The organism is Streptomyces sp. NPDC094147 (genome assembly GCF_044764265.1).
Classification (GTDB): domain Bacteria; phylum Actinomycetota; class Actinomycetes; order Streptomycetales; family Streptomycetaceae; genus Streptomyces.
The window spans coordinates 792995-889534 of the sequence record NZ_JBIWHT010000001.1; the positions used below are offsets into that span (position 1 = coordinate 792995).

General features: G+C 71.8%; 79 protein-coding genes, 2 tRNA genes and 1 pseudogene. 44 read left to right on the forward strand and 38 right to left on the reverse strand.

Annotated features, from left to right (window positions below; genetic code table 11):
* Both ACIQ8J_RS03650 and ACIQ8J_RS03655 read left to right on the forward strand, forming a co-directional pair.
* Window positions 1-2806 (forward strand): ATP-binding protein (locus tag ACIQ8J_RS03650; RefSeq protein ID WP_403607733.1); only part of this gene is annotated, 2806 nt, incomplete at its 5' end.
* Window positions 2807-2819: 13 nt separating this feature from the next.
* The gene (locus ACIQ8J_RS03655; RefSeq protein WP_403264351.1) at window positions 2820-3407 is read left to right on the forward strand and encodes a two-component system response regulator; all 588 of its coding nucleotides are present in this window, start codon (window positions 2820-2822) and stop codon (window positions 3405-3407) included.
* Between the two features lie 22 nt (window positions 3408-3429).
* On the opposite strand, the gene ACIQ8J_RS03660 is transcribed toward ACIQ8J_RS03655, so the two are convergent.
* Entirely contained in the window at window positions 3430-5313 is a 1884-nt protein-coding gene (locus tag ACIQ8J_RS03660) for an AMP-dependent synthetase/ligase (RefSeq protein WP_403264352.1), read from the reverse strand.
* Between the two features lie 235 nt (window positions 5314-5548).
* Window positions 5549-7414 carry a translation elongation factor 4 gene (gene lepA, locus ACIQ8J_RS03665; RefSeq protein WP_403264354.1) on the reverse strand — a complete coding sequence of 622 codons (1866 nt, stop codon included), beginning with the start codon at window positions 7412-7414 and terminating at the stop codon, window positions 5549-5551.
* Window positions 7415-7640: 226 nt separating this feature from the next.
* On the opposite strand from lepA, the gene rpsT reads away from it, so the two are divergent.
* Window positions 7641-7907, forward strand: coding sequence for a 30S ribosomal protein S20 (gene rpsT / locus ACIQ8J_RS03670; RefSeq protein ID WP_403264356.1), 267 nt, complete (start codon window positions 7641-7643; stop codon window positions 7905-7907).
* Between the two features lie 191 nt (window positions 7908-8098).
* On the opposite strand, the gene ACIQ8J_RS03675 is transcribed toward rpsT, so the two are convergent.
* The 4 genes from ACIQ8J_RS03675 to ACIQ8J_RS03690 form a co-directional block, all read right to left on the reverse strand.
* Window positions 8099-8935 (reverse strand): 4'-phosphopantetheinyl transferase family protein, encoded by an 837-nt coding sequence (locus ACIQ8J_RS03675; protein WP_403264357.1) that lies wholly within the window; start codon window positions 8933-8935, stop codon window positions 8099-8101.
* Window positions 8932-10665 carry an acyl-CoA dehydrogenase gene (locus tag ACIQ8J_RS03680; protein ID WP_403264359.1) on the reverse strand — a complete coding sequence of 578 codons (1734 nt, stop codon included), beginning with the start codon at window positions 10663-10665 and terminating at the stop codon, window positions 8932-8934. Before ACIQ8J_RS03680 ends, ACIQ8J_RS03675 begins: the two co-directional genes overlap by 4 nt.
* A gap of 4 nt (window positions 10666-10669) precedes the next feature.
* Window positions 10670-12385, reverse strand: a complete 1716-nt coding sequence (locus tag ACIQ8J_RS03685) for a fatty acyl-AMP ligase (RefSeq protein ID WP_403264361.1) — start codon at window positions 12383-12385, stop codon at window positions 10670-10672.
* A 102-nt stretch (window positions 12386-12487) separates the two neighbouring features.
* Entirely contained in the window at window positions 12488-12814 is a 327-nt protein-coding gene (locus ACIQ8J_RS03690) for a DUF6059 family protein (RefSeq protein WP_403264363.1), read from the reverse strand.
* A gap of 270 nt (window positions 12815-13084) precedes the next feature.
* On the opposite strand from ACIQ8J_RS03690, the gene ACIQ8J_RS03695 reads away from it, so the two are divergent.
* On the forward strand, window positions 13085-13699 hold the full coding sequence (locus ACIQ8J_RS03695) for a DNA-binding response regulator (protein WP_403264365.1): 615 nt from the start codon (window positions 13085-13087) through the stop codon (window positions 13697-13699).
* A 105-nt stretch (window positions 13700-13804) separates the two neighbouring features.
* Here ACIQ8J_RS03695 and ACIQ8J_RS03700 read toward each other — a convergent pair whose 3' ends face one another.
* From ACIQ8J_RS03700 to ACIQ8J_RS03715, 4 genes are all read right to left on the reverse strand, one after another.
* Window positions 13805-16174 (reverse strand): sensor histidine kinase, encoded by a 2370-nt coding sequence (locus ACIQ8J_RS03700; protein ID WP_403264367.1) that lies wholly within the window; start codon window positions 16172-16174, stop codon window positions 13805-13807.
* 96 nt (window positions 16175-16270) lie between these two features.
* Window positions 16271-16915, reverse strand: coding sequence for a hypothetical protein (locus ACIQ8J_RS03705; RefSeq protein ID WP_403264368.1), 645 nt, complete (start codon window positions 16913-16915; stop codon window positions 16271-16273).
* Between the two features lie 74 nt (window positions 16916-16989).
* The gene (locus ACIQ8J_RS03710; protein ID WP_403264370.1) at window positions 16990-19284 is read right to left on the reverse strand and encodes a TOMM precursor leader peptide-binding protein; all 2295 of its coding nucleotides are present in this window, start codon (window positions 19282-19284) and stop codon (window positions 16990-16992) included.
* Window positions 19284-19445, reverse strand: a complete 162-nt coding sequence (locus ACIQ8J_RS03715; RefSeq protein ID WP_403264372.1) for a hypothetical protein — start codon at window positions 19443-19445, stop codon at window positions 19284-19286. The genes ACIQ8J_RS03710 and ACIQ8J_RS03715 overlap by 1 nt, the downstream gene beginning before the upstream one ends.
* 286 nt (window positions 19446-19731) lie before the next feature.
* On the opposite strand from ACIQ8J_RS03715, the gene ACIQ8J_RS03720 reads away from it, so the two are divergent.
* From ACIQ8J_RS03720 to ACIQ8J_RS03750, 7 genes are all read left to right on the forward strand, one after another.
* The gene (locus tag ACIQ8J_RS03720) at window positions 19732-20550 is read left to right on the forward strand and encodes a BTAD domain-containing putative transcriptional regulator (RefSeq protein ID WP_403264374.1); all 819 of its coding nucleotides are present in this window, start codon (window positions 19732-19734) and stop codon (window positions 20548-20550) included.
* A 156-nt stretch (window positions 20551-20706) separates the two neighbouring features.
* The gene (locus ACIQ8J_RS03725) at window positions 20707-21477 is read left to right on the forward strand and encodes a cyclase family protein (RefSeq protein ID WP_403264376.1); all 771 of its coding nucleotides are present in this window, start codon (window positions 20707-20709) and stop codon (window positions 21475-21477) included.
* Window positions 21474-22301, forward strand: a complete 828-nt coding sequence (locus tag ACIQ8J_RS03730; protein WP_403264377.1) for a thioesterase II family protein — start codon at window positions 21474-21476, stop codon at window positions 22299-22301. The genes ACIQ8J_RS03725 and ACIQ8J_RS03730 overlap by 4 nt, the downstream gene beginning before the upstream one ends.
* Window positions 22302-22361: 60 nt before the next feature.
* Window positions 22362-23633, forward strand: coding sequence for a beta-ketoacyl-[acyl-carrier-protein] synthase family protein (locus ACIQ8J_RS03735; protein WP_403264379.1), 1272 nt, complete (start codon window positions 22362-22364; stop codon window positions 23631-23633).
* Window positions 23630-24877, forward strand: a complete 1248-nt coding sequence (locus tag ACIQ8J_RS03740; RefSeq protein ID WP_403264381.1) for a ketosynthase chain-length factor — start codon at window positions 23630-23632, stop codon at window positions 24875-24877. The genes ACIQ8J_RS03735 and ACIQ8J_RS03740 overlap by 4 nt, the downstream gene beginning before the upstream one ends.
* A 31-nt stretch (window positions 24878-24908) precedes the next feature.
* Window positions 24909-25163, forward strand: coding sequence for an acyl carrier protein (locus ACIQ8J_RS03745; RefSeq protein WP_403264383.1), 255 nt, complete (start codon window positions 24909-24911; stop codon window positions 25161-25163).
* A gap of 365 nt (window positions 25164-25528) precedes the next feature.
* Window positions 25529-26827 carry a DUF5933 domain-containing protein gene (locus ACIQ8J_RS03750; RefSeq protein ID WP_403265227.1) on the forward strand — a complete coding sequence of 433 codons (1299 nt, stop codon included), beginning with the start codon at window positions 25529-25531 and terminating at the stop codon, window positions 26825-26827.
* Window positions 26828-26900: 73 nt separating this feature from the next.
* Here the strand turns inward: ACIQ8J_RS03750 and ACIQ8J_RS03755 are convergent, their stop codons facing one another.
* Complete coding sequence (locus ACIQ8J_RS03755; protein WP_403264384.1) at window positions 26901-27344, reverse strand: nuclear transport factor 2 family protein; 444 nt, start codon at window positions 27342-27344, stop codon at window positions 26901-26903.
* A 164-nt stretch (window positions 27345-27508) separates the two neighbouring features.
* Between ACIQ8J_RS03755 and ACIQ8J_RS03760 the strand changes: the two genes are divergently transcribed.
* The 6 genes from ACIQ8J_RS03760 to ACIQ8J_RS03785 are packed head-to-tail and all read left to right on the forward strand — an operon-like array spanning window position 27509 to window position 33989.
* A complete protein-coding gene (locus ACIQ8J_RS03760; RefSeq protein ID WP_403264385.1) occupies window positions 27509-28306 on the forward strand; it encodes an SDR family NAD(P)-dependent oxidoreductase in 798 nt (265 codons plus the stop codon).
* Between the two features lie 43 nt (window positions 28307-28349).
* Entirely contained in the window at window positions 28350-29300 is a 951-nt protein-coding gene (locus ACIQ8J_RS03765; protein ID WP_403264387.1) for an aromatase/cyclase, read from the forward strand.
* Complete coding sequence (locus ACIQ8J_RS03770) at window positions 29293-30816, forward strand: class I adenylate-forming enzyme family protein (protein WP_403264389.1); 1524 nt, start codon at window positions 29293-29295, stop codon at window positions 30814-30816. The genes ACIQ8J_RS03765 and ACIQ8J_RS03770 overlap by 8 nt, the downstream gene beginning before the upstream one ends.
* Window positions 30817-30859: 43 nt before the next feature.
* Complete coding sequence (locus ACIQ8J_RS03775) at window positions 30860-31891, forward strand: aldo/keto reductase (protein WP_403264390.1); 1032 nt, start codon at window positions 30860-30862, stop codon at window positions 31889-31891.
* Between the two features lie 11 nt (window positions 31892-31902).
* Complete coding sequence (locus tag ACIQ8J_RS03780) at window positions 31903-32733, forward strand: SRPBCC family protein (protein ID WP_403264392.1); 831 nt, start codon at window positions 31903-31905, stop codon at window positions 32731-32733.
* Window positions 32730-33989 carry an FAD-dependent monooxygenase gene (locus tag ACIQ8J_RS03785; RefSeq protein WP_403264394.1) on the forward strand — a complete coding sequence of 420 codons (1260 nt, stop codon included), beginning with the start codon at window positions 32730-32732 and terminating at the stop codon, window positions 33987-33989. The genes ACIQ8J_RS03780 and ACIQ8J_RS03785 overlap by 4 nt, the downstream gene beginning before the upstream one ends.
* 73 nt (window positions 33990-34062) lie before the next feature.
* Here the strand turns inward: ACIQ8J_RS03785 and ACIQ8J_RS03790 are convergent, their stop codons facing one another.
* From ACIQ8J_RS03790 to ACIQ8J_RS03800, 3 genes are read right to left on the reverse strand one after another with little or no spacing between them, the layout of a single operon-like run.
* The gene (locus tag ACIQ8J_RS03790) at window positions 34063-34734 is read right to left on the reverse strand and encodes an antibiotic biosynthesis monooxygenase (protein WP_403264396.1); all 672 of its coding nucleotides are present in this window, start codon (window positions 34732-34734) and stop codon (window positions 34063-34065) included.
* A gap of 35 nt (window positions 34735-34769) precedes the next feature.
* Window positions 34770-35531: an NAD-dependent epimerase/dehydratase family protein gene (locus ACIQ8J_RS03795; RefSeq protein WP_403264398.1), complete on the reverse strand. Its 762-nt coding sequence runs from the start codon at window positions 35529-35531 to the stop codon at window positions 34770-34772.
* A gap of 34 nt (window positions 35532-35565) precedes the next feature.
* The gene (locus tag ACIQ8J_RS03800) at window positions 35566-36633 is read right to left on the reverse strand and encodes a ketoacyl-ACP synthase III family protein (protein ID WP_403264400.1); all 1068 of its coding nucleotides are present in this window, start codon (window positions 36631-36633) and stop codon (window positions 35566-35568) included.
* A gap of 180 nt (window positions 36634-36813) precedes the next feature.
* Here ACIQ8J_RS03800 and ACIQ8J_RS03805 point away from each other — a divergent pair, with 180 nt between their 5' ends.
* The 10 genes from ACIQ8J_RS03805 to ACIQ8J_RS03850 all read left to right on the forward strand — a co-directional run bounded on the left by ACIQ8J_RS03805 (window position 36814) and on the right by ACIQ8J_RS03850 (window position 50480).
* Window positions 36814-38073, forward strand: coding sequence for a glycosyltransferase (locus tag ACIQ8J_RS03805; protein WP_403264402.1), 1260 nt, complete (start codon window positions 36814-36816; stop codon window positions 38071-38073).
* Window positions 38058-39224 (forward strand): nucleotide disphospho-sugar-binding domain-containing protein, encoded by a 1167-nt coding sequence (locus tag ACIQ8J_RS03810; protein WP_403264403.1) that lies wholly within the window; start codon window positions 38058-38060, stop codon window positions 39222-39224. The genes ACIQ8J_RS03805 and ACIQ8J_RS03810 overlap by 16 nt, the downstream gene beginning before the upstream one ends.
* Window positions 39225-39267: 43 nt before the next feature.
* Entirely contained in the window at window positions 39268-40200 is a 933-nt protein-coding gene (locus tag ACIQ8J_RS03815) for an ABC transporter ATP-binding protein (protein ID WP_403264405.1), read from the forward strand.
* A complete protein-coding gene (locus tag ACIQ8J_RS03820) occupies window positions 40200-40913 on the forward strand; it encodes an ABC transporter permease (RefSeq protein ID WP_403264407.1) in 714 nt (237 codons plus the stop codon). The genes ACIQ8J_RS03815 and ACIQ8J_RS03820 overlap by 1 nt, the downstream gene beginning before the upstream one ends.
* Window positions 40914-41063: 150 nt before the next feature.
* Complete coding sequence (locus ACIQ8J_RS03825; protein WP_403264409.1) at window positions 41064-42266, forward strand: nucleotide disphospho-sugar-binding domain-containing protein; 1203 nt, start codon at window positions 41064-41066, stop codon at window positions 42264-42266.
* Window positions 42263-45415, forward strand: a complete 3153-nt coding sequence (locus ACIQ8J_RS03830; RefSeq protein ID WP_403264411.1) for an AMP-binding protein — start codon at window positions 42263-42265, stop codon at window positions 45413-45415. The genes ACIQ8J_RS03825 and ACIQ8J_RS03830 overlap by 4 nt, the downstream gene beginning before the upstream one ends.
* On the forward strand, window positions 45403-46569 hold the full coding sequence (locus ACIQ8J_RS03835) for a nucleotide disphospho-sugar-binding domain-containing protein (protein ID WP_403264413.1): 1167 nt from the start codon (window positions 45403-45405) through the stop codon (window positions 46567-46569). The genes ACIQ8J_RS03830 and ACIQ8J_RS03835 overlap by 13 nt, the downstream gene beginning before the upstream one ends.
* On the forward strand, window positions 46557-47729 hold the full coding sequence (locus ACIQ8J_RS03840; protein ID WP_403264415.1) for a nucleotide disphospho-sugar-binding domain-containing protein: 1173 nt from the start codon (window positions 46557-46559) through the stop codon (window positions 47727-47729). The genes ACIQ8J_RS03835 and ACIQ8J_RS03840 overlap by 13 nt, the downstream gene beginning before the upstream one ends.
* The gene (locus ACIQ8J_RS03845) at window positions 47726-49426 is read left to right on the forward strand and encodes an MFS transporter (RefSeq protein ID WP_403264416.1); all 1701 of its coding nucleotides are present in this window, start codon (window positions 47726-47728) and stop codon (window positions 49424-49426) included. Before ACIQ8J_RS03840 ends, ACIQ8J_RS03845 begins: the two co-directional genes overlap by 4 nt.
* Window positions 49314-50480: a nucleotide disphospho-sugar-binding domain-containing protein gene (locus ACIQ8J_RS03850; protein ID WP_403264418.1), complete on the forward strand. Its 1167-nt coding sequence runs from the start codon at window positions 49314-49316 to the stop codon at window positions 50478-50480. Before ACIQ8J_RS03845 ends, ACIQ8J_RS03850 begins: the two co-directional genes overlap by 113 nt.
* 303 nt (window positions 50481-50783) lie before the next feature.
* Here ACIQ8J_RS03850 and ACIQ8J_RS03855 read toward each other — a convergent pair whose 3' ends face one another.
* The gene (locus tag ACIQ8J_RS03855) at window positions 50784-51053 is read right to left on the reverse strand and encodes a phosphopantetheine-binding protein (RefSeq protein ID WP_403264420.1); all 270 of its coding nucleotides are present in this window, start codon (window positions 51051-51053) and stop codon (window positions 50784-50786) included.
* Between the two features lie 39 nt (window positions 51054-51092).
* Window positions 51093-52616, reverse strand: a complete 1524-nt coding sequence (locus tag ACIQ8J_RS03860; protein WP_403264421.1) for a class I adenylate-forming enzyme family protein — start codon at window positions 52614-52616, stop codon at window positions 51093-51095.
* 423 nt (window positions 52617-53039) lie between these two features.
* Here ACIQ8J_RS03860 and ACIQ8J_RS03865 point away from each other — a divergent pair, with 423 nt between their 5' ends.
* The 5 genes from ACIQ8J_RS03865 to ACIQ8J_RS03885 all read left to right on the forward strand — a co-directional run bounded on the left by ACIQ8J_RS03865 (window position 53040) and on the right by ACIQ8J_RS03885 (window position 58586).
* On the forward strand, window positions 53040-54182 hold the full coding sequence (locus ACIQ8J_RS03865) for a MupA/Atu3671 family FMN-dependent luciferase-like monooxygenase (protein ID WP_403264423.1): 1143 nt from the start codon (window positions 53040-53042) through the stop codon (window positions 54180-54182).
* A 73-nt stretch (window positions 54183-54255) separates the two neighbouring features.
* Window positions 54256-54831, forward strand: a complete 576-nt coding sequence (ssuE, locus tag ACIQ8J_RS03870; RefSeq protein WP_403264425.1) for an NADPH-dependent FMN reductase — start codon at window positions 54256-54258, stop codon at window positions 54829-54831.
* 73 nt (window positions 54832-54904) lie between these two features.
* Window positions 54905-55972, forward strand: a complete 1068-nt coding sequence (locus ACIQ8J_RS03875; RefSeq protein WP_403264426.1) for a glucose-1-phosphate thymidylyltransferase — start codon at window positions 54905-54907, stop codon at window positions 55970-55972.
* Window positions 55969-56985 (forward strand): dTDP-glucose 4,6-dehydratase, encoded by a 1017-nt coding sequence (gene rfbB / locus ACIQ8J_RS03880; RefSeq protein WP_403264428.1) that lies wholly within the window; start codon window positions 55969-55971, stop codon window positions 56983-56985. The genes ACIQ8J_RS03875 and rfbB overlap by 4 nt, the downstream gene beginning before the upstream one ends.
* Complete coding sequence (locus ACIQ8J_RS03885) at window positions 56982-58586, forward strand: FAD-dependent oxidoreductase (RefSeq protein WP_403264430.1); 1605 nt, start codon at window positions 56982-56984, stop codon at window positions 58584-58586. The genes rfbB and ACIQ8J_RS03885 overlap by 4 nt, the downstream gene beginning before the upstream one ends.
* Window positions 58587-58720: 134 nt before the next feature.
* On the opposite strand, the gene ACIQ8J_RS03890 is transcribed toward ACIQ8J_RS03885, so the two are convergent.
* Complete coding sequence (locus ACIQ8J_RS03890; RefSeq protein WP_403264431.1) at window positions 58721-59344, reverse strand: dTDP-4-dehydrorhamnose 3,5-epimerase family protein; 624 nt, start codon at window positions 59342-59344, stop codon at window positions 58721-58723.
* Between the two features lie 122 nt (window positions 59345-59466).
* Between ACIQ8J_RS03890 and ACIQ8J_RS03895 the strand changes: the two genes are divergently transcribed.
* From ACIQ8J_RS03895 to ACIQ8J_RS03920, 6 genes are read left to right on the forward strand one after another with little or no spacing between them, the layout of a single operon-like run.
* Window positions 59467-60498 (forward strand): NAD-dependent epimerase/dehydratase family protein, encoded by a 1032-nt coding sequence (locus ACIQ8J_RS03895; RefSeq protein ID WP_403264432.1) that lies wholly within the window; start codon window positions 59467-59469, stop codon window positions 60496-60498.
* A 39-nt stretch (window positions 60499-60537) separates the two neighbouring features.
* Window positions 60538-61839, forward strand: coding sequence for a lipopolysaccharide biosynthesis protein RfbH (gene rfbH / locus ACIQ8J_RS03900; RefSeq protein WP_403264434.1), 1302 nt, complete (start codon window positions 60538-60540; stop codon window positions 61837-61839).
* Window positions 61840-61891: 52 nt separating this feature from the next.
* Window positions 61892-63349 (forward strand): NDP-hexose 2,3-dehydratase family protein, encoded by a 1458-nt coding sequence (locus ACIQ8J_RS03905; RefSeq protein WP_403264436.1) that lies wholly within the window; start codon window positions 61892-61894, stop codon window positions 63347-63349.
* Entirely contained in the window at window positions 63342-64427 is a 1086-nt protein-coding gene (locus tag ACIQ8J_RS03910) for a Gfo/Idh/MocA family protein (RefSeq protein ID WP_403264437.1), read from the forward strand. Before ACIQ8J_RS03905 ends, ACIQ8J_RS03910 begins: the two co-directional genes overlap by 8 nt.
* On the forward strand, window positions 64420-65994 hold the full coding sequence (locus ACIQ8J_RS03915; protein ID WP_403265229.1) for an acyl-CoA carboxylase subunit beta: 1575 nt from the start codon (window positions 64420-64422) through the stop codon (window positions 65992-65994). The genes ACIQ8J_RS03910 and ACIQ8J_RS03915 overlap by 8 nt, the downstream gene beginning before the upstream one ends.
* Before the next feature lie 11 nt (window positions 65995-66005).
* Window positions 66006-66191, forward strand: a complete 186-nt coding sequence (locus ACIQ8J_RS03920; RefSeq protein WP_403264439.1) for an acyl-CoA carboxylase epsilon subunit — start codon at window positions 66006-66008, stop codon at window positions 66189-66191.
* A gap of 139 nt (window positions 66192-66330) precedes the next feature.
* Here the strand turns inward: ACIQ8J_RS03920 and holA are convergent, their stop codons facing one another.
* On the reverse strand, window positions 66331-67317 hold the full coding sequence (gene holA, locus ACIQ8J_RS03925; protein ID WP_403264441.1) for a DNA polymerase III subunit delta: 987 nt from the start codon (window positions 67315-67317) through the stop codon (window positions 66331-66333).
* Window positions 67318-67396: 79 nt separating this feature from the next.
* Here holA and ACIQ8J_RS03930 point away from each other — a divergent pair, with 79 nt between their 5' ends.
* Window positions 67397-67645: a hypothetical protein gene (locus ACIQ8J_RS03930; protein WP_403264443.1), complete on the forward strand. Its 249-nt coding sequence runs from the start codon at window positions 67397-67399 to the stop codon at window positions 67643-67645.
* Between the two features lie 25 nt (window positions 67646-67670).
* Here ACIQ8J_RS03930 and ACIQ8J_RS03935 read toward each other — a convergent pair whose 3' ends face one another.
* The 6 genes from ACIQ8J_RS03935 to leuS all read right to left on the reverse strand — a co-directional run bounded on the left by ACIQ8J_RS03935 (window position 67671) and on the right by leuS (window position 77860).
* Complete coding sequence (locus ACIQ8J_RS03935; protein WP_403264444.1) at window positions 67671-68555, reverse strand: YceI family protein; 885 nt, start codon at window positions 68553-68555, stop codon at window positions 67671-67673.
* A 483-nt stretch (window positions 68556-69038) separates the two neighbouring features.
* Window positions 69039-71612, reverse strand: coding sequence for a ComEC/Rec2 family competence protein (locus ACIQ8J_RS03940; RefSeq protein WP_403265231.1), 2574 nt, complete (start codon window positions 71610-71612; stop codon window positions 69039-69041).
* 218 nt (window positions 71613-71830) lie between these two features.
* Window positions 71831-72931: a helix-hairpin-helix domain-containing protein gene (locus ACIQ8J_RS03945; RefSeq protein WP_403264446.1), complete on the reverse strand. Its 1101-nt coding sequence runs from the start codon at window positions 72929-72931 to the stop codon at window positions 71831-71833.
* Between the two features lie 210 nt (window positions 72932-73141).
* Window positions 73142-73987, reverse strand: a complete 846-nt coding sequence (locus ACIQ8J_RS03950; protein ID WP_403264447.1) for a DegV family protein — start codon at window positions 73985-73987, stop codon at window positions 73142-73144.
* Between the two features lie 135 nt (window positions 73988-74122).
* Window positions 74123-74866, reverse strand: coding sequence for a hypothetical protein (locus tag ACIQ8J_RS03955; protein ID WP_403264449.1), 744 nt, complete (start codon window positions 74864-74866; stop codon window positions 74123-74125).
* Between the two features lie 120 nt (window positions 74867-74986).
* On the reverse strand, window positions 74987-77860 hold the full coding sequence (gene leuS, locus ACIQ8J_RS03960; RefSeq protein WP_403264451.1) for a leucine--tRNA ligase: 2874 nt from the start codon (window positions 77858-77860) through the stop codon (window positions 74987-74989).
* Between the two features lie 372 nt (window positions 77861-78232).
* Here leuS and ACIQ8J_RS03965 point away from each other — a divergent pair, with 372 nt between their 5' ends.
* Entirely contained in the window at window positions 78233-79402 is a 1170-nt protein-coding gene (locus ACIQ8J_RS03965; RefSeq protein WP_403264453.1) for a hypothetical protein, read from the forward strand.
* A 28-nt stretch (window positions 79403-79430) separates the two neighbouring features.
* Window positions 79431-80990 (forward strand): NADH-ubiquinone oxidoreductase-F iron-sulfur binding region domain-containing protein, encoded by a 1560-nt coding sequence (locus ACIQ8J_RS03970; RefSeq protein ID WP_403264454.1) that lies wholly within the window; start codon window positions 79431-79433, stop codon window positions 80988-80990.
* A gap of 96 nt (window positions 80991-81086) precedes the next feature.
* Here ACIQ8J_RS03970 and ACIQ8J_RS03975 read toward each other — a convergent pair.
* Window positions 81087-81159: transfer RNA gene (locus tag ACIQ8J_RS03975), tRNA-Ala, on the reverse strand.
* Between the two features lie 116 nt (window positions 81160-81275).
* Between ACIQ8J_RS03975 and ACIQ8J_RS03980 the strand changes: the two are divergent.
* Window positions 81276-82472, forward strand: a pseudogene (locus tag ACIQ8J_RS03980) (glycosyltransferase 87 family protein); the annotation flags it as partial.
* Here ACIQ8J_RS03980 and ACIQ8J_RS03985 read toward each other — a convergent pair.
* From ACIQ8J_RS03985 to ACIQ8J_RS04020, 8 genes are all read right to left on the reverse strand, one after another.
* The gene (locus ACIQ8J_RS03985; protein WP_053726163.1) at window positions 82444-82677 is read right to left on the reverse strand and encodes a hypothetical protein; all 234 of its coding nucleotides are present in this window, start codon (window positions 82675-82677) and stop codon (window positions 82444-82446) included. The pseudogene ACIQ8J_RS03980 and the gene ACIQ8J_RS03985 sit on opposite strands and share 29 nt — an antisense overlap.
* A gap of 445 nt (window positions 82678-83122) precedes the next feature.
* Window positions 83123-83195: transfer RNA gene (locus ACIQ8J_RS03990), tRNA-Ala, on the reverse strand.
* Between the two features lie 112 nt (window positions 83196-83307).
* A complete protein-coding gene (locus tag ACIQ8J_RS03995; RefSeq protein WP_403265234.1) occupies window positions 83308-83964 on the reverse strand; it encodes a histidine phosphatase family protein in 657 nt (218 codons plus the stop codon).
* A complete protein-coding gene (gene rsfS / locus ACIQ8J_RS04000; protein ID WP_100578254.1) occupies window positions 83961-84398 on the reverse strand; it encodes a ribosome silencing factor in 438 nt (145 codons plus the stop codon). The genes ACIQ8J_RS03995 and rsfS overlap by 4 nt, the downstream gene beginning before the upstream one ends.
* A gap of 114 nt (window positions 84399-84512) precedes the next feature.
* Entirely contained in the window at window positions 84513-86183 is a 1671-nt protein-coding gene (locus tag ACIQ8J_RS04005) for an LCP family protein (protein WP_403264459.1), read from the reverse strand.
* A 46-nt stretch (window positions 86184-86229) separates the two neighbouring features.
* Entirely contained in the window at window positions 86230-86847 is a 618-nt protein-coding gene (gene nadD, locus ACIQ8J_RS04010) for a nicotinate-nucleotide adenylyltransferase (protein ID WP_403264461.1), read from the reverse strand.
* Between the two features lie 37 nt (window positions 86848-86884).
* Entirely contained in the window at window positions 86885-87049 is a 165-nt protein-coding gene (locus ACIQ8J_RS04015) for a hypothetical protein (protein ID WP_399047736.1), read from the reverse strand.
* 81 nt (window positions 87050-87130) lie between these two features.
* Window positions 87131-87295 carry a hypothetical protein gene (locus tag ACIQ8J_RS04020; protein WP_403264464.1) on the reverse strand — a complete coding sequence of 55 codons (165 nt, stop codon included), beginning with the start codon at window positions 87293-87295 and terminating at the stop codon, window positions 87131-87133.
* Between the two features lie 112 nt (window positions 87296-87407).
* On the opposite strand from ACIQ8J_RS04020, the gene ACIQ8J_RS04025 reads away from it, so the two are divergent.
* Window positions 87408-88574, forward strand: a complete 1167-nt coding sequence (locus ACIQ8J_RS04025) for a M48 family metallopeptidase (protein ID WP_403264467.1) — start codon at window positions 87408-87410, stop codon at window positions 88572-88574.
* A 128-nt stretch (window positions 88575-88702) separates the two neighbouring features.
* Here ACIQ8J_RS04025 and ACIQ8J_RS04030 read toward each other — a convergent pair whose 3' ends face one another.
* The 5 genes from ACIQ8J_RS04030 to proB form a co-directional block, all read right to left on the reverse strand.
* On the reverse strand, window positions 88703-89782 hold the full coding sequence (locus ACIQ8J_RS04030) for a hypothetical protein (RefSeq protein WP_403264470.1): 1080 nt from the start codon (window positions 89780-89782) through the stop codon (window positions 88703-88705).
* A gap of 163 nt (window positions 89783-89945) precedes the next feature.
* Window positions 89946-90641 carry a hypothetical protein gene (locus ACIQ8J_RS04035; protein WP_403264472.1) on the reverse strand — a complete coding sequence of 232 codons (696 nt, stop codon included), beginning with the start codon at window positions 90639-90641 and terminating at the stop codon, window positions 89946-89948.
* 119 nt (window positions 90642-90760) lie between these two features.
* Entirely contained in the window at window positions 90761-92065 is a 1305-nt protein-coding gene (locus tag ACIQ8J_RS04040; protein WP_403264475.1) for a glutamate-5-semialdehyde dehydrogenase, read from the reverse strand.
* Window positions 92066-92157: 92 nt separating this feature from the next.
* Window positions 92158-92616 carry a hypothetical protein gene (locus ACIQ8J_RS04045; RefSeq protein ID WP_403264477.1) on the reverse strand — a complete coding sequence of 153 codons (459 nt, stop codon included), beginning with the start codon at window positions 92614-92616 and terminating at the stop codon, window positions 92158-92160.
* A 152-nt stretch (window positions 92617-92768) separates the two neighbouring features.
* Window positions 92769-93896: a glutamate 5-kinase gene (gene proB / locus ACIQ8J_RS04050; protein WP_403264480.1), complete on the reverse strand. Its 1128-nt coding sequence runs from the start codon at window positions 93894-93896 to the stop codon at window positions 92769-92771.
* Between the two features lie 359 nt (window positions 93897-94255).
* Here proB and ACIQ8J_RS04055 point away from each other — a divergent pair, with 359 nt between their 5' ends.
* Entirely contained in the window at window positions 94256-96403 is a 2148-nt protein-coding gene (locus tag ACIQ8J_RS04055) for a PIG-L family deacetylase (protein WP_403264483.1), read from the forward strand.
* The last annotated feature ends 137 nt before the right edge of the window (window positions 96404-96540 follow it).

The window sequence follows — 96540 nt, forward strand, 5'->3', positions numbered from 1 at the left end:
CGGCACCGAGGGAAACCTCGGCGGTCAGGCCCAGGTGCGGGGTGTCGCGGGTGTCTGGAACGACCTGACGGAGAACGTCAACTTCATGGCGTCCAACCTGACCTCGCAGGTACGCAACATCGCCCAGGTCACCACCGCCGTCGCCAACGGCGACCTGTCGAAGAAGATCACGGTCGACGCGCGCGGCGAGATCCTGGAGCTGAAGGACACCGTCAACACCATGGTGGAGCAGCTCCGCGCCTTCGCCGACGAGGTAACCAGGGTGGCCCGCGAAGTCGGCACCGACGGCCGGCTCGGCGGCCGCGCCCAGGTGCTCGGTGTCTCGGGGGTCTGGAAGGACCTCACCGACAACGTCAACTACATGGCGGACAACCTGACTTCACAGGTGCGCAACATCGCCCAGGTCGCCACCGCCGTGGCCCAGGGCGACCTCTCCAAGAAGATCGACGTGGACGCCCGCGGCGAGATCCTGGAGCTGAAGACCACCATCAACACCATGGTGGACACGCTGTCCTCGTTCTCCTCCGAGGTCACCCGGGTGGCTCGCGAGGTGGGCTCCGAGGGGCAACTGGGCGGGCAGGCACGGGTGGAGGGCGTGTACGGCACCTGGAAGCGCCTGACGACCAATGTGAACGAGCTCGCGCTCAACCTCACCACTCAGGTCCGCGCGATCGCCGAGGTGGCGTCCGCCGTGGCCCAGGGCGACATGTCGCGTTCGATCACCGTGGAGACCCGGGGCGAGGTCTCCGAGCTGAAGGACAACATCAACCTCATGGTGTCCAACCTCCGCGAGACCACCCGCGCCAAGGACTGGCTGGAGTCCAATCTGGCCCGCCTCGCCGGTCTGATGCAGGGCCACCGCGATCTGATGGAGGTCGCCGACCTGATCCTGCGCGAACTAACCCCGCTGGTGAACGCCCAGTACGGCGCGTTCTTCCTCGCCGACCCCGACGGCGACGACGCCCCGTCCCGCACCACCAGCTCCACCAAGGGCCTCGCCTTCATCGCCGGGTACGGCTCGGCACAGGGCGCGACCGTCGACACGACCGGCATGCCGGGCCACGGCCTGGTCCGCCAGGCGGCCCTGGAGAAGAAGAGGATCCTCCTGGAGGAGGCCCCGCCGGACTACATCAAGATCAACTCCGGGCTCGGGGAGGCCTCCCCGGCCAGTGTCGTCATCATCCCGATCCTCTTCGAGGACAAGCTGCTCGGCGTCATCGAGCTCGCCTCCTTCTCCCGTTTCTCCGACGTCCACCTGGCCTTCTTCGACCAGTTCGTGAACACGATCGGCGTCGCGATCAACACCATCATCGCCAACTCCCGTACCGAATCCCTGCTGAGCGAGTCCCAGCGGCTCGCCATCCAGCTCCAGGAGCGCTCGAACGAACTCCAGCGCCAGCAGGCCGAGCTGCAGCGCTCGAACGCGGAACTGGAGGAAAAGGCAGCCCTGTTGGCGACGTCGTCGCAGTACAAGTCCGAATTCCTGGCGAACATGTCGCACGAGCTGCGCACGCCCCTCAACTCGCTGCTCATCCTCGCCCGGCTGCTCTCCGACAACCCGGACTCCCATCTCTCGGACCAGGAAGTGCGGTTCGCCACCACGATCCACCGCTCGGGCTCCGACCTCCTCCAGCTGATCAACGACATCCTGGACCTGTCGAAGATCGAAGCGGGCCGCATGGACGTACGCCCCAAGAAACTCCCCCTCATCAAGCTCCTCGACTACGTCCACGCCACCTTCCGCCCCATCACCATCGACCGCGGGCTCGCCTTCGAGGTGTCGGTCGGCGAGGACGTGCCGCGCGAGATGTACTCCGATGAACAGCGCCTCCAGCAGATCCTGCGCAACCTGCTGTCCAACGCGATCAAGTTCACCTCGTCGGGCCGCGTCGAGCTGCGCGTCAACCGCATCAAGGACCCGGAGAACGGCGTGCTGAGCGGCGCGGACGACCTGATCGCCTTCGCCGTCACGGACACCGGCATCGGCATCGCGGCGGAGAAGCTCCCGGTGATCTTCGAGGCGTTCCAGCAGGCCGACGGCACCACCAACCGCAAGTACGGCGGCACCGGCCTCGGCCTGTCCATCAGCCGGGAGATCGCCGGACTGCTCGGCGGCCGGATCATCGCCGAGAGCCAGCCGGGCAGCGGCTCCACTTTCACGCTGTACGTCCCCGTCCGCTATCCGGGCCATGTGCCCAGCGAGGCCGAGCAGGACCCGGAAGCCACCCTCGACGCCTCCGACCGGCTCTCCTCCGATCACGTCCTGCTGCCCGACCAGGACGACGGCTGGCCCGCCACCACCAAACTGGAGGAGTGGAAGCGGGGGCCCGCGGGCAACGTGCTGCCCGGCCGCCGGGTCCTGATCGTCGACGACGACATCCGCAACGTGTTCGCGCTCACCCACGTCCTGGGCCGGGTCGGCATGCCGGTGCTCTACGCGGAGAACGGGCGCGAGGGCATCGAGGCCCTGGAGCGCAACCCGGACATCGAACTCGTCCTGATGGACATCATGATGCCGGAGATGGACGGCTACGAGACCATCGAGGCGATCCGGCGCAGCCCGCAGTGGACCGACCTTCCGATCATCGCGCTCACCGCCAAGGCGATGCCCGGCGACCGCGAGAAGTCGATCGCGCAGGGCGCCAACGAGTACGTACCGAAGCCCGTGGACGTGGACCAGCTCCTCATGGTCGCCTGCACTCTCCTGGACCCCGAGGGCGAATCGCAGGAGGCCGAGGCCACGCCTTCCTTCCCGGAGCAGTCGAGCGGCACCGGGGAGACCCCGACCGCACCCCCGAACGTATGAGGCGAACCCCGTCATGAGCACAGCGGCACCACCGTCCGGCGACCGGGCGAGCATCCTCCTGGTCGACGACATGGAGGACAACCTGATCGCCCTGGAAGCGGTCCTCGGCTCCCTCAACGAGCCGCTGGTGCGGGCGCGTTCGGGCGAGGAGGCGATGAAGGCACTGCTGCGGCAGAAGTTCGCGGTGGTGCTGCTCGACGTGCGGATGCCGGGCATGGACGGCTTCGAGACCGCGTCCAACATCAAACGGCTCGACCAGACGAAGGACGTGCCGATCATTTTCCTGACCGGTACGGATGCCGACAACGGGTATGCGTTCCGCGGGTACGCCACGGGTGCGGCGGACTTCCTCACCAAGCCCTTCGACCCCTGGGTGCTGCGCGCCAAGGTCAACGTCTTCCTCGATCTGCACCGCAAGAACCGCCAGTTGGAGCGGCTGCTCGCGCAGGAGCAGAGGCAGCTGAGCCGGATCGCCGACCGCCTCGCCCTGATCGAGACGGAGCTGTCCCGCCAGGAGGCGGGCGACATGAGGGAAGTACGCCGCCAACTGGTCCGCGTGGAGGAGGTGTTGAGGGAGCTGAGATGCGGCCGGGAACGCTGAGTCCGGCCGCGTCCCGACGCCGCTACGCCTCGCGGGCGCCCGCGTACATCTCCTCGATCAGGGGGCGGTACTCGCGCTCCACCACCGGCCGCTTCAGCTTGAGGCTGGGCGTCAACTCGCCGTGTTCCACGTCCAGATCGCGCGGAAGCAGCCGGAACTTCTTGATCGTCTGCCAGCGCTGGAGGCCCTCGTTGAGGCGGGCCACATAGCCGTCGATGAGCTCGACCGTCCGGGGGGACGCCACGACCTCGGCGTACGAACCCGCGATGCCCTGCTCCTTGGCCCAGCCGAGGATCGTCGGCTCGTCCAGGGAGATCAGCGCGGTGCAGAAGTTCCGGTCGGCGCCGTGCACCAGGATGTTGGAGACGAACGGGCAGACCGCCTTGAACTGGCCCTCGACCTCGGCCGGCGCGATGTACTTGCCGCCGGAGGTCTTGATGAGGTCCTTCTTGCGGTCGGTGATGCGCAGATAGCCGTCGGCGGACAGCTCGCCGATGTCACCGGTGTGGAACCAGCCGTCGGACTCCAGGACCTCGGCGGTCTTCTCGGGCAGCCCGTGGTAGCCCTCCATGATGCCGGGGCTGCGCAGCAGGATCTCGCCGTCGTCCGCGATCCGCACCTCGGTGCCGGGCAGCGGCTTGCCGACGGTGCCGGTGCGGTAGGCCTCGCCCGGGTTGACGAAGGAGGCGGCCGAGGACTCGGTGAGGCCGTAGCCCTCCAGGATGTGGATGCCGGCGCCGGAGAAGAAGAAGCCGATCTCGGGCGCGAGCGCCGCCGAGCCGGAGACACAGGCCCGCAGCCGCCCGCCGAACGCCTCGCGGATCTTGCTGTACACCAGCGCGTCCGCGACCTTGTGCTTGGCGGCCAGCGCGAAGGGCGCCCCGGGCCGCCCGGTGCGGCGGAAGTTGTCCTGGCTGACCTTCGCGTACTCGCGGGCCACCCCGGCCGCCCACTGGAAGATCTTGTACTTGGCCCCGCCGCCTTCCCGGGCCTTGCTCGCGACGCCGTTGTAGACCTTCTCGAAGATGCGGGGCACCGCGGCCATGTAGGTCGGCTGGACGACCGGCAGATTCTCGATGATCTTGTCGATCCGGCCGTCGACCGCCGTCACGTGGCCGACCTCGATCTGGCCGGAGGTGAGGACCTTGCCGAAGACGTGGGCGAGCGGCAGCCACAGGTACTGCACGTCGTCGGCGGTGACCAGGCCGGTCGCGGCGATCGCCTTCGCCATGTACGACCAGTTGTCGTGCGGCAGCCGTACGCCCTTGGGCCGGCCCGTGGTGCCGGAGGTGTAGATGAGGGTGGCGAGCTGGTCGGCGGTGATGGCCGCGACGCGCTCCTTGACCGCCTCGGGGTTCTTCTCCAGATGGGCGGCGCCCCGGGCCTCCAGGTCGGCGAGGCTGAGCACCCAGCCCTGGGGGTCGCCCTCGGCGGGCTCGGCGCCGGCCGGGTCGAGGACCACGACGTGCTGGAGATTCGGCAGCTCGGCGCGGCGCTCGCGGGCCTTGGCCAGCTGGGCGGCGTCCTCAGCGATCAGGACCCGGCTCTCGGAGTCGGCCAGGATGAACGCCGACTCCTCGGCGTTGGTGGAGGGGTAGATCGTGGTCGTGGCGGCGCCCGCGCACATCACCCCGAGGTCGGCCAGGATCCACTCGACGCGGGTGGAGCAGGCGAGCGCGACCCGCTCCTCGGCCCGTACCCCGAGGTCGGCCAGGCCCGCGGCGACGGCGTAGACCCGCTCGGCGGCCTGGGCCCAGCTCAGCGACTTCCACTCGTCGGGCGCCCGGCCCGTGCCCGCGACCGGGTAGCGGTAGGCCTCCGCGTCGGGCGTGGCGTCCACGCGCTGGACGAAGAGGGCCGCCACGGACGGCGGCCGGTTCTCGATCAAGGTCTGTGTGTCGCTCACGACGTCCTCCGGGCTGGCCTGCGGCAAGGCTGCACGACTGCTGGTGGTCCGAGTGCTCTGGCTTGTCCGACGCTTGTTTAACTGGCGAGTAACTATCGGGCCGTGATCAGAGTAGAGCGCCGTCGCCCGGCGCGTAAGGGGCAACGGAGAGTGGTTTCATAACGAACGGACCCCCGCGCGAAAGCGCGGGGGTCCGTCGGTGGCGGCGGTGCGGGCCGCCGGTGACCGGGGGCTACTACTTCTTCTTGCCGCCCGACTCGTCGCTGGAGAGCACCGCGATGAAGGCCTCCTGGGGGACCTCCACGGAACCCACCATCTTCATCCGCTTCTTGCCCTCCTTCTGCTTCTCAAGGAGCTTGCGCTTACGGGAGATGTCACCGCCGTAGCACTTGGCGAGGACGTCCTTGCGGATGGCGCGGATCGTCTCGCGGGCGATGACCCGGGAGCCGATGGCGGCCTGGATGGGCACCTCGAAGGCCTGCCGCGGGATGAGCTCGCGCAGCTTGGCGACGAGCCGCACACCGTAGGCGTACGCCGCGTCCTTGTGCGTGACGGCGGAGAAGGCGTCGACCTTGTCGCCGTGCAGCAGGATGTCGACCTTGACCAGGCTCGCCGCCTGCTCGCCGGTGGGCTCGTAGTCCAGCGAGGCGTAACCGCGCGTCTTGGACTTCAGCTGGTCGAAGAAGTCGAAGACGATCTCGGCGAGCGGCAGGGTGTAGCGGATCTCGACCCGGTCCTCGGAGAGGTAGTCCATGCCGAGCAGGGTGCCGCGGCGGGTCTGGCAGAGCTCCATGATCGAGCCGATGAACTCGCTCGGCGCGAGGATCGTGGCGCGCACGACGGGCTCGAACACGTCCGAGATCTTGCCCTCGGGGAACTCGCTCGGATTGGTGACCGTGACCTCCTTGCCGTCCTCCAGGACGACCCGGTAGACCACGTTGGGGGCGGTCGCGATCAGGTCGAGGCCGAACTCCCGCTCCAGGCGCTCGCGGATCACGTCCAGGTGCAGCAGGCCGAGGAAGCCGACGCGGAAGCCGAAGCCGAGCGCGGCCGAGGTCTCCGGCTCGTACACCAGGGCGGCGTCGTTGAGCTGGAGCTTGTCGAGGGCCTCGCGCAGGTCCGGGTAGTCGGAGCCGTCCAGCGGATACAGACCGGAGAAGACCATCGGCTTCGGGTCCTTGTAGCCGCCGAGCGCCTCGGTCGCCCCGTTGTGCAGGCTGGTGATGGTGTCACCGACCTTGGACTGACGGACGTCCTTCACGCCGGTGATGATGTAGCCCACCTCGCCGACGCCGATGCCGTCGGCCGGGGTCATCTCGGGCGAGGAGACGCCGATCTCAAGGAGCTCGTGGGTGGCGCCGGTCGACATCATGCGGATGCGCTCGCGCTTGTTGAGCTGGCCGTCCACCACACGTACATAGGTGACGACACCGCGGTACGAGTCGTAGACCGAGTCGAAGATCATCGCGCGGGCGGGCGCGTCGGCGACGCCGACGGGGGCGGGCACGTCGCGGACCACGCGGTTCAGGAGCGCGTCCACGCCGACGCCGGTCTTCGCCGAGACCTTGAGCACGTCCTCCGGCTGGCAGCCGATGAGGTTCGCGAGCTCCTCGGAGAACTTCTCGGGCTGGGCGGCCGGCAGGTCGATCTTGTTGAGCACCGGGACGATGGTGAGGTCGTTCTCCATGGCCAGGTACAGGTTGGCCAGCGTCTGCGCCTCGATGCCCTGGGCGGCGTCGACAAGCAGGACGGTGCCCTCGCAGGCGGCGAGCGAGCGCGAGACCTCGTACGTGAAGTCCACGTGGCCCGGGGTGTCGATCATGTTCAGGATGTGGGCCCGGCCCTGGTCGGGGCCCTCGGTGGGGGCCCACGGCAGCCGGACCGCCTGGGACTTGATCGTGATGCCGCGCTCGCGCTCGATGTCCATCCGGTCGAGGTACTGCGCACGCATCTGCCGCTGCTCGACCACGCCGGTCAGCTGGAGCATCCGGTCGGCAAGGGTCGACTTGCCGTGGTCGATGTGGGCGATGATGCAGAAGTTGCGGATCAGCGCCGGGTCGGTACGGCTCGGCTCGGGCACGTTGGGAGGAGTCGCGGGCACGCAGGGTCCTGATTCTTGAGACGCGCGGTCGAATCGCGGCGTCTCGTCTCGGGTCGACGACGGTTCGATACGTAAGTAGCAGCCTCTATGGTCCCACGCCTGCGGGCCTGTGCTCGGTTTGGGCTGGTCGCGGGGCGGCTGGTAACGTGGGCAGCTGTGTCTCGTCACCCTTGCGGCGGCGTGGCACGACCTAAGATCGAATCATCGAACCTGCAAAGGCTCTTTCGTGGCGAACATCAAGTCCCAGATCAAGCGGAACAAGACGAACGAGAAGGCGCGCCTGCGTAACAAGGCCGTCAAGTCCTCGGTCAAGACCGCGATCCGCAAGGCTCGCGAGGCCGTCGTGGCCGGCGACTTCGAGAAGGCCACCGTGGCCGTTCGCGAAGCCTCCAAGAAGCTCGACAAGGCCGTCAGCAAGGGTGTCATCCACAAGAACGCCGCCGCCAACAAGAAGTCGGCGCTGGCGCTCAAGGTTGCCGCTCTTCAGGGCTAAGACCTGCCGCTTCATCTGATCGACCCGCCCGACGGGACCCAGCGGCCCCTCTACCGCTCCCGGACGGCAGCTCAGTGCCGCGCGCGGACGCGTTCGCCACGCGGGCGCGGCGCTATCCAGAAGTAACGCGAAGGCCCCGTTCCTCGTCCTTCCCCAGGACGGAACGGGGCCTTCGCGCTGCCCGCGGCCTTTCAGCGGTGGACGCGGCCGACGAGGTCCACGACCTCGCCGAGGAAACCCTCGTCCAGCATGGTCGAGACCGCCGTGTCGCCCTCGTCCTGAAGGCCCGCGTCATGGCAGGCGACACCCACCAGATAGCCGCCGTCGAGTTCGAAGGTGGAGAACGCCCACTCGCCGTGCGAGGCGGGCTCGCCCTGCGGGGTGAGCAGGGTGGTGGCCTCCGGGTCGAAGCCGAACTGCGTGAAACCCATCCGCATGCCCTGGCCGAGCGCCTTGGTGTACGCCTCCTTCAGCGTCCAGGTGCGCACCAGGCGGCGCTGCTGCTCGGCCTCGTCCAGGGCGCCGAGCCAGCGGCGCTCGGCGGGGGTGCACAGATGGCGCTGGACCGCGGAGTACTGGATGCGGCGGCCGGCGAGCTCGGTGTCGACGCCGACCCGGCCGCGCCGGTTGAGCCCCACCACCAGCAGGTCCCGGGTGTGGCTGAGGCTGACCTCGATCTGGTCGCAGCCGCGCAGATAGGGGCGGCCGCCCGCCTTGGAGGCGAGCTCGACCGTCTCGGGCGGGGTCTGCAGGGCCGCGCCCGCGGTGTATTTGACCAGGAGCCGCGATGCCGCGAAGCGGTCGCGGGCCTCGGGTTCCTGGAGGGCGCTGAGGCGCTGCCAGTCGCGGGCGCCGAGCAGGGGGCGCAGCTGGGGGTCGGCGACGGCGGCCGGCAGCCAGTCCCGCCAGCTCGCGTGGACCACCACATGGCCGTGCCAGGCCATGGACTGCCGCACCCGGCTCCATGGGCTGTCCGGTCCCGGCATCAGAAGGGGTTCGGCGATGCCCGTCCTGGTGAGGGGGCTCATGGGGTACCTGCTTCCGACAGAGGAGCGTCGTGAAGATCGAAACTGCGGCCGGCCCGGAAGCGCGCCAGCAGCTCCTCCGCGACCCGGTCGACGCAGTCCGGCGGCAGCGGAGGAAGGGTGAGGCCGAGGCGGCGCCCGTAGCGGTGCAGGGCGAGCACCAGCCAGGCGGGGTCGGCCAGGAAGGTGGCGGTGTGCCGGTGGTGCTCCCACACGGCGAGGGCCGCGCCGGCCGCGGACAGCACGGAGTGGCGGTCGGCGAGCGCGGCGGTGGCGGGGCTCGCGAGGGCGGCCCGGTCGCCGGGTTCGATTCTGAGGCAGGCCTCGCGCACGGCGAGCAGATCGGCGTGGAAGGCGGCGGCCGTCGTCCGGAGCACTTCGCCGTACGGGCCCTCGTCGCCCGAGTCCGCGAGGCGGGCGGCGCAGGCGGTGAGGGAGGCGGCCAGGAAGTCGCCGCCGCCCGCGACTTCGAGGCCGCCGAGGTCGAGGTGGGGTACGGGTTCGCCGGTGCGGAACAGGGCGGCGGGCGGTTCGGCCTCGCGGCCCCAGAAGTGCCGTGCCAGGACCGGGAGTTGGGGGATCACGACGGCCTGGCAGGAGGCGGTTCCGGCGTGGCCGAGACCGGCGGCGGGCAGATCGCGGAGCAGTTTGCCGAGCATGCCCTGGTCGGTGTCGCGGCTGTAGCCGCCGGCGCCGAGCACGGTGGCCAGCTCCTCCAGGTCGTCCCTGAGCAGATCCGGTACGAGGTATTTGAGTTCGGCGGCGGCCAGATGGGCGGCGCCGGGCAGCAGCGACAGCGCGCGCAGCACGGCGGTGGCCATGCTGTCACCCGCGAGCAGATCGGCGAACACCCCGGCGAGCAACCCGCGTTGGCGCCTGCCCACGGCCCCTCCGGACAGAGCGGTGCGCACCGCCGCGCGCAGCACGGTGTCCACCGAGGCGAGCACCGCTCCGGTGATCAGGGTGCGGTTGAGCTGGAACGTACGCAGTGACAGGCGTACGCCCGCGCCGAGTTCGCCGACCAGGGCATCGCCCGGCACCTCGCACGCGTCGAACGCGTACCCGGCGAAGCGGCAGCCGCGCATGCCCGTGGTGGGGCGGCGCGGCAGCAACCGCACGCTTTCGGGCGGGAGTTGGTCCGGGTCGAGGAGGAATACGGAGTGCGATGCGGGGCCGGGGGCGGGGTCGGTGCGGACGTAGGCGACGACGGCGCCCGCGCGTTCGGCGTTGATGACGACGTCCTTGCGGCCGTCCAGGACATGGCCGCCCGAGTACTGCAGGGCGGTGAGCTCGCCGCGCAGCATCGCGGTGCCGTGGGCGAGCGAGCGGTGCACGATGGCCGCGCGGCCGCCCGAGACGAGCAGGCGGGCCACGCTCGCGCGCTGGCCGGGCGAGCCGGCGGCGAACACCGGGGCGGCCGCGAACAGCGAGGTGATCCCGTACCCGAAGGCGAGGGCGACATCGCGGCGGAATACCGGCCGCAGCATCCGCATCAGCTGGTCGGCGTCGCGCAGCCGCCCGCCGAGCGCGACCGGCACCAGCTCGGCGCCGAAGCCCTCCTCGTCGAGCAACTCCTCGGCGGCGCCGAGCAGTTCACTGTCACCGTCGGCGGCGAGCAGGGCCCGGAAGCCGAGCGGGTTCGCCGGGTCGCAGGGGTCGCCGAAGCGGAATTCGAGCCGCTCGGCGCGGTGGCGTACGTCCGGGTCGGCCATCCGGACGGCGGTGTCGGGCATGGGCTCAGCCTCCATCCGGGGCGTACGGGGGCGCCGATGCGTACAGCGGGCGCAGTTCGCCGCGCAGGTAGAGCTCGCGCATCAGCGAGCGGCGGACCTTGCCGCTGGTGGTGCGGCGCACGGTGCCGGGGCGGACCAGGACCACTCCGCCGAGCCGGGCGCCGAACTCCTCGCGCAGGCAGCCGCGTACGCGTTCGGCGAGGTCGGCGAGCTGGCCGCGGCTCCAGCCGGCGCCGCGGATCTCCTGGATGGCGACGATCTCCTCGTGGTCGGCGGGCGCCGAGAGCACCACGGCGGAGCCGAACGGGGCGCCGGACTGGGCGAGTTGGCGCTCGGCCTCCTGCGGGTGCAGGGTGCGGCCGTCCACGAGGAGGGCGTCCTTGATGCGGCCGGTGAGGTACAGCTCGCCGTCGCGCAGCGCGCCGAGGTCGCCGGTGCGCAGGAAGCCGTGTTCGCCCGATGCGGTGGTGCGGCCGAAGACGGCGGCACTCTCCAGGGGGCGGCGCCAGTAGCCGGCGGCCACGGCTTCGCCGCGCACCCAGATCTCGCCGACGGATCCGTCGGGCAGCACGGCCGAGCTCTCCGGGTCGACGATGCGTACGGTGACGCCGGTCGCCGGTCCGCAGCCGACCAGGGTGCGCACCGGGCGGCCCGGCTCGGGCGGGGCGAGCTCGCCGCGCTCCAGACCTCCGGCCGCCACCACGGTTTGCGCGGGTGGGCGTCGACCGGTGAGGCTGACCAGGAGGGTGGCCTCGGCGAGCCCGTATCCGGCGGCGAGCGCGCCGGGGCGCAGGCCCGCGGCGGCGAAGCGTCGGGCGAAGGCGGTGAGGGTGACGGCGGAGACGGGTTCGGAGGCGTTGACGCAGGTGGCCAGTGCGCCGAGGTCGAGTTCCGCGAGGTCGTCGTCGGTGACTTCGGCGAGGCAGCGGGCGTACGCGGAGTCGGGGGCGGCGGTGACGGTGACGCGGTGCCGGGCCACCTCGTGCAGCCAGCGCACGGGGGCGGTCGCGAACAGGCGCTGGGGCATGAGGACGGCGGTGGCGCCGAGCCAGAGCGGATGCAGCAGCTGGCCGATCAGGCCGAGGTCGTGGTGGAGCGGGAGCCAGCCGCCGATGCGCGCGTTCTCGTCGGTGCCGAGCGCGCCGCGCAGGGACTCCATGGTGGCGAGGAGGTTGGCGTGGGTGACCTGGACGCCGCGCGGGGCGGCGGTGGATCCGGAGGTGTACTGGATGAGCGCGGTGTCACCGGCGGCCACGGCGGGCGGCTGCCAGTCGGCGCCGTCGTCGGGCAGGCAGTCGACGGCGAGGCACACCACCGAGGACCGCCCGGCGTCGGCGAGGCGGCGGGAGAGTTCGGGGGCGTGCGCGGACTCGGTGAGCACGATCGCGGCATCGGTCTCGGCGGCGATCGCGGCGGTGCGTTCGGCGGCGGCGCGCGAGGTCTCCGGGGGCGGTACGGGCACGGCGACGGCGCCCGCGTACAGGCAGCCGATGAGGGCGGCGACGGTGTGCGGGCCGCCGTCCATGGAGATCAGTACGGGCGCGCCGGCCGCGCGGCGGCGCAGCAGCGCGGCCGCGACGGACCTGGCCCGCACGTCGAGTTCCCGGTAGGTGCGGCGGCTCGCGCCGCGGTCACCGTCCAGGCAGAGCAGAGCGGTCTCTTCGGCTCTGTCGGCGAACCGCGCCGCCAGTGCGTGCGTGAAGCTCCTCGCTGGGGTCATCCTCTGCTCCCTGGTGCTCGGACGGATGGTTGGTCCTCCCACTCTGCGCGTCGGCCCTTGACGGGTACTTGAAGATCAACTGTTGTGGGGGCGGCGGGCCGCTCATCTTCTGGGTCCCGGCACCTCGTTCAGCAGGTCCTGCAGGAGCAGCAGTTCCTGCCGGGTGAGCGGGACGTCGGGGCGCAGCCGCTCGGGGTGGCCCGGCGGCGGGCCGTCCGCGTCGGTGCGCAGCATCAGGCGGAACCCGCTGTCGAGCGAGCGCAGCCGGGCCCTGTTGCCGTCGGCCGCGGTCAGATACATCTCGACACCGCCGTGGACCATGAGGGCTTCGCCCACGGGCCGCAGACAGCGGCCGATGAGGCGGCGCCAGCTGCCCTTCGCGCGACGGCCGGAGCCGTCCGGAACATCCGGTTCCTTCCGGCTGGCCATGTCAGAGAACACCTTCCGAGCTGCGGTGTTCGTTCATGTTCACGTCACCTCTCCCTTCACCCCGGATGCCGGGACGGCGCCTGGGTGGAGGGAGGATGGGAGCGACCACTGGAGCGGCGGTCGGGCCGTGGCTGAAAGGCACGGATGCGGGTGCGTTCGTACCGTTCCTGAAACGGCACATGCCGGATTCGTCTCAGCCACGGGTCTCGGCCACGGCCTATTGCATAATCTCTACCAACTGACCCATGATCCAGCACATCGGGGGGCGCCATGGTGAGAGTTCTGATCGCCGAAGACATGCACATGCTGCGCAAAGCATTGGTGTCACTCATTGAACTGGAGCCCGACCTGGAAGTGGTCGCGGAGCTGTCGTCGGGTACGGACATCGTGCCGACCGCGATGGCCATACGGCCGGATGTCGCCGTCCTGGACATCGACCTCCCCGGCACCGACGGCATCACCGCCGCCGCCGGACTGCACACCGCGGTGCCGGAGTGCCGCACCCTGATCCTCACCAGCCTCGGCAGACCCGGCAACCTCAGACGGGCGCTGGCCGCGCACGTATCGGGTTTCCTGCCGAAGGACTCGGATCCGGACAGCCTCTGCGCCGCGATCCGCCAGGTGGCCTCGGGCGAGCGCGTGATCGATCCGCAACTGGCCCTCGCCACCCTCGACTCCGGCCCCTCCCCCCTCACCGACCGCGAGCGGGAGGTGCTCCAGATCGCCTCGGAGGGCGTGGAGGCCGCCCAGATCGCGGCCCGGCTGCACCTGTCGTCCGGCACCGTACGGAACTATCTGACCTCGGCCGTCAGCAAACTCAACGCGCGTAACCGCGTCGACGCGATCCGCATCGCGCGTGAGGCGGGGTGGCTGCACTCGGTCTGAGCACCGGGGCCGGGGCTGCCGCCACAGTCCCGGGTAAAACGTTTCTCCACTGGGCTCCTCAAGGGTCCCCGGCCTTGACCCGGCACGGGCTGCCGGTACGGTCCCTCACGCCGCGAGCAGTTCGACCTCGGCCCTGAGCTCGAACCAGCCGTCCGGGCGCGCTCCCGCCATCAGCCGGCCGTTCACCGCGTTGACCCGGGTGGTCAGATTGCCTATGCCGCTGCCCCCGTTGACCTTGGAGTCGAGGCCGGGCGCGGCGCAGCCGTCCACACCGTCGTTGACGAGGGTGAGGCGTACCCCGGCCGCGGTGCGCTCCGCGGTGATCTTGCAGTGCGCGGCCCTGCTGTGCCGCAGCATGTTGGTCAGGCCCTCGCGCAGCATGGTGGCGAGCACGGTGTCCACGTCGCCGGGCAGCTCTCCGCAGTCGGTGTCCACGGTGGCCCGGATGCCCACCCCGGCCAGCATCGCGGTGGCGCTCTCCGCCTCCGCGGCGAGGCTCATCCGCTGCCGCCCGTCGGCCACCGTACGGACATCGGCGAGCGCTTGGCGGGCGATCTGGAGCACCTCGGTGAGTTCCTCCTGCGCCTGCATCGGCCTGGTCCTCCCGAGGCGGCGTACCAGCTCGCACTTGAGGGTGATCGCGGAGAGGCTGAAGCCCAGCAGATCGTGCAGGTCGCGGGCGAAGCGGAGGCGTTCGGTGGTCACCGCGAGGCGGGCGATCTCGCTGCGGGAGCGGTGCAGTTCGGAGGCGAGCTGCGCCATGCGGGACAGGCCGAAGACGACCAGGGCGCAGATCGGGGTGTACGCGGTCTCGTAGATGACGTCCTGGAGCGGTACCCCGGACGCGTACAGCGCGGCGTCGCTGGCCGCGGTGACGATCAGCAGCGCCGGCCAGGCGGCCACCGCGGGCAGCACCAGGAGCGCCGAGCCCGCCAGGAAGCCGGGGATGCCCGGCCAGGCGCGGCCGAAGGCGAGGAAGGGCAGGAACTGGAACACGGCCTGGAGGCCGAGCGCCCCGTACCGCAGTCTCGTCCGGTACCGCGCGGCCCAGGAGAACCGCCAGTGGAAGGACTCGGTCAGCTGGAGCGCGAGGAGGGCGAGCAGGCACAGCTCCACGCCGCGGGGGAAGCCGCCCGCCGGGGCGAAGGACCAGCCCTCCGCCGAGCAGGCCAGGAAGTAGCCGACCAGCACCGCGAGGGTGATCGCGCTGGCGTCCCTGGGCGCCACGTCCAGGTGGCCCGCCCCGCGCGGCCGCGCCGCCGGCGGCTGCTCCGGGTCGTCCGGGCAGGCGGTGGCGGGCGCCGAGCCGGCCGCCGCATCGCCGCAGTCGGGCAGCGCGACGGTGACGCACAGCCGGAACCAGCCGTCGTCGGCGCGGTGGGAGAGCGTGCCGCCGACCAGCCGGACCCGCTCGTCGAGCGCGGCGAGCCCGCCGTCCGGGCCGCCCTTGGGCTGCCGTCCGGAGCGGACTCCGTCGTTGGCCAGCGTGAAGGCGATGTCCCGTCCCCGGCGTTCGACCGTGATCTGGCACTGTTCGGCCTTGCTGTGCCGCAGCAGGTTGGTCAGGCCCTCGCGCAGCACCGTGGCCAGCATGGTGTCCACCGCGCCCGGCAGTTCATGGCGGTCGATGTGCACGGTGGTACGGATGCCGGCCGCGCCGAGCATCGAGACGGCCGCGTCCGCCTCGCCCCACAGGGACATCTCCCGGTAGCCGCGGCTGACCGAACGCACATCGGCGAGCGCCTTGCGCGAGGTACCCAGGATCTCGGTCAGCTCCTCCTGCGCCTTCGCCGGGGCGTCGGTGAACAGGCGGTAGGCGAGCTCGCACTTGAGGGTGATCGCGGAGAGGCTGAAGCCCAGCACGTCGTGCAGATCACGGGCGAAGCGCAGCCGCTCGGCGGCCACGGCGAGGCGCGAGAGCTCGGCCCGGGAGCGGTGCAGCTGGCTGATCATCGCGGACATCCGGGAGAGTCCGATGAGGACGAGCGGGATGAGGATCGCCTCGATCGAGGCGTAGACGACATCGCCCCAGGCGAGCCCGTACTGATGGAACTCCACGAAATCCGCGGCGATCACGGCGGAGAAGAGCGCCCAGCCCGTCGCCGTCGGGAACACCAGCACCGCCGAGGCGGCCAGGAACTCCGACATTCCTCCCCAGGCCTCGCCGAACAGGGCAAGGGGCAGATAGGTGGGCAGGATCTGGAACACCCAGGCCGCGTACCGCACTTGGGTCAGTCGGGGAAAGAGCCACGGGAAGGAATGGCCGAGTTGCAACCCCATGATCGCCGCGAAGGCGAGCACGGCGACCGCGCTCTCCCACACCGGTGGCCGCTGCGCCCAGACGAAGGAGCCGTCGATGACGAAGAAGCCGATCAGCACTCCGGCGGTGATGGCCATCGCCTTGCGCGGCGGTAGCTCCTGACTGACGGCTTCGGCGGATTCCCCGTCCGCCGAGCCGACCATTGCTGCCTTCAAGTGTCCCCCATGGTTCAAACGGTGCCCGGTCACAAGCACGTCTCGAACCGGATCATAGGTAATCCAGTGCCCAAATCTGTAGTGCTCGACCGGTTCTCACAGACGGGCCCCGCCCTTCACTTCCTGGACGGCCAGCATTCCGGCGGCCGCCGTATACGACCGGGCCGCCCGCACCACCGTCGGGGGCAGCGAGTCGTTGAACGGTGACCGAAAATCGCTGTACGCGCCCTGGAGATGGAGGAGCAGCCGGGCAGCGTCGGGTCCGTGCAGCTCCACCCGGTGGTCGGAGCCCTCGTACGCGAGCACCGGATCGCATCCCGGCCTGCGCAGCACCACGTCCGCCGGGAGCCGGTGTTCGGCGCCGGGGGCGGCCGGCGGCGGACGGAACCGGGCGGCCGGCGACAGCGGGACCACGCTCAGCAGCGGCGAGGCACCGATCGCCAGGTGACGCACGATCACGTGCTGGAGGGAGTCCAGGGCGCCGAGCAACTCCCGCGACGCGTCGTTCCACTCGCCCTCGGGCACCTCGTACCCCGGGAAGCCGGGCACCACATTGCCCAGCGACACCGGGCCGAGCTCCATCCGGTACAGCGCCTCGCGCAGCAGCGGCCCCGGGCGCTCCAGGCACAGCTCCCCCCAGGGGGTGCGCAGCACCGTGTTCGGACCGGGCAGGACCGCGACGTCCTCGCGCAGCGACCAGAACTCGCCTAGTTCACGGGCCGCGAGGCGGTCGATACGCATGAGAGAGGGTCCTTCCACCGGCAGGGTGTGGTGTTCGCGTTCGGGGTGCGGGTCGGGGTGCGGGTGCTTCGCGTTCAGAGGAAGAGCGGGACGGGGTTGAGGTTCTCGTACGGGGTCGGCGCGGCCAGCCGGCCGAGCTGTACGGGGACGTCGAAGAGGCGGCCGGGGGCGTAGCGGGCCCAGTGCGGTCTGAGTCCGGGCACCACCACCTTGACCACCGGCAGGCCCACGTCGGGCCGGGTCTGGTCGAGGACGAGCAGTTCCATCGACTTGCTCCGCAGGAGCGCCACGACCGTCTCGATGTCCTCGCGCAGATCGTCGTGCGGCGTGTGGGGGTGGGTGGCGGGGCCGGTCGGCGGGACGTCGGCGGGGAGCAGGTAGGGGTGGTCCTCGACGGTGGCCGTGCGCAGCCACGCGTGGACGTCCGCGTCGTCGGTGGCGGCGCGGGAGACGCTGCCGTCGGGCGCCACCACGTGCGGCATCATCTGGTTGAGCTCGGTCAGCGCGCGGCGCAGCGCGATCGCCGGGTCGAAGTGGGCGCCGAAGCCGAACATGATGTGCTGCGCCTGCCCGGGTCCCGCGTCGGTACGCCGCGACAGTGCGGCAAGGACCGGGATGCCGAGGTCGGCGGTCAGGTCGAGCACCCACACCTCGCGGCCCAACGAGGCGTGTACGCGCCGGAGTTCGGTGATCCACGGGTCGTCGAAGGCGTCGAGGTCGACGGCGGGGTGGCGGGTGCGGTTGTACCACCACAGGGCGAGCGCGTCGCGCTCCACGAGTTCGAGGAAGCCCTGGAGCACGGCGTCCTCCAGGGTGCCCCCGGCGGCGGTGCCGTTGGAGGTGGCCAGGCACGTGGCGGCGCCGGGCGGCTGGGGCACTCCGTAGTAGAGCAGCGCGGTCGGCAGCAGCTTGTGGCGCTGTTCGGTCACCGACCACAGCGGCGTCCAGTCGGTCGGCGCCTCCTCCTCGAAGGGGTCGGCGATGTGCTGGAAGGGCGCGTGGCGGGCGTTCCAGTCGGCGCGGTGGGCGAACTGCCGCTCGTCGTAGAGCTGGACGGTGTCGGGGTGGACGGCGTCGGCGGCCAGCTCGCGGTAGCTGCCGCGGACGGTGGCCTCGCCGCCCTCGAAGTGGCCCGAGTGGCGTTCGAGGGCTTCGGCCAGCGCGCTGACCCTGGCCTGGATCTCGGTGGTGCCCTTGCCGCCGCAGGAGGCGCGCAGTCCGCCCCGGATGGCGCCGATGCCCTGGGCGCCCGCGGCCGGGTTGAGGCCCGCGGAGAAGGAGTTGAAGAACTCGGGGCCGCACTCGTTGCGGGTGATGCCGCGCACCAGGCCGGTGACCGGATCCACCAAGTGGCCGAAGCGGTCCAGGAGTTGGCGCGGGGTGAGGCTGCGGTGGCCGTTGCCGCCGGTGTCCCGCTTGACGCGGGAGCGCAGCACCACCGGCGCCATCACCTGGGCGGCGGTCATGCCGGGCTCACCGCAGGTGGCGCACTGCGGGCGGCGTACGACGGGGTGGAGTTCACCGGCGAGGGTGAGTCCGTCGAGGGTGCGCAGGGCCTGCTGGCTCGCGTGCCGGTAGCCGGAGAGCCACTTGGCGGCTTCGAGGCCGGCCAGCTGGAGGGCGGCGAGGCGGGCCGCGGGCAGTGTGCAGGAGGGCCGGGGCACCGGCCCCGAGCGGCCCAGCATGCGCTGGACATGGGCCTCCACCGGGCGCGAGCGCCACAGGCGTTCGGCCAGGCAGGACCAGCAGGGCCCGTCCACGTCGCCGAAGAAGGGGCCGATCCACACCTCGGTGCCCTCGGACTTCACCGGCAGCCAGCGCCGTCCGGCCGCACGGAACTCGGCGTCGACGACGGCGAGCGCGGGGTCGAGGTAGTCGTCGCAGAGGACCACCGTGAGGGCGGCCGTCCACTCCGCGCCGTCCGGGGGCGCCGCGAGTCCGGCGGCGGTCAGGCACGCGGCCAGCTCGGCGGCGTCGCCGCTGCCGACGGCGAGCGCCGAAACCGTCTGGTGCGTACGGGAGTCGAGCGCTTCGGCGCCGTCCAGACCGGCGGCCTCCCAGTAGGCCTGCTCGGCCGACTCCCTGGGTGCGAGCGGGTGTTCCCCGCGTCCCCGGAGCAGTCCGGCGCCGGTCAGCCGGGACACCAGGCGGGCGGCCTGCCCGGCCGGAAGCGCGTCTTCGGCGTCTCTGGCTATCCGCTCCAGGGGTCTGGTGCCGTCGAGGAGCGGGGCGAGGCGGGCTATCTGCTCGCCGTGCAGTGCGGTCACCCGCTGGTCAGAGATCAGGTACACCGCTTCACCGGGCACCTGCTCGACCCGCAGGTGCGGCTTGAACCCGACGAGCGGGGCGGCGGCCCGCGCGGCCCCCATCAGGCAGCGAGGCGAGCGGCGTCGACGGCCGAGACCTGACCCTGTGCGGCGAACCAGCAAGGCAGCGCGGGGGCCAGGAGGTTGGCGCAAACCTGCTGTCCGAACTCCTCGATCACGAGGTCGTCGTTGCCGGACACGGGGCGGCTGATGTTCGCGTTCATGAGGGGCATCCCTTGACTAGCGGGCGGATGAGGGGCCTTGTCACTCGGCGCTCGACTTCTGGTCGGGCCGACGTCCAGAACTCTGCCGGGTCGGCTGATTCGGCCCCAGTGCCGCCGTCACGGGATGCCCATGAAACTTTCATACGTGTGACCGGGACACGCACATGCCGGGTTCAGGAGCGCGGCACTGCCGAGAAACCGGCCGGGATGACAGTTTTTGAGGGTGCTTGGCGCCGGGTCCGAAATCCATCGGGTCATCCGGCAGATCCGACCCCGGAGGAATCCCATGGAGATCAAGGTTCTCGGTCCGCTCATGGCCGAGTCGGGCGGCACGTCGGTCGTCCCGAGCGCCGGCAAGCCCCGGCAGATACTGGCGCTGCTTTCGGTGTACGCCAACCAGGTCATGCCCGTGCCGACGCTGATGGAGGAGATCTGGGGCGCCGACATGCCCCGCAGCGCGCTCACCACCCTGCAGACGTACATCCTGCAACTGCGCCGCCTCATCGCGAATGCGCTCGGCCCGGACAGCCCCTACACCGCGCGTGAGGTGCTTGCCACCCGGCACGGCGGCTACCTCCTCGAAGTCACGCCGGGCGCGGTCGACGTGCACGAGTACGACCGGCTGGTGGCCACCGGGCGCGGCGCCGCCGAGCGCGGTGACGACGAGAGCGCCGCCGCGCTCTACCGCGAGGCGCTCGGCATGTGGCGCGGCCCGGCGCTGGTGGACGTGCGGCTCGGCCCGCTTCTGGAGATCGAGCTGGTACGCCTCGAAGAGAGCCGGCTCGGTGTCCTTGAGCAGCGGATCGACTCCGATCTGCGGCTCGGCCGGCACATGCAACTCCTCGCCGAACTCACCTCTCTGACGGCCCGTCACCCGCTGCACGAGGGTCTGCACGCCCAGTGCATGGTGGCGCTGTACCGGTCGGGCCGGCAGTGGCAGGCGCTGGACGTGTTCCAGAACCTGCGCCGCGGGCTCGCCGACGAGCTGGGCCTGGACCCCTCGGTCCGGCTCCAGCAACTGCACCGCGCGGTACTGGCCGGTGACCCCGCGCTCGACTCGCACCTGGCCGGGCGTCGCCCGGTGCTCGACCTCTTCGCCGCCTGAGCGGCGCACGGGCGGCAGGACCGCCCGGCAGCAACGCGTCCGGACCCCGCCCTCTCCCCCCACAGGGCGGGGTCCGACGCGTGCGCGGCTCCATCCGGCCTCCAGGCAGTGGACGCACAGTGCCCCCGACCGACGCCAACGACCTTGGGGGTTATCTTGCGAGTCATCGATCTGTCGTCGCCCGTGGACGCGGCCGGCTGGGAGCCGGACCCGATCGTCCACGAGATCATGACGCCCGCCGAGGGCGCCGCGCACATGGCGGCGGAGATGAAGGAGCACTTCGGGCTCGACTTCGACCCGGCCGACCTGCCCGGGGGCGAACTCCTGTCCCTGGACACCCTCACCCTGACCAGCCACACGGGCACCCATGTGGACGCGCCCTCGCACTACGGCTCGGTCGGTGACTACGGGCGGCCCCGGCACATCGACGAGATGCCGCTCGACTGGTTCCTGCGCCCGGCCGTGGTGCTCGACGTCAGCGATGTCGGCACCGGCACGATCGGGGTCGAGCGCATCGAGAAGCAGATCGCCGGCATCGGATACACCCCGCGGCCGCTCGACATCGTGATGCTGCACACCGGCGCGTCCCAACACGCGGGCACACCACGGTACTTCACCGATTTCGCGGGCCTGGACGGCGCCGCCACCGACTTCCTGCTCGACCTCGGCGTACGCGTCATCGGCACCGACGCCTGGAGCCTGGACGCCCCCTTCGGGCACATGATCCGCACCTTCCAGGAGACCGGCGACAAGTCGGTGCTGTGGCCCGCGCACTTCGCCGGCCGGCGCCGCGAGTACTGCCAGGTGGAGCGGCTCGCCCAGCTCGACACGCTGCCCACGCACGGGTTCCGGGTGTCCTGCTTCCCCGTGAAGATCGCCGGAGCGGGGGCGGGCTGGACCCGGGCCGTCGCCCTGATCGACGAATGAGACCGGCCGGCGAGGTCCGCGAGGACACCATGACGCCCTGGCTGTTCTGCTTCCACCACGCGGGCGCCGGGATCTCCTCCTTCGCCAGGTGGCAGAAGGTGCTCGGCGACACGGCCGAGGTGGTGCCGGTGCTGCTGCCCGGCCGGGGTCCGCGCGCCAAGGAGGCCCGGATCACCGACGCCACCGAACTCATGAATGAACTGCGGGAGTTGATCACCCCGCTGCTCGACCGCCCGTACCTCCTGTACGGGCACAGCCTCGGCGGTCTCGTCGCGCACGCGCTGACCCGGACCCTGGAGGACGACGGGCTGCTGCCGCCGGCCCGGCTGGTGATCGGCGCCGTACCGCCGCCGCATCTGCGCAACACGCTGCTGCGCGGCGCGCGGCTGCCCGACCACGACCTCATCGATCTGCTGGTCGACCTGGAGGCGGCGCCGCCGGAGGCCGCCGGACGGGACCGCTCGCTGTGGCAGCGCCAGGTGATCCCGGCGCTCCGCGACGATCTGCGGCTCGGTGAGGCGCTGTGCCAGGTCAACGCCGACAAGGCGGTGGGCACCCCGCTGACGGCGCTCGCGGGCCGGGACGATCCCATCGCGCCGCTGTGGGAGATGGCCGAGTGGGCCGACTACTCGGTGACCCGCTTCCGGCTCCAGACGCTGCCCGGCGGCCACTTCTTCGTACGCGAGCAGATCGTGCCCGAACTCCTTCGCGCGGTGGCCCTCGAACTGCGGGTGTCGCTCAAGGCGGAGTACGACGGCGAGTCCAGCGGGCGTCAAGAGGGCGGGACCACACTCCTTCCATCAGCGGACCTACAAGAGAGGTGACGCAGCCGTGCTGCATTCTCCCGGGGCGCACCCCCAGGACCAACGCAACGAGGGGGACAGGTGAGCCGACGCGTAGTCATCACCGGAATCGGTGTGGTCGCCCCCGGGGGCGTGGGCACCAAGGAGTACTGGTCCCTGCTGACCGCGGGACGCACCGCCACCAGGGCCGTCTCACTCTTCGACGCCTCGGCGTTCCGCTCCAGGATCGCCGCCGAGGTCGACTTCGACCCGGTCGCCCAGGGGCTGACCGAGGAGCAGTCCACGCGGCTCGACAGGGCCGCCCAGTTCGCCCTGGTGGGCGCTCGTGAGGCGGTCACCGACAGCGGTCTGGACATGGCGGGCATCGACCCGTTCCGCACCGGCGTGACCATCGGCAGCGCGGTCGGCGCGACCACCGGACTCGACTACGAGTACGCGGCGGTCAGCGACAACGGCGCCGAGTGGCTGGTCGACCACGAGCGGGCCGTGCCGCACCTGTACGACTACTTCGTGCCCAGCTCGTTCGCGGCCGAGGTGGCCTGGGAGTTCGGCGCGCAGGGTCCCACGGCCGTCGTCTCCACCGGCTGCACCTCCGGCCTCGACTCGGTCGGCCACGCCGTCGAGCTGATCCGCGAGGGCAGCGCCGACGTCATGATCGCCGGGGCCACCGAGGCGCCGATCTCGCCGATCTCGGTCGCCTGCTTCGACGCCATCAAGGCCACCTCGAACCGCAACGACGAGCCGGAGACCGCCTCGCGGCCCTTCGACAAGTCCCGCAACGGCTTCGTGCTCGGCGAGGGCAGCGCGGTGTTCGTCCTGGAGGAGTACGGGCAGGCGGTGGCCCGGGGTGCGCACATCTACGCCGAGATCGCCGGCTTCGCCTCGCGTTCCAACGCGTACAACATGACGGGTCTGCGGGCCGACGGCGCCGAGATGGCCGAGGCCATCGGCGCGGCCCTGGAAGAGGCCGGCATCCCCGGCACCGACATCGACTACATCAACGCGCACGGCTCGGGCACCCTGCAGAACGACCGGCACGAGACGGCCGCGTTCAAGAAGAGCCTCGGCGACCACGCGTACGCGACGCCCGTCTCCTCCATCAAGTCGATGATCGGGCACTCGCTCGGCGCCATCGGCTCCCTGGAGATCGCCGCGTCCGCGCTCGCCATCGAGCACGGCGTGGTGCCGCCGACCGCGAATCTGCGCGAGGCCGACCCCAAGTGCGACCTCGACTACACGCCGGTCCACGCCCGCGAGCGCGAGATCAGCACGGTCCTGAGCGTGGGCAGCGGCTTCGGCGGATTCCAGAGCGCGATCGTGCTCACCAAGCCCGAGCGGAGGAAGACGGCATGACGAGCGAGCTCCTTGAACGGGCGGCGGTGCGCTCCGGTACCGCGGTGTTCACCGGGATCGGGGTCACCGCCCCCAACGGCCTGGGTACGGACGCCTGGTGGCGGGCGACCGTGGCCGGCGAGAGCGGCATCCGCCCGGTCTCCCGCTTCGACGCCTCCGGCTACCCGGCGACCCTTGCGGGCGAGGTGCCCGGCTTCGACGCCGAGGAGCACATCCCGAGCCGGCTGCTCCCGCAGACCGACCACATGACGCGGCTCGCGCTGACCGCCGCCAAGGAGGCCCTGGAGGACTCCGGCGCCGACCCGGCCGAGCTGCCCGAGTACTCGGCGGGCGCGGTCACCGCGGCCTCCGCGGGCGGCTTCGAGTTCGGCCAGCGCGAGCTCCAGGCGCTGTGGAGCAAGGGCGGCCAGTACGTCTCCGCGTACCAGTCGTACGCCTGGTTCTACGCCGTCAACACCGGCCAGATCTCCATCCGGCACGGTCTGCGCGGACCCAGCGGGGTGCTGGTCACCGAGCAGGCGGGCGGCCTCGACGCGGTCGGCCAGGCGCGCCGCCAGCTGCGCAAGGGCAGCAAGCTCATCGTCACCGGCGGGGTGGACGGAGCGGTCTGCCCCTGGGGCTGGACCGCGCAGCTCGCGGGCGGCCGGATGAGCTCCGTCGCCGACCCGGCGCGCGCGTTCCTGCCGTTCGACCGCGAGGCCGCCGGTTACGTCGCCGGAGAGGGCGGCGCCATCCTCGTACTGGAGGACGCCGAGGCGGCCCGTGCACGCGGCGCCCGGATCTACGGACAGCTCTCGGGGTACGCCGCCACCTTCGACCCGGCGCCGGGCCGCGGCGGCGAACCCGGCCTGCGCCGGGCGGCCGAACTCGCCCTCGCCGAGGCCGGGTTGACCGCTTCGGACGTGGACGTCGTCTTCGCCGACGCGTCCGGCGTGCCCGAGCTCGACCGCCAGGAGGAGGCGGCGCTGACCGCGCTGTTCGGCCCCCGCGGTGTGCCCGTGACGGCCCCCAAGACCATGACGGGCCGGCTCTCCGCCGGCGGCGCCTCGCTCGACCTCGCGGCGGCGCTGCTCTCCATCCGGGACGCGGTGATCCCGCCGACCGTCCATGTCACCGACCCGGTCGCGGCCGACACGCTCGACCTGGTGACCGGGGCCCGGCGCGGCCCGGTCCGTACCGCACTCGTCCTGGCCCGCGGGACCGGCGGCTTCAACGCCGCGGCCGTCGTGACCGCGGCGAACTGAACCCGACCGCTGAATGAGAGAGGCGAGCTTCATGAATCTCAAGGAACTGACCACGCTGCTGCGCGAGTGCGCGGGTGTCGGCGAGGGGATCGACCTGGACGGGGACGTCCTGGACGTGCCGTTCGACGATCTCGGCTACGACTCGCTTGCGATCCTCCAGGTGACGGGGGTCATCGAGCGGGACTACCGGATCCAGCTGTCGGACGACACGGTGGCGGAGGCGGCTACGCCCCGGCTGCTGCTGGGGTTCATCAACGAGTGCATGTCCACGGCGACGGCGGCTTAGGTTTCAGCGTGCTGTGGTGACGGCCGCCTCATCCCTCGCGGGGTGCGGTGGCCGTTTGCGCGTGCCCAGGGTGCTGGGGGCTCTGCCCCCAGACCCCCGCTCCTCAAACGCCGGAGAGGCTGGGTTTTTGCCGGGCAGCACCGGAGGAGCTGGAACTTTGCTGGGCGGCGCCGGACGGGGCTCGGTATTTTTCGGCCCGCTGGAGTGCTCCGATAGCATGTTCGGACTCGTGGCGACCCCTGTTCTTCGCCTGTCCTTCACCACCGTCTAACAAATCGGCCAAACAATTGATACCTATAGCATCGCGGGTGCTTTCGCGAATAAGCCGCAGAATTACGTTCGCCGAGTGGCGCCGACCACGGGCGATGCTGTGGGCCACGGCGGGTGTGACAGCCCTCGGATTCTTCATCGCGCTGGAGATCGCCGCGCGGCACTACGGCCTGCCGGGGCCGATCACCACCCAGGCGCAAGAGGTGATATTCGCCCCTAAATCGGGGCCTTTGCTGTACGCCAGTATGGCGTTGATGATGGTGGTGCTCACCTGGCGGCAACGGTTCATCGCGGCCTGTGCCGCGATCGGTATCGACATCGCCGTCCTTCTGGTGCGGTGGGCGGTCGGCGCCCAGATGACGTTCGGCAACGGCGCGCTGTGGGTGATGCTGGGCTGTGCGGTCATCGCCGTCACGCGCCGCACCGGCCAAGAACGCGTCCTGCTGCTGAAGGGCGTCGGTCTCGGCCTGCTGCTGGTGGCCGGCCGCAAGACCGGCGACACCTGGCTGCTCATCACGTCGAAGGCCCGCCCGACGGTGCTCGACCAGTACATGGCGACCGCCGATCACGCGCTGGGCAACCCGTCGTGGCTGGTGGGCCGGATCGTCAAGGCCACCGGCCCGATCGGCTCCCATGTTCTCGACTTCGTCTACATCCAGCTCGCGGTGGCCGCGGTCGTCGTCGCGCTGTACCAGCTGCGCAACGTGGCCATCGAGCGCCGCTTCCCGAGCCACCATCTGGTGCGCACGTTTCTGGCCATAGGCCTGCTCGGGCCGGCCGTCTACATGATCTTCCCGGTGGTCGGACCGATCTTCGCGTACGGCACCGGCGCCTACGGCACCGGCGGCGGGCACTGGCCGGTGGCCGACCTGTGGCCGGACACACCGCCGCCGGTCAGCACCCCGCACCACATGCCATTCGACGCGTTCACCCCGCGCAACTGCATGCCCAGCCTGCACACGGCGTGGGCCACCACCATCTTCGTTCACTCCCGCAAGGGCCCACGAATTCTGCGATGCGCGGGCGCTTTCTGGCTGATTTCCACGCTCGGCGCGACGCTGGGCTTCGGCTACCACTACGGCGGGGACATCATCGCCGGCGTGGTGTTCGCGCTCACCGTCGAGGCAGCTCTGCGCTCGCTCGCACGCGGCTGGGACCGGTCCGGAATCCAGCTGGTCGCCTACGGCGCAACGGTCTTCGCCGCGCTCCTGGTGTCCTATCGCTTTCTGCCGATGGAGCTGGCCGAACATCCGTGGGTGTCCGGTCCGCTTCTCATTCTGGCGATGGCCTCGGTGGTGTACGCCTACGTACGGACCACCAGAATGTGGGAATCGGAGGCCGCACCGGTGCGGCAGGCGGAACCGCAGCCGCAGCCGCAGCCCGAACTGGTGTGAGTCGGGCCGTCCGCGCACAAGGAAGTGCCCGCACGACGGGGGATGGCGTGCGGGCACTCGTTCTTGGGGGAGGTCAGATCAGGTCGTCCCGGGTGATCCGGCGGTCCGCTATCTGCCAGGCGCCGTCCACCCGGACGATGCGGTCCTCGCACAGGGTGCTGGCCTTGATCTCGGGGCGGCCGCCGCGCGGGGTCTCGATGACCAGGGCGTAGCAGCGGGCGTTCACGGCGCCGTCGGTCATGCCCTCGACGGAGACCATGCCCAGCCAGTGGCGGCGCTGGACACCGGCCTTCGCGTACGCCTCGGTGGCCGCGGCGGCGGCCGCGGTGATGGCCGCGCGGCCGACCGCGGGGACGGGCTGCGCGTTGGCGGCGAACACACCGTCGGTGGTGAAGGTGTGGGCCCACTCCTCGACCCGGCCGTCGTCGAGCAGATGCATCTGCTGCGCGTAGAACTGCTGGATCTCCGTGTACAGCCCGGCGGTTGTGGCGGCCTGCGGCAGCTCGGTGACGCTCATGGGGGTCCTCTCCTCCTGGATCTTCTGCTCCCCCACAGTCACGCCCTCCACTCGAACCCGGCTGGGGGCGTGCTGGGGGCGGGCCTTCCAGCCCCGCTCGATACCCGTTCGAGTGGGGCTCGGCACTTTGGGGCGCGTACACCAACTCATCCGAGGAGATTCGTATGACGCAGCCCAAGCACACGAGCGAGCGCCGGGTCGCGCTCATCACCGGGGCGACCAGCGGGATCGGGCTCGCGGCGGCGCGGGCGCTGGGCGGGGCCGGGCTCGCGGTGTTCATCTGCGCGCGCGGCGCCGAGTCCGTGGAGCTCACGGTCAAGGAGCTCCGCGAGGAGGGCATCGAGGTCTCCGGCACGACCGCCGACGTCCGCAGCCCCGAGTCCGTCAAGGAGCTGGTGGCCGCCGCCGTCGCCGCGTACGGCCGCGTCGACGTGCTGGTCAACAACGCGGGACGCAGCGGCGGCGGCGTGACCGCCGAGGTGTCGGACGAGCTGTGGGACGACGTCATCGACACCAACCTGAACAGCGTGTTCCGGCTCACCCGCGAGGTGCTCACCGCCGGCGGCATGCGCGAGCGCGGCTGGGGCCGGGTCATCAACATCGCCTCCACCGCCGGCAAGCAGGGTGTGGTGCTCGGCGCCCCGTACTCCGCGTCCAAGCACGGCGTGGTCGGCTTCACCAAGGCGCTCGGCAACGAGCTCGCGCCGACCGGGATCACCGTCAACGCGGTCTGCCCCGGTTACGTGGAGACGCCGATGGCGCAGCGCGTGCGGCAGGGCTACGCCGAGGCGTACGACACCTCCGAGGACGCCATCCTCGCCAAGTTCACCTCGAAGATCCCGCTGGGCCGCTACTCCACCCCCGAGGAGGTCGCCGGTCTGGTCGGCTACCTGGCCACCGACACCGCCGCCTCGATCACCGCGCAGGCGCTCAACGTCTGCGGCGGCCTCGGCAACTTCTGAGCCGACGGATCCCCCAACTCCCCCAGCAGATAAGGAATTTCCCGTGTCCGTGACCGGAACGAAGCACCACACCCTGCACAGCGTCGCCGTCGCCGCCCCCGCCGAGGTCGTGTACGGGATCGTCGCCGATGTCACCAAGTGGCCGCAGTACTTCGGCCCCAACGTGCACGTCGAGCACCTGGAGCGGGACGCGGGTTCGGAGCGCATCCGCATCTGGGCGACCGCCAACGGCGCCGTCAAGAACTGGGTCTCGCGCCGCACCTTCGACGCCGGGCGGCTGCGCGTCGACTTCCGCCAGGAGGTCTCGGCGCCGCCGGTGGCCGGAATGGGCGGCGCCTGGGTGGTCTCCGCCGTGGACGCCGGGACCTCGCTGCTCGAACTGCACCACGACTTCGAGGCCGTCGACAACGCCCCCGAGGCGGTCGACTGGATCAACGCGGCCGTGGACCGCAACAGCGCCGCCGAGCTGAACAACATCAAGGAACTCGCCGAGCGGCACGCCCAGTTGGACGAGCTGGTCTTCACCTTCGACGACACCGTCCACATGCGGGCCGACGGCGCCGACGTCTTCGACTTCCTGAACCGGGCCGACCTGTGGCCCGAGCGCCTGCCGCACGTGGCGCGCCTGGACCTCACCGAGGACGAGCCGGGTGTGCAGGTGATGGCGATGGACACCAGCACCGCCGACGGTTCGGTGCACACCACCGAGTCGATCCGCGTGGTCTTCGCCCCGGACCGCATCGTCTACAAGCAGACCACCGTGCCGGGCCTGATGACCGCGCACACCGGCCGCTGGACCATTGCCGAGGTCGAGGGCGGCGTCGATGTCACGTCCCGGCACACCGTCACGCTGCGGACCGACACCATCGAGAAGTACCTGGGCGAGGGCAAGACCGTCGCCGACGCGCGTGCGTACGTGCACCGCGCGCTGTCCACCAACAGCACCAACACCCTGAAGCTGGCCCGCAGTTACGCGGAGGCGCTCCGTGACTGACGCCGTCCCCGAGGTGCCGGACCGCCTCGACCAGCTGCTCGCGCGGGCCGCGTCCGCCCACCCCGGGCGCCGCGCGATCGTCACCGACGACATCGAGCTGGACTACGCCACGCTGGACGCCCGGGTGGACGCCGTGGCCGCCGGGCTCCAGGCGCTGGCGCCCGAGCCGTCGGTGGTGGCGGTGGCCTCCGTGCTGCACCCCGACTTCGCCGTCGCGTACTACGCGGCGGTGCGGGCCGGGCACACCGTGGCCGTGGTCAACCCGCTGCTGCGCGAGGACGACCTGCTGCATGTGCTGGGTCTCGGCGGGGCGCGCGTCGCCCTTCTCGACCCGGCCCTGAGCGCGCGCCTGGAGCAGGTCCGCGACCGGCTGCCCGAGCTGCGCGAGGTCGTCCTGATCGGCGCGGGCACGGACGGTCTGGCCGCGATCGCCTCCGATGTGCCCCCGGCCGCCCCCGCCAGGGGGCCGCGGGACACCGCCGCCCTCCAGTTCACCAGCGGCACCACCGGCCGGCCCAAGGCGGTCCGGCTCAGCCACCGCAATGTGACGGTCAACGCGGCGCAGATCGCGCGGGCGCACCGCCTCGACGGCGACACGGTGAGCCTGAACCACCTGCCGACGTACCACCCGATGCACCTCAACTCGGCGATCGCGGCGGGCGCCACCCAGGTGCTGTGCGCCGCGCCGGAGCCGTACGCCGCGCTGATGACCGCCAACCGGCACCGCGCCACCATCCTCTACAGCCTGCCCGTCCGCCTCGCCCGCCTCGCGGCCGACCCGGACCTGGACTCCGTGTCGATGACGTCGGTGCGGCGGATCGCCTCCGGCGGCTCCGGCCTCCCGGTGCCGGCCGCCCGCCGCCTGTCCAAGCGGTTCGGCGTCCCGGTCTTCCAGGGGTACGGGCTCGCCGAGACCTCCCCGCTGACCCACAGCGACGACCCGGACCACCCGGTGCACGGCTCGGTCGGCACCCCGGTCGCCGGGACCGAGTGCCGGGTGGTCGACCTCGACTCGCGGGCGGTGCTCGCGGTGGGCGCGGTCGGCGAGGTGCAGCTGCGCGGCCCGCAGGTGATGCAGGGGTACGCGGGCGGGCCCGACGGCACCGGTCTGGAGCCGGACGGCTGGCTGAGCACCGGCGATGTCGGCCGGATCGACCAGGCCGGCCGGCTGTTCCTGGTGGACCGCCTGGGCGACGTCTTCAAGTGCGACAACTTCCTGGTCGCGCCCTCGGACGTGGAGCGGGTCCTGCGCCGCGACCCGCGGGTCGCCGATGTCGTCGTGGTCGAGCTGCCGGACGTCGCGCACGGCGCGGTCGCGGGCGCCCTCGTCGTCCTCGCCCCTTCGCACGAGGACGACCTCGCGGAGATCGTCGCCCAGGCCAATGACGCGCTGCCGTACTACCAGCACGTGCGGGACGCCATGCCCCTGGACGCCATTCCGCGCTCGGGCAACGGAAAGATCCAACGGCGGCTGCTGGCCGAGCGGTTGACCAGCCGTCAGCCGGTCGCGGGCTGAGCCGGGACGGGCCCGCGCCCCCAGGGAACAGAAGGGATTCACCATGGAGTACCGCCGTCTCGGCGCCTCGGGACCGGTGGTCAGCCGGGTCGCCTTCGGGAACTCGCTGACCGCGGGCAACCAGCTGGACGACCGGGCCGCCACCGCCTGCGTACGGGCCGCGCTCGACGCGGGCATCACCACCTTCGACACCGCCGACGCCTACGCCGAGGGCCGGGCCGAGGAACACCTCGGCCGGGCCCTCGCGGGCGTCGACCGGGACTCCGTCGTGATCTGCACCAAGGTGGGCAGGGGCGGCGGGCCGGGCCCCGGCGCGCTGTCGCCGGCCCGGATCGCCGAGAGCCTGGACGCCTCGCTGCGCCGCCTCGGCACCGGGCACATCGACCTGTACCAGGCGCATCTGTACGACGACTCGACACCGCTCGAAGAGACCATGGCCGCCTTCGCGGACGCCGTGTCCTCGGGCAAGGTCCGCTACGTCGGCGTCTCCGAGTGGGCCGCCGACGAGATCGAGCGGGCCGCCGCACTCGCCCGCGAGCTGGGCGTCGTCCTGGTCTCCAACCAGCCGCAGTACTCGATGCTGTGGCGGGTCATCGAGGCCGAGGTCGTCCCGGCCTGCGCGCCGCTCGGCATCGGGCAGATGGTCTGGTCGCCGCTGGCCGGCGGCGTACTGACCGGAAAGTACCAGCCGGGCCGGCAGGCGCCCGCCGGATCGCGGGCGGTGGCCGCCAAGGGCGGTGACGTCTCCATCCAGCGCTACCGCTTCCTGTCCGACGAGGTGCTCACCGCCGTCGGCCGGGTCGCCGCGCTGGCCGGCGAAGCCAATCTGACGATGCCTCAACTCGCGCTGGCCTGGGTGCTGCAGAACGCCCAGGTCGCCACGGCCGTCATCGGCGCCTCCGCGCCCGAGCAGATCGCACGCAACCTCGCGGCCGCCGGGGCCGTGCTCGACCCGGAGCTGCTCGGCCGCATCGACGCCGCGCTCGGGCCCGTCGTGGTCACCGACCCCGGGCTGACCCTGAGCCGGATGCTCCGCGCCCGGACCGCCGCCACCCCCTCCCCCGCCACTCTCTGAGAGGTACCGCCGTGACCACTTCCACAACCGACCGGGAGATCCACCGCACCCGCGCCGGAATCGACATCGACGCTCCCGCGGACTCGGTCTACCGGGCACTGACGGACGTCGCCGACTGGCCGCTGCTCTACCCCTGGATCGCGCACACCGAGCTCGTCTCCCAGGACGGCCAGGACGACGAGGTGAAGTTCTGGGCGGTGCGCCCGGGACCCGAGGGCGGTCTGCGCATCTGGACCTCCCGGCGCACCCTGGACCCGGTGGCGCTGCGCATGGACTTCGTCCAGCAGGGCTCGGTGGGCCCGATCAAGGAGCTCGGCGGCACCTGGGACTTCCTGCCCCGACCCGACGGCGGCTGCCGGGTGGTGTCCGGGCACTGGTTCACCACCGACGCCGACCCGCAGGAGACGGCCGGCGAGCTCGACCGGCACGGCGGGCTCCAGATGCGCACCCTCAAGTCCAAGACGGAGCAGCCCGGTTCACTCACCTCGGACGTGATCCGGGTCGAGGACAGCGCGGTGCTGCCCGGCTCGGTCGCCTCGGTGCACGCCCGGCTCCTGGCCGCGCTGCCACAGCGCGACGGCGACGAGAGCGCCTGGTTCGGCAGTCAGGACGGCACCCCGGCCGTGCAGATCGAGCACGCCGGGCACACCCTCGTGCAGAAGCCGCTCACCGCGCCCGCTCCGGCCGACCTGTACCGGCGGCGGTGGCGGCTGACCGAAGTGCCGGGCGGGGTCCTGGTGACGGCGGACGTGCTCGCGGCGGCGGCCACCGGACGCGACCGGGTGCTCGAACTGGCCACCGCGGACGTGCGGTCGGCGCTCGCGTCGGCCGGGCAGCGATGACCGCGGCCGCCGAGGAGGACCGCGGCGGGGCCCGCGCCGACGAGGAGCACCGCAGTGACGTGTGCATCGTCGGGGCGGGCCCCGCCGGTCTCACCCTGGCGCTGCTCCTGCTGAAGTCCGGGGTGCGGGTGACCGTGGTGGAGCGTTCGCGCTCGCACCAGCGGGAGTTCCGCGGCGAGATCCTCCAGCCGGGCGCGATGACGGTCCTGGACCGGCTCGGGGTGCTCGCCGGGGCCCGCGCGCGCGGCTGCCACGAGCACTCCCGCTTCCGGCTCGTGGAGCAGGACCGGGTGCTGCTCGACATCGACTACCGCGCCCTGCCCGCCCCGTACGACCACCTGCTGTCCATCCCCCAGTCCCATCTGCTGACCGAACTCCTGCTGCACTGTGCGGAGTTCACCGACTTCGAGTACGTGGACGGCTGCCGCGTCAACGCGCTGCTTCGCGACGAGCGGGGCCGGATCACCGGGGTCGCCGCCGACGGGCACACCTTCCACAGCAAGGTCGTGGTCGGCGCCGACGGACGGTTCTCCAAGGTGCGCCGGCTGGCCGGGATCGAGGCGGGCCGCAGCGAGGCCTTCGACCAGGACGTGCTCTGGTTCAAGCTGACCAGCGACGAGCCCGAAGTCGCCCATGACGTACGGGTGTTCAGGAGTGCAGGGACCAGTCCGGTGCTCGCGTACGGGTCCTGGCCCAACCGGATCCAGGTCGGCTGGACCCTGCCGCACCAGGGCTACAAGGCCGTGGTCGCGCAGGGTCTGGACCACGTCAAGGAGCAGCTGGCGAGGGCGGTGCCCGCCTATGCGGACCTGATCGCCGAGCAGATCACCTCGCTGCGCGATCTCAGCCTGCTGGACGTGTTCTCCGGCCGCGCCGAACGCTGGGCCGTCGACGGCCTGGTCCTGATCGGCGACGCGGCGCACACCCACAGCCCGATCGGCGCGCAGGGCATCAACCTGTCCGTGCAGGACGCGGTGGTGCTGCACCCGCTGCTCGTGGAGTCGGTCGGGCGGGGCGACGCGAGCGCGGCGCTGCTGTCCCGTTTCGAGCAGCGGCGGGCCCCGGACATCGCGACGATGATGCGGCTCCAGGGCATCCAGTCCAAGGCGATGCTGTCGACCGGCACCTTCGCGACGCGGGTGCGCCCGAAGCTGGCGGCCGTCGTCAAGCACACGCCGCTCTACCGCAAGGTGCTGCGCACCATCGCGTTCGGCAACCCGTCGATCGAGGTGGCCGAGGAGCTCTTCGCGCGCTGAGCGCGTACGGCGCGTACGACACGAAAGGCGGGCCGGGTCTTCAAGACCCGGCCCGCCTTTCGTGTGCGGTGGTTCAGCCGGCCAGGGCCTCCGTGCGGGCCGAGTCGACGACCGCCTTGTAGAGGCCGCCCTTGACCTCGGCGTGCACGGCCATGGTCTGGGCGTCCGCGGCCATCTCCGGGCTGCGCAGGACCGGCAGGTAGGACTGCGGGCCGCTCCACCAGCCGATGTTGACGTAGGCGCCGGTCTCGCGGTTGGAGTGCACCAGCTGGTGGCCGAGGAAGCCGTCGTGGCTCTTGACGAAGGCGAGGTGGCCGAGGAAGGAGGCCTCGAAGGCCTGCTGGTCGGCGCCCTCGCGCAGGGTGAACGTGGTCAGCGCGACGGCCGCGTCCGCGGACGGCACCGCGAGCTCGCCGAGCCCGTCGGCCGCGCCCTCGCCGGCCAGGACCGGGCCGTGCACGCTGGTGATGGACGCGAGGTAGACGAAGCGGCTGCTCACGGCGGTGAAGAACTGCCAGTCGCCGACCACCGTGCGGTGCGCGTCGGCGTCCCGCCACCAGGTGAGGATGACGAAGTTGTCCGGCTCCTTGATGCCGCGCAGCAGCGCGGTGCGCAGCAGACCGTCCTTGGCGGCGACGGCCTCCTTGTACTTGAGGTACGCCTTCTCGAACTCGGCGCCCTTCGCCTTGTGCTTGTCCTTGAGCACGAAGTGGGCGACGGCGACGACGGGGCTGTTCTCGCTCATGGGTGTGGCCTTCCGATTCTGCGGGGTGGGTGGGGTTACGCGGCGACCGGCTGGTCCGCGTAGGCGTGCACGTACTTGTCGAGGACCCTGCGGTAGTAGTCGGGTCCGAAGCCGAGCCCGTACACCGGCGGCACGAGACGGCAGAGCTTGTCGATGGAGACGGGCTGGGCGCCGGACGCCTCCACATAGGTCTTCTCGGCGCGGGTGCCGAGCAGGCCCTCCATGTGCGTGACGACGTCCTCGATGTGCGGGGCGTGGCCCGACGCGACGTTGACGACATCGCGGGTGCGGCCGTCGACCAGCAGCGTGTGCACGATCTTGATGACGTCCTCGACGTCGATCAGATCGCGCTGCGCGCCGCGGTAGACCTGGAGCCGGCCGCTCACCAACTGCCGTACCAGGGCGGGCAGTAGCTGGTGGGCGGGCTGGTTGAAGCCGACGACGTGCGACAGGCGCAGGATCAGGTATTCGACGTCCGAGGACTTGACGACCGCTTCGAGGGCTAGCTTGTGGCGGCCGTACGGGGTGGCCGGGTAGACCGGTCCGTCCTCGCGGCCGGGCGAGGCGTCCGGCACCGAGTACATTCCGGCGGACGCCGTGGAGAAGAACACCAGCCGTCTGCCGTGCTTCTCGCAGTGCCTGAGCACCTCGTACAGGCGGGCGGACTCCCGGGTGTACTGCTCGGGCGGGATGTCACCGGCGGCCGAGACACCCGCGGCCAGCGCCACCACGTCGGGGTGGTGTTCGCCGATGCCTGCCAGGTGTCCGGCCAGGAAGCCCCTGCCGACTATCTCCATGGGGTGTGCCAACTCCTTGTGGTGGGCGGCCGGTTCAGGCCGCGGCGGGCTCGGCGGCCCAGGCCGGGATCTCCAGGATTTCCAGTACGGCGGTGGTGACGGTGTAGCCCGCTCCGCCGCCGTAGAGCATCACGTGGTCACCGGGCGCCAACGCGCCGGTGAGCAGCAGGTCTTCGAGGCCGGCGGCCCAGTCGCCGGCGCCGATGTGGCCGCTGCGGCGGGCAAACTCCCAGGTGGTGCGGGACTCCTCGACGCCGAGCAGGTGGTGGATCTGGAAGGGGCCCTGGATGCGTCCGGTGGACGGGATGACGACGTACGCGAGGTCGTCGCCGTCCAGGCCCGCGTCGTCCAGGACCGACTGCTTGGCCTCCTGCATGACCTTGCCGAAGCGGATGTTGGTGAGGGTCTCGTCGCTGACGGCCTTGTGGGCGTCGCCGCGTGCGGTGAGGTCGAGCTGCCGCTCGGCGGCGCGCGAGACCGGGCCGAACTCCTCGTCGCCGCGGGCCATCGGTTCCAGGGAGTTGTCGGCGACGGTCGCGGTGGCCACCAGCCGGGCGAAGCCACCCTCGGTGGACAGCACCGTGGCGGTCGCGCCGTCGGCGTAGGCGTTGCCGTGCCGCAGCTGCCAGCGGTTGGCGCCGGGCCCGCCGAAGCGGTCGGCGGTGGTGAGCATGACCGCGCTGCCCCTGCCGTAGCCGGCCTTCAGGTGGGCGGCGGCCAGGTCGAGGCCGCTGATGCCGATGTTGCAGCGCTGCTGCACATCGAGGCCGGGCACCGAGGCGCCGACGGTCCGCTTCGCGATGTAGGACGCGGCCGGCCAGATGTCCAGGCCCTGGAACCAGGTGCTGCCGTGCAGCAGCAGCGAGTACGCGGACTTGTTCAGACCGGAGCGCTCGTGGGCGGTGCGGCCCGCGGCGACGGCCATGTCCGGCGGCGCGGTCCATCCCTCCGCCTCGCTCTCGCGGGCGATCCGCACCGACTCGTACCCGAAGTCGTCGATCCACTCCTGTCCGCACTCCCCGGCCGCGACGGCCTCGGCCACCGGGACGGGCTCCGGCAGCCAGCTGCCGAGCGAGGCGACATAGATCTCGTTCCAGCGCATCCGGCTACTCCCCTGTTCTGCGATTCGGTCGGGTTGGTCGAGTCGATCGGGCATACGGCATGCGCCCAAGGTCGCCACCGGCTCTCGAATAGGACTTGAGTGCGGCACGGGAAATCCCGGCCGGACACCCCCCAGGACCGCTCAAGGGGGATTCGAGTGGGCCCGGTCACGCTCTGGTGCATGACCGACGGGCGGCCCTTGCGGGCCGCCCCGCCCCTCGATCGGAGACCCGCCGTGCGCATCCTGTTCACCGCCCATGCGGGCAAGTCGCATCTGCGCCTGCTGATCCCGCTGGCCCAGGCCGCCGTGCGGGCCGGGCACACCGTCGCCGTCGCCGACGACGAGTCCATGCGGGCGGAGAGCGAGAGCTACGGGCTCGCGTTCTTCCCGGCGGGCCGCGACTGGGCGACCGACCCGTTCTGCGTCGAGGCGATGGCGGTCCCGCTGTTCCAGGGCGACCAGGAGGCCTACGAGGAGGGTCTGGTCGACTGCGTGCTCGGGCCGCCCGCGCTGGCCGCGGCTCGCGACATCCTGGACATCGCCGCCGCCTGGCGGCCCGATCTGATCGTCCGCGAGGGCGAGGAGATGGGCGGCTACCTCGCCGCCGAGGCGCTCGGCATCCCGCACGTCGCGGTGGCCGGCGGCTCCACCCATCTGCTCACCCCCGCCGTCACGCACGAGCGGCTGAACAGGCTGCGGGCCGAACTCGGCCTGCCCGCCGACCCGTTGGACCACACCGCCTACAAGCACCTCCTGGTCAGCTGGGTCTCGGCCCGCTGCACCGGCGACGACCTGGATCCGCGCACGCTGCGCCACTACCGCCAGGCCATCCCGTACCGCAGCGACGACACGGCCCTTGAGTGGCTGGCCGAACTGCCCGAGGACAAGCCGGTGGTGTACGCCTCGATCGGCACGATGGCGCCCTCGATGCCGTGGAAGTCCGACGAGGTGCTGCACGCGGTGATCGCGGCGGTGTCGGCCGCCGACTGCACGGCGCTCGTGTCGATCGGCGTGGGCCGCGACCCCGCGGACTTCGGCCCGGTACCCGGCCATGTGCGCCTGATCACCGAGTGGGTCCCGCAGGGCGTGCTCCTGGAGGCGGCCGACGTGTTCGTCACGCACGGCGGCCACAGCAGCATCCGCGAAGGCCTGCGCAGCGGTACGCCGATGCTCGTCACGCCGATGTACGACGACCAGCCGCACTCGGCGGACCGCGTCGCCGAGATCGGCAGCGGCCTCGGCGTGCCGGGCTACTGGGCGACCGGCGAGAGCGTCGCCGAAGCCCTGGACCGGCTGCTCACCGAGCCGGCGTTCCGGCGCCGGGCGGCGGCCGTGCGGCGCGAGATCCTCGCCTGCCCGCCGGTCGAGCAGCTCGTCACCGACCTCGAAGAACTCGTCGCCGCGATCGCGGCTCAGGAGGAGACATGCGCGTCCTGGTGACGGCCCTGGTGCCCAGCCACATCGTGCCGATGGTGCCGCTGACCTGGGCGCTGCGGGCCGCCGGACACCAGGTCCTGGTGGCCGGTGACGCCGAGCTCGTGAGGTTCGCGTCCGCCGCCGGACTCGACACCCGCCTGGTGGGCGGCGGCGAGACCCGCCAGCGGCTGACCAGGCCCGGCGCGGTGCAAATGCCCGACCGGGCGGCGATGGACCGCCGCGCGGACTCCGAGTGGGACGCGGTCGGCGACCGCTGGCGCACCCGGCTCGGCGGCTACCTGGACGACCTGGTGAGCCTCGGCCGCGCCTGGGAGCCCGATCTGGTGGTGACCGACCCGGTGGAGTTCGGCGGCCTCGTCGTCGCCGGCGCGCTCGGCGTGCCCGGCGTCATCCACCGCTGGGGCCCCGACGACTTCACCAGCCCGCTGCTGCGCCGGGCGAAGGTCCAACTCCACGATCTGTGCACCGCGTTCGGGGCGGACGGATTCCCCGACCCGGCGCTCGTCATCGACCCGAGCCCGGCCTCGCTGCTGCCCGAGGGCGACAACACCCCCGGCTTCCTGGCGCGTTACGTCCCGTACTGCGGCACCGCCGAACTGCCCGACTGGGCGGTGGCGCGCCCCGACCGGCCAAGAGCCCTGCTGTGCCTGGGCATGTGGCACGGCCGGGTGCTCGCCGAGACCGGCGAACTGCCGCTGGGCTTCAGGCACGTCCTGGACGCCTGCACCGAGCAGGGCCTGGACGTGCTCTTCCCGATCGACGCCCAGTACCACCCGGCGCTGGCCGGGATCCCGTCCTCGGTCAAGGTCGTGGACCGATTCCCGATCGGCCCGGTGATGCGCCACACGGCGCTCGCCGTGCACCACGGCGGCAGCGGGACCAGCATGACGTCCTTCGCCTCGGCGGTGCCGCAGCTGGTGCTGCCCGGCGACAAGCCGTTCCTCCAGACCACCGGCCGGCTCGTCCAGGAGTCCGGAGCCGGGCTCAGCCTCGCCACCGAGGCCGAGCAGCACGACCCCCGGCTCGTCAGGGAGGCCCTCGCCGGTCTCCTCGAAGACGAACGCCACCGCAAGGCCGCGCGGGAGGTCCGCGCGGAGATCGAATGCCTGCCAGGCCCCACGGAACTGGTCCACACCTTGGAAGGGCTGATCTGACATGCGTCCACTCACACAGGAAAGGGAACAGGTGCCACCCCCCATGGCAGAACAGCACGGCCCGCCCGCGGTCGTCTTCAAGGGTGTCGTCAAGACGTACGGAGACGTACGCGCCGTCGACGGGATCGACCTGACGATCGACCGGGGTGAGACCGTCGCCCTGCTCGGCCCCAACGGAGCCGGCAAGTCCACCGCCATCGGCATGCTGCTCGGCCTGTTCCCGCAGGACCGGGGCACCATCGAGGTGTTCGGCAAGACCCCCGAACAGGCCATGCGCGCCGGGCACTTGGGCGCCATGCTCCAGGAGGGGAAGATGATTCCCCGGGTCTCGGTGCGCGAACTCGTGGACTTCGTGCGCGGCACCTACCGCAAGCCGCTGCCGCTCGCCGAGATCCTCCAGCTCGCCGAACTCACCAAGATCGCCGACAAGAAGGTGGACCGGCTCTCCGGCGGCCAGGCCCAGCGGGTGCGCTTCGCGCTCGCGCTGGCCGGCGACCCGGACCTGGTGGTCCTGGACGAGCCGACCGCCGCGCTCGACGTGGAGTCGCGGCGCGAACTGTGGACGGCGATGGGCCGGTACGCGGAGCGCGGCAACACCGTCCTCTTCTCCACGCACTACCTCGAAGAGGCCGACGACAGCGCCGACCGCGTGGTGGTCATCGCCTCCGGGCAGGTCGTCGCCGACGGGACCACCTCGCACATCAAGAGCATGGTGGAGGGCCGCACGGTCAGCTTCGTGGCGCGCGACGGCCGCCGCGACGGCTTCGAACTGCTCCCCGGCGTCAGCTCGGTGGAGTTCCACGGCGGCCGGGTGCACCTGCGCACCACCGACTCCGACCTGACCGTGCACGCGCTGTCCCGCGCGGACGCCTTCACCGACCTGGAGGTCTCGGGCGTCGGCCTGGAGGAGGCCTTCATCGCACTGACCCACCGGGCGCGCCACCGCGAGACCGCTCCGGAAGGACGGACCCACTGATGATCGGCTACATCCGCCTCGAAATCCTGCGGCTGGTCCGCAACGGCGGCTACCTGATGATGAGTCTCGTCATGCCGGTCGGCATGTACGTGACCTTCGCGGGCGGCGGCCCCGACCAGAAGTCGCTCGCCCAGTCCATGGTGGGCGCCGCCGCGTTCGGCGCGCTCGGCGTGGTCATCACCAACGGCACCGGCATCGCCGAGGACCGGGCGCTCGGCTGGCTGCGCCAGCTGCGGCTCACCCCGCTCTCCCCGGTGCAGGTGGTGGTGGCCCGCGGCGCCGTCGCCACCTGCCTGGCGATTCTGCCGATCACCGTGATCGCGCTGATCGGCGTCTTCTACCGGGGCGTCGAACTGGGCGTGGGCACCTGGCTCGCGGTGTTCTTCCTGCTGTGGATCGGCATCGCCCCGCTCGCGATGCTCGGCATCGGCATCGGCTACCTCTTCAAGGCCCAGCTCGCGCAGATCGCCGGCACCGTCTCCTATCTGTCCCTGACGCTGCTGGGCGGGCTGCTCCTGCCGGTCGACAACTTCCCTTCCTGGGCGCAGTCGCTGTCCCGGGCCACCCCGGTCTTCCGGTACGCCCAGCTGTCCTGGAACGCCGCCGACAGCGCGGCGCCCACCCTCGCCGGGGTCGGCGTGCTCATGGTGTGGACGGCGCTGCTCGCCGCCTTCGCCTCGTTCGCCTACCGCAGGGGCGGCCGCCGCGCCTGAGCCGGACACCGCGCGACACCCCGGAAGTGCCCGCAGGGACCCCCTCCCCTGCGGGCACTTCCGCGTTCCTACGTCACGCGAGTGGCATTCGAGCGGCTGCCCCGACCCTTGCCCTGCCAGCGTCCGTACGCGATGGAGTGAGGCGACTGAATGCGCGTGTTGTTCGTGGGTCACGGCCCGGCCCATATCCCCTGGATCATCCCGCTCGCCTGGGCCGGCCGGCTGGCGGGCCACGAGGTGCGGGTGGCGGTGCGGCCCCAGTGCGTGGCGCCGGTGACCCGGGCCGGCCTGGTGGCGGTGCCGGTGGGCGACGACGCCGTCACGGGTGCCGTCGCCGCACGCCAACTGGGCCTGGGACCCGGCCGGTTGAAGGGCGCGGGCGAGTCGGCCGCGGTGCTCGCCCCGGATCTGAGCGAGGCGCTCACGGAGAAGATGATCGCGGTCGCCGACACCCTCACCGACGACCTCGTGGACTTCGCCCGCTTCTGGCGCCCGGACATCGTGGTGCACGACACCGCGGCGGCGGCCGGGCTGGTGGCCGCGGCGGCCGTCAAGGTACCCGCCGTGGGCCACACCTGGGGCGTCTCGCTCGGCGTGCACTGCGAGCGGGAGAGCGAGCTGCGGCCCTCGTACGCGCGGCTCTTCGAGCGGTTCGGCCTCGACCCGGTCGTCGGCCCCTCCGTGTGGATCGACCCGTGCCCGCCGGGCCTGCGCCCGCCGCACGGGGTGCGCCGGGCGGACATGCGGTACGTGCCGTTCGCGGGCCCGGCGGCGGTGCCGGCCTGGCTGCGCGGCGACCGGGACTCCGAGCGGCCCCTGGTGTGCGTGACCGGCGGGGTCACCACCGCCGCCCTCGACGAGGTCCGCGACCACGTGGTGGCGAGCCTGCGCGGCCTCGGCGCGGACGTGGTCCTCGCGGTCACCGCGGCCCAGGCCGAGAACCTGCCCCAACTGCCGGACAACGTAAGGGCGGTTGAGTCCTTCCCGCTCGACGTACTGCTCGCGCACTGCGACGCGCTGGTGCACCACGGCGGGGTGGGCAGCGGCCTGATCGCCGTCACCCACGGGCTGCCGCAGCTGCTGCTCCCGCAGAACGCCTTCCAGGAGCACTGGTCCGATCTGGTGCGCGCCTCCGGCGCCGGCGCGGCGCTGCCCGCCGACGCCGCCGAGGGCGCGGTCGGCGCGGCCGTCCAGGACCTGCTCGCCCGCCCCTCCTACCGGCAGCGGGCCCGCGCCCTGCGGGCCGAGATCGACGCGATGCCGCTGCCCGACCAGCTCGTGGGCTTCCTGGAGGAGTGCGTGAGAGCCGGTCACACCGACGTTCCCACCCCGAAGGAGCCAGGAAGACGATGACCGTTCAACTCCTTGCGCCCGCACCGGGCAGCGAAGCGCCCCGGTTCGCGCGGGGCGAGACGATGCACGCCCTGTTCCAGGACGCGGCCCGCCGCTTCCCCGGGGCAACCGCCGTACGCCACGGTGCGGTTCGGGTCTCCTACCGCGAGCTGGACGCCGCGTCCGACACCCTGGCGGCGCTCCTCCAGGAGCAGGGGGTGCGGCCGGGGCACGCGGTGCCGGTCCTCATGGAGCGCGGCGCCCCGCTGATCGCGGTCCTGGTCGCCCTGTTCAAGTGCGGGGCCGCCTATTCGGTGCTCGACACCCGCTGGCCGGCCGAGCGCCTGGAGGGCCAGATCGGCCTGCTGGCCGCGCCGCTGCTCGTCACCGACGGGCCCGGCCCCTGGTCGGTGCCCGCGTGGGCGCCGCCCGCCGAGGACCTGACCGTCACCGCCGCGCGCGGCCTCACCCCCGCGCCGGTCGCGGTGGGCGGCGGCGACCCGTGCGCGGTGTTCTTCACCTCGGGCACCAGCGGCGCCCCCAAGGGGGTGGTCTCCAGCCACGAGAACGCGGTGCGGCTCTTCGACGGGGAGACCTTCGCCGAGCTCGGCCCCGGCACCGTGATGCCGCAGACCGCCCCGCCGACCTGGGACGGCTTCACCCTGGACTGCTGGAGCATGCTGCTCACCGGCGGCACCACGGTGCTGCTCGACGAGCCGGTCCTGGTGCCCCGCACGCTGCGCGCGCTGATCGCCGAGGACGGGGTGAACGCCGCGTTCATGACGACGCAGCTCTTCAACATGCTGGTCACCACCGACGTGGCCGCCTTCGCGGGCATGAAGTGGCTGGCCATCGGCGGCGAGCGGGCCGCCCCGACCCGCATCCGCCGCTTCCTCGCCGAGCACCCCGCCGTGCGGCTGCTCAATGTGTACGGCCCGGTCGAGTGCGGGGCGATCGTCACCTGTCACGACGTCCGCCCCGAGGACTGCGACGACCCGGCGGGCGTCCCGCTGGGCGCGGAGCTCGCCCACACCGACGTCCTGGTCCTGGACGGCGACCGGGTCTGCGCGCCCGGCGAGACGGGCGAGCTGTGCCTGGGCGGTCCCGGACTCGCGCTCGGCTACCTCGGCAACCCGGAGCTCACGGAGTCGGTCTTCGTGACCGTCGGGGGCCAACGCCTGTACCGTACGGGCGACTTGGGGCACCGCACCGCCGAGGGCGTGCTGCACTACACCGGCCGGGGCGACCGGCAGATCAAGATCCGGGGGCACCGGATCGAGCCCGCCGAGGTGGAGCGGACCGTGGAGCGGGTGGCCTCGGTGACGGGTGCGGCGGTCGTGCCGATGCCCAAGCCGGACGGCTCCTACCACGGCCTCGCCCTCTTCTACACGCGCGCGGACGCCGACGGGCTCGGCCCCGACGAGCTGCGCGAGCGGCTCGCCGCGCTCCTTCCGGAGTATCTGGTGCCACGCCGCGTGCACCTCCTGGACCGCTTCCCGCTCCTGGCCAACGGCAAGCTGGACCGGCGCGAACTCGCCGCGCGGGCCAAGCCCGAGCACGCGTACCGCGACAGCGCGGAGCCCGTTCTCGACGGCACGGCCGCCGTGGTCGCCGAGGCGTTCCGTGCGGTGCTCGACGCCGGTCCGGTACCCATCGACGCCTCGTTCTTCGAGCTCGGCGGCAGTTCGCTGGACGCGGCCCGGCTCTGCCAGCACCTGGACACGGCGCTCGGCGCGGCCGTGCAGCCCTCGCAGATCTTCCGTACGCCGACGGTGGCGCGGCTCGCCCAGTGGCTGGACGCCACCGAGCGCGGCGCCGCGGAGGCGGCCGCCGAGCCGTCGGGCTCCGGCCCCGGCGGGATCGCGCTGCCGCCGCAGCAGGCCGGGTTCCTGTGGGCCGCCGCCCACGACACCACCGGCATCGGCGGGCTCTGCCGGCTGACCTGGTGGCTGACCGGCCCGGTCGACCGGGCCGCCCTCGAACTGGCCGCGGGTGACGTGCAGTTGAGGCATCAGGCGCTGCACGCCCAGTACCTGATCCGCGAGCAGCAGGCCCTGGCCGTGGTGCCGGAGCGTCCGCGCCCGGTGGAGTTCCGCCACCTCCCCGACGCGGACGACGAGTCGGCCGCCGTCGGCCAGTGGCTCGCTGCCGCGTTCACCCCGCTCGACGTCGCCGAGGGCCGGGTGTGGCGGTGCGCCGCCCTGCGCAGCCGGGACACCGGGCGCACCCTGTTCGGTCTGGTGGCCCACCACTGCGCCTTCGACGGCGCGTCCGAGACGGTGCTCACCGCCGACCTGTCCTTCGCCTACGCCGCCCGCGCCGAAGGCCGCGTGCCCCGCTTCCCGGCCCCGGCCGCCACCCTGGCCGAGGTCGCCGCCGACCACCGGCGTGCGCTGTCCCGGGTCGACCTCGCCGCCCAGCGCGCGTTCTGGGAGGACCTGCTGGATGAGCCGGAGCCGCTGCGGCTGCCCGGCCGGACGGACAGCGATCTGACCGCGGGCCCCAAGTACGCCCGTACGCAGCCGGTTCCGCGGGCCGAGCTGGCCCCCTGGGACACCCGGGCGCGGGAACTCGGCACCACCCGGTTCGCGCTGCTCGCCGCCCTGTTCGCGACCGTACTGCGCGAGCTGAGCGGGCAGGGCGACATCACCGTCAAGGTGCCGGTGGCCCGGCGCGGCAGCGGAGTGCTCGCCACGGCGGTCAGCTGCCGCGTCGACCTGATCTACCTGCGTTTTTGGCCGCCGGGTCAGCGGCGGGACGGCGACATGCTGCGCGCCGCGGTGGCGAGCACGGACGCGGCGCTGGCCGCGCAGGAGATCGGCGGCGCGGCCCTGGACCACATCCTGGTGTGGTCCGGCGGCAGCGAGGCGCTGCCCTCGATGCCCACCTTCCTGATGCAGGACGACCCCGACCCCGCTCTCCAACTCCCGTACTGCGCGGCCGAGTTGCTGCGGATCGACAGCCCCGCCATGTCCACCGAGCTGGAGCTCGACGTGCGCGTCGGCGGGGCGGGCGCCGACGTGACCGCCACGGTCCGCACCGACCGGCTGCCCGCGACCGTCGCGGACGCCGTCGTGACCGCCTTCACCGCAGCGGTACGGCGCGGACCGGCGGCCACCGCCGGCGCCTTCGCCTCCGCCCACCCCGAGGACCTCTCATGCGCGTACTGATCCTGAGCACCCCCGAGTCCACCCACTTCACGACGATGGTCCCGCTGGCCTGGGCGCTGCGCGGGGCCGGGCACGAGGTGCTGGTCGCGGGCCAGCCCGACATCGTGCCGACGGCCCGCGCGGCCGGCCTGTGCACGGTCACGGTGGGCCGCGAGTTCCACGCCAGGGACCTGCTGAGTCCGCCGCTGCCGCCCGGCAGGCGACCGATCGAGGTGACGGGCCCCACCACGCCGAAGATGATCGCCATCGGCTCCAAGGTGTGGGTGCTGCACGCCCGCTACATGTTCCCGCGCTATCTGGAGGTGGCCCGCCTCTTCAAACCCGACCTGGTGGTCTCCGAGCAGATGGACTACGCGGCGCTGCTGGTCGGCGGCGTCCTCGGGATCCCGGTGGTCTCGCACCGCTGGGGCATCGACCCGCTGAGCCCGCTGATGCAGGAGACCGCCGCGGACTTCCTCCGGGGCACCTGCGACCGCTACGGCATCGAGGGCGGCCTCCCGCTGCCCGACGTGGTGCTCGACCCGGCGCCGCCGGAGCTGCTCTACCCGGGCACCCCGAAGGCGACCCCGATCCGGCACGTCCCGTACAACGGAACCGGCCCGGTCCCCGAGCGGCTGCGCGGGCCCGGGGACAAGCCCCGGGTCGTCGTGTCCATGGGGCGCCAGACCATCGCGCTCGGCGGGCTCCCGATGTTCCGCACGATGATCGAGGCGCTCGGCGAACTCCCGCACATCGAGGCCGTGTTCACGGTCCAGGACGAGTACATCGAGCCCCTGGGTCCGGCCCCGTCGAATGTGTGGCTGACCCCGCCGGTGCCGCTCAACGGCTTCCTCGGCACCTGTGCGGCGATCGTGCACCACGGCGGCGCCAACACCCTGATGACGGCCACCGGAGCCGGTGTGCCGCAGCTGGTCCTGCCGCAGCTGGCCGACCAGTTCGCGGGCGGCGAGCTGCTCGCCGCCACCGATGCCGCCATCTCGCTCGGCACCGCCGACGAACAGAACGACCCGGCGACCGTCGCCGATGCCCTGAGCACCCTGCTCGACGGCGAGCGCTTCGTGAAGGGCGCCGCCGAGCTGGCGCGTTCCGTCGCCGCCATGCCGAGCCCCGCCGCCGTCGTCCGCGACCTGGAGAACCTGCGATGCGCGTCCTAGTCATCAGCACCCCCGTCGAGAACCACTTCCTGCCGCTGCTCCCGCTGATCCGGGCCCTGGCCGACGCCGGGCACGAGATCCTGGTGACCGGCCAGCCCGATGTCACCGGGCCCGCCGAGGCGGCCGGCCTCGCCACGGTCACCTTCGGCGAGGCCTTCCACTCCGAGGACCTGCGCGGCGGCAAGCGGCCCGCCGGTCTTCGGCCCATCGAGGTGTCCGGCCGCCCGGACCGGCAGCAGATCGGCGGGGTCGCCCAGGTGTGGCGCAACCACGTGCCGTACTTCCTGCCGGACTATCTGGAGCTCGCCCGCGAGTGGCGGGCCGATCTGGTGCTCTCCGAGCACATGGAGTTCGCCGGGTCGGTCATCGGCGCGGTCCTCGGCATCCCGTCCGTGCAGCAGCGCTGGGGTGTCAACCCGACCGCCCCCGCGATGCTCGGTTTCGTCCGCCTCTACCAGGAGCCGCTGTGCACCCGGCTCGGCCTGGACTCGGTGCCGGTGCCCGATCTGCTGCTCGACCCGGCGCCGCCCGCCCTCGCCGACACCGAGGCCCCGGCCGCGCGCCCGGTCCGCCCGGTCCCGCACGCGGAGCCCGGCACCCCGTGGGCGTACCGCACCCCGCCGGGGCGGCGGGTGGCCGTCGCGCTCGGCGGGCACACCCTGGAGCTCGGCGGCGCGCGTCTGCTGCGCCGGGTCGTGGACGTGCTCGCGCGGGCCGGCGGCATCGAGGCCGTCGTGTCGGCCGCGCCGCGGCACCGCGAGGCGATCGGCGCGCTGCCCGAGGGCATGACGTACACCGACCTGACCGCGCCCGGCCTGCTCTTCCCGGGCAGCGACCTGGTGGTGCACCACGGCGGCGCCGGATCCACCCTGGGGGCCGCGGCCCTCGGCATTCCGCAGCTGGTGCTCCCCCAGCTCGGCGACGCGTTCGTCGCGGGCGACCGGATCGCGGCGGCGGGGGCCGGTATCACGCTGGACTCGGCTGAACTCCAGAACGACGAGGGCCGGTTGGCCGCCGCCGTCACCACGCTCCTCGACGAGCCCGGCCACCGCGCGGACGCGGCAGTCGTACGCGAGCAGATCGAGGCCATGCCGTCGGTGGCCGAAGTGGTCGGCCAACTTGAGCAGTTGACTGCACGTCAGGAGGTGGCGGCCGCATGAGCGCCGAAGTCGCTGCCCAGTCCGGCGTCAAGGAAGGGAAGAAGCCCCATCCGCACGGGATGAGCGACCTCCAGGTCCTGGTCTTCATCGTGTGCGCGATGGCGACCATGACGCTGGCCCTGCTCGACGGCTCGATCGTCTCCTCGGCGGTGCTGCCGATCGTGCGCGACCTCGACCCGGCGCACGGCATCGACCGCTTCCCCTGGCTGATCACCGCGTATCTGCTCGCCGCGACGGCCGCCCAGCCGCTGTACGGCAGGCTCAGCGACAGCTACGGGCCGCGCCGGATCTACCTCGCGGCGCTCGCCACGTTCCTGGCGGGCTCCGCGCTGTGCGCGACCGCGCACACCCTGACCCAGCTCATCCTGTTCCGCGCGGTGCAGGGGCTCGGCGGCGGCGGCCTGATGAGCATGACGCTGATCGTGATCGCCACCCTGTACCCGCCCAAGTCCCGGGCCGGGCGCTCCAACGCGGGCGGCGCGCTCATCGCGGCCGGCATCATCGCCGGGCCCATGATCGGCGGGCCCATCAGCGAGAGCCTGTCCTGGCGCTGGATCTTCCTGCTCAACGTGCCGCTCGCCGGGCTCGCGCTCGCCGGGGTGACCTGGGCGCTGCGGCTCCCGGTGCGCGGCACCCGGCAGCCGGTCGACATCTTCGGCTCGGTCCTCGTCGCCTCCGCCACCTGCGCGCTGCTGCTCGGCGTCAAGACGTTCGGCGACCAGCAGTCGTTCTCGGGCCCCGTGGTGCCGTACTTCTACGGCGGCCTGATGATGTTCGTGTTCTTCGCGGTACGCCAGTTGAAGGCGGCCGACCCTTTGATGCCGCTCACGCTGTTCAAGGACAACGTGTTCCGGTCGGCCGCGATCCTCCAGTTCGTGGGCGGGTTCGCGCTGCTCTCGCTGCCGGTGTTCCTCATCAACTACCTGAACATCGTGCGGGGCGTGAGCCTCGAAGCGGTCGGGCTGCATCTGATCCCGCTCGCCGTGGGCGTGGTCGTGGTCTTCCTCGCCTGGGGGAAGATCATCACCCGGACCGGGAAGTGCAAGGCGGTCCTGGTCGCCACCACCGCCACGGCGACGGCGGCGGCCGCCGGCCTCGGCCTGACCGTGGCCGACGCCGCCGACTGGCAGCTCGACGGCCTGCTCCTGCTGCTCGGCGTGGGCCTGGGCGGCGTCACCCAGATCGCCCTGTTCATGACCCAATCGGCAGCGCCCACCGACCAGTTGGGCGTGGTCACCACCACCTCGCGGTTCGCCACCATGCTGGGCACCACCATCGGCGGCACCGTGCTCGGCGCGATCCTGAGCACGCGCTTCGCCTCGGCCGCCGGGGCCTCGGGCGTCCAGGACCCCGACGCCGCCGCGGCCCGGCTCGCCGGGCTCGCCCCGGCCCGCCGCCATCTGGTGACGGACGCGTTCGCGCACGCCACCTCGACGCTGTTCCTGACCGCGGCCGGGCTGCTGCTGCTCGCGCTCCTGACCGCGCTGCTCATGAAGGACGTGGACGTGAACGCCTCGTCCGCCGACGATCCCGCCGACGTATCCGCCGATGAGGCCGCCCCAGAGTCCGAGGAGGACGAAGAAGATGCGCGTACTGATGCTGAGCACCCCCTTCCCCACCCACTTCACCCCCATGGTGCCGCTGGCCTGGGCGCTGATGGGAGCGGGTCACGAGGTGAAGGTCGCCGCGCAGCCTGACGTCACCGACGCGGCCCGCGCCGCCGGGATCGCGGCCGTCGACATCGGCGACCGCTTCCACGGCCTCGACGTCCTCCAGCGCCATCTCCCGGCCGGGATACGCCCGTTGGAGCTGATGGGGCCGACCCCGCCGGAGAAGATGGCGGGCGCGACCAAGCTGTGGGAGACCCACGCCCGCTATCTGCTCAGCTCCTACCTGGAGTTCGCGCGCGACTGGAAACCCGATCTGATCGTCTCGGAGCAGATGGAGCTGGCGGGACAGCTCGTCGCGGGCGCGCTCGGCATCCCGTCCGTCCAGCACCGCTGGGGCGTCGACCCGCTGAGCGGCCCCTCGCGCGCCTCGGCCCGCAACTTCCTGCACGGGACCGCCGGGCGGCTCGGGCTCGACGGCCTGCCCGACCCCGATCTGCTGCTCGACCCATGCCCGCCGGCGCTGCACCACCCGAGCGCGGCGCCCGGCGCGCCGATCGGCTACGTCCCGTTCAACGGCACCGGCACCGCGCCCGCATGGCTGCGGGCGCCGGCCGCCGACGGGGTGCGCCGGGTCGTGGTGTGCCTGGGCCGCCAGACGCTGGTGCTCAACGGCAGCGGCCTGTACCGCTCGATCATCGCGGCCTTCGACGGCCTCGGCGACGTCGAAGCGGTGGTGACGGCCGACGCCGCCTTCCACGAGGGGTTCGGCCAACTCCCGGACAACGTACGGGTGGTGGAGCCGGTGCCGCTCAACATGATCCTGCGCGAGTGCGCCGCGGTGATCCACCACGGGGGCGCGAACACCACGCTCACCTCGTGCTCCTTCGGGCTTCCTCAGGTCGTGCTCCCGCAGATCGTGGACCAGTTCGCCTCGGCCGAGCTGCTCGCCGCGGCCGGCGCGGCCCGGGTGCTCGGCGAGGCGGCCCCGCAGAACGATCCGGTCCAGGTGCGCGAGGCCATCAGGGACGTCCTGGACGACGCCCGCCACCTCAAGTGCGCGCAGGAGCTGCGCGCCGACATGGCGGAGATGCCGAGCCCGGCCCGCGTTGTCGAGGACCTGGAGCGACTGGCCGCCGCCTGAGCCCAACTGCCTCATGGACAAGGGCCCTTGCCTGACGCAAGGGCCCTTCTTCATGGCCGCGTACACCCGGGGGGACGGGCACGACGGAGGGGCCCACCGACCGGTGCGGTCGATGGGCCCCTTTGGTACGTCCCGGCCGGGTCAGCCGCGGCGCTTCTTCAGGGCGTCGCCGGCGAGCTTGGCGACGAGGATGACGGCGACGGTGACGGCGAGACCGATGATGAGGTGGCTCATGGTGTCCTCCTGAGGACTTGTATGGGTGGGGGGGGTGGATGGTGCGGGTGGAAACTCGTGGTGGGACGGTCAGGCGTGGGCGGCGGCGCGCTGGGCGTCGAGTACCGCCCACAGCGCCGCCGGGGTCGCGAAGGTCGCGCCGGTGAGGGTCTCCTCCGGGAACTCCACGTCGTACGCGCCCTCCAGGCGGACCAGGAGCTCGATGGTGGCCATCGAGTCGAGGCCCACGGATTTGAGGTCGAGCGACGGGTCGAGCGGGCCGGAACCCGTGCTGCGCGGCAGGACCGAGGTCAGCAGCTTCTCGAAGTCGGCGTCCCACTGAACGTCAGCGGTGGTCATGGCGGGTTCTCCTCACAGGGGTACTGACTCGGTGGCGGGTCACTTCTGTTCGCGGCGCAGCCGCTGCTTGTCGGTCTTGCCGTTCGGGGTGAGCGGGAGCTCGCCCAGCAGGTGGCAGGCGGCGGGGACCTTGGCGGCCTCCAGGCGGTCGGCCAGCTGCGCGAGCACCTCGTCGGCCGTCAGCTCGGTGACGGCGTACAGCGTGAGGTCGTGGCCCTCGGCCGGGGCCAGGGCGGCGGCGGCCGCGACGCCCTCGATGTCCAGGGCGGCGGTCTCGATCTCCAGGGTGCCCATGCGGACGCCCTTGCGCTTGAACAGGTCGTCGCGGCGGCCCTCGAAGTAGAGGTGCCCGTCGGCGTCCAGGTGCCCGTAGTCGCCGGTGTGCAGGGTGACCTCGCCGGTCACCGGGTCGGGGCGGAAGCGCAGGGCGGTCTGCTCGGGGGCGCGCCAGTAGCCGGTCATGATGTGCGGTCCGCGCACGGCGATCTCGCCGACCGTGCCGGGCGGCAGGAGCCGGCCGTCGTCGTCCAGGATCAGCACCTCGGTGCCGTCGAGCGCCCGGCCGACCGAGCCGGGGCGTGCGATGTCGCCGTCCGGTTCGAGGACGGTGATGCGCTTGCACTCGGTGGTGCCGAACATCGGGGACACCCGGGCCCCGGGGAACGCTGCCCGCAGCTGGGCGATGACGGGTCCGGTCAGTGCGGCCCCGGTGTTGGTGAACAGCCGCACCCCGGGCGCCTCGCGCCGGTCCCGTTTCGACAGCGTGAGCAGCATCTCGCCGAGCGAGGGCACCAGCGGCACCACGGTGACACCGTGCTCGTGCAGGGTGGAGAGCAGCCGTACGTGGCGGTCCGGCGAGGTGAGCACCACCTGGGCGCCGGCGATCACGGACAGCAGGATCTGGTAGAGCCCGTAGTCGAAGGAGACCGGCACCGCGACCAGGACGACGTCGTCCGCGCGGTAGTTCAGCCGGGCCTGGATCGCGCGGGCGGCGAAGACGATGGGGGCGTGGGTGCTGACCACGGCCTTGGGCGCCGAGGTGGAGCCCGAGGTGTAGATGAGCAGACCCAGGTCGTCCGGCGCGACGGGCCGCTCGCCGACCGCGGCGGGCGCGGACTCGTACAGCGCCTCGGCGCCCCGGCGCACCTCGTCGAGCCCGAAGACCGGACAGTCCGTCAACTCCCTTAGCACTTCGGTGTCTTGTGCGTCCTGACCGATCACGAGGACCGGGTCGCAGTCCGGTACGACGGTGTTGAGGTGGAACCGCTTCATCGCCGGATTGACCGGTACGAAGGCGATGCCGCGGCGCAGCGCCCCGAACATCAGGGCGGTGAATTCGCGGGTGTTGCCGACGCGGACCAGGATCCGGTCCGCGTGCCCCACGCCCTGGGCGGTGAGCCAGTCGGCGTACGCCCGTGACCAGGCGTCCAGTTCCGCATAGGTCCACACGCCCGAGGCGTCGCGCACCGCGGGAGCGTCGGGCCGGGCGGCCACGGCCGCGGCGAGCAGTCCGTGGACGGTGTCGGTGCCGGTGTCCGCGGCAACCAGCGTCTGAGTCGTCATCCAGCAACCTCGTGGTCATCGGAACGGAATTGGTCACCCTGAGCGTGAGGGGGTTGTCTCGACCCCGGATCGAGCGCCGGTGGACACCGGACACCCCTTCCGGGTGTGCGGTTTTCGGCTGCGGGCCATCCGTGGCTGGTCGCGCAGTTCCCCGCGCCCCTCAGCAGCATGCGAGTACCTCCCCCCTTAGAGCCTCCCTCGCATTCCGGTGGATCCAGCACAACTTGCCGGACTCGTACGGGACTTGAGCCGTGCTGGAGCGGTGTCGGCCCGCCCGGGACTTGAGCCGTGCTGGAGCGGTGTCGGCCCGCCCGGGACTCAAGTGGGCTGCGAGGAGGCCGCCCCATGGTGTCGCCGGGCAGCAAGCCCCCATGGTGACGACCCCGCCGCGACGACGTCCGACGGGGAAGGAGGCAGCGCTACATGAACGCGGATTCCCGGCAGACCGGCAGCCAGGGCGCGGACGGCCCGGCAGATGAGCAGCCGCTGGACTTCGGCGTCTTCTTCTTCGCCGCGGTCGGCGACCGGGCACAGGAGACGTACCGGCTGATGCTGGACGCGGCCCGCCGCGCCGACGAACTGGGCTTCGGTTTCGTATCGACGCCCGAGCGGCACTTCCACCGCTTCGGCGGCGCCTTCCCCAACCCGGCCGTGACCTCGGCGGCCATCGCCGCGGTGACCAGCCGCATCCAGATCCGGGCCGGCAGTGTGGTGACCCCGCTGCACCCGGCCGCCCGCATCGTGGAGGACTTCGCGATGGTGGACGGCATCTCGGGCGGCCGGGTCGCGATCTCGGTGGGCTCCGGCTGGAACGTCAACGACTTCGTGATCGCGCCCGAGAAGTACGAGACCCGGCGCGAGCAGATGATCAAGGACGTCACGGACATCCGGACCGCCTGGCGCACCGGTCACTGGACCGGCCCCAACCCGCTGGGCGCCGAGACCACGCTGCCCGTCTTCCCGCGCCCGGTGCAGGACGACCTGTCGGTGTGGGTGACCGCGTCGCGCAGCGAGGGCACCTTCCGCGAGGCGGGCCGGCTCGGCTGCAACATCCTGACCCACCTGGAGAACCAGGACGTCGCATCGCTCTCCGGCAAGATCGCCCTGTACCGGGCGGCCCGCGCCGAGGCCGGCTGGGAAGGTCCCGGCAAGGTCACCGTGATGATGCACACCTACGTCGCCGACGACGCGGCCGAGGCCCGCCGGGTGGGCGGCGGCAGTCTGCGCGACTATCTGCTCTCCGCCATCGACCTGGAGGCCCTCGCGGTCGAGGCCGGCGGCCGGATGAGCGGCAACAAGCAGGGCCGCGAGGTGCTCTCCGCGGTGAGCGCCCAGCGCAAGCTCGCCGAACTCGGCGTCAACCGCTACCTGTCCGGGAACTCGCTGATCGGCTCGGTCGAGGAGTGCACCGCGACCGCCCGCCGGGTGCGTGCGGCCGGGGTGGACGAGATCGCCTGCCTGGTGGACTTCGTCGCCGACCCGGAGCTCGTGCTCGCCTCCCTGGAGCGGGTCGCCGCGGTGCGCCGCGAGGCCTCGCCACCGGCCGAGCCCGCGCTGGCCGCCTGACCCCGGCCGGGCCCGCCGCCCGTTGTCCAGACTTGACCAAGAGCATCTCCCTTCCGTTCCCAGGAGGTTGTCCATGCCGACGATCCTCGCCGTCTCCGGCAGTCCGTCGCCGGTCTCCAGCACCCACCAGGTACTCACCCTCGCCGCCGACCGCCTGGGGGCCCGCGGGCACCGGGTGGAGACCCTCGCCGTGCGCACCCTGCCCGCGGCCGAACTCCTCCGGGCCGACCTGAGCCACCCCCAACTCGCCGAGGCGGCCGCACAGTTCGCCGCGGCGGACGCCATCGTGCTCGCCACCCCGGTCTACAAGGCGGGCTACTCGGGGCTGCTGAAGTCGTTCCTCGACGTACTGCCGCAGTTCGCCCTGGCGGGGAAGGTGGTGCTGCCGCTGGCCACCGGCGGCTCGCTCGCCCATGTCCTGGCCCTCGACTACGGGCTGCGCCCGGTACTGATGTCGATGAAGCCCAGGGCGGTCGCGGAGAGCTTCTTCGTGCACGCCGGCGGCATCCGGCAGGGTCCGGGCGGCTTCGCCGGGCTCGAACCCGACACGGGGGCCCTGCTCCACGAGGCCACCGACAAGTTCGCCGAACTCGTGGAGGGCCTGGCCGGCGGTCCCGCCCGGACCGTGCGGCTCGTGCCCGCCGCCTGACCTGAACTCCCACTGTGCAACTCCCCCCATTCATGCGCCTGTTGATGTGTCGACCACGACAGAAGAGGACCCCATGAAGGCTCTGGTTCTGAGCGGCGGTACGGGTAGCCGACTGCGCCCGTTCAGCTACTCCATGCCCAAGCAGCTCATCCCGATCGCCAACAAGCCCGTCCTGGAACGGGTTCTGGACAACATCCGCGACCTCGGTGTCACCGAGATCGGCATCATCGTCGGCAACCATGTCGAGGAGATAGCCGAGGCGCTCGGCGACGGCTCCCGGCTCGGCGTCGAGATCACGTACATCCCGCAGGAGAGCCCCAAGGGCCTCGCGCAGTGCGTCGAGCTCGCCCGGGACTTCCTCGGCGACGACGACTTCGTGATGTACCTCGGCGACAACATGCTGCCGGAGGGAATCGCCGAGGCCGCCGCCGAGTTCCACGCGCTGCGCCCGGCCGCCCAGGTGCTCGTCGCCCAGGTCGAGGACCCGCGCGCGTTCGGCGTCGCCGAGGTCGACGCGACCGGTGTGGTGGAGCGGCTGGTGGAGAAGCCGCCGGTGCCCCGCTCCAACCTGGCGCTCATCGGCGTCTACTTCTTCACCCCGGCCATCCACGAGGCCGTCGGCTCGATCGTGCCGAGCGCGCGCGGCGAGCTGGAGATCACCGACGCCATCCAGTGGCTGGTGACCAGCGGCGCCACCGTCCGGGCCCAGGAGTACTCCGGGTACTGGAAGGACACCGGCCGCGTCGAGGACGTACTGGAGTGCAACCAGATGCTCCTGGACGGCATCGAGCGCCGGGTGGAGGGCGAGGTGGACGACCAGAGCGTGCTGATCGGCGCGGTCGTCGTGGAGCCCGGCGCGCGGATCACCCGCTCCTTCGTGGAGGGCCCCGTCGTGATCGGCGCGGGCACCGTCCTGGAGGACAGCCACGTCGGACCGCACACGTCCATCGGCCGGGACTGCGTCCTGTCCGGCACCCACCTCGACTACTCGATCGCCCTGGACGGCGCGACGATCTCCGCGGTACGGGGGCTGCACGGCTCCCTGCTCGGCCGGTCCGCCGCGGTCACCGGCATCGACCTGGCCAACCGCCACCACCGCCTGGTGGTCGGCGACCACACCCGCGTGGAGGTCGCGGCATGACGAACACCACGGAGAAGGGCAGCATGAACAAGATCCTGGTCACCGGCGGCGCGGGCTTCATCGGCTCGCACTACGTCCGCACGCTCCTGGAGGGCGGCTACGAGGGGTACGAGAACGCCGAGGTCACCGTCCTCGACAAGCTGACCTACGCGGGCAACCGCGAGAACCTCCCCGCCTCCCACCCCCGCCTCACCTTCGTCCAGGGCGACATCTGCGACCTGCCGCTGCTCCTGGAGCTGTTCCCCGGCCACGACGCGGTCGTCCACTTCGCGGCCGAGTCCCACGTGGACCGCTCCCTCGAATCGGCGGCCGAGTTCATCGCCACCAACGTCGGCGGCACCCAGAACGTCATGGAGGCCGCGCTGCGCTCCGGCGCCAAGCGCGTCGTGCACGTCTCGACCGACGAGGTGTACGGCTCCATCGACGAGGGCTCCTGGACCGAGGAGTGGCCGCTGCTCCCCAACTCCCCGTACGCCGCGTCCAAGGCGGGCTCGGACCTCATCACCCGCGCCTACTGGCGCACCCACGGCCTCGACGTCTCCATCACCCGCTGCTCCAACAACTACGGGCCCTACCAGCACCCCGAGAAGCTGATCCCGCGCTTCGTGACCAACCTCCTGGAGGGCGAGACGGTCCCGCTGTACGGCGAGGGCGCCAACATCCGCGAGTGGCTGCACGTGGACGACCACTGCCGCGCGATCCAGCTGGTCCTGACCAGGGGCAGGGCGGGCGAGATCTACAACGTGGGCGGCGGCAACGAGCAGACCAACCGCCAGATCACCGAGCGCCTGCTTGAGCTGACCGGCAACGACTGGTCGAAGGTGGTCCGGGTCGCCGACCGCAAGGGCCACGACCTGCGCTACTCGCTCAGCGAGGCCAAGATCGCCGAGGAGCTCGGCTACGCGCCGCGCATCTCCTTCGAGGACGGCCTCGCCGAGACCGCCGCCTGGTACCGCGACAACCCGGGCTGGTGGAAGGCGGTCAAGCACGCATCGCAGGAGGACCAGAAGTGACGCTGCCAGACGCATCGGCGCCCACGCCACAGGTGCTGGTCGTGGGCGCCGGGCCGGTCGGGCTGAGCGCCGCCCACGAGCTGGCCCGGCACGGTGTGCGGGTCCGGCTCGTGGACGCGGCGCCGGGCCCGGCCACCACCAGCCGGGCGCTCGCCACGCACGCCCGCACGCTGGAGACGTACGACCAGATGGGCATCCTGGACGAACTCCTGCCGCGCGGCCAGCGGGTGGAGCACTTCACGCTCCACCAGAACGGCCGCCGCCTGATCCGCTTCGACACGGACTACAGCCGGCTGCCCACCCGCTTCCCGTTCACGCTGATGGTCGACCAGGTCATCACCGAGGAGGTGCTGCGCAACGCGGTGTCCCGCCGGGGCGTCGAGGTCGAATGGGGCGTCCGGCTCACCGAGTTCGAGAACCACGGCACGGACGGCGTACGAGCCCACCTGACCCACGCCGACGGCCGCACCGAGACCGTGGCGGCCGACTGGCTGGTCGGCACGGACGGCGGCCACAGCACCATCCGCAAGCAGCTGGGCCTGAAACTCGAAGGGGAGTCGAGCGAGACCTGGCTCATCGCGGACGCGACCGTCCACTGCGACCTGCCGAAGGACAGCATCCACTGGATGCGCACGCCCACCGGCACGGTGATGATGGTGCCGTTCCCGGAGCCCGGCAAGTGGCGGCTGCTCGACACCGCCGAGACGTCCTACGGTGGCGACGACGCGATGGTCGCCCGGCGCTTCTCGGCGAAGATCAGCACGGGTACGGGGAAGCCGGCGGTGGTCGAATCACCGTCCTGGGTCTCGGTGTTCACGATCCAGCAGCGCATGATCGGCCAGATGCGCTCGGGCCGGGTCCTGCTCGCCGGTGACGCGGCGCACGTCCACAGCCCGGCCTCCGGGCAGGGCATGAACACCGGCGTCCAGGACGCGGTGAACCTCTCCTGGAAGCTCGCCGCGGTGCTCCGCGGCGAGGCGCCGGACTCCCTCCTGGACACCTACAGTGCCGAACGGGTCCCGGTGGGCGCGGAGTTGCTGCGCACCACCCGGATGGCGACGATGCTGGTCCAGCTCCGCAGCCGCAAGGCGGCGGCCGCTCTGCGCGCGGCCTTCACGGTGCTGCGGTCGCTGCCGCCGATCAAGGGCCGCATCCAGCGCAAGATCATGGGCGGCATGTCGGCGCTGGGCCTCGGCTACGGGGAGGGCCCGCTCGCCCACCCGACCCCCGCCCCGGGCGGCATCCGCCCGGGTGAACGAGTGGCCCGCGTAACAGCTCCCACGCTGTCCACCAGCCCCGGCTGGCAGGAGCTGATCGCCGAACTCCAGCGCCCTCAATGGCTGTTGCTCACTTTCGGCGAGCCCCCCGAGGAAGACTTCGGCCCCTCGGTACGCATCCGCACGGTCAACACCCCCGGCCCGGACACCCTGTCCGACCCGGCCGCCCACCTGACCACCGACCTGGGCGCCCCACCGGGCACCTGGCTCCTGATCCGCCCCGACGGCTACCTGGCCGCGCGCGGCACGGGGAAGGAGTCCCCGTCGACAGCACTGACCGCCTGGGAGATCCACCCGACCAGATCCCGTCAACTGACGTACTGAGCAAGCCAATTGGGCCCGCCCCGGATCGCTGGGGGCGGGCCCAATGGCGCTGGCAGAATCAGCACGGGGGGGGCAGAAAACCAGCCCCTGCCGGCGATTGAGGAGCGGGGGTCCGGGGGCAGAGCCCCCGGAGCCTAGGCAGCGCGCTGCTGCTCCCGCTCACCCCTCCCGTACAGGGAAACGCACTGCGCATACGTAGGAAGCAACCCGAGCTCCCCAGCCTCGGCGACCGTAGGAGCCCCCGCGTCCTTCTCGGAGAGCACCGGCTCACCCGTGAGCCACCGCGCCCACGGCAGCCCGAGCTCCGGATCGAACGCCCGCAGATCCAGCTGCGTACCCGGCACGTACTCCGTCGAGCAGAGATAGCTGATGCACGTGTCGTCGGTCAGCGCCACGAACCCGTGCGCGAGCCCCTCCGCGACGAACACGGCCCGCCCGCCCCGGGCGTCGAGAACCGTGGTCGCGTGCTGTCCGAAGGTGGGGGAGCCCACGCGTACGTCCACGACCACGTCGAGCAGCGCCCCGCGGACGCAGCTGACCAGCTTGGCCTGCCCCGGCGGGATGGCCACGCCGTGCAGTCCGCGCACCGTATTGCGCGCGGAGGCCGAGTAGTTGACCTGGCGCGGAACAAAGTGGTGCCCGGTCTCGGCGGCTAGCAGGTCGTATCTGTACGACTCGTGGAAACTGCCGCGGGGGTCCGTCAGCAGCTTCGGCATGATGCGGTACGCGTCCGGTACGGCGGTCTCTTCGATCCTCATGCCGCCGGACGGTAGGCGCCCCGACTCAAGTTCCGGTAGCGCCGCATGACCCCCTGTCCAGCGGCCCCCGAGCGGCCCGCGCCACAGTGCCGCTCAAACCGCGCAAACAGGAGGTAGCAACGGTGTCGGTGATCGACCGAAGAGCAGACGGCGAAGGCGGCGGCGCGGCCGGATCGGTGGTGGTGCTCGGCGCCACGGGGTTCGTGGGCCGGCACATCTGCGAGGTGTTCGCCGCCGCCGGGTGGACGGTGACCGGTGTCGCGCGCAGCACCGCCGCCGACGCCTCAACTCCCTACGAACTTCTCCCACTTGACGTGGTACGGGCCGAGCCGGGCCGGATCGCCGAGCTGCTGGCGCGGCACCGCGCGGGCGCGGTGGTGAACGCGGCGGGCGCGGTGTGGAAGGCCACCGAGGACGAGATGACCCTCGCCAACGCCCGCCTCGTGGAGCGGCTGCTGTCCGCGGCCTCGCTGCTCGATGCGCGGCCGCGGCTCATCCAGCTCGGTTCGGTGCACGAGTACGGTCCGGTGCCGCGTACCGGTATCACCGAGGACGTGCCGACCGCGCCGGTCACTCCGTACGGCCGTTCCAAGCTGGCGGGCGCCCGTGCGCTGCTCGACGCGGTCGCCGCGGGCGAGGCGGCGGGCCTGGTGCTGCGCATCTCGAACGTGTCGGGGCCCGGCACCCCCCGGGCGAGCCTGCTCGGCATGGTGGCGCACCATCTCGCGACGGCCGCCCCCGATCCGCTGCGGCTCGCCCCGCTGCTCGCCCACCGCGACTTCGTGGACGTACGGGATGTGGCCGACGCGGCGCTCGCCGCGGCGCGCGGCTCTCATGTGTCCGGGCGGGTCGTCAACATCGGTGGCGGGCAGTCGACTTCGGTACGGTCGCTGGTGGCCAGACTGACCGAGCTCGCGGGGTCGTCCGCCGAGATACTGGAGGCGGCGGTCACCGGAGGCCGGCCGCCCGAGGCCGAGTGGCAGCGCATGGACATCACGCTCGCGCGGTCCCTGCTCGGCTGGCGTCCGCGGCGCACTCTGGACGATTCGCTGCGCGATCTGCTCGCCCACGCCCGCGCCGCCGCGGACCGCGAGTCGTTGTCCAGTGCCCTTCAAGTCGCTCCCTCAACGATGACCGCGTCGGGTCACCGCTGAGGGCTTCGTGCCGAACTGACGACCATGGAGGCAGCCAAGATGAGTGAGACCAAGGCACGGATTCTCGATCGGGTGCGGGAGTACCACCTGGAGAAGGAGCCGTCCCGCGAGTTCGTGCCGGGGGTCAGCGAGATCTGGCCGTCCGGTGCGGTGCTGGAGCCGGAGGACCGGGTGGCGCTGGTGGAGGCGGCGCTGGACATGCGGATCGCCGCCGGCACCAGCTCACGCAAGTTCGAGTCCCGGTTCGCCCGTTACATGAAGCGGCGCAAGGCCCACCTGGTGAACTCCGGTTCCTCGGCCAACCTGCTCGCCATGTCGGCGCTCACCTCGCCGCACCTGGAGGACCGCCGCCTCAAGCCGGGCGACGAGGTCATCACGGTGGCCGCGGGCTTCCCCACCACCGTCAACCCGATCCTGCAGAACGGCCTCATCCCGGTCTTCGTGGACGTCGAGCTGAAGACGTACAACACGACCGCCGAGCGCATCAAGGCCGCCGTCGGCCCCAGGACCCGGGCCATCATGGTCGCCCACGCGCTCGGCAACCCGTTCGAGGTCGCCGAGGTCGCGCAGATCGCCGAGGAGAACGACCTCTTCCTCATCGAGGACAACTGCGACGCGGTCGGCTCCCTCTACAACGGTCAACTCACCGGCACCTTCGGCGACTTGACCACGGTCAGCTTCTACCCGGCGCACCACCTGACGATGGGCGAGGGCGGCTGCGTGCTGACCTCGAACCTGGCGCTCGCCCGCATCGTGGAGTCGCTGCGCGACTGGGGCCGGGACTGCTGGTGCGAACCGGGCGAGAGCGACCGCTGCTTCAAGCGCTTCCAGTACCAGCTGGGCACCCTGCCGGCCGGGTACGACCACAAGTACATCTACTCGCACATCGGCTACAACCTGAAGGCCACCGACCTTCAGGCCGCGCTCGGTCTGACCCAGCTCGACAAGGTCGACGACTTCACTCGCGCCCGTCGTCACAACTGGCAGCGTCTGCGGGAGGGCCTGGAGGGCGTGCCGCACCTGATCCTGCCGGAGGCCACGCTCGGCAGCGAGCCCAGCTGGTTCGGCTTCGTCATCACCGTCGCCCCCGACGCGCCGTTCCAGCGCAAGGAGTTGGTGAACTTCCTGGAGGAGCGGAAGATCGGCACCCGCAACCTGTTCGCCGGCAACCTCACCCGTCAGCCCGCCTATGTGGACGCCCCGCACCGGATCGTGGGCGACCTCACCAACTCCGACATCATCACCGAGCAGACCTTCTGGATCGGCGTCTACCCGGGGCTCACCGACGAGCACACCGACTTCATGACGGCCTCGATCCGGGACTTCGTCGCCGGTCGGTGACGGTCCCCCAACACCCCTCCAGCACGGCCCCCTTGACGAGGAGAGAGCGTACATGTCGTCAACACTTGCGGAGCTGACTGAGCTTCAGCCGGTGGTCAAGCCCCGTGAGCCGGTGTCGGTCGCCGACCGGATCGCGGCGTCCGCGGCCACCACCGGCGGGCTCCTGACCACCGGGGAGTTCCACCACTGGTTCGCCGAGCGCCGGAAGGCCGGCCGCTTCAGCATCGAACGCATCCCGTTCGCCAAGCTGCGCGGCTGGTCCTTCGAGCCGGACAGCGGGAACCTGGTGCACTCCAGCGGGCGCTTCTTCAGCGTGGAGGGCCTGCACGTCACGACCGATGACGGCCCCCACAAGGAGTGGTACCAGCCCATCATCAAGCAGCCGGAGGTGGGCATCCTCGGCATCCTGGTGAAGGAGTTCGACGGCGTACTGCACTTCCTGATGCAGGCCAAGATGGAGCCGGGCAACCGCAATCTGCTCCAGCTCTCCCCCACCGTGCAGGCGACCCGCAGCAACTACACCAAGGTCCACCAGGGCACCGACGTGAAGTACATCGAGTACTTCACGGGCGCCGGACGCGGCCGGATCCTCGCCGATGTGCTCCAGTCCGAGCACGGCTCGTGGTTCTACCACAAGAGCAACCGCAACATGATCGTCGAGGTGGACGGCGAGGTGCCGCTCGACGAGGACTTCTGCTGGCTGACGCTGGGTCAGATTTCCGAGCTCCTGCACCAGGACAACCTGGTCAACATGGACTCGCGCACGGTCCTGGCCTGTCTGCCCGCGTACAGCGCGGGCGCCCCCGCAGGGGATGATTTCAGCCAGTCCCTGGCCCGCTCCCGCGATCCTCGGGCGGGCGCCCTGCTCACCGATGTGGACCTGCTGTCCTGGTTCACCTGCGAGCGTTCGCGCTACGACGTGCAGGCCGACCGCATCCCGCTGGACGACGTGCCCGGCTGGACCCGCGACGAGGCGCGCATCGGCAAGGACGACGGCCGCTGGTTCAACGTGGTCGCGGTCGAGGTGCAGGCCGGCAACCGCGAGGTGACCAGCTGGACCCAGCCCCTGATCGAGCCGTGCAGCCGGGGCATCGCGGCCTTCCTGACCCGTTCGTTCGACGGCGTGCTGCACGTCCTGGCCAACGCGAAGGTCGAGGGCGGCTTCCTCGACACGGTCGAGCTGGCGCCCACCGTGCAGTGCTCCCCGGACAACTTCGAGGGCCTCCAGGTCCGCCCGCCGTTCCTGGACCTGGTCCTTCAATCGGCACCCGAGCGCATCCGCTACGACGCCATCCACTCGGAGGAGGGCGGCCGGTTCCTGTACGCCGAGAACCGCTATCTGGTCATCGAGGCCGACGAGGAGGACGCGCCTATTGAGCCACCGACCGGCTATCAATGGGTAACGATCAGTCAGCTCACGGCGCTGATCAAACACGGACACTACGTCAATGTGCAGGCCAGGACGCTCCTTGCCTGCCTCAACGCCATGGGACATCTGACGGATGACTGAACGACCCCTGCGCATCGCCGTTCTCGGCACCGCCGACATCGCCCGCCGCCGGGTGCTGCCCGCCATGGCGGCGGACCCGGACATCGCGCTGACGGCGGTGGCGAGCCGGGACGGCGGCCGCGCTCGGGAGGTCGCGGCCCAGTTCGGCTGCGCGCCGGTGGAGTCGTACGACGCGGTCCTCGAACGGGACGACGTGGACGCCGTCTACGTCCCGCTGCCCATCTCCCTGCACGCCGAATGGGCGGGCCGGGCGCTGCGCGCGGGCAAGCACGTGCTCGCCGAGAAGCCGCTCACCGCCGACCGGCAGACCACCGAGGCGCTGCTCGATCTCGCCCGCGCCTCGGGCCTGGTGCTGATGGAGAACGTGATGTTCGTCCACCATCCCCAGCACTCGGTCGTACGGGAACTGGTGGCGAGCGGCGCGATCGGCCAACTCCGGGCGTTCAGCGCCGCGTTCGCCATCCCGGCGCTGCCCGCGGGGAACATCAGGCACCGCCCCGAACTCGGCGGCGGCGCCCTGCTCGACGTGGGCTACTACCCGGTGCGCGCCGCGCTGTACTTCCTCGGCGCGGGCCTGGAGATCGTCGGCGCCGCGCTTGAGCACTCGGCGGGCTCGGCGGTGGAGACCTCGGGCGCGGTGCTCGTCCGTTCCCCCTCCGGGGTCCTCGGCCAGCTGGCCTTCGGCATGGAGCACGCGTACCGCTCGGCGTACGAACTGTGGGGCAGCGAGGGGCGGATCCGCGTCGAGCCGGCGTTCACTCCGCCCGCCGACCACAAACCGGCGGTGTGGATCACGGACGCGCACGGGCCGCGCGAGCTGACGCTGGCCCCGCACGACCAAGTCGCCGCGACCGTCCGGGCGTTCGTCCGCGCGGTCCGCTCCGGGGCCACTCAGTCGCCGGATGCCGGGGAGTGCCTGGAGCAGGCGAGCCTGCTCGATGCGGTACGCGCGCGGGCGACGCACACCGCGCATCAGCAGACTGTGCGACCCGAGACTTCGCCACACGAGACTGTGCGACCCGAGACGTTGCCACATGAGACCTTGCGCCAGGAGGGGACCGACCGTGACCGTGACTGAACAGCCGCCGCCGCAGACCGCGGCCGTGCGGGTCGCCGAACTGCACGTCCTGCGCGAGCAGGCCAGGCTCGGCCCCGGCGAGAAGGCGACCGAGGCGCAGCACGCGAAGGGCAAGCTGACCGCCCGCGAGCGCATCGACCTGCTCCTGGACCCGGGCACCTTCCAGGAGGTCGAGCAGCTCCGCCGCCACCGCGCGACCGGATTCGGCCTGGAGGCGAAGAAGCCGTACACCGACGGCGTGATCACCGGCTGGGGAACGGTGGAGGGCCGCACGGTCTTCGTGTACGCCCATGACTTCCGCATCTTCGGCGGCGCCCTGGGCGAGGCCCACGCCACGAAGATCCACAAGATCATGGACATGGCGATCGCGGCCGGTGCGCCGCTGGTCTCCCTGAACGACGGCGCGGGCGCCCGCATCCAGGAAGGCGTGTCCGCACTCGCGGGCTACGGCGGCATCTTCCAGCGCAATACGCGCGCCTCGGGCGTGATCCCGCAGATCAGCGTCATGCTGGGCCCGTGCGCAGGCGGCGCCGCGTACTCCCCCGCCCTGACGGACTTCGTGTTCATGGTCCGGGAAACCTCGCAGATGTTCATCACCGGCCCGGACGTCGTGCAGGCGGTGACGGGTGAGGAGATCACCCAGAACGGGCTCGGCGGCGCGGACGTGCACGCCGGAGTCTCGGGCGTGGCCCACTTCGTCCACGACGACGAGGAGACCTGCCTGGCCGAGGTCCGCTACCTGATCTCGATGCTGCCGTCGAACAACCGGGAGATGCCTCCGGCGCTGCCGCCCGGCGACGACCCGGCCGACCGCCGCAACGACGTGCTCCTGGACCTGGTGCCCTCGGACGGCAACCGCCCGTACGACATGCGCAAGGTCCTGGAGGAGCTCGTCGACCACGGCGACCTGCTCGAAGTCCACGAGCACTGGGCCCGCAACATCATCTGCGCACTGGCCCGGATCGACGGCCGGGTGGTGGGCATCCTGGCCAACCAGCCGCAGTTCCTGGCCGGGGTGCTTGACATCGAGGCCTCCGAGAAGGCGGCCCGCTTCGTCCAGCTCTGCGACGCCTTCAACATCCCCCTGCTGACCCTGGTCGACGTCCCGGGCTTCCTGCCCGGCGTCTCGCAGGAGCACGGCGGCATCATCCGCCACGGCGCGAAACTCCTGTACGCCTACTGCAACGCCACTGTCCCCCGCATCTCGCTGATCCTGCGCAAGGCCTACGGCGGCGCGTACATCGTCATGGACTCCCAGTCCATCGGCGCGGACCTCACCTACGCCTGGCCCACCAACGAGATCGCGGTGATGGGCGCGGAAGGCGCGGCCAACGTCATCTTCCGCCGGGAGATAGCGAGTTCGGAGAATCCGGAGGCGGTCCGGGCCGAGAAGATCGCGGCGTACAAGTCCGAACTGATGCACCCGTACTACGCGGCCGAGCGGGGTCTGGTGGACGACGTCATCGACCCGGCCGAGACCCGGGCCGTCCTGTCCGCCGCGCTCGCCATGCTGCGCACGAAACACGCCGACCTGCCGTCCCGCAAGCACGGCAACCCCCCGCAGTGAGGAGTCCCAGAGTGTCGAACACTCCCCTGTTCCGCGTGGTGAAGGGCACCCCCACGGACGCCGAACTGGCCGCCCTGGCAACAGTCCTGGCCGCCCTGACCGCGGCCCCGCCCGCCGATCTGGCCCCGGTACTCCCCCTGGCCGCCTGGCGCCGCCAGCCGTATCAGCCTCCGGTCAGTTGGCAGAGGGCGGCATAGCCGTTGCGGGAGCGGGGGCGGAAGCGGGGGCGGAAGCGGGGGCGGAAGCGGGGGCTTCGGCTTGAGGGGCCCGGGGCGCAGCCCCAAAGGGGTTTGGGGCGAAGGGGTTTGGGGGCGAGGCTCCCCAGGGACCCCGGGGCTAGCGCCCCGACCGCGCCGCTCGGGCGATCGCGACGACCGCCTTCTCAAGGGCGTACTCGGGGTCGTCCCCCCCGCCCTTGACCCCCGCATCCGCCTCGGCCACGGCCCGCAGGGCCAGCGAAACCCCGTCCGGCGTCCACCCCCGCATCTGCTGCCGCACCCGGTCGATCTTCCACGGCGGCATCCCCAGCTCCCGCGCGAGATCGGCCGGCCGGCCGCCCCGCGCGGAGGACAGCTTCCCGATCGCCCGCACTCCCTGCGCGAGGGCGCTGGTGATCATGACGGGTGCGACCCCGGTCGACAGCGACCACCGCAGCGCTTCGAGCGCTTCCGCGGCCCGCCCCTCCACCGCCCGGTCCGCGACGGTGAAGCTGGAGGCCTCGGCCCGCCCCGTGTAGTACCGCCCGACGACCGCCTCGTCGATCGTCCCCTCCACGTCCGCGCAGAGCTGGGACACCGCGGAGGCCAGCTCGCGCAGATCGCTGCCGATGGAGTCGACCAGCGCCTGGCAGGCCTCGGGCGTGGCCGACCGCCCGAGCGCCCGGAACTCCTGCCGTACGAAGGTGAGCCGCTCGGCCGGCTTCGTGGTCCTGGGGCACGCGACTTCCCGCGCCCCCGCCTTCCGCGCCGCGTCCAGCAGCCCCTTGCCCTTGGCGCCGCCGGCATGCAGCAGCACCAGGGTGATCTCTTCGGCAGGCGCGTCGAGGTACGCCTTCACATCCTTGATCGTGTCCGCGGACAGGTCCTGTGCGTTGCGTACGACCACGACCTTCCGCTCGGCGAAGAGCGACGGGCTGGTCAGCTCGGCCAGCGTGCCGGGCTGCAGCTGGTCGGAGGTCAGGTCACGTACGTCGGTGTCGGAGTCGGCGGCCCGAGCGGCCGCCACCACCTGCTGCACGGCGCGGTCGAGCAGCAGGTCCTCCTGGCCCACGGCGAGCGTGACGGGGGCGAGCGGATCGTCGGTGGAATTCTTCCTGGTGGCCATCGCCTTCCAGCATCCCACGGGCCACTGACAGTCCCGGCCCGCTCCCTGCCCCACCACCCCCGTGCCGGAGAATGGGCAGGTGAACGATGTGACCCGACATGTACTCGTACTCCCGGACCGTGACGCCGCCGAGGAGGTGGCCACCGAGCTGGCCGACCTCTTCGGCCTGGCCGAGGAGCCCCAGCTCGTACGCGACGCGCTGGCCGGCGAGGACGACGCCGAGGACGCCCAGTGGCTGGTCGTGGTGGAGGACCCGAACGCCCGCCTGGACCCGACGGCCCTGGACGATCTGGCCGCCGGGCACGACGGCTGGCTGGAAGCCCCCTGACCCGCGCGGTCCCTCCCCCGCGGCGTCAGCTCTTCGGCACGACCTGGATGTCCAGGTCGATCGAGATCGAGGACCCGATCGCCGCGATCCCCCGGGCCAGCATGGTCTGCCAGGTGAGCGTGAAGTCCTCGCGGTGCAGTTCGGTACTGGCCCGGCAGGCGCCCCGGGTCTCGCCGCCGAGCCCGGTGCCCAGGCCCAGGTAGTGCGTGTCCAGCGTCACCGTACGGCTCACGCCGTGCAGGGTCAGCCCGCCGATGATCGCCCACCGGCTGCCGCCCCGGTGCACGAACCGGTCGCTGTAGAACTCCATCGTCGGATAGTTCCCGACGTCCAGGAAGTCGCCCGACCGCAGATGGTCGTCGCGCATCTGGACGCCCGTGTCGATGGAGGCGGTGTCGATGATGACGTGCATCGCGGACCCCTCCATGCGCTCACCGATCCGGATGGCCCCCGCGAAGGTGTTGAACCGGCCGTGGATCCGGGCCAGTCCTATGTGGCGTGCGGTGAAGCCGATCTGGGAGTGCGTGGGGTCGAGCTCCCACTCGCCCGCGTCCGGCAGCGACGGCGGGGCGGCGACCTGGAGCGTGACATCGCCGAGCGCGGCGAGCCCGCTCGCGGTGACGGTGGCGTTGCCGTGGAAGGGCGTATACCCCTCGGCCGTGACGGCCAGCCGGTACTCCCCCGCCGGAACCGTCGTGACCACCGTCCCGAACGGATCGGTCTCGCCGCCCACGACCTTGCGGCCCGAGGCGTCGCTGACCACGAACTCGGCCTGCGGAACGGGCTCGCTGACCGGGTCGAGCACCCGGCAGCTGAGCACGCCCGCGGTCGGCGGCACCGCGAGCCCGGCCAACGGCCCGGCACGGAGCGGAGAACCGGTCGAGGTCTTGCCGAACCAGCGGCTGAACACTGTGCACGCACCCCCGTGCGAAGAAGAATCTGCCGGGCCGCGCAGGGGGCAGACATCCTCGTCCGTCCTCGCCACAGCAGGTCTGCGGCCCCTTGACGAAGACGCATTCGATCACTGTTGTGCCGTTCGAGGCAAACGCGGTGCGTGTGCGCTGATGAGGCACCTGTCACCAGAGGCCCGAATTGGCCATTCCGCTTAGCCGCCCCGACCGGCCCGCGCCGCGCCCCCGCCGCCCCCGTCCCTCCCTCGCGAGACTCACGTCCGCCACTCGGGACCTCCGGACCCCAACCCCCGCCAGCGTAACGGGACATGGCGACAAACGAGTCGCCCCTCAGCCGCGACCGGGTCCGCCGCACCGGGCTGGTACACCGATGCGGCCTGGGCCGACACGGCTCGGTACGCCGCCGCAGGCCGGTACGCCGAGAGGGCGCGGCCCGGTACGCCGACGCAGGCCGCCGCACCGTCACGGGGGGGGCCGCACCGTCACGGGCCGCGCCCTATCGGCACCGCCCGCAGGCCGCTGCCCGCCCCCGTGACGGCGATCGCTCCGTCCGTGTCCGTTCGCAGGACCACCGCGCCCTGGGCCCGCAGCACGGCGACCGTGCCCGGCGCCGGATGGCCGTACCGGTTGCCCCGGCCCACCGAGATCAGCGCCAGCCTCGGGCGTACGGTGCTGAGCAGCGCGGGGTCCTGGTGCGCCGAGCCGTGGTGGGCGACCTTCAGTACGTCCACCCGCTCCAGCCCCGGATTGTTCCTCAACAGCCCTTGCTGGGCTGGTGGTTCGAGGTCGCCGGGCAGCAGCAGGGTAAGCCCGCCGGCAGTGCGGACGAGCAGCGTGACGCTGGCGTCGTTCGGCCCGTCCGGTACCGGCCCCGGCGCGGGCGGCGGCCAGAGCACCTGCCACGAGAGCCCCCCGACGGAGCGTCGTTCCCCGTACCCGGCCGGGACCACCGGCACCCCGTCCGCCGCCGCGGTCCGCCGCACGAACGCCGCTTGATCGGGCGGCTCCGCGAACCCCGTCGTCTCGATCACCCCGACGGACCGCCCCCGCAGCACCCCTGCCAGACCGCCCACGTGGTCGGCATGGAAGTGGGTGAGCAGGAGCAGCGGAATCCGGGTCACCCCGAGCTCGTGCAGACAGCGGTCGACCGGCTGCGGCTCGGGCCCGGTGTCGATCACCACCGCCGTCCCCGCGCCCGCGGCCAGCACCGTGGCATCGCCCTGCCCCACGTCGCACATGGCGTACGACCAGCCCGGCGGCGGCCAGCCGGTGACGATTCTGGTGAGCGGTGCGGGCCGCAGCACGACGAGCAGCAGGACCAGGACGAGCGCGGCGGCCACCCAGGGGTACCGCGGCAGCCGCCGTGCCACGAGCACCACCACCACGGTGGCCGCGGCCAGCAGCGCTCCCCCGCGCCAGCCGCCCGGCCACCCCGACACCGCGCCGGGCAGGGCCGCCCCCGTGCGGGCCACCGCTGCGATCCAGCCCGTGGGCCAGCCCGCGCACCAGGCGAGGAATTCGGCGACGGGCATCGCCACCGGGGCCGCGGCCAGTGCGGCGAAGCCCGCGACCGTCGCCAGCGCCACCGCCGGCTCGGCCAGCAGATTGCACGGCACGGCGACCAGGCTGATCCGCGCCGCGAACACGGCCACCACCGGTGCGCACACCGCCTGCGCCGCTGCCGCCGCGCCCAGTACCTCGGCGAGCCGGGCCGGCACCCCGCGCCGCTGCAGTGCCTCGCTCCATCCCGGCGCGATCGTGAGCAGCGCCCCGGTGGCCAGCACCGAGAGCAGAAACCCATAGCTACGGGCCAGCTCCGGCGCGTACAGCACCAGCAGCAGTACGGCGGCGGCCAGCGCGGGAAGCAGCGATCTGCGGCGGCCGGTGCCGATGGCGAGCAGCGTGACGAGCCCGCAGGCAGCGGCTCGCAGCACACTCGGTTCCGGCCGGCACACCACGACGAAGGCGAGCGTGAGGATCCCGCCGAGAACCGCGGTGGCCCGCAGCGAGATCCCGAGGCGCGGCGCGAGACCACCCCGCTCGGCCAGCAGTGCGCGTCCGGGCGGTCCGATCAACAGGGCAAGAATGATCGCCAGATTGCTGCCGGACACAGCCATGAGGTGCGCGAGGTCGGTCGCCTCGAAGGCGGCGCGCAGCTCGGGCGTGAACCGGGAGGTGTCGCCGACGACCAGGCCCGGCAGCAGCGCCCGCGCATCCGGGGCGAGCCCGGTGGTTGCCTCCCGCAGCCCGGCCCGCAGTCCACCGGCCCTGCGCTGCATGGCAGTTGGCTGCCCGATGATCCGGGGTGGGCCGCTCGGCGCCTTCAGAACGGCGGCGATCCGCCCGTCGCCGGGCGAGAGCCGCGCGGTCACCCGCACCCGGGTGGAGGGCAGCAGCCCCTGCCAACTCGCCGGTGCGATCACGAGAACCGGCGTATGAACCCGCTCGCCTCTTCCACCCGACCCGACGCCCGGCGCACCGCCCCGCTCACCACCTTCACCCGACCCGACGCCCGGCACCGGGTTCCGCTTGCCACTCCCAGCCGCCCCAACAGTCGGCGTACGGCCCCGCTCAACACCTCCGCCCGCCCTGTCGCCCGGCACCGGGTTCCGCTTGCCACTCCCACCCGCCCCAACAGCCGGCGTACGGCCCCGCCCGGTTCCTTCCCCCGCCCCCAGGACCCGCTCCACCTCCGCATCCACCGCCACCGAGGCGCCGCCCCAGCCCTGGGAGCGGGTCGCCCGTGGATCGGTACTGATCACCAGCTCAACGGTTGCCCGCGCGAACTCCCGCGCGAGACCCGGCAACGGCCCGCGTCGCGCCTCCGCCGCATGCAGACCTCCGGCCACCGCCCCGGCCGCCACACAGACCAGCACCCCGGCCACCGCACCCCGATATCTCCAGACCCCACCGACCCCGCTTACCCCAACTACCACTGTATTTAAGGAACTTGGACCTGACCTACCTCTGCTCCGTGTGCCCCTCCGCACCCGTACGCCCGAGAGCCACTGCGCCAGCGCCCGTCGAGCCACCGGCGCCACCAGTACGGCCGCCATCGCAAGACACAGCGCCGCGCTCCAACTCGCCCAATCCGCCGACACGTTCAGCGCGGCCGCGGTGCCACCCCAGGCGCCGAGGGCCGGGCCGATCAGGCGCAGGTCGGTCGGGCCCTCCCGGTGCGGGTTGGCCGCGCCGAGCCGGTGGCCGGAGACCGCATGGACCTCCAGGCGGTCCGCAACCGCATCAGAGGTCGCGGCGCGGACCTCCAGGCGGTTCACAGCCGCACCAGTGGTTGCAGGTCGTTGAACCTGCGGTCGCCGATGCCATTGACCTGGCGCAGCTCGTCGACCGAGCGGAAGCCCCCGTGCTGGGAGCGGTAGTCGACGATGCGCTGCGCCAGTACGGGGCCGACACCGGGCAGCCCGTCCAGTTGTTCCGCCGAGGCGGAGTTGAGACTGACCGGCCCGCTCGATCCCCGTCCCGGACCTGAACCGGAACCTGAACCGACCCCGGATCCGGACCCGGGCCCGGAGGGCGCCGCCGCGCCGGGGACTCCGACCAGCACCTGCTCGCCGTCCGTGAGCAGTCGCGCCCGGTTGAGCCCCGCCAGGTCCGCGCCTTCGCGCACGCCCCCGGCCGCGGTCAGCGCATCGGTCACGCGCGATCCGTTGGGCAAGCGGTAGACACCCGGCCGCAGCACCTTTCCGCCGACGTCCACCACGAGCACTCCGGCCGGCGAAGGCTCCGCGTTGGCCACCGGGCGGGGTGTCGCCTCCCCCGCTCTCGTACCCCGTCCCGAGCTGCGGCCCGGACTCGTCGTCGGGGAGGGCGGCGCCGGTCCGTCGACCAGATCGGGAGCGCGTACGGACTGGGGACGACCGGCCCAGAAGTGGTGGACGGCGAAACCGGCGGCGACGACCAGCACGAGGCACAGCGCGGCCAGGCTCCGCGGCGCGAGACCGATCCTCGACTGCGCCCAGAGCGGCAGCCGTTCACGCACCGCCGCCCACGCCCGCTCCCGCACCCCCGGGGAAGGAAAGGCCGCCGACGGGGCGGGAGCGGCGGCCTGCGGCTTGCGCGGCTCGGTTACGGGCGGAGGCGACGCCGACTGCCCGAGGACCCACGCCGTCGGGGAGGCAGGTACGTGCGGCGGGGCCGCCGTGTCCGTCGGCGGTGGGTGGAATGCCGCAGGCGGTGGGCGGAAGCCCGTCGGCGGTGGGCGGAACAGCGCGTCCGCGCGCGTGCGTGCGGTGAGTACGGAGACGGGGGCCTGGTCATCGCGGCTGCGGCGGCCGTGACCTTTGCGGGCACGGCCGTCCGAGCCGGGGGCCCGGCCGGGTCCGCTCGTGGCGGTGCGTGGTGATCGGATAGCCATGCCACGAGACGTTAGGCACATTCGCCCGAACCCGCTGAGCACGCCCAATTCCGGTGGACAACAAGCCAGTTGTGGATAACCCGGTCACTCGCGGGAGTGAGTTCGAGCGGGGCGCAACCCGCCATCCGGCGCGTACGAAGCCCGAACTCGTCGGCACGCGCCGAGTCTCAGCCGGGCCATCGGCGCCCGCGCACAACCGCGAGCGCCCCCTCAGCGCGGCGACACGATGGCCCCGAGCAGTCCCGGCCCGGTATGCGCCCCGATCACCGCTCCGACCTCGCTCATGTGCAGATCGACCAGCCCCGGCACCCGCTCCCGCAACCGCTCGGCGAGGGCGGCGGCGCGCTCCGGGGCCGCGAGATGGTGGACCGCGATGTCGACCGGGCTGCTGCCGGCCCGGTCGACCACGATTTCCTCAAGGCGGGCGATCGCCTTCGAGGCGGTACGTACCTTCTCCAGCATTTCGATCCGGCCGCCGTCGAGCTGGAGCAGCGGCTTGACCGCCAGGGCCGAGCCGAGCAGTGCCTGCGCGGCACCGATGCGGCCGCCGCGCCGCAGATAGTCCAGGGTGTCGACGTAGAAGAAGGCGGAGGTCTCCCCGGCCCGCTTCTCCGCCGCCGCCACCGCCTCGTCCAGCGTGCCTCCCGCTTCTGCCACCTGGGCGGCGGCCAGCGCGCAGAAGCCCAGCGCCATCGCGACCATCCCGGTGTCGACCACCCGCACCGGCACGGGGGCGTCCTTCGCCGCGAGCACGGCCGCGTCGTAGGTGCCGGAGAACTCGGACGAGAGGTGCAGCGAGACGATGCCGGTGGCACCCGCGTCGGCGACCGCGCGGTAGTGGGCCGCGAAAACCTCGGGGCTGGGCCGGGAGGTGGTGACGGAGCGGCGTTTCTGCAGGGCCAGCGCCAGCGAGCGGGCCGAGATCTCGGTGCCCTCCTCCAGCGCCTGGTCTCCGAGGACGACGGTCAGCGGCACCGCGGTGATGCTGTGCCGCTCCATCGTCTGCGGCGGCAGGTAGGCCGTTGAATCGGTGACGATAGCGACATGGCGGGACATGAGCGGGAGGTTACCCGCCGACGCCGCCGTACGGCAGCCCGGCCCGATGGAATGATCAGTTCGGGTCGCAGGTGGTCGCCTCAGGTCGGTCCTCTCCTGCCGTTTCGTCTCGGATCGTCACCTCGGGTCGTCGTCTCAGGTCGTCGTTTCAGGGCGCGGGTTCTTCTGCCATGGATACGCCACCGGGGGCTCGGCCGCGCCCAGCGGCCGAGGGGTCTCGGTGGGCGGCTCCGGCCGGGCCTGTGCCGCGCTCTCCTGGGACGGCTGCCGCGGGCTGCCCGAAAGGTCGCTCCAGGAAGCGGAGCCGGTCGTCGGGGCGCCGGTCGTCGGCCCCTTGGTCGACCAGTCGCGCAGGGCTCCCGACTCCATCTCGATCTGCTCGCTCAGCGAGGCGAGCTCGTCGTCGGCGAACTGCTGGGCCCGGTCCCGCGCCGCCCAGCGCAGTGAGTCCGCGGAGTGCCTGATCCGCTCGGTGCGCTCGCGGAGCTCCGGCATCCGCTCCGCGATCCGCCGCTTGTCCGGATCCCGCTCCAGGCGCTTGAGATCGTCGTCCAGCTCGTGGCCGTACCCGCTGAGCCGCTCGAACAGGACCAGCGACTCCTTCAGGGACTCGTCCTCGGCCACGCGCGCGTGCAGCGCGTCCTGTGTGGCCCGCATCGAGGTGCGCAGCGACAGGCGCAGCTGGGCGAGCTCACTGGCCACGCCCATCTGCCCCACGCTCTTGGCGCGCAGCGTGGTGTCCTCGACGGTTCTGCGGGCCTGGGTGACCGTACGCTCCACCCCGCGCTTGGCCGCGCCGACCACCTTCACCGTCACATACACGCCGAGCACCACGAAGGCGACGAACAGCAGCGCCAGGATCAGGATCGCGGCTTCCATGAACGTCCCCTCGGTCAGTCGGCATCGTCCCCTCCACCGTAAACGCAGCGGGCAGGCCGTGGGTTCCATCGGAACCCCCAACCTGCCCGTAGGGGAAAGCCCTCAGTGCCGCTTCGGCCCTTATTCAGGGACGATGTTCACCAACTTGGGCGCCCGCACGATCACCTTGCGGATGCCCGCGCCGGCCAGCGCCGCGACGACGGCCTCGTCGGCCAGGGCCAGCTTCTCCAGCTCCGCCTCGGAGATGGCCGGCGCCACCTCCAGGCGCGCCTTGACCTTGCCCTTGATCTGGACGACGCAGGTCACGGCCTCGTCCACCACGTACGCGGGGTCGGCGACCGGGAAGTCGCGGTGCACGACCGAGTCGGTGTGGCCCAGCTTGCGCCACAGCTCCTCGGCGATGTGCGGGGCCAGCGGAGCGATCAGCAGCACCAGTTGTTCGGCGACCGGGCGCGCCAGCGGGCCGCCCGCCTTGGTCAGGTGGTTGTTCAGCTCGGTGATCTTGGCGATTGCGGTGTTGAAGCGCAGCCCCGCCAGGTCGCCGCCGGCCCCGTCGATCGCCTTGTGCAGGGCGCGCAGGGTGGCCTCGTCGGGCTCGGCGTCGGTGACGGTGACCTCGCCCGTCGTCTCGTCGACGATGTTGCGCCACAGCCGCTGCAGCAGCCGGTACTGACCGACCACCGCACGCGTGTCCCAGGGGCGCGACACGTCCAGCGGGCCCATCGCCATCTCGTACAGGCGCAGGGTGTCGGCGCCGTACTCGGTGCAGATCTCGTCCGGAGTGACCGCGTTCTTCAGGGACTTGCCCATCTTGCCCAGCTCGCGCTTGACCGGCTCGCCCTCGAAGAAGAACTTGCCGTCGCGCTCCTCGACCTCGGCGGCGGGCACCGGGAAGCCGCGGCTGTCCCGGTAGACGTACGCCTGGATCATGCCCTGGTTGTACAGCTTGTGGAACGGCTCGGCCGAGGAGATGTGGCCCAGGTCGAACAGCACCTTGGACCAGAAGCGCGCGTACAGCAGGTGCAGCACGGCGTGCTCGGCGCCGCCGACGTACAGGTCGACGCCGCCCGTCGGCTGACCCTCGCGCGGGCCCATCCAGTACTGCTCGATGGCCGGGTCGACCAGCTTGTCGCTGTTGTGCGGGTCCAGGTAGCGCAGCTCGTACCAGCAGGAACCGGCCCAGTTGGGCATGGTGTTGGTCTCGCGGCGGTACTTCTTGACGCCGTCGCCCAGGTCCAGCTCGACGTTGACCCAGTCCTCGTTGCGGGACAGCGGGGTCTCTGGCGAGGTGTCGGCGTCGTCCGGGTCGAAGGTGCGCGGCGAGTAGTCGTCCACCTCCGGCAGCTCCAGGGGCAGCATCGACTCGGGCAGCGAGTGGGCGATGCCGTCCTCGTCGTAGACGATCGGGAAGGGCTCGCCCCAGTAGCGCTGGCGGCTGAACAGCCAGTCGCGCAGCCGGAAGTTGACGGTGCCCTCGCCGATGCCGCGCTCGGCCAGCCAGTCGGTGATCTTCGCCTTGGCGTCGACGACGCCCAGGCCGTCCAGGGAGATCGCGTCGTTGGCGGAGTTGACCAGCTTCGCCTCATAGGAGGCGAACGCGTCCTCCCACGTCGAGGCGTCGGTGCCGCGGTCGTCCGAGGGCTGCACGACGCAGCGCATGGGCAGCTCGAAGGCGCGCGCGAACGCGAAGTCACGGCTGTCGTGCGCCGGTACGGCCATGATCGCGCCGGTGCCGTAGCCCATCAGCACATAGTCGGCGATGAAGACGGGAACCTTTTCGCCGCTGACGGGATTGACGGCGTACGCACCGGTGAAGACGCCGGTCTTCTCCTTGGCGTCGGCCTGGCGCTCCACGTCCGACTTGGACGCGGCGAACGCGCGGTACTTGGCGACGGCCTCGGCCGGGGTGGCGTGCCCCTCGGTCCACACCTGGTGGGTGCCCTCGGGCCAGGCGGCCGGGACGATGGTGTCGATCAGCTCGTGCTCGGGCGCCAGCACCATGTAGGTGGCGCCGAACAGGGTGTCCTGACGGGTCGTGAAGACGGTGATCGCGTCGTGCTCGCCGACCTTGAAGTCGACGCGGGCGCCCTCGGAGCGGCCGATCCAGTTGCGCTGCTGCAGCTTGATGGCCTCGGGCCAGTCCAGCGCGTCCAGGTCGTCCAGCAGGCGGTCCGCGTAGGCGGTGATGCGCATGTTCCACTGGCGCAGCTTGGCCTTGAAGACGGGGAAGTTGCCGCGCTCGGAACGGCCGTCGGCGGTGACCTCCTCGTTGGCCAGCACGGTGCCCAGGCCGGGGCACCAGTTGACGGGCGCGTCCGACGCGTACGCCAGGCGGTACTCGCCCAGCACGTCGGAGCGCTCGGCGGCGCTCAGCGCGGCCCAGTCACGGCCGCCGGGGACCTGGCGCGTGCCGTTCTCGAACTCGGCGACCAGCTCGGCGACCGGGCGGGCCGCCTTCGCCTCGGCGTCGTACCACGAGTTGAAGATCTGCAGGAAGATCCACTGGGTCCACTTGTAGTACTCGGGGTCGATCGTCGCGAAGGAGCGGCGCTTGTCGTGCCCCAGACCCAGCCGGCGCAGCTGCTCCTTCATGTTCGCCATGTTGGCCTCGGTGGAGGCCCTGGGGTGGGTGCCGGTCTGCACCGCGTACTGCTCGGCGGGCAGGCCGAAGGCGTCGAAGCCCAGGGTGTGCAGCACGTTGTGGCCGGTCATGCGCTGGTGGCGGGCGTAGACATCGGTGGCGATGTAGCCCAGCGGGTGGCCGACGTGCAGGCCCGCACCCGAGGGGTACGGGAACATGTCCATGATGAACTTCTTGGGCCGGGCGACGACCGCCGGGTCACCGGCCAGGTCGCCCTTCGGGTTCGGCGCCGCGTAGGTGCCGTCGGCGTCCCAGAAGTCCTGCCAGCGTGCCTCGATGTCGGCGGCCATGGCCGCCGTGTAGCGGTGCGGCGCGGCCGTCTCTGCGGCGGCAGCGGTATTCGTCTCGCTCATGATCCTCAAAGCTCCATCGATCGTCTCTGCCAGCGGTTTCGAGCGTTCGTCCGTCGACTCGCCCATCGAATCGCCAAACGAAAAAACCCCTCGCACAGGAGGGGGCGCCGCGCCGAGTCCGACCGGATCTCTTCATCGGTCGGGAGTGTTCAGCGCGGCTCGCTAAGCAGAAGGCGTACGGCACGCATGGCGTCAGGGTACCGCAGGGCCCGCAAGCCCCGCACGGAGTACCGGCGGGCGGTGCCGGGGCGAGGTTACTCCGCGTACCGCCCTCTTCTGGGGCAACAACTCAAACCCCGTACCGGCCGGTATGGGGCGACCTAGCATGCCGCCACGGGACCGCTTTGCCGAACCATTCGGAGTCGCCCCACCATGAAACCTCGCAATCCGCTCAACCCGCACCATCCTCCCCAGAGCCCCGCCCGGGGCCGCCCGCCCCGCAAGGGCGGCCTTTCCGCCGCCGCGCTCGGCCTCGCCGCACTGCTCATACCGCCCCTCGCGCTCGTCTCGTCCACCGGTTTGCGCGCCACGCTGGACTTCACGACCGGCGTGCTGTCGCTGGTCTCGCTGACCGCCTCCGTCGCCTGGGGCCTGCTCGCCACCGACCGGCTGTTCCTCACTCCGCGTCACCGCCTCATGGCGCAGGCCGTCCACCGCGCGACCGCCGTCGCCTCGATCGGCTTCCTCCTGCTGCACGTCACCGTCAAGATCGCGCTCGGCCATGTGAGCCTGCTCGGCGCCGTGGTCCCCTTCGGGCTCGGCATCACCGGCACGTCGGGCCTGATCGGCTTCGGTTCGCTCGCCGGGATCCTGATGGTCGTCGCGGCCGCGACGGGGGCGATGCGCAGCGCGTTCACCACTCCGGGCCGGGTCGCCGGGCGCTGGCGCGCGGTCCACATGCTCGCCTACCCGGCGTGGTGCTCGGCGCTGCTGCACGGCCTGTACGCGGGGCGCCCGCCGGCCGGCTGGGTGGTCGCGATGTACTGCCTGTGCCTGGCGGGCGTTGCGGGCGCGCTCACCGTACGCGCGCTGCCCCGGCCGGTGAAGCGCCGGATCACCGAGCGCCTCGCCTCCTACGGGCCGCGCCCGGCAAGCGAGCCCGCCGAGCCTCAGGCCGTGCCCCCGAGGCCTTCCGCGCCGCCCTCTTATGAAACGCAGCCGGCCTATGAGGCGCAGCCGACGCAACCACTACGTGGAGTGCGGCCGCCCCACGAAGCCCCCCGGCAGCCTCCGCACGAAGCCCTCGAAGAGGCGCAGCCGTTGCGCGAGACGCCCGCGCTGTACGAGCCCCCGCACGAGGCGCTGCCCCGCTACCGCGCCCCCGCGCCGCAGGTGCGCCGCGATGCGGGCACCGGCATTTCGGCGGCCTACCGCGCGGTCTCCCTCGCCCCGCCCTCGCCCCCGGCGCCCCGCTGGCCCGCGCCCTCACCGCGCCCCCCTGAGACGCTGCCCGCCCCCGTGCAGCCCGCGCCCTATCAGCCGCCGGCGGCCGGCGAGCCCTGGCACTCCGTGCCGGGCCCCGCCTCCGGAGAACGCCCGTGACGGTGCCCGCAACAGCAGGAGTACGACCATGAACACGCCCCTCCCCGACGTTCCCGAGGTCCGCGTCGTCGGCCTGCCCCATCTGACGTCGGGCTTCGATCTCGTCGAGCGCCTCGCCCTGCCGATGCACCTCAAGGTGCACGGCCCGCTGGAGGCGATCAACGGCGAACGCCTGGCCCAACTCGCCGACGACATCGCCCTCAGCGGCCGCGGCGGCGCCGGTTTCCCCTTCGGCCGCAAACTGCGCGCGGTCGCCTCCGCCGCGATCAGGCGCGGCATACGCCCGGTCGTCGTCGTCAACGCGAGCGAGGGCGAGCCCGCCTGCCGCAAGGACACCGTCCTGGTGTGCCGGGCCCCGCACCTCGTCCTGGACGGCGCGCTGCTCGCCGCCGAGGCGCTCGGCGCCCGCACCCTGGTCGTCGCCGTCACCCGCGACTCCACGGAGGCCTCCGTGCGCGCGGCCTTCGCCGAACGCAGCCTCACCGACAAGCGCAGCTCCCCGCTGCGCGCCCGTGTGGTCCGCACTCCCGAGCGCATGGTCTCCGGCGAGGCGTCCGCGGTCGTCCGGGCCGCGGACGGCGGGCCGGCGCTCCCTCCGGGCCGCCGCGAGCGGGCCGCCGAGTCGGGTGTCGGCGGCGCCCCGACGCTGCTGTCCAACGCGGAGACGTACGCCCAACTCGCGGTGGCCGCCCGGCTGGGCCCGCGCCGCTTCTGCAACACCGGGGAGTCCACCGAGCCCGGCACCGTCCTGCTCACGCTCTCGGGCGCGGTCGCCCGCCCGATGGTCGTCGAGGTGCCCACGGGGGTCCCGCTGCGGTACGTCCTGCAGCTGGCCGGGTCGCCCGCGCTGCCCCAGGGCGTACTGACCGGCGGCTATCACGGCAGCTGGCTGGATTCGGTGGCCGCTCACGACGCGGCGGTCTCGCGCGCCTCGCTCTCCGCGCTCGGCGGGGCCCTGGGGGCGGGCGCGATCCTGCCGATCGGCCCGGAGACCTGCGCGCTCGGGGAGGCGCTACGGGTCGCGAACTGGCTGGCGGCCGAGACGGCCGGCCAGTGCGGCCCGTGCCGGCTGGGCCTGCCGGCCGCCGCGGGAGGGCTCGCGGACGTGCTGAACGGCGGTGGTCCGGCGGCACTTGAGGCGCTGCGCGAGGTGACGCGGGCGGTGAAGGGCCGGGGAGCCTGCAAGCATCCGGACGGCTCGGCCCGGTTCCTCGCCTCGACGCTGGCGGCGTTCACGGACGATCTGGCGGCCCATGTACTGGCCGGCGGCTGCGGGCGGCCGACCCTGGGCGTGCTGCCGCTGCCCGGCCCCGGCTACCGGGACGAGGGCGTACCGAGCGGCGAGAAGGTGCTGGTCGACTGGACGCTGTGCGAGGGCCACGGGCTCTGCGCGGACATCGTGCCCGAACTGATCCGGCTGGGCCCCGACGGCTACCCCTTGGTCGCGGACGCCACCGTGCCGATGCATCTGCGGGGGCGCGCACAACGGGCGGTGCGCCGCTGTCCCGCCCTCGCGCTCCGAATCGAGCAGGCTCCGGCCGCGCTTCCCCAGATCAGCCGCAAGGCCCTTGGCAGCGGCCGGAGTTGATCGCTTCTGATCATTACGACGACCTGGAGAGGGGCGCAGGGGGAGACACAAGAAGAAGGCGGGCCATCCGATGAGGATGACCCGCCTTCTTTACTGTGGAGCTAAGGAGAATTGAACTCCTGACCTCCTGCATGCCATGCAGGCGCTCTACCAACTGAGCTATAGCCCCTTACTTTCCCGCCGCCCGGTTTCCCCCGGCGACATCGAGAACATTACACGGTCACCCCGGTGCTTCACCAAATCGGTTTCCGTTCTGCACGAAGAAGGACGGTAACGTCCGCATTCGTGACCGTGAAGGCGCCCGCGCACACCGCCGCCCGCTTCGCCTTGGCCCGCCGTCCTGTACCGCTCGCCGCCGCGGTCTGCCTGCTCTCCTTCGCGGGGTTCTGGGCCGCTCAGCGGGCCGCCGGGGTCTCGATGATCGACCTGATGGTCTACCGGGCCGAGGGCCGGACCGTACGGACCGGCGGCGACCTCTATGCGATGCGCGCGACCGCGGCCCAGCTGCCCACCACCTACCCGCCGTTCGCGGCGCTGCTGTTCACCCCGCTCACCCTGCTCGGTGTCCCCGAGATGCGGACCCTCGCCACCGCCGCCAACCTCGCGCTGCTCATCGCGCTGGCCCACCTGTCACTGCGGCTCGCGGACTCGCGCCGGCCCGGGGCCGCGCTGTGGATCGCCGCGCTCGCCGTCTGGTGCGAGCCGGTGTGGACCACGCTGCGCTACGGCCAGATCAATCTGCTGCTCGCCGTCGCGGTGCTCTGGGACCTCACCCGCGGACCGGGCCACCGCTGGGCGGGCACCGGCATCGGCCTGGCGGCCGCGCTGAAGCTCACACCCGCCCTGTTCGCCCTGCTCCTGCTGATCACCGCGATCGCGCGCACCAGGAGCGGCGCCGGGAACTTTCCGCTCGGCATGAGCATTAGGGCCGCCGCGGCGTTCTGCGCCGCCACGGCGACGGCCGCCGTGGCGCTCCCGTACGACTCGTTGCGCTTCTGGACGTCGATGGTGTTCGAGGCGGGCCGGGTGGGCCATGCCGAGGACACCGCCAACCAGTCGCTGCGCGGGGTGCTCGCCAGGCTGCTGCACACCGGGGACCCGGGCCTGTGGTGGACGGCGGCCGCGGCCGCCGCCGCGGCGCTGGGCCTCGCCGTCGCCGTACGCGCCGAACTGCGCGGGGAGCGGGCCTGGGCGGCCATGGCGTGCGCGGTGACGGCGCTGCTGGTGAGCCCGGTCTCCTGGTCGCACCACTGGGTGTGGTGCGTGCCGGTGGTGGTGCTGCTCGCCGCGGACCGCTCGCGCTGGGCGCTGCTCGGGGGCGTCTTCTGTTCGTACGCCCTGTGGTGGGTCCCGCACGGTCCGGCCAGGCCCGAACTCGCCCAGAGCGGTGGGCAGATGGCGCTCTCGGCGCTCTATCCGCTGGCCGGGACGGTCTTCCTGGTGCTGGCCGCGCTCAGGCCGTGGCGAACGAGTAGAACCGCTTCAGCGTGCAGTGCGCCTCCAGGAGACGGCCGTAGATCGGCTCCCCTTCGAGTTCCCTATACGTCTCGATCGGGTCGCCCTTTATGATCAGCGCCCGCGCGCATTCCTCGCACCAGTACTGGTAGTCGGTGTTGACCGGATCCATGTCCCTGACGATGGGCGTACCGCTGCCGCACCAGTCACATTTCCGCCTGTGTGCACCCATGTTCAGCTCCAGCTGTGGCCGCAGGCCGTGCACACGTAGGACACTCCGCCGTTGTCGCCGAGCATCTGGGCGACGTGGCGGGAACCACAGGAGGGACAGCTCAGGCGGGCGCTGGGCTTCGCAGCCTTCGGCCCGTCGGGCGGTTCCGGGAATTCTTCGCGGCTCGCGGGCATCGCGCACTCCCTCCCGTTCGGTCCGTCGTCCCCCTCCGGCCGTCCCGATTCTGCCATGCCCTCGCAAGAGGGTCAGTGCTGTCGCCGTACGAGACCGGCCACTGCGCCCGGCACGCCGGCCCCGGTAGGCGCGAGGGAGCCCGCCCACGGCGCACCGGCCCCCGCGTGCGCCCCGGGCACGGCGGTGACGACCGTACGGCGGCGACAACTAGACGACCGGGTTCGGCGACAACAAGAAGATCCCGCCCCCAGGAGGGGACGGGATCCGATTGTGGAGCTAAGGAGAATTGAACTCCTGACCTCCTGCATGCCATGCAGGCGCTCTACCAACTGAGCTATAGCCCCGCTGTTCGCTTTGTCTGCTGCGTTTCCGCGGTCCTGCGCTGCGAACAAGAAGAACTTTAGCCTGTGACCTGCCGGAAAGTGAAATCCGGTCGGCACCGCCTCTGAGCAGCGGCTAGACGTCGTCGCCGAGGACCGGCTCGGGGAGCGTGCCGGCGTTGTGCTCCAGCAGGCGCCAGCCGCGCGCGCCCTCGCCGAGGACGGACCAGCAGCAGTTGGTGAGCCCGCCAAGGCCCTCCCAGTGGTGCGCCTCCAGGCCGAGCAGCCTGCCGATGGTGGTGCGGATGGTGCCGCCGTGGCTGACCACGACGAGGGTGCCGCCGTCGGGCAGCTTGTCGGCGTGCCGCAGCACGACCGGGGCGGCCCGGTCGGCGACCTCGGTCTCCAGCTCGCCGCCGCCCCGGCGCACCGGCTCGCCGCGCTTCCACGCGGCGTACTGCTCGCCGTACTGGGCGACGATCTCCTCGTGCGTGAGCCCCTGCCAGGCGCCCGCGTACGTCTCGCGCAGTCCCGAGTCGTGCTCGACCGGCAGGCCGGTGACGGCCGCCAGCTCGGCGGCGGTGGTGGCGGCCCGCTGGAGGTCGGAGGAGACGATCGCGTCGGGCCGCAGCGCGGCGAGCAGCCGCGCCGCCCGGTGCGCCTGGCCGACGCCGGTCTCGGTCAGCTCGATGTCCGTGGAGCCCTGGAAGCGGCGCTCCAGGTTCCAGGCCGTCTGGCCGTGCCGCCACAGGACTATGCGGCGGCCCCGGCCGCCCTTGGTGGTGCCGTTCAGCTCAGCTCACCGTCCGTCTCGTCGGCGCCGGTCAGCGCGGCGTGCTCGGCGGCCTTGCCACGGGTCTTCATGGCGTCGTCGGGCAGCGGCAGCTCGGGGCAGTCCTTCCACAGCCGCTCCAGGGCGTAGAAGACGCGCTCCTCGCTGTGCTGGACGTGCACGACGATGTCGACGTAGTCGAGCAGGATCCAGCGGGCGTCGCGGTCGCCCTCGCGGCGCACCGGCTTGGCGCCGAGCTCCTTGTTCAGCCGCTCCTCGATCTCGTCGACGATCGACTTGACCTGGCGGTCGTTGGGCGCGGAGGCGAGCAGGAAGGCGTCGGTGATCGACAGCACATCACTGACGTCGTACGCGATGATGTCGTGCGCGAGCCGGTCGGCGGCCGCCTGAGCGGCGGCAGTGATGAGCTCGATGGAACGGTCCGTGGCGGTCACAAGCAGGCTTTCGTCGGCGGTCAGATCGGATCAGATCGATTTCCAGGATCTCACGGACCGCCGACAGCCCCGACGGCGTGACGCCGGGGCAGTCGCCGCGGGAGCTCGCAGCCCTTACTGCTGGAGCTTGTAGTCCTTGCCGATGACGACCGACACATCGGCGTTGGCCGCCGCATTGCCCTGTTTGACCGCGCTGTCCGGCAGCCCCAGGGTCTTGGCGACCTCGACGGCCTTCGCCTTGCGCGCCGGGTCGGCGTACAGAACCTGAGAGGCCGCCTCCGTGCCGGAGCTTCCGGCGTCGATGACCGCGTAGCCGCCGTTGACCAGGGCGACCCGGGCGGATTCGGTGGCCTTCGCGTTGCCGCTGGCGTTCTTGACACCGACCTGTACCGCCGTGCTCTTGTCGGCGCCGCCGCCGATCTGGCCGCCCAGGATGTCCTTGACCACACTGTCGCTCGCCTGCTGGGTGAGCGTGCCGTCGGGCTGCACGGGAAGTACCGCCGTCTTGTACGCGCCGGTCTTGGCGTGCTCGGCGAGCTTGGCCAGGGAGGCGCCGAGGTCGCTCTCGGGCAGGGAGGGGTCGAGGATCTGCGCGAGCGTCTGGACGGTGACGGTGGCCGCCTTGGGGTCGTCGGAGATCTTCCGCAGCACTCCGTACATCACCGCGCCGAACCGCTGCAGCTGCTTGGTGTCCGGCTCCCCGGGGCCCTTGTAGGTGGCATAGGCCACGGCCATCGGGCCGGACAGCGTCTGGTCGTCGCCCTTCTTCACCACCGGGTCGCCGCCCTGCTTGGCGGCGGGGACATCGACATCCGTACTGATGTCGATGTTGCCGACGAGATCGACGAGGTTCTCCAGGTACGGGGTGTCCAGGCGCCAGGTTCCGGTGATCTTGGTGCCGAGGAGGCTGGAGATCGAGTCCCGGGTGCCCTGCGAGCCGTCCGCGTCCACGGACTTGCCCAGGGTGGTGCGGCTGCCGTCGTCATTGGGGACGGCGAGCGCGTTGGGCAGCAGGACGGTGGTGCCCTGCTGGGTGGTCGCGTTGTTGACGAGCAGCGCCGTGGAGGTGCCGCCCGCCTTGGTGTTGTGCAGATGGACCACGATCACGTCGCGCTTCTGCGGTCCGGTGGCGGTCGCGCCCTTCTTGGTGGCCGAGGAGGACGAGAGGCCGGGCAGCTTCCCGGCGTACCAGAGGTAGCCGATGCCGCCCACCGCGACCAGGGCGAGTGCCACCACGAGCGCGACGATCCGGTTGCGGCCGCGCCGCTTGGCCTCTTCGCGTCGCTCGCTGCGGCTCTCGCTGAACTTCAGCCAGTCGATGACGTCTTCGGAGTCCTCGTCGGGCTCCTCGATGAACGAGAACTGCTCGGTGCGGTAGTCCCGTTCGCCGCCTTCACCCCGCTCCTCCCGCCGCTGCTGGGGCACCACGGGAGAAGCCTCGGGCTCCGCGGCCGGTTCCGGCGCGGGCGGCGTCTGGACGGGCGGCTGCTGGACCGGAGGCTGCTGAGCGGCGGCGTAGTCGTATCCGTAATTCTGCTGCGGAAACTGCTGGGGCTGCTGGGGTTGTTGCTGCGCGTAGGGGTCGTACGTCGACTGCTGCGGGACGTACAACGCGTCGTATCCATACCCCTGTTGCTGCTGAGGCTGCTGGGGTTCCTGGGGCTGCGCGTACGGGTCGTACGTCTGCTGCTGCGGCTGCACCTGCTGGTACACCGGCCGGCCGTACTCGTCGTACCCGACCAGCTGCACCTGGGGTGCGTACGGGTCGTACTGGCGGTCGTTCACCGGTGGCCTTCTCTCACTCGCCGAGGTACAGGCGGTACAGCTGGTCTCACTCGCCGCGATACAGCTGGCGCTTGTCGATGTAGCGCACCACACCGTCGGGAACCAGATACCAGACGGGGTCGCCCTGCGCGACCCTCGCGCGGCAGTCCGTCGACGAGATCGCCAGCGCCGGCACCTCCACCAGTGAGACACCGCCCTCGGGCAGCCCATCGTCCGTCAACACGTGGCCGGGCCGGGTCACGCCGATGAAGTGGGCCAGCGAGAACAGTTCTTCGGCGTCCCGCCAGGTGAGGATCTGGCCGAGCGCGTCCGCGCCGGTGATGAAGAAGAGATCCGCGTCGCTGTTGCGGTCGCGCAGTTCGCGCAGGGTGTCGATGGTGTACGTCGCCCCGCCGCGGTCGATGTCGATGCGGCTGACCGAGAACTGCGGGTTGGACGCGGTGGCGATGACCGTCATCAGATAGCGGTCCTCGGCCGGTGAGACCAGCTTGTGGCTCTTCTGCCACGGCTGCCCGGTCGGTACGAAGACGACCTCGTCCAGGTGGAACTGCGAGGCCACCTCACTGGCGGCCACGAGGTGTCCGTGATGGATCGGGTCAAACGTTCCGCCCATCACGCCGATGCGTCGCTTGACCGGACCGGTAGGCACTTCCTGCTCTCCCATGCGTGCAGAGCCTACTGGCCCGGCTGACGGCCCCTGCTCAGCGGTCGCGGTTGAACCGGGTGGTGATCCAGAGCAGGAGCAGCAGGATGAACAGCGCGCCGCCGCCGGTCATCCAGGGCTGCAGGCTTTCGTGGTTGCCGCCACCCTGCTCGGCGCCTTCGGCGAGCGAGACCAGGTTGGCGGCGGTGCTGTGGAGGCTCATCTTCGGCAGGACCTATCCGGGAGTCGGGGCGGGCACTTCGCGCACATCGTATGCGGGCGGCCCGAGCACGCTCACGCCGACTCAGTCGTTCTTGCTGTCGTCGTCGCCGTTCGAGCGGTATCCGCGCAGCAGCAACCAGGCCAGCAAGGCCGCTCCGGCCATCGAGCCGAGCAGCACGATCCGCAGCAGATTGCCCGGTCCTTGCTGGTCGGAGGCGGCAGCGAGAGCGGTGACGACATCTTGCACGGCAGGTCTCCTCGAAAGTTATCCACAGGCCCCCGGGCCACGGTAGCCCCACCGCCTAGTGTGGATGTCGTCAGGGGGGACGGGCCGACGACTCGAACGACAGGGGGCACCCATGACCGAAGACATCAACGACCATGTGCCGAGCAGGCAGCGGCGCAGGTTCCCCGGGATCTCCTCCCGGGCCTACGAACACCCCGCGGACCGCTCGGCGCTGGTCGCGCTGCGCAAGCTGTCCGGCTTCGACACCGTCTTCAAGGCACTGAGCGGACTGCTGCCCGAGCGCAGCCTCAGGCTGCTGTTCCTCTCGGACTCCGTGCGGGTGGGCGACGCCCAGTTCGCGCACCTCAACGCCATGCTGCGGGACGCCTGTTACATCCTGGACCTGGAGAAGGTCCCCGCGATGTACGTCACGCAGGACCCGCAGCCGAACGCCATGTGCATCGGCCTCGACGAGCCGATCATCGTCGTGACGACCGGTCTCGTCGAGCTCCTCGACGAGGAGGAGATGCGCGCGGTCGTCGGCCACGAGGTGGGCCACGCCCTGTCCGGTCACTCCGTGTACCGCACCATCCTGCTCTTCCTCACCAACCTCGCCCTGAAGGTCGCCTGGATCCCGCTGGGCAACGTCGCGATCATGGCGATCGTCACAGCGCTGCGCGAATGGTTCCGCAAGTCGGAGCTGTCCGCCGACCGGGCCGGACTCCTGGTGGGCCAGGATCTGCAAGCCTCGATGCGCGGGCTGATGAAGATTGCCGGTGGCAACCATCTGCACGAGATGAACGTGGACGCGTTCCTGGAGCAGGCCGAGGAGTACGAAAGCGGCGGTGACCTGCGCGACTCCGTGCTGAAGATCCTCAACGTGCTGCCCCGCTCCCACCCCTTCACCACCGTGCGCGCCGCCGAACTGAAGAAGTGGGCCGAGACCCGCGACTACCAGCGGATCATGGACGGTCACTACCCGCGCCGCGACGAGGACAAGGACACATCGGTCAGCGACTCCATCCGGGAGTCGGCGGCTTCGTACAAGGAGTCGGTCAAGAGCAGCAAGGATCCGCTGATGAAGCTGGTCGGCGACATCGCCGGCGGCACTGCGGACCTGGGCGGCAAGCTGCGCGACACGTTCACGGGCAGGAGCACCCGTCCGTCGGACAAGCCGTCCGGGGACAAGCCGGGCGGGGACAAGCCGGGCGGAGAAAAGGAGTCCGGAGACAGGTCGGCCGGCCCGGAAGCCGGACCCACCGACGGCAAGCCGGACCAGAACGGGCGCGGGGAGGACTGACCGGGGACGGCCGAGGAGGGCTGAAGAGGGCGGAGGAGAGCCGAGAAGGCCGAGGACGGCGGGGAGGGCCGACGCCGGTTGGCCGAAAGGCCGACGCCGGTCGGTCGAAGCGTGGGGCCGCCCGCCGGTCAGCGGGCGGGCGAGGGCTGGGCGTTCGCGGCGAGGGTGCCGCACAGGGCCTCAGGAGCGGGACCGGTCGCGTACGGGTCGGTTCCGGCCGGACCCTGGGTGCTGGCCCGCTCCCCCGCGAGGAGCGGGCGTAGCTGGGCCGAGACGTCGGCCGAGCAGGCCTGCGGACCGGCCTCGGCGGAGCTGGCCTGCAACTCCGTCCGGTTCAGCCGCAGGTCCTCGCGGTCGAGGCGGAAGTGCAGCTCGCGGCGGACCGTGAACAGCGAGGCGTCGGTGGTGTGCGGGCCGTTCCCGGCGGGGTGCAGGGCGTACACGAAGACGTAGTCCGCGGTGACTTCGAGAGCCTCCGGTCCAGGCTCGGTGTAGCTCATCGAGCCCTGGACCCGTATCCGGGAGTCGGCCAGGGCCGCTTTGGCCGGGTCGAAGCGCACCAGCCAGCCGGTGGCGGAGTGCCGGCCGTCGGCGGCCGGTGTGGCCACGCTCTGGTCGAACTGGGCCATCAGGTCGGGGTTGAGCAGCACCCGCACCTGGCGGACCGCGCCGCCGGTGAGGACGTCGGGATCCAGGGACGACGTGACCAGGTAGTCCTTGGCGATGGACAGGGCCGTCATCACCTGGGCCTCGGAGAAGTGGGTGGTCTTCGTGGCCGACGGCAGGTTGATCCCGGAGCCGCCGATGCGGAACTGGGCGGCCGGGCTGCGCGCGAAGAGCTGCTCGGCGTCACCGCCCGGCACCGGGCCCTGCGGTGCCAGCGGGATCACGGTCATCCGCACCGGCTCCGGGTGGCTGGTGGACGGCGGCTGGTACGGGTGCCGGATGCCCATGTAGATGGCGGTGCCGAAGGCTATGAGAAGCAGCAGTACCAACACGATGGCCGGTTTGGAGGTGGCTCTGAGGGACCAGCCGGGACGGGAACGCACGGCCCGCGCGTGCTCGCGCATGCGCTCCTGGGCGGAGAACTCCTGGAGGCGGGCAGCACGGACGAACGATTCGTCGAAGACGACGGACCGGTACTCGTCCTCACCGCCGCCGGGGAGGCCCTCCGGTGTCCCCTCGGGTGGCTCTCCACGCCCTGCCATACCTTCAGGGTAGGTCTGGTGAGGGAAAGGTAAACGCGCTGGTACACGACAAGTTCTGACGAGTTCCGACGCCACTGTTCAGGGGGTGCCCAGGGGGGCTCGGGGACTGGGTGGGGGTGGGAGGGGCGGGGGCGGGGGGAGGGGGCGGGGGGGGGAGGCCCCCCTAAGGCATCCGCGGCGCAGCCGACACCGCCGGCGCCCCATAGTCCGCCGAAGCCGAGGGACCGCCAGAGCCGCTCGGGCTGGCAGAGCCGCGCGGACCGACCGGACCGCCAGAACTGACGGGGCCGCCAGGACCGACCGGACCGCCAGGGCTGGCCGGAGCACCGGAGCTGACCGCCCCGCTCGTGTCGACGTTGCTGGCGGCCGGGGCGGGCGGGGCCTTCTCGTCGCGGCTGGACGAGGCGCCGCGGTAGACGGCCGAGAAGGCGAGGGCGACCATGCCGATGCCCATCAGGACGGCGAGGAGCCAGGCGATGGGGCGGTGCCAGCGGGCGCGGCCCCGGTAGGGGCGCAGGACGCCGCCGTGCCGGCCGTAGGGGCCCGCCTCGGCACCGGCGCACAGTCCGGGGCCGTACACGTCGCCGGAGTCGCGGCGGGGGTGGTAGGTGCCGTACCCCTCGTCGTAGGGCTCCTCGTCGGGGGCTCCGGCGCCTGCTCGGGCGCGGGCCGCCTCGGCTTCGGCGCGGGCCTGGGCGGCGGCGAGCAGTCGCTCGACGGCACTGGGTTCGTGGATCTCGGCGGCCCGTACGAAGTCCTCGTCGAACACCACGGAGGCGAAGTCTTCGTCCGCGCCTCCGCGGTCGTCGTCGGGCTCCCAGCCGTTCGGGAACGGCTCGCCCCCTACGTCGTCCGGCACGCGTTCAGGGTAGCCCCGGGCGGTGGTTTTGGGCAGCGAGTGGCCGAACTCGCCCTCCTCGCCGGAGAGTTACCCGCACTCACCAAGCGTGACGAACGGCCACTTGACGTAGCTGTCGGTCACCGGACATGACCGTCCCCGGTCACGATGTACTTGGTCGAGGTCAGCTCCGGCAGGCCCATGGGGCCCCGGGCGTGCAGCTTCTGGGTGGAGATACCGATCTCCGCGCCGAATCCGAACTGGCCGCCGTCGGTGAAGCGGGTCGAGGCGTTGACGGCGACGGTCGTGGAATCGACCAATTGGGTGAAGCGGCGGGCCGCGGCCTGGGAGGTGGTGACGATGGCCTCGGTGTGCCCGGAGGTCCACAGCCGGATGTGGGCGACCGCGGCGTCCAGGGAGTCGACCACGGCGGCGGCGATGTCGTACGAGAGGTACTCGGTCTCCCAGTCCTCGGGGGTCGCCGCGACGACGGTGGCCTTGGAGGCGCCGGCGTAGGACCGCACCCGCTCGTCGGCGTGGACGGTGACGCCGGCCTCGGCCAGCGCGTCCAGGGCGCGCGGCAGGAACGCGTCGGCGATGTCCTGGTGGACGAGGAGGGTCTCGGCGGAGTTGCAGACCGAGGGGCGCTGCGCCTTGGAGTTGATGAGGATGGCTACGGCCATGTCGATGTCGGCCTCGGCGTCGACGTACACGTGGCAGTTGCCGGTGCCGGTCTCGATGACGGGGACGGTGGATTCCTCGACGACGGTGCGGATCAGGGAGGCGCCGCCGCGCGGGATGAGGACGTCCACCAGGCCGCGGGCGCGCATGAGTTCGCGTACGGAGTCGCGGGATTCGCCGGGGACGAGCTGGACGGCGTCGGCGGGCAGGCCTGCCCCGCCGACGGCGTCGCGCAGCACGCGTACGAGGGCGGTGTTGGAGGCGTACGCCGATGACGAGCCGCGCAGCAGGACCGCGTTGCCGGACTTGAGGCAGAGGGCGGCCGCGTCCACGGTGACGTTGGGACGGGCCTCGTAGATGATGCCGACGACGCCGAGGGGGACGCGGACCTGGCGCAGGTCGATGCCGTTGGGCAGGGTGGAGCCGCGGACGACTTCGCCGACCGGGTCGGGCAGGGCTGCCACGTCGCGTACGTCGGAGGCGATGGCGCGGATCCGCTCGGGGGTGAGGGTGAGGCGGTCGATGACGGTTTCGCTGGTTCCGGCCTCGCGGGCCTTGGCGATGTCGAGGGCGTTGGCCTCGATGATCTCGCCGGTCCGTACTTCGAGCGCGTCCGCGATGGCGAGCAGCGCGGCGTCCTTGACCGCGCGCGGAAGTGGCGCGATCTCGGCGGCGGCGGCGCGCGCCCGGTAGGCGGTCTGGATGACCGGGGACATGTTGTCGTACGGGGAGTGCGGGGACGAGGGCGAGGAGAGCGAAGCCATGTCCGCAGACTAATGGGCGGCGGGCGGGCATTCCGCCCGGATTCCACTCCCCGAGACGGTGCCGGGGTCCCCCGGGCCGTGCCGGGGGCGGGTCAGAACGGGTGGACGCCGACGGGTGCGGCCGGTGGCGGGCCGTACCCTTCGGCGAGCCGCTGGTGGTAGGTCTCGCGGTCGATGACTTCGAGGCCGACGATCTCCCAGGGCGGCAGTTTGGCGGTGGAGCGGTGTTCGCCCCACAGGCGCAGCGCGACGGCGGCCGCGTCGTGGAGGTCGCGGGCCTCTTCCCAGTAGCGGATTTCGGCGTGGTCGTTGGCGTATCTGCTGGTCAGCAGGAACGGGTGGTCGTGGGCGAGCTGTTCGAGGCCGCGGCGGACCTCTTTCAGCGGGGCCTCGGCTCCCGAGACGCTGAGCGTGATGTGCCAGAGCCTGGGGGTGTCCCCGGGCTCTTCGGGTACCTCTCTCTGCTCGATGTCGGCCCCCGTCCCCACACTGGTCAGGGTCCGCTCAGCCGTCGTCCCTCGGGGCGCCGCCCCCGGGCGCGCTCGTCTCACCGGCGGCCTCCTGTGCTGCTGTGTGCGATGCGGTGCGGTTCCGCGCGGCTTGCCGGCCGCGCGTACCCCCACTTCAAAGTTGACCAGCCCGAGGCCGGGCGCGGGGCGGTTTTCCTGAAGGTGTCTGTCTTATGGCTGGACTTTCAGCCGTTTCAGGGGTGCAGGACGACCAAATCGTCCCTGTGTACGACTTCGCGCTCGTAGCCGGGGCCGAGTTCCTTGGCGAGGTCGCGGGTCGAGCGGCCGAGGAGTTGGGGGATTTCCTTGGCGTCGAAGTTGACGAGGCCGCGGGCGACGGCGCGGCCCTGGGGGTCGCGGAGTTCGACGGGGTCGCCGGCGGCGAACTCGCCCTCGACGGCTGCGATTCCGGCGGGGAGCAGGGATTTGTGGCCTTCGACGATGGCGCGCACGGCTCCGTCGTCGAGGACGAGGGCGCCTTGGGGGGTGGAGGCGTGGGCGAGCCACAGGAGCCGGTCGGCGGAGCGGCGGCCGGTGCGGTGGAAGTGGGTGCCGGTGGCGCGGCCGGCGAGGGCGTCGGCGGCGTGGCTGGCGGAGGTGAGGACGACGGGGATGCCTGCGGCGGCGGCGATGCGGGCGGCCTCGACCTTGGTGACCATGCCGCCGGTGCCGACTCCGGCCTTGCCGGCGGTGCCGATCTGGACGTGGGCGATGTCGTCCTGGCCGCGTACTTCGTCTATGCGGGTGGTGCCGGGCTTGGCCGGGTCGCCGTCGTAGAGGCCGTCGACGTCGGAGAGGAGGACGAGCAGGTCGGCGCGGACGAGGTGGGCGACGAGGGCGGCGAGGCGGTCGTTGTCGCCGAAGCGGATCTCGTCGGTGGCGACGGTGTCGTTCTCGTTGACGACGGGGAGCGCGCCCATGGCGAGGAGCTGGTCCAGGGTGCGGTAGGCGTTGCGGTAGTGGGCGCGGCGGCTAGTGTCGTCGGTGGTGAGCAGGACCTGTCCGACGCGTACGCCGTAGCGGGCGAAGGAGGCGGTGTAGCGGGCGACGAGGAGGCCCTGGCCGACGCTGGCGGCGGCCTGTTGGCGGGCGAGGTCCGTGGGGCGGCGGCGCAGGCCCAGCGGGGCGAGTCCGGCGGCGATGGCGCCGGAGGAGACGAGGACGATTTCCTTCTCTCCGCCGCTGCGCACCTTGGCGAGGACGTCGACTAGGGCGTCGACCCGGTCCGCGTCGAGGCCGCCGGAGGCGGTGGTGAGTGAGGAGGAACCGATCTTGACGACGATTCTGCGGGCCTGTGCCACCTGCTGCCTTGCCACTGTCACACGTGAAATCTATGTCAGGTCCGCGGGTCGGTGCTTGGAAGTTCCAATCGGCGGACAACCTCACAGGGACCACACAGAGAGTCCCAAAAGTTCAAAAAGTATGAAAAGTGAGGAAGTGCCGTCCTGGCGGAGTGCTGAAGACCACACCGGCCGTACCGTGCGGTTTCATACCAGCCGGGCAAATTTAGCGCCTGAAGTGAAACCTCCGGAGCCGTTGGGCCCTCCCTCCTGATGACTGGTCGAACAACTCCATGACGGCCACCCGGGGGACTCGGGGCGCATGGATGCAACAAGGAGCGTGCCGGATGCCTTCGTCACCATCTCGTAGACGTGTGTTGCAGGTCGCCGGTGGCGGCCTTGTGGCAGCGCCTCTCGCCTACGGGGGATGGCAGTGGCTGGCACCGCAGAGCGGGTCCGGGGTGCAGAACCCCTCCACCGGCACGACGACCGGGAAGCCCGCGTCGGACGCGGCCAACCAGGCGTATCTGCATGTGCTCGCGCATGCCGACGACGGCATCTACTTCATGAACCCGGATCAGGAGCAGTCGATCCGCAGCGGCGCCCTTTCGGTGACGGTGTGCATGACCAGCGGCGAGTCGGACGGGCGCAACGCGCCGGGCAAGGCCCCGCAGTTCAAGACGATGCCGACGGACCGGCCGGGTTTCGCGCGGGCCAGGATCAACGGGCTGCGGGCCGCTCACGCGCTGATGGCGACGGGCGACGACAACAGCCCGTGGACGGTGGAGCCGGTGGAGCTGCTGCCCGGGTTCCGCTCCGAGCTGCACTACTTGCAGGCGGCCCCGAACGTCCAGCTGATCTACATGGGGCTGTGCGAGGCGCGCTATGTGAGCGTGCCGCGTCCGGTGAGCATGCGCGGGCTGTGGCTGGGCGCCATCCCGCAGCTGCCGACGCTGCCGGGCACGGGCAGCACGGTGCGGATGCCGCGCGCCTATACGCGTGACCAGCTGACCGACGCGCTGGTGGCGGCGATCGCGCGGGTCAATCCGACGGTGATACGGACCCTGGACCCCACTCCCCTGCACGCGCCGCGGGAGACGGTGGCGATGATGAGCGCGCCGACGATACTGCGCGGGCTGAGCTATCTGGACCACCAGGACCACACCGCGTCGGCCCACTTCATGCAGGCCGCGATGGAGCGCTACTGGGGTGCGGGCAAGGGCCGTCCGGCGTCGGTGACCAGCTACTTCGGCTATCCGACGAACTACACCCCGCCGTCCCTTGACGCGGCGACGACCAAGCGCACGTCGCAGCTGCTCAACGCCTACGGCTGGGCGGACCACCGGGACTGCGGGGACGCTTCGGGCTGCGGTGACCTCAAGGTGGGGCCGAACGGGCTGAAGGGCGGCGGGGCCGGCTGGGCGCGCGGTACCCGTACCCGCGCGCCGGGCACCCCGCGCTGGATCGCGCCGCTGAAGGACGGGCGGCTCGCGGCGTTCTCGGTGCTGAACGGCGCGGTGCGCTGCTGGGTGGAGCGGACGGCGGGCAAGGGTCCGTGGGCCGGTCCGTACGACGCGGTGGGCAGCGCGGGCGGCCCGCTCGACCCGCAGGTGGAGGTCGTGCGGCTCCCGGACGGCACGCTTCAGCTGTTCGGGACGCGTACGGTGCTGCCGTTCAAGGGGCAGAAGCACCACAAGGAGCTGGTGTGCGTCCTGCAGACCGGGGTGGGGCCCGACGGGGTGCCGAAGTTCGGCGCGTGGACCTCGCTCGGTACGCCGGATTCGGCTCCTGAGAAGTCGCTGGAGACGGGCTATCCGGCGATGGCGGTCGCCCCGGACGGCACGGTCCATGTGCTGGTGCGGAACTGGGCCGGCGAGATCAACCTGCGCAGCGGCAAGGGCGGCAAGGACTGGGGGCCCTGGCAGCTCCTGGACACCCCGCCGGGCAAGCAGCCCCCGCACCCGCTGGTGGTGGAGGGGGTGGACGCGCTCTGCGACTCCGCCGGGCGGATCCATGTGGCGGCTCCGATCGCCAAGAGCGTTCTGTACTGGGTGTCGCCGTCGCCCGGTGCGCTGCCGAAGCTGTCGGCGCCGACCGGTCTGGCGCCGTCGGGCAGCGCGGTGAGCCTGGTCTCGGACGGCAAGGACGGCGCGTCGATCGTCTACCGGGGGGCCGGCACCGCGCAGGTGATCGTCGCCTCCCCCGCCGCTTCCGGTGCGCCCTGGTCGGTGGCGCGGCGCACCCCGATGGGCGGCTACGGGCGGGTGTCCTCGTACCGGCTCACCGGCCGGAGCGGGTCGCTGGTCCTGGCGGCCAGGAACGACCAGGGCCAGGTGGTCCCGTCCTCGGACGAGTCGGCCGCCTGGGAGAGTCCGGGCGTGCAGTTCACGGGCATACCGGGTGCGGCGCAGGACTCGTCGGGCCGGGCCGTGCTCGCGGTGATCGGCACGGACGGCCTGCTGTACGCGACGCGCCAGACCAAGCCCGGCGCCCGGTTCGGCGAGTGGGCGCAGGCCGCGAAGGACAGCGGCGGCGGCAGCCGGGTCTAGCGCGGACACGGCGGAGGGGGGGGGGGGGGGGGGGGGGGGGCCCCCCCCCCCCGCGGGGCGAAATTAAACCGCGCGTGGGCGGGGGGGGTTAGGGCGCCGGCGGGGCCAGGATGCCCCCCCCCCCCCAAACGCGGGCG

Coding starts and splice junctions, on each gene's coding strand:
- ACIQ8J_RS03750 (WP_403265227.1), top strand. CDS start 25,529: ATGCTGTGGGCCACGGCGGGTGTGACAGCCCTCGGATTCTTCATCGCG.
- ACIQ8J_RS03755 (WP_403264384.1), bottom strand. CDS start 27,344: ATGAGCGTCACCGAGCTGCCGCAGGCCGCCACAACCGCCGGGCTGTAC.
- ACIQ8J_RS03825 (WP_403264409.1), top strand. CDS start 41,064: ATGCGCGTGTTGTTCGTGGGTCACGGCCCGGCCCATATCCCCTGGATC.
- ACIQ8J_RS03910 (WP_403264437.1), top strand. CDS start 63,342: ATGACTGAACGACCCCTGCGCATCGCCGTTCTCGGCACCGCCGACATC.
- ACIQ8J_RS03970 (WP_403264454.1), top strand. CDS start 79,431: ATGAACACGCCCCTCCCCGACGTTCCCGAGGTCCGCGTCGTCGGCCTG.
- ACIQ8J_RS03715 (WP_403264372.1), bottom strand. CDS start 19,445: ATGAACGCGAACATCAGCCGCCCCGTGTCCGGCAACGACGACCTCGTG.
- holA (WP_403264441.1), bottom strand. CDS start 67,317: ATGGCCACCAGGAAGAATTCCACCGACGATCCGCTCGCCCCCGTCACG.
- ACIQ8J_RS03675 (WP_403264357.1), bottom strand. CDS start 8,935: ATGAGCCCCCTCACCAGGACGGGCATCGCCGAACCCCTTCTGATGCCG.
- ACIQ8J_RS03795 (WP_403264398.1), bottom strand. CDS start 35,531: ATGGAGATAGTCGGCAGGGGCTTCCTGGCCGGACACCTGGCAGGCATC.
- ACIQ8J_RS03850 (WP_403264418.1), top strand. CDS start 49,314: ATGCGCGTACTGATGCTGAGCACCCCCTTCCCCACCCACTTCACCCCC.
- ACIQ8J_RS03705 (WP_403264368.1), bottom strand. CDS start 16,915: ATGCGTATCGACCGCCTCGCGGCCCGTGAACTAGGCGAGTTCTGGTCG.
- ACIQ8J_RS03890 (WP_403264431.1), bottom strand. CDS start 59,344: ATGAGGATCGAAGAGACCGCCGTACCGGACGCGTACCGCATCATGCCG.
- ACIQ8J_RS03730 (WP_403264377.1), top strand. CDS start 21,474: ATGAGACCGGCCGGCGAGGTCCGCGAGGACACCATGACGCCCTGGCTG.
- ACIQ8J_RS03695 (WP_403264365.1), top strand. CDS start 13,085: ATGGTGAGAGTTCTGATCGCCGAAGACATGCACATGCTGCGCAAAGCA.
- ACIQ8J_RS03840 (WP_403264415.1), top strand. CDS start 46,557: ATGCGCGTCCTAGTCATCAGCACCCCCGTCGAGAACCACTTCCTGCCG.
- rfbH (WP_403264434.1), top strand. CDS start 60,538: ATGAGTGAGACCAAGGCACGGATTCTCGATCGGGTGCGGGAGTACCAC.
- ACIQ8J_RS03805 (WP_403264402.1), top strand. CDS start 36,814: ATGACCGACGGGCGGCCCTTGCGGGCCGCCCCGCCCCTCGATCGGAGA.
- ACIQ8J_RS03835 (WP_403264413.1), top strand. CDS start 45,403: ATGCGCGTACTGATCCTGAGCACCCCCGAGTCCACCCACTTCACGACG.
- ssuE (WP_403264425.1), top strand. CDS start 54,256: ATGCCGACGATCCTCGCCGTCTCCGGCAGTCCGTCGCCGGTCTCCAGC.
- ACIQ8J_RS03985 (WP_053726163.1), bottom strand. CDS start 82,677: ATGGGTGCACACAGGCGGAAATGTGACTGGTGCGGCAGCGGTACGCCC.
- ACIQ8J_RS03860 (WP_403264421.1), bottom strand. CDS start 52,616: ATGACGACTCAGACGCTGGTTGCCGCGGACACCGGCACCGACACCGTC.
- ACIQ8J_RS03810 (WP_403264403.1), top strand. CDS start 38,058: ATGCGCGTCCTGGTGACGGCCCTGGTGCCCAGCCACATCGTGCCGATG.
- ACIQ8J_RS03820 (WP_403264407.1), top strand. CDS start 40,200: ATGATCGGCTACATCCGCCTCGAAATCCTGCGGCTGGTCCGCAACGGC.
- ACIQ8J_RS03710 (WP_403264370.1), bottom strand. CDS start 19,284: ATGGGGGCCGCGCGGGCCGCCGCCCCGCTCGTCGGGTTCAAGCCGCAC.
- ACIQ8J_RS04030 (WP_403264470.1), bottom strand. CDS start 89,782: ATGGCAGGGCGTGGAGAGCCACCCGAGGGGACACCGGAGGGCCTCCCC.
- nadD (WP_403264461.1), bottom strand. CDS start 86,847: ATGGGAGAGCAGGAAGTGCCTACCGGTCCGGTCAAGCGACGCATCGGC.
- ACIQ8J_RS03905 (WP_403264436.1), top strand. CDS start 61,892: ATGTCGTCAACACTTGCGGAGCTGACTGAGCTTCAGCCGGTGGTCAAG.
- ACIQ8J_RS03655 (WP_403264351.1), top strand. CDS start 2,820: ATGAGCACAGCGGCACCACCGTCCGGCGACCGGGCGAGCATCCTCCTG.
- ACIQ8J_RS03965 (WP_403264453.1), top strand. CDS start 78,233: ATGAAACCTCGCAATCCGCTCAACCCGCACCATCCTCCCCAGAGCCCC.
- ACIQ8J_RS03815 (WP_403264405.1), top strand. CDS start 39,268: ATGGCAGAACAGCACGGCCCGCCCGCGGTCGTCTTCAAGGGTGTCGTC.
- rfbB (WP_403264428.1), top strand. CDS start 55,969: ATGACGAACACCACGGAGAAGGGCAGCATGAACAAGATCCTGGTCACC.
- ACIQ8J_RS03740 (WP_403264381.1), top strand. CDS start 23,630: ATGACGAGCGAGCTCCTTGAACGGGCGGCGGTGCGCTCCGGTACCGCG.
- ACIQ8J_RS03955 (WP_403264449.1), bottom strand. CDS start 74,866: ATGGAAGCCGCGATCCTGATCCTGGCGCTGCTGTTCGTCGCCTTCGTG.
- ACIQ8J_RS03790 (WP_403264396.1), bottom strand. CDS start 34,734: ATGAGCGAGAACAGCCCCGTCGTCGCCGTCGCCCACTTCGTGCTCAAG.
- ACIQ8J_RS03720 (WP_403264374.1), top strand. CDS start 19,732: ATGGAGATCAAGGTTCTCGGTCCGCTCATGGCCGAGTCGGGCGGCACG.
- ACIQ8J_RS03785 (WP_403264394.1), top strand. CDS start 32,730: ATGACCGCGGCCGCCGAGGAGGACCGCGGCGGGGCCCGCGCCGACGAG.
- ACIQ8J_RS04040 (WP_403264475.1), bottom strand. CDS start 92,065: ATGGCTTCGCTCTCCTCGCCCTCGTCCCCGCACTCCCCGTACGACAAC.
- ACIQ8J_RS03775 (WP_403264390.1), top strand. CDS start 30,860: ATGGAGTACCGCCGTCTCGGCGCCTCGGGACCGGTGGTCAGCCGGGTC.
- ACIQ8J_RS03945 (WP_403264446.1), bottom strand. CDS start 72,931: ATGGCTATCCGATCACCACGCACCGCCACGAGCGGACCCGGCCGGGCC.
- ACIQ8J_RS03875 (WP_403264426.1), top strand. CDS start 54,905: ATGAAGGCTCTGGTTCTGAGCGGCGGTACGGGTAGCCGACTGCGCCCG.
- ACIQ8J_RS03865 (WP_403264423.1), top strand. CDS start 53,040: ATGAACGCGGATTCCCGGCAGACCGGCAGCCAGGGCGCGGACGGCCCG.
- ACIQ8J_RS03940 (WP_403265231.1), bottom strand. CDS start 71,612: ATGGCGGCCGTACTGGTGGCGCCGGTGGCTCGACGGGCGCTGGCGCAG.
- ACIQ8J_RS03800 (WP_403264400.1), bottom strand. CDS start 36,633: ATGCGCTGGAACGAGATCTATGTCGCCTCGCTCGGCAGCTGGCTGCCG.
- ACIQ8J_RS03855 (WP_403264420.1), bottom strand. CDS start 51,053: ATGACCACCGCTGACGTTCAGTGGGACGCCGACTTCGAGAAGCTGCTG.
- ACIQ8J_RS03845 (WP_403264416.1), top strand. CDS start 47,726: ATGAGCGCCGAAGTCGCTGCCCAGTCCGGCGTCAAGGAAGGGAAGAAG.
- ACIQ8J_RS03680 (WP_403264359.1), bottom strand. CDS start 10,665: ATGCCCGACACCGCCGTCCGGATGGCCGACCCGGACGTACGCCACCGC.
- ACIQ8J_RS04025 (WP_403264467.1), top strand. CDS start 87,408: ATGACCGAAGACATCAACGACCATGTGCCGAGCAGGCAGCGGCGCAGG.
- ACIQ8J_RS03685 (WP_403264361.1), bottom strand. CDS start 12,385: ATGACCCCAGCGAGGAGCTTCACGCACGCACTGGCGGCGCGGTTCGCC.
- ACIQ8J_RS03830 (WP_403264411.1), top strand. CDS start 42,263: ATGACCGTTCAACTCCTTGCGCCCGCACCGGGCAGCGAAGCGCCCCGG.
- ACIQ8J_RS03760 (WP_403264385.1), top strand. CDS start 27,509: ATGACGCAGCCCAAGCACACGAGCGAGCGCCGGGTCGCGCTCATCACC.
- ACIQ8J_RS03950 (WP_403264447.1), bottom strand. CDS start 73,987: ATGTCCCGCCATGTCGCTATCGTCACCGATTCAACGGCCTACCTGCCG.
- ACIQ8J_RS04015 (WP_399047736.1), bottom strand. CDS start 87,049: ATGAGCCTCCACAGCACCGCCGCCAACCTGGTCTCGCTCGCCGAAGGC.
- ACIQ8J_RS03745 (WP_403264383.1), top strand. CDS start 24,909: ATGAATCTCAAGGAACTGACCACGCTGCTGCGCGAGTGCGCGGGTGTC.
- ACIQ8J_RS03690 (WP_403264363.1), bottom strand. CDS start 12,814: ATGGCCAGCCGGAAGGAACCGGATGTTCCGGACGGCTCCGGCCGTCGC.
- leuS (WP_403264451.1), bottom strand. CDS start 77,860: ATGAGCGAGACGAATACCGCTGCCGCCGCAGAGACGGCCGCGCCGCAC.